Origin of the sequence: Bradyrhizobium sp. S3.3.6 (assembly GCF_040546905.1) — a bacterium.
GTDB classification, from domain to species: Bacteria; Pseudomonadota; Alphaproteobacteria; order Rhizobiales; family Xanthobacteraceae; genus Bradyrhizobium; species Bradyrhizobium cytisi.
Map to the genome: position 1 here is coordinate 171,522 of NZ_JBEPOT010000011.1, position 115,343 is coordinate 286,864.

Annotated in this window: 91 protein-coding genes, 5 pseudogenes and 1 other annotated feature (2 of these 97 cut by a window edge); of the genes and pseudogenes, 33 read left to right on the plus strand and 63 right to left on the minus strand. The window is 61.1% G+C overall.

What is annotated here, in order from left to right; genetic code table 11:
- A pseudogene (locus ABID59_RS27805) lies at positions 1 to 729 on the minus strand (acyltransferase family protein) (its annotated part extends 354 nt beyond the left edge of the window); the annotation flags it as partial.
- Positions 730 to 1,548: 819 nt separating this feature from the next.
- Between ABID59_RS27805 and ABID59_RS27810 the strand changes: the two are divergent.
- The 3 genes from ABID59_RS27810 to ABID59_RS27820 all read left to right on the plus strand — a co-directional run bounded on the left by ABID59_RS27810 (position 1,549) and on the right by ABID59_RS27820 (position 6,784).
- Positions 1,549 to 3,756: an Ig-like domain-containing protein gene (locus tag ABID59_RS27810; protein ID WP_354085510.1), complete on the plus strand. Its 2,208-nt coding sequence runs from the start codon at positions 1,549 to 1,551 to the stop codon at positions 3,754 to 3,756.
- 394 nt (positions 3,757 to 4,150) lie between these two features.
- Positions 4,151 to 5,227 (plus strand): glycosyltransferase family 2 protein, encoded by a 1,077-nt coding sequence (locus ABID59_RS27815; protein WP_354085511.1) that lies wholly within the window; start codon positions 4,151 to 4,153, stop codon positions 5,225 to 5,227.
- A 270-nt stretch (positions 5,228 to 5,497) separates the two neighbouring features.
- Complete coding sequence (locus ABID59_RS27820; protein ID WP_354085512.1) at positions 5,498 to 6,784, plus strand: lipopolysaccharide biosynthesis protein; 1,287 nt, start codon at positions 5,498 to 5,500, stop codon at positions 6,782 to 6,784.
- 46 nt (positions 6,785 to 6,830) lie between these two features.
- Here the strand turns inward: ABID59_RS27820 and ABID59_RS27825 are convergent, their stop codons facing one another.
- The 3 genes from ABID59_RS27825 to ABID59_RS27835 form a co-directional block, all read right to left on the minus strand.
- A complete protein-coding gene (locus tag ABID59_RS27825; RefSeq protein ID WP_354085513.1) occupies positions 6,831 to 7,556 on the minus strand; it encodes an FkbM family methyltransferase in 726 nt (241 codons plus the stop codon).
- A gap of 76 nt (positions 7,557 to 7,632) precedes the next feature.
- The gene (locus tag ABID59_RS27830; protein WP_354085514.1) at positions 7,633 to 8,553 is read right to left on the minus strand and encodes a glycosyltransferase family 2 protein; all 921 of its coding nucleotides are present in this window, start codon (positions 8,551 to 8,553) and stop codon (positions 7,633 to 7,635) included.
- A 75-nt stretch (positions 8,554 to 8,628) separates the two neighbouring features.
- Positions 8,629 to 10,176 carry a GumC domain-containing protein gene (locus ABID59_RS27835; RefSeq protein ID WP_354085515.1) on the minus strand — a complete coding sequence of 516 codons (1,548 nt, stop codon included), beginning with the start codon at positions 10,174 to 10,176 and terminating at the stop codon, positions 8,629 to 8,631.
- A gap of 203 nt (positions 10,177 to 10,379) precedes the next feature.
- Between ABID59_RS27835 and ABID59_RS27840 the strand changes: the two genes are divergently transcribed.
- From ABID59_RS27840 to ABID59_RS27860, 5 genes are all read left to right on the plus strand, one after another.
- A complete protein-coding gene (locus ABID59_RS27840) occupies positions 10,380 to 11,597 on the plus strand; it encodes an O-antigen ligase family protein (protein WP_354085516.1) in 1,218 nt (405 codons plus the stop codon).
- A gap of 37 nt (positions 11,598 to 11,634) precedes the next feature.
- Positions 11,635 to 12,660, plus strand: a complete 1,026-nt coding sequence (locus ABID59_RS27845; protein ID WP_354085517.1) for a hypothetical protein — start codon at positions 11,635 to 11,637, stop codon at positions 12,658 to 12,660.
- Positions 12,657 to 13,838, plus strand: coding sequence for an acyltransferase family protein (locus ABID59_RS27850; RefSeq protein ID WP_354085518.1), 1,182 nt, complete (start codon positions 12,657 to 12,659; stop codon positions 13,836 to 13,838). Before ABID59_RS27845 ends, ABID59_RS27850 begins: the two co-directional genes overlap by 4 nt.
- A gap of 406 nt (positions 13,839 to 14,244) precedes the next feature.
- Positions 14,245 to 15,030: a hypothetical protein gene (locus ABID59_RS27855; protein ID WP_354085519.1), complete on the plus strand. Its 786-nt coding sequence runs from the start codon at positions 14,245 to 14,247 to the stop codon at positions 15,028 to 15,030.
- Between the two features lie 159 nt (positions 15,031 to 15,189).
- Positions 15,190 to 16,629: an undecaprenyl-phosphate glucose phosphotransferase gene (locus ABID59_RS27860; protein ID WP_354085520.1), complete on the plus strand. Its 1,440-nt coding sequence runs from the start codon at positions 15,190 to 15,192 to the stop codon at positions 16,627 to 16,629.
- Between the two features lie 2,182 nt (positions 16,630 to 18,811).
- On the opposite strand, the pseudogene tnpC reads toward ABID59_RS27860, so the two are convergent.
- Together tnpC and tnpB are read right to left on the minus strand one after the other, a co-directional pair.
- Positions 18,812 to 20,469: pseudogene (tnpC, locus tag ABID59_RS27865) on the minus strand (IS66 family transposase).
- Between the two features lie 69 nt (positions 20,470 to 20,538).
- Positions 20,539 to 20,886: an IS66 family insertion sequence element accessory protein TnpB gene (tnpB, locus tag ABID59_RS27870; RefSeq protein ID WP_063676405.1), complete on the minus strand. Its 348-nt coding sequence runs from the start codon at positions 20,884 to 20,886 to the stop codon at positions 20,539 to 20,541.
- Here tnpB and ABID59_RS37470 point away from each other — a divergent pair.
- On the plus strand, positions 20,871 to 21,338 hold the full coding sequence (locus tag ABID59_RS37470) for a hypothetical protein (protein WP_502916833.1): 468 nt from the start codon (positions 20,871 to 20,873) through the stop codon (positions 21,336 to 21,338). The genes tnpB and ABID59_RS37470 overlap by 16 nt on opposite strands.
- A 779-nt stretch (positions 21,339 to 22,117) precedes the next feature.
- Here the strand turns inward: ABID59_RS37470 and ABID59_RS27880 are convergent.
- Positions 22,118 to 23,329, minus strand: a pseudogene (locus ABID59_RS27880) (IS3 family transposase).
- Positions 22,937 to 23,053: a sequence feature (AL1L pseudoknot), on the minus strand. It overlaps the preceding pseudogene by 117 nt.
- Positions 23,330 to 23,392: 63 nt before the next feature.
- Between ABID59_RS27880 and ABID59_RS27885 the strand changes: the two are divergent.
- Together ABID59_RS27885 and ABID59_RS27890 are read left to right on the plus strand one after the other, a co-directional pair.
- A complete protein-coding gene (locus ABID59_RS27885) occupies positions 23,393 to 23,683 on the plus strand; it encodes a hypothetical protein (RefSeq protein ID WP_354085521.1) in 291 nt (96 codons plus the stop codon).
- Between the two features lie 433 nt (positions 23,684 to 24,116).
- The gene (locus ABID59_RS27890) at positions 24,117 to 24,317 is read left to right on the plus strand and encodes a hypothetical protein (protein WP_354085522.1); all 201 of its coding nucleotides are present in this window, start codon (positions 24,117 to 24,119) and stop codon (positions 24,315 to 24,317) included.
- 290 nt (positions 24,318 to 24,607) lie between these two features.
- On the opposite strand, the gene ABID59_RS27895 is transcribed toward ABID59_RS27890, so the two are convergent.
- The 14 genes from ABID59_RS27895 to ABID59_RS27960 all read right to left on the minus strand — a co-directional run bounded on the left by ABID59_RS27895 (position 24,608) and on the right by ABID59_RS27960 (position 37,877).
- Positions 24,608 to 24,793 (minus strand): hypothetical protein, encoded by a 186-nt coding sequence (locus ABID59_RS27895; RefSeq protein WP_354085523.1) that lies wholly within the window; start codon positions 24,791 to 24,793, stop codon positions 24,608 to 24,610.
- A gap of 24 nt (positions 24,794 to 24,817) precedes the next feature.
- Positions 24,818 to 25,468, minus strand: a complete 651-nt coding sequence (locus ABID59_RS27900; protein ID WP_354085524.1) for a TetR/AcrR family transcriptional regulator — start codon at positions 25,466 to 25,468, stop codon at positions 24,818 to 24,820.
- Positions 25,469 to 25,604: 136 nt separating this feature from the next.
- Positions 25,605 to 27,287, minus strand: a complete 1,683-nt coding sequence (locus ABID59_RS27905) for an AMP-binding protein (protein WP_354085525.1) — start codon at positions 27,285 to 27,287, stop codon at positions 25,605 to 25,607.
- 54 nt (positions 27,288 to 27,341) lie between these two features.
- The gene (locus ABID59_RS27910; protein ID WP_148750839.1) at positions 27,342 to 28,127 is read right to left on the minus strand and encodes an enoyl-CoA hydratase/isomerase family protein; all 786 of its coding nucleotides are present in this window, start codon (positions 28,125 to 28,127) and stop codon (positions 27,342 to 27,344) included.
- Between the two features lie 28 nt (positions 28,128 to 28,155).
- Positions 28,156 to 29,901: a CocE/NonD family hydrolase gene (locus tag ABID59_RS27915; protein WP_354085526.1), complete on the minus strand. Its 1,746-nt coding sequence runs from the start codon at positions 29,899 to 29,901 to the stop codon at positions 28,156 to 28,158.
- A 194-nt stretch (positions 29,902 to 30,095) separates the two neighbouring features.
- Positions 30,096 to 30,512, minus strand: a complete 417-nt coding sequence (locus ABID59_RS27920; RefSeq protein ID WP_354085527.1) for a DoxX family protein — start codon at positions 30,510 to 30,512, stop codon at positions 30,096 to 30,098.
- Between the two features lie 27 nt (positions 30,513 to 30,539).
- Positions 30,540 to 31,241 (minus strand): pirin family protein, encoded by a 702-nt coding sequence (locus ABID59_RS27925; protein WP_354085528.1) that lies wholly within the window; start codon positions 31,239 to 31,241, stop codon positions 30,540 to 30,542.
- Between the two features lie 211 nt (positions 31,242 to 31,452).
- Positions 31,453 to 32,355 (minus strand): LysR family transcriptional regulator, encoded by a 903-nt coding sequence (locus tag ABID59_RS27930; protein WP_354085529.1) that lies wholly within the window; start codon positions 32,353 to 32,355, stop codon positions 31,453 to 31,455.
- A gap of 39 nt (positions 32,356 to 32,394) precedes the next feature.
- Positions 32,395 to 32,985, minus strand: a complete 591-nt coding sequence (locus ABID59_RS27935; RefSeq protein WP_354085530.1) for an enoyl-CoA hydratase/isomerase family protein — start codon at positions 32,983 to 32,985, stop codon at positions 32,395 to 32,397.
- 49 nt (positions 32,986 to 33,034) lie between these two features.
- A complete protein-coding gene (locus tag ABID59_RS27940) occupies positions 33,035 to 34,372 on the minus strand; it encodes an MFS transporter (RefSeq protein WP_354085531.1) in 1,338 nt (445 codons plus the stop codon).
- A gap of 35 nt (positions 34,373 to 34,407) precedes the next feature.
- A complete protein-coding gene (locus ABID59_RS27945; RefSeq protein WP_354085532.1) occupies positions 34,408 to 35,307 on the minus strand; it encodes an alpha/beta fold hydrolase in 900 nt (299 codons plus the stop codon).
- 3 nt (positions 35,308 to 35,310) lie between these two features.
- Positions 35,311 to 36,411: a flavin reductase gene (locus ABID59_RS27950; RefSeq protein WP_354085533.1), complete on the minus strand. Its 1,101-nt coding sequence runs from the start codon at positions 36,409 to 36,411 to the stop codon at positions 35,311 to 35,313.
- Between the two features lie 35 nt (positions 36,412 to 36,446).
- Positions 36,447 to 37,475 carry an LLM class flavin-dependent oxidoreductase gene (locus ABID59_RS27955; RefSeq protein ID WP_354085534.1) on the minus strand — a complete coding sequence of 343 codons (1,029 nt, stop codon included), beginning with the start codon at positions 37,473 to 37,475 and terminating at the stop codon, positions 36,447 to 36,449.
- A gap of 45 nt (positions 37,476 to 37,520) precedes the next feature.
- A complete protein-coding gene (locus ABID59_RS27960; RefSeq protein ID WP_148750830.1) occupies positions 37,521 to 37,877 on the minus strand; it encodes a VOC family protein in 357 nt (118 codons plus the stop codon).
- A 114-nt stretch (positions 37,878 to 37,991) separates the two neighbouring features.
- On the opposite strand from ABID59_RS27960, the gene ABID59_RS27965 reads away from it, so the two are divergent.
- Positions 37,992 to 38,774, plus strand: a complete 783-nt coding sequence (locus ABID59_RS27965) for an IclR family transcriptional regulator (protein WP_148750829.1) — start codon at positions 37,992 to 37,994, stop codon at positions 38,772 to 38,774.
- 21 nt (positions 38,775 to 38,795) lie between these two features.
- On the opposite strand, the gene ABID59_RS27970 is transcribed toward ABID59_RS27965, so the two are convergent.
- The 7 genes from ABID59_RS27970 to ABID59_RS28000 are packed head-to-tail and all read right to left on the minus strand — an operon-like array spanning position 38,796 to position 46,916.
- A complete protein-coding gene (locus tag ABID59_RS27970; RefSeq protein ID WP_148750828.1) occupies positions 38,796 to 40,340 on the minus strand; it encodes an acetolactate synthase large subunit in 1,545 nt (514 codons plus the stop codon).
- A gap of 58 nt (positions 40,341 to 40,398) precedes the next feature.
- Positions 40,399 to 41,616: an acyl-CoA dehydrogenase family protein gene (locus ABID59_RS27975; protein ID WP_354033154.1), complete on the minus strand. Its 1,218-nt coding sequence runs from the start codon at positions 41,614 to 41,616 to the stop codon at positions 40,399 to 40,401.
- A 30-nt stretch (positions 41,617 to 41,646) separates the two neighbouring features.
- Positions 41,647 to 42,075, minus strand: a complete 429-nt coding sequence (locus ABID59_RS27980; protein ID WP_354033155.1) for a phasin family protein — start codon at positions 42,073 to 42,075, stop codon at positions 41,647 to 41,649.
- A gap of 23 nt (positions 42,076 to 42,098) precedes the next feature.
- Entirely contained in the window at positions 42,099 to 43,049 is a 951-nt protein-coding gene (phaZ, locus tag ABID59_RS27985; protein WP_210250896.1) for a poly(3-hydroxyalkanoate) depolymerase, read from the minus strand.
- Complete coding sequence (locus tag ABID59_RS27990) at positions 43,042 to 44,745, minus strand: alpha/beta fold hydrolase (RefSeq protein ID WP_148750824.1); 1,704 nt, start codon at positions 44,743 to 44,745, stop codon at positions 43,042 to 43,044. Before ABID59_RS27990 ends, phaZ begins: the two co-directional genes overlap by 8 nt.
- Positions 44,742 to 45,221 (minus strand): MaoC family dehydratase, encoded by a 480-nt coding sequence (locus ABID59_RS27995; protein WP_148750823.1) that lies wholly within the window; start codon positions 45,219 to 45,221, stop codon positions 44,742 to 44,744. Before ABID59_RS27995 ends, ABID59_RS27990 begins: the two co-directional genes overlap by 4 nt.
- 42 nt (positions 45,222 to 45,263) lie before the next feature.
- Positions 45,264 to 46,916 carry a fatty acid--CoA ligase gene (locus ABID59_RS28000; protein ID WP_354033157.1) on the minus strand — a complete coding sequence of 551 codons (1,653 nt, stop codon included), beginning with the start codon at positions 46,914 to 46,916 and terminating at the stop codon, positions 45,264 to 45,266.
- 387 nt (positions 46,917 to 47,303) lie between these two features.
- Here ABID59_RS28000 and ABID59_RS28005 point away from each other — a divergent pair, with 387 nt between their 5' ends.
- A complete protein-coding gene (locus ABID59_RS28005; protein ID WP_354085535.1) occupies positions 47,304 to 48,389 on the plus strand; it encodes an AraC family transcriptional regulator in 1,086 nt (361 codons plus the stop codon).
- 22 nt (positions 48,390 to 48,411) lie between these two features.
- Here ABID59_RS28005 and ABID59_RS28010 read toward each other — a convergent pair whose 3' ends face one another.
- The 4 genes from ABID59_RS28010 to ABID59_RS28025 form a co-directional block, all read right to left on the minus strand.
- Positions 48,412 to 49,479: an adenylate/guanylate cyclase domain-containing protein gene (locus ABID59_RS28010; RefSeq protein WP_148750820.1), complete on the minus strand. Its 1,068-nt coding sequence runs from the start codon at positions 49,477 to 49,479 to the stop codon at positions 48,412 to 48,414.
- Positions 49,480 to 49,628: 149 nt separating this feature from the next.
- Positions 49,629 to 50,780 (minus strand): OpgC domain-containing protein, encoded by a 1,152-nt coding sequence (locus ABID59_RS28015; protein WP_148750819.1) that lies wholly within the window; start codon positions 50,778 to 50,780, stop codon positions 49,629 to 49,631.
- 887 nt (positions 50,781 to 51,667) lie between these two features.
- Positions 51,668 to 53,380, minus strand: coding sequence for a thiamine pyrophosphate-dependent enzyme (locus ABID59_RS28020; RefSeq protein WP_354033160.1), 1,713 nt, complete (start codon positions 53,378 to 53,380; stop codon positions 51,668 to 51,670).
- Positions 53,381 to 53,510: 130 nt separating this feature from the next.
- A complete protein-coding gene (locus tag ABID59_RS28025) occupies positions 53,511 to 56,378 on the minus strand; it encodes an ATP-binding protein (RefSeq protein ID WP_354085536.1) in 2,868 nt (955 codons plus the stop codon).
- A gap of 259 nt (positions 56,379 to 56,637) precedes the next feature.
- On the opposite strand from ABID59_RS28025, the gene ABID59_RS28030 reads away from it, so the two are divergent.
- Positions 56,638 to 59,385 carry a winged helix-turn-helix domain-containing protein gene (locus ABID59_RS28030; protein ID WP_354085537.1) on the plus strand — a complete coding sequence of 916 codons (2,748 nt, stop codon included), beginning with the start codon at positions 56,638 to 56,640 and terminating at the stop codon, positions 59,383 to 59,385.
- Between the two features lie 13 nt (positions 59,386 to 59,398).
- On the opposite strand, the gene ABID59_RS28035 is transcribed toward ABID59_RS28030, so the two are convergent.
- From ABID59_RS28035 to ABID59_RS28080, 10 genes are all read right to left on the minus strand, one after another.
- Positions 59,399 to 62,278, minus strand: coding sequence for an ATP-binding protein (locus ABID59_RS28035; protein ID WP_354033163.1), 2,880 nt, complete (start codon positions 62,276 to 62,278; stop codon positions 59,399 to 59,401).
- Positions 62,279 to 62,392: 114 nt separating this feature from the next.
- Complete coding sequence (locus ABID59_RS28040; RefSeq protein WP_354033164.1) at positions 62,393 to 65,245, minus strand: ATP-binding protein; 2,853 nt, start codon at positions 65,243 to 65,245, stop codon at positions 62,393 to 62,395.
- Positions 65,242 to 65,883: a helix-turn-helix domain-containing protein gene (locus tag ABID59_RS28045; protein WP_354033165.1), complete on the minus strand. Its 642-nt coding sequence runs from the start codon at positions 65,881 to 65,883 to the stop codon at positions 65,242 to 65,244. Before ABID59_RS28045 ends, ABID59_RS28040 begins: the two co-directional genes overlap by 4 nt.
- Before the next feature lie 115 nt (positions 65,884 to 65,998).
- Complete coding sequence (locus ABID59_RS28050) at positions 65,999 to 66,799, minus strand: acetoacetate decarboxylase family protein (protein WP_148750812.1); 801 nt, start codon at positions 66,797 to 66,799, stop codon at positions 65,999 to 66,001.
- Positions 66,800 to 66,929: 130 nt separating this feature from the next.
- Complete coding sequence (locus ABID59_RS28055) at positions 66,930 to 67,730, minus strand: acetoacetate decarboxylase family protein (protein ID WP_354033166.1); 801 nt, start codon at positions 67,728 to 67,730, stop codon at positions 66,930 to 66,932.
- Positions 67,731 to 68,477: 747 nt separating this feature from the next.
- A complete protein-coding gene (cyoD, locus tag ABID59_RS28060) occupies positions 68,478 to 68,873 on the minus strand; it encodes a cytochrome o ubiquinol oxidase subunit IV (protein ID WP_354033167.1) in 396 nt (131 codons plus the stop codon).
- A complete protein-coding gene (locus ABID59_RS28065; protein WP_148750810.1) occupies positions 68,870 to 69,502 on the minus strand; it encodes a cytochrome (ubi)quinol oxidase subunit III in 633 nt (210 codons plus the stop codon). Before ABID59_RS28065 ends, cyoD begins: the two co-directional genes overlap by 4 nt.
- The gene (cyoB, locus tag ABID59_RS28070) at positions 69,499 to 71,487 is read right to left on the minus strand and encodes a cytochrome o ubiquinol oxidase subunit I (protein ID WP_354033168.1); all 1,989 of its coding nucleotides are present in this window, start codon (positions 71,485 to 71,487) and stop codon (positions 69,499 to 69,501) included. Before cyoB ends, ABID59_RS28065 begins: the two co-directional genes overlap by 4 nt.
- On the minus strand, positions 71,484 to 72,359 hold the full coding sequence (gene cyoA, locus ABID59_RS28075) for a ubiquinol oxidase subunit II (protein WP_148754983.1): 876 nt from the start codon (positions 72,357 to 72,359) through the stop codon (positions 71,484 to 71,486). The genes cyoB and cyoA overlap by 4 nt, the downstream gene beginning before the upstream one ends.
- A gap of 1 nt (position 72,360) precedes the next feature.
- Positions 72,361 to 73,287, minus strand: coding sequence for a heme o synthase (locus tag ABID59_RS28080; protein WP_354085557.1), 927 nt, complete (start codon positions 73,285 to 73,287; stop codon positions 72,361 to 72,363).
- A 422-nt stretch (positions 73,288 to 73,709) separates the two neighbouring features.
- Between ABID59_RS28080 and ABID59_RS28085 the strand changes: the two genes are divergently transcribed.
- The 4 genes from ABID59_RS28085 (at position 73,710) to ABID59_RS28100 (ending at position 77,279) form a co-directional block, all read left to right on the plus strand.
- Positions 73,710 to 74,069 carry a hypothetical protein gene (locus tag ABID59_RS28085; protein ID WP_354033169.1) on the plus strand — a complete coding sequence of 120 codons (360 nt, stop codon included), beginning with the start codon at positions 73,710 to 73,712 and terminating at the stop codon, positions 74,067 to 74,069.
- Positions 74,036 to 75,340, plus strand: a complete 1,305-nt coding sequence (locus ABID59_RS28090; protein ID WP_354033170.1) for a threonine/serine exporter family protein — start codon at positions 74,036 to 74,038, stop codon at positions 75,338 to 75,340. The genes ABID59_RS28085 and ABID59_RS28090 overlap by 34 nt, the downstream gene beginning before the upstream one ends.
- 183 nt (positions 75,341 to 75,523) lie before the next feature.
- Entirely contained in the window at positions 75,524 to 76,777 is a 1,254-nt protein-coding gene (locus tag ABID59_RS28095; protein WP_354033171.1) for an NAD(P)/FAD-dependent oxidoreductase, read from the plus strand.
- A gap of 52 nt (positions 76,778 to 76,829) precedes the next feature.
- Positions 76,830 to 77,279, plus strand: coding sequence for a hypothetical protein (locus tag ABID59_RS28100; RefSeq protein WP_210250971.1), 450 nt, complete (start codon positions 76,830 to 76,832; stop codon positions 77,277 to 77,279).
- Between the two features lie 75 nt (positions 77,280 to 77,354).
- Here ABID59_RS28100 and ABID59_RS28105 read toward each other — a convergent pair whose 3' ends face one another.
- From ABID59_RS28105 to ABID59_RS28140, 8 genes are all read right to left on the minus strand, one after another.
- Complete coding sequence (locus ABID59_RS28105; RefSeq protein ID WP_354085558.1) at positions 77,355 to 77,891, minus strand: NADPH-dependent FMN reductase; 537 nt, start codon at positions 77,889 to 77,891, stop codon at positions 77,355 to 77,357.
- Between the two features lie 2 nt (positions 77,892 to 77,893).
- Complete coding sequence (locus tag ABID59_RS28110) at positions 77,894 to 78,253, minus strand: enoyl-CoA hydratase-related protein (protein WP_354085538.1); 360 nt, start codon at positions 78,251 to 78,253, stop codon at positions 77,894 to 77,896.
- Positions 78,192 to 78,680 (minus strand): enoyl-CoA hydratase-related protein, encoded by a 489-nt coding sequence (locus tag ABID59_RS28115; protein ID WP_354085539.1) that lies wholly within the window; start codon positions 78,678 to 78,680, stop codon positions 78,192 to 78,194. The genes ABID59_RS28110 and ABID59_RS28115 overlap by 62 nt, the downstream gene beginning before the upstream one ends.
- Positions 78,681 to 78,766: 86 nt before the next feature.
- The gene (locus tag ABID59_RS28120) at positions 78,767 to 79,993 is read right to left on the minus strand and encodes a CaiB/BaiF CoA transferase family protein (RefSeq protein WP_354033172.1); all 1,227 of its coding nucleotides are present in this window, start codon (positions 79,991 to 79,993) and stop codon (positions 78,767 to 78,769) included.
- Positions 79,994 to 80,033: 40 nt separating this feature from the next.
- Entirely contained in the window at positions 80,034 to 80,885 is an 852-nt protein-coding gene (locus ABID59_RS28125; protein ID WP_148754978.1) for an enoyl-CoA hydratase-related protein, read from the minus strand.
- 55 nt (positions 80,886 to 80,940) lie between these two features.
- Positions 80,941 to 82,161 (minus strand): acyl-CoA dehydrogenase family protein, encoded by a 1,221-nt coding sequence (locus ABID59_RS28130; protein ID WP_354085540.1) that lies wholly within the window; start codon positions 82,159 to 82,161, stop codon positions 80,941 to 80,943.
- Between the two features lie 89 nt (positions 82,162 to 82,250).
- Positions 82,251 to 83,201, minus strand: a complete 951-nt coding sequence (locus ABID59_RS28135; protein ID WP_354033174.1) for a 3-hydroxyacyl-CoA dehydrogenase NAD-binding domain-containing protein — start codon at positions 83,199 to 83,201, stop codon at positions 82,251 to 82,253.
- Between the two features lie 22 nt (positions 83,202 to 83,223).
- A complete protein-coding gene (locus tag ABID59_RS28140; protein WP_354033175.1) occupies positions 83,224 to 84,042 on the minus strand; it encodes a 3-hydroxyacyl-CoA dehydrogenase in 819 nt (272 codons plus the stop codon).
- Positions 84,043 to 84,448: 406 nt separating this feature from the next.
- Here ABID59_RS28140 and ABID59_RS28145 point away from each other — a divergent pair, with 406 nt between their 5' ends.
- Genes ABID59_RS28145 through ABID59_RS28155 form a run of 3 tightly spaced genes read left to right on the plus strand, consistent with a single transcriptional unit; the run spans position 84,449 to position 88,795 of the window.
- Entirely contained in the window at positions 84,449 to 85,510 is a 1,062-nt protein-coding gene (locus ABID59_RS28145; protein WP_354085541.1) for an HlyD family secretion protein, read from the plus strand.
- Positions 85,507 to 87,837, plus strand: coding sequence for an ABC transporter permease (locus tag ABID59_RS28150; protein WP_354085542.1), 2,331 nt, complete (start codon positions 85,507 to 85,509; stop codon positions 87,835 to 87,837). Before ABID59_RS28145 ends, ABID59_RS28150 begins: the two co-directional genes overlap by 4 nt.
- The gene (locus tag ABID59_RS28155) at positions 87,824 to 88,795 is read left to right on the plus strand and encodes an HlyD family secretion protein (RefSeq protein ID WP_354033178.1); all 972 of its coding nucleotides are present in this window, start codon (positions 87,824 to 87,826) and stop codon (positions 88,793 to 88,795) included. The genes ABID59_RS28150 and ABID59_RS28155 overlap by 14 nt, the downstream gene beginning before the upstream one ends.
- Before the next feature lie 429 nt (positions 88,796 to 89,224).
- Here the strand turns inward: ABID59_RS28155 and ABID59_RS28160 are convergent, their stop codons facing one another.
- From ABID59_RS28160 to ABID59_RS28180, 5 genes are all read right to left on the minus strand, one after another.
- Positions 89,225 to 90,472, minus strand: coding sequence for an ABC transporter substrate-binding protein (locus ABID59_RS28160; protein WP_354033179.1), 1,248 nt, complete (start codon positions 90,470 to 90,472; stop codon positions 89,225 to 89,227).
- 46 nt (positions 90,473 to 90,518) lie between these two features.
- Positions 90,519 to 91,394 (minus strand): VOC family protein, encoded by an 876-nt coding sequence (locus ABID59_RS28165; RefSeq protein WP_354033180.1) that lies wholly within the window; start codon positions 91,392 to 91,394, stop codon positions 90,519 to 90,521.
- The gene (locus ABID59_RS28170; protein ID WP_354033181.1) at positions 91,391 to 92,593 is read right to left on the minus strand and encodes an FAD-dependent monooxygenase; all 1,203 of its coding nucleotides are present in this window, start codon (positions 92,591 to 92,593) and stop codon (positions 91,391 to 91,393) included. The genes ABID59_RS28165 and ABID59_RS28170 overlap by 4 nt, the downstream gene beginning before the upstream one ends.
- Positions 92,590 to 94,212 (minus strand): FAD-dependent monooxygenase, encoded by a 1,623-nt coding sequence (locus tag ABID59_RS28175; protein WP_354085543.1) that lies wholly within the window; start codon positions 94,210 to 94,212, stop codon positions 92,590 to 92,592. The genes ABID59_RS28170 and ABID59_RS28175 overlap by 4 nt, the downstream gene beginning before the upstream one ends.
- Before the next feature lie 191 nt (positions 94,213 to 94,403).
- Entirely contained in the window at positions 94,404 to 95,279 is an 876-nt protein-coding gene (locus ABID59_RS28180) for a fumarylacetoacetate hydrolase family protein (RefSeq protein WP_354033183.1), read from the minus strand.
- Between the two features lie 131 nt (positions 95,280 to 95,410).
- Between ABID59_RS28180 and ABID59_RS28185 the strand changes: the two genes are divergently transcribed.
- The gene (locus tag ABID59_RS28185; RefSeq protein ID WP_354033184.1) at positions 95,411 to 96,172 is read left to right on the plus strand and encodes a GntR family transcriptional regulator; all 762 of its coding nucleotides are present in this window, start codon (positions 95,411 to 95,413) and stop codon (positions 96,170 to 96,172) included.
- 54 nt (positions 96,173 to 96,226) lie between these two features.
- Here the strand turns inward: ABID59_RS28185 and ABID59_RS28190 are convergent, their stop codons facing one another.
- From ABID59_RS28190 to ABID59_RS28215, 6 genes are all read right to left on the minus strand, one after another.
- Positions 96,227 to 97,228 (minus strand): NADP-dependent oxidoreductase, encoded by a 1,002-nt coding sequence (locus ABID59_RS28190; RefSeq protein ID WP_354085544.1) that lies wholly within the window; start codon positions 97,226 to 97,228, stop codon positions 96,227 to 96,229.
- Positions 97,229 to 97,866: 638 nt separating this feature from the next.
- Complete coding sequence (locus ABID59_RS28195; RefSeq protein WP_354033186.1) at positions 97,867 to 99,621, minus strand: adenylate/guanylate cyclase domain-containing protein; 1,755 nt, start codon at positions 99,619 to 99,621, stop codon at positions 97,867 to 97,869.
- Between the two features lie 61 nt (positions 99,622 to 99,682).
- Positions 99,683 to 100,192, minus strand: a complete 510-nt coding sequence (locus ABID59_RS28200) for a PaaI family thioesterase (RefSeq protein WP_354085545.1) — start codon at positions 100,190 to 100,192, stop codon at positions 99,683 to 99,685.
- A 133-nt stretch (positions 100,193 to 100,325) separates the two neighbouring features.
- Positions 100,326 to 100,679 carry a putative quinol monooxygenase gene (locus tag ABID59_RS28205; RefSeq protein ID WP_354033188.1) on the minus strand — a complete coding sequence of 118 codons (354 nt, stop codon included), beginning with the start codon at positions 100,677 to 100,679 and terminating at the stop codon, positions 100,326 to 100,328.
- A gap of 318 nt (positions 100,680 to 100,997) precedes the next feature.
- On the minus strand, positions 100,998 to 101,636 hold the full coding sequence (locus tag ABID59_RS28210; RefSeq protein ID WP_354033189.1) for a helix-turn-helix domain-containing protein: 639 nt from the start codon (positions 101,634 to 101,636) through the stop codon (positions 100,998 to 101,000).
- 299 nt (positions 101,637 to 101,935) lie between these two features.
- A complete protein-coding gene (locus ABID59_RS28215; protein ID WP_354033190.1) occupies positions 101,936 to 102,571 on the minus strand; it encodes a response regulator transcription factor in 636 nt (211 codons plus the stop codon).
- A 222-nt stretch (positions 102,572 to 102,793) separates the two neighbouring features.
- On the opposite strand from ABID59_RS28215, the gene ABID59_RS28220 reads away from it, so the two are divergent.
- A complete protein-coding gene (locus tag ABID59_RS28220) occupies positions 102,794 to 103,186 on the plus strand; it encodes a response regulator transcription factor (protein WP_354033191.1) in 393 nt (130 codons plus the stop codon).
- Here the strand turns inward: ABID59_RS28220 and ABID59_RS28225 are convergent.
- Positions 103,181 to 105,445, minus strand: a complete 2,265-nt coding sequence (locus tag ABID59_RS28225) for an MASE4 domain-containing protein (RefSeq protein WP_354085546.1) — start codon at positions 105,443 to 105,445, stop codon at positions 103,181 to 103,183. The genes ABID59_RS28220 and ABID59_RS28225 overlap by 6 nt on opposite strands.
- Before the next feature lie 604 nt (positions 105,446 to 106,049).
- On the opposite strand from ABID59_RS28225, the pseudogene ABID59_RS28230 reads away from it, so the two are divergent.
- From ABID59_RS28230 to ABID59_RS28265, 8 genes and pseudogenes are all read left to right on the plus strand, one after another.
- A pseudogene (locus ABID59_RS28230) lies at positions 106,050 to 106,133 on the plus strand (alpha/beta fold hydrolase); the annotation flags it as partial.
- A gap of 235 nt (positions 106,134 to 106,368) precedes the next feature.
- Entirely contained in the window at positions 106,369 to 107,022 is a 654-nt protein-coding gene (locus ABID59_RS28235) for a hydrolase (protein WP_354033193.1), read from the plus strand.
- A gap of 33 nt (positions 107,023 to 107,055) precedes the next feature.
- The gene (locus tag ABID59_RS28240) at positions 107,056 to 107,343 is read left to right on the plus strand and encodes a XapX domain-containing protein (RefSeq protein ID WP_354033194.1); all 288 of its coding nucleotides are present in this window, start codon (positions 107,056 to 107,058) and stop codon (positions 107,341 to 107,343) included.
- Positions 107,340 to 109,217, plus strand: coding sequence for an amidohydrolase (locus tag ABID59_RS28245; protein ID WP_354033195.1), 1,878 nt, complete (start codon positions 107,340 to 107,342; stop codon positions 109,215 to 109,217). Before ABID59_RS28240 ends, ABID59_RS28245 begins: the two co-directional genes overlap by 4 nt.
- Before the next feature lies 1 nt (position 109,218).
- Positions 109,219 to 109,644, plus strand: a complete 426-nt coding sequence (locus ABID59_RS28250; protein ID WP_354033196.1) for a DoxX family protein — start codon at positions 109,219 to 109,221, stop codon at positions 109,642 to 109,644.
- A gap of 50 nt (positions 109,645 to 109,694) precedes the next feature.
- Entirely contained in the window at positions 109,695 to 110,588 is an 894-nt protein-coding gene (locus tag ABID59_RS28255) for a glyoxalase (protein ID WP_354033218.1), read from the plus strand.
- A 162-nt stretch (positions 110,589 to 110,750) separates the two neighbouring features.
- Complete coding sequence (locus ABID59_RS28260) at positions 110,751 to 112,109, plus strand: alginate export family protein (RefSeq protein ID WP_354033197.1); 1,359 nt, start codon at positions 110,751 to 110,753, stop codon at positions 112,107 to 112,109.
- A gap of 26 nt (positions 112,110 to 112,135) precedes the next feature.
- Positions 112,136 to 112,816: a YoaK family protein gene (locus ABID59_RS28265; protein WP_354033198.1), complete on the plus strand. Its 681-nt coding sequence runs from the start codon at positions 112,136 to 112,138 to the stop codon at positions 112,814 to 112,816.
- Positions 112,817 to 112,876: 60 nt separating this feature from the next.
- Here the strand turns inward: ABID59_RS28265 and ABID59_RS28270 are convergent, their stop codons facing one another.
- Positions 112,877 to 113,842 (minus strand): helix-turn-helix domain-containing protein, encoded by a 966-nt coding sequence (locus ABID59_RS28270; protein ID WP_354033199.1) that lies wholly within the window; start codon positions 113,840 to 113,842, stop codon positions 112,877 to 112,879.
- A gap of 227 nt (positions 113,843 to 114,069) precedes the next feature.
- Between ABID59_RS28270 and ABID59_RS28275 the strand changes: the two are divergent.
- Positions 114,070 to 114,396, plus strand: a pseudogene (locus tag ABID59_RS28275) (LysR substrate-binding domain-containing protein); the annotation flags it as partial.
- A gap of 21 nt (positions 114,397 to 114,417) precedes the next feature.
- A protein-coding gene (locus tag ABID59_RS28280; RefSeq protein WP_354033200.1) for an MFS transporter crosses the window boundary here: on the plus strand, positions 114,418 to 115,343 show its 5' portion. 712 nt of this gene lie beyond the right edge of the window; the window shows 926 of its 1,638 coding nt (coding positions 1–926); its start codon is at positions 114,418 to 114,420; its stop codon lies beyond the right edge, outside the window.

Sequence of the window (115,343 nt, forward strand, 5' to 3'; positions counted from 1 at the left end):
CCAAATTGCAAAAAAGAACAACAACTTCAGTCCAGCATGCGTACCGCGGCTTTCGAAATGCTCCGCCATTACGAACAATGCGAGGACGGCGATAATGAGCAGAATGTAGGCCGGAATCTTGCGGGCTGAAATTATCGCAAAAAACAGTACATAATACCAAAATTCATTCGACAGGCTCCACAGGGCAGCATTTCCAGCGAATTCCGAGCACGCTATCGTCTGGAGAAACAGCCCGTTGCAGATTGCGGTCGCGGCGCCGATCGGCGCCTGGAAGATTGCCGCACTGTTGTAGACGTCCAGATGCGAGGAAACATAGGCCTGCCACGCCCCAGATTGCCGTGCTGAAACATAAGCGGAGAAGGAGACCGTCAGCGCAGGCAGAAGTACAACGTAGAGCCGCGACACACGCGCAGAGAAATAATCGACCGCATGCAGTCGTCCGCGCATATTTCTGACCAGCGCAGGCCCACCCACCAAGTAACCGCTCAAGACAAAGAACACGAGAACCGCAGCAGGGCCGTGAGCGCTCAAGGTCCAGAGGACAGAATAGACCAGTCTGATCGCCGGATCATAATTCTCGCCCGGCAGCTTCTCCATGAACATCAACTGGTAGGAATGGAATGCCAGAACCTCAACGGCAGCAAGCCCGCGCGCGAGATCGAGCCAATCCGACAAAGCAGGAGACACCCCGGTCTCTGCGCGAAAAACGATCACGTCATGCCTTCCCATCTCAAGCCCCCCCGTGAACCAGGGAAAAGATGCCAGCCTTCCGGGTTTTTAGCCGCGGTCTTCCTGGTCGAATTGACGCATCTCAATAATGCCTGGCTCAATTGGCGACAGGCGCAGGCCTTGACGTTCGGCACCGCGGAGCGCTGCCCGGGCTGCCGCATCGAAAAAAGCGCGACGCCCAACATCTGCGGCCTGAGAAACCGGGAGTGTCTCTCGGGGCCGACGCGAGACAATTCGACGCAAGACTGCCGTAGGCACGTTTGCCGCAAAAGCGAGCAACGGCAAAACGGCCTATAGTTTCCTTGCTATAGCGCAATCAGCTGCAGGCGCTGCTGCTGTTCAAGAAGGCAACAACCGTCATCGTGCCTGTTTGATCGGCGAATGCCGCACTATCACCCTATTCGGAAATAGCTCAATCACATTGACGACAAATTCTGTTGCGACGGTCGACTTGCAAGCGCAAGCAGAGTGCATTGAGTCAGGCGCCCAATCTGGCGTTCGCCACACACAATGCACGTAGTTCTGCGGGGACGGCAAATGAGTCCGCTACGACAAGTCAATTGAAATTTGCTGTGGCGTGGTTCATTTTTTAGGGAACAGTTCAATGTGATTCGGCGAAGTCCGATCTCAATGGCGCGTGAACGATCGGCCGTGTGGTGGGTGGCCCGTTCTTGTAACTTTCGCGTCCCAAACAGCGTTCAGTAGCGAAAGCGGCGTGAAGTCGGTCAGGCTTCAAGGCCGCAGGCAATGCTTTGCCCGGACCGCGCCGATTGCTGCTCGCGCGGGATCGGCGCATCCCCGAACAACCAGGAAAGTGAAATGGCAATTTCGTTATCCGCGCTGATCAAACAGAATACGCTCGGGCAGAGCGAAGCATTTCCTGCCGGCGTGCCGCACAGCTACAGCTGGTACAAAGGCTGGAATCCTGGTGGTCAGATGACACCGCCTCCAGGCTTCAGCGCCGTTGAAGGTTGGGGGCAAGTTTATACTGAGGAAGGAGCCCCCGCCTCCCCAAACGCAGATGTCGAGGTCTCCAATGCGAAGACCTACGTGCACATCAAGGAAACGGGCCAATGGGTGCTGGTTCAGGACCAGTCAAAGCTCGGTCTGGGAGGGGGGCATTTTGTCGCCGACTTCGCGGGAAATTCAGCCTATCCGATGCAGGTGACGCGCCTGCCAAGTGGGGCCGCGAGCTTTGATGCCCCCGTGGCCGGGTACAATGACCATTTCTGGTATGGAGCCCGAGGATCATACGCGGCTGGAACGGTCGACGGCGTCTACGTCCAAATGGATATGCGCACGACCGATGCGAACGCGAAACTCGTGGGCATGGTAGGCGTCGACTGGTGGCGTAACGCAACGGCGCCTTTTCTTGCCGACCACAGCAACAATCCAGGTGTTGGCGGCAGCAACTGGGTCGAGCTCTCGACCCAGTGGAAGACGGTTGGCTACTATTCCATGAGCACCGCGGCATTCCAGGCAAACCTGCCTCCGCCGCTGCTCGGATCTTCACAAACGCCTCCCGTCGTGCCGCCGGACACGCTCGCGCCGGCAGCGCCCAAGATCACCGCGTTCACGCCGGATACGGGCACCGTTGGAGACAAGAAAACCGACGCCAAGCAATTGACGTTGAGCGGTACCGCCGAAGCTGGCAGCACTGTGAAGGTACTTGAGGGAACGACCGTGGTTGGCACGGCGAAAGCCAATGCAAACGGCGGCTGGAGCCTGAGCACAGCCCAGTTGTTGGCGGGCACCCATACCTTCACCGCGAGCGCCACAGACGCTGCAGGCAACGTCAGTTCGAAATCCGCGGCCCTGAGTGTGATCGTGAATGCAACACCTCCCGCCACCTCGCCGCCGGCAACCGGCGCGAACCTGTTGGTCAACGGATCGTTCGAGGCAACTTCCTTGGCGGCCTATGCCGGCGGCCGCTGGGGCGCCTACCAGTCCGTTTCCGGCTGGACCGCGATCAGCGGCGGCATGATCGAACTCTGGAACAATCTTGGTGGAGTCAAAGCCACCGATGGTGGGAATTTCGGCGAACTCGACTATGCAGGCGCGCGAGACGGCTTCTACCAGGACGTCAAGACTGTTGCCGGCCAAGTCTACGACTTGTCCTTCGACGCACGCTCACGGCCCGGCTTTACCGGCTCGACCTGCTCGATCGAGGTATTGTGGAACGCCTCAGTCATCTCTACCGTCCCTCCCGGCACGGCATGGCAAACCTTCGACTTCACGGTGGTAGGGACCGGTGGCAAGGATCGCCTCACGTTCCGTGAGGTAGCCAGTCAAGGTGGCGATGGACTAGGCGCGCTTTACGACAACATCGAACTAACCGCCGCCTCATCTCCACCAGTCACATCACCGCCAGCGGCAGGCACCAATCTCCTGGTGAACGGATCCTTCGAGTCGTCGTCGCTGGCGCCCTTGCAGGACGGCCGGTGGGGGGCCTTCGACTCCATTCCGGGTTGGCACGCGATCAGTGGGGGCGCCATCGAGCTTTGGAATAATCTCAACGGCGTGAAGGCTACCGACGGAGTCAATTACGGCGAGTTGGACTACGCGGGAGCCCGCGATGGCTTCTACCAGGACGTGAAGACCGTTGTCGGGCAAGAGTACACACTCTCCCTCGACGCGCGCTCGCGACCTGGGTTCACAAGCTCGACCTGCTCGGTCGAGGTATTATGGAATGGTTCGGTCGTTGACGTGGTTCCCCCCGGCAGCAACTGGAAAAACTATGATTTCACGGTGGTCGGCACTGGCGGAAAGGATCGCCTGACGTTCCGCGAGGCGGCAGGCCAGTCTAGTGACGGGCTCGGCGCTCTCTATGACAACGTTTCGTTGGTCGCCAAGCCGACAAGCGCAGCTTCGGCGTCTCTACTGAGTGATGCAAATCATGCAGTGGCGCTGATGAACCAATATGCGGCGACCGACGTAGTTGGCACCGGCTCGGTGACCAGCACGATCTCGGCTGCTGACGCCAACGCCTCTCTCACACAAACGCTTTCTTTGCCGGCGCAGCACTAATTCGCTAGCGATTGGATGAGAGCAACCTCTGGGGTGTCGCGCAGCGGCACCCTTTTTTTCGGCATCGACCTGGTGGACCGGTGATTCCACGCGAGATAAGGATAAGAGTGAACCGTACAGAATGACCTCGCTCAAGGTAGACCACCACAGCTTGATAGCAACGATGGAAAATTGATAATCGTCAACTCGGGTTAGCCAAGTTCGCATTAGTTGATGCCGGGCGTGCTACGAAAAATGAAGCTCGCCACTCACACCCGCCTTGTGTGATCAATCGTGGAATGGAGACGTCGTGCACGCCAGCAGGTCCACTTCTGATCAGAAACCGACGGATATTCGGTCGAGTAGCTGGCACCCGCGAGGATTGCTTCCGCGCGACATTCAGCGATCCTGATCCATGACGCCTTCGGCGAACATCACGAAGAGCGCACCCTCGGACTACCCACAAACGGGCGCGAACCGCAACTCTGTGGCCGGGCCGGCCAATCCCTTCGTGACGATCGCCATTCCTACGTATAATCGTGCCGCGCTTTTGAGGGGCTGCATTGCCTCAGCTCTGTTGCAGACTTACCCTCATTTCGAGGTCCTGGTTTCGAACAACGCCTCTCCGGACGATACCAGCAGAGTCCTGGCCGGCTTTAGCGATCCAAGATTGCGGGTCATCAACCAGGAAACGAATATCGGCCTGCTCCCGAATTGGAATGCCTGTCTCGCCAATGCTCGCGGCGACTACGTCGTCTTCGTTTCCGACGATGACAGAATCATGCCGTGGCTGCTCGCGCGGTGCGCGGCCCTCGTCAGGCAGCAGCCGGAACTTTCGAGCGTGATTACGCTGAGTAACCTTCATGCGGCTTCGATCGGAAAAACAAGGCCTCCGCGCGTCAGCCGCCGCTGCGAGACGGGCATTCGGGACGGAACCATGATTCTGACGGACTTCCTGACCGACCAGATCACAGTAAATATGTGCGGCGTGATGATGCGGACCGAGCTCCTGCGCGAGCGCGGCGGCATTCCGCTTGACCTGCCGCACACCGCCGACGTCGCTGCGTGGGCGCCGCTTCTGCTGCTCGGCAAGGCCGGCCTGATCAACGAGCCCTGCGCAACCTACACCTATCACGACGGCTCCGAGACGGCTCGGTTGGGCGTCGAACAGCTTCTCCACGACGGACGCAAAGTGGCCGGTCTGATCGCAGAGACCGCAGAAGTTCATGTCCAAGACCCGCAGCTGCGTAAGACCATACAAGTTGAGGCCAAGCGCTGCTTCGCGCGCCGCGCACTGATCACGCTGTCTGATTATCGAAAGAGCGGCGCCAGTATCGCGGAGATGCTGAACGTCGCCTGGCAATTTCGTCACGACCTGTACGGTGTCAGCCTGAAGGCCGTTCTTCGCTTCGTTGCTGTCGCTTTTTGCCCAAAACAGCTCGCTGCTGGGCTGCGTCGACTGAGGCGGAGCACATCGGAACAGCTAGCCTGACGACCCCGCCCCCAAGTATCGCCCCACTCGTCAAGATGCGCCCTGCCCGACAATCACGTGGTCAGCAATGGCTTCCCACGATTATTGATAACGCTCAAATTCACTAGAATCCGCACATGCAAACGTCCTGGCAGAGGCGAGAGCATGATCACCAGTTCACATCACCAATCCGGCGCTCTACCGGCCAGACAGGCGCGATCCCGAGATAATCTGGCAGGGGTCGTTCAGGACGTGCTGGCGGTTCACCGTGCCTGATTCATCATATGTACCATGAGCACCCAGGCCATGCGCGCTCCACTCAACCGGTTCCTCGTTGATCTGATCGTCATGGCCATGCGTGCCAGCGTCATGGCCAGCAAATTTGCTCTCGCTCTGTTCATTGCCCGATATCTCGATCTATCATCACTTGGTCTGTACGGACTTGCTACTGCCGCCATGGGCACGATTCCGATCGTCGTCAATCTTGGAATGAACCACCTGCTGATGCGCGACGCAGTGACCGCCTCCACCGGTGATATGATTGACAGCATGCGCCACTATTGGTCTTTTGTGGTCTCAGCGTACCTGGCTCTCTTGACGATCGCTGCACTGGTGATTTTCGTCTTCGGCACTTCCGCTCTATGGGTCCTGATCATTGCCGTGATCATGTTCGAGCATATCGGTAACGATATCTTCTATCTTCTTTCGAGCCTGCAGCACCACTTCTCAGCGAATGCCATCAGCTTCATTCGCGGCGCAGCCTGGATTCTCGTTTATATTCCGCTCGCCATTTGGGATCCGAGCTTCAGTTCACTCTCGGATCTGTTCGGATTTTGGCTGATGGGAGGTGTGGTTTCTATAGGGCTGTTTGTTTTCCTGAGCTGGTCCTGGCCATGGCGAGCATCCTTTTCTCTTCCGTTACGACCCTCGGTGATTACGAACGCGATCCGGAAGTCGTTCCTCATGCTGCTAAGCGATCTCGGGTTTATTGCGAGCCAGTTCGTCGACCGCTACCTCATCACGTTGTTCCTGGGCTTGAAGGTCGCCGGCATCTACTTCCTCTTCTGGACGGTAGGAAGTTCTGCAACCACCTTCCTCGGATTCATTTTTCAGCAAAAACAACGCCCGCTCCTGATCAGCGCTTATCGGACTGGCGGCCCATCCGCGCACTGCCAGCTGGTCTGGCGTTTCACGCAGACGACCGCGTTTGCCACGGTCGCGCTCAGCATTGTGGTCGGATTTGCTTTCCAGATCCTCTTGCCGCAGCTCGGTCAGCCTGTGCTTGCTGCCCAATGGCCGGCGTTCTGGCTGATCGTTACCGGGCTAGCGGTCCGTTACCTGGCCGATTTCGGAGCCGTAGGTCTGTTTACTGCGCATCGCGATCGGATGACAACGATCACAAACGTCGCATTGGGATGCGTGTCGGTGATTGCGCAGTTGGTGTTACTGCCGATCGCCGGACTCTATGGCGCAGGCGGAGCAATCTTGTTCACGTCTCTCGTCATAGCGCTTTGGCGCTACTGGCTTCTGTTCGGTCCCTCGTTCGTGAACGCCGAGTCAGGTCGGGCAGGAGCCTAGCCCGACAAGGCAAGCCATTGAGCCGAAGGCCGTATGTCCCCGGAAGTCAATGGTATGTGCCACCGTCGACGTAATGGGCCCGCCTGAATATGCAATCCACTTCAAGCAAGGATGCTGGATCCTGAGAATAGTAAGTTATCGGCCGCATCTGACTTAGCGAGAAACCGGCCTCCCGCATGAAACGGAGGGCTTCGTCGAACTGCCAAGTCCCCTCGTAGAGGTGAACAAGAGGCAATTCCAACTGGACGCCCAGAACACGATGAAGCGAGTTCTTGCCACCTCCTAAAACGCTCTGCTCGAATCCTTGCGTATCCACCTTCAGGAACACCCGATCCTCGGAAACCTCCGAGAATATGGAATCAAGCGTCGTGATCTGCACTTTGTCGACCCGAACTACGTCGGTCTCATAGATGCTGTTGCGGCCGACCTCGGTTTGCCTGACAATAGAACTCATAGCCGTGTTCTTGCTTACATTGATTTCGATCGTGCCAATGGTCTCCCCAAGCGCCGTATTTCGGCAACTCCACTTCTCGTCGGCAGCACTGTTCTTCTCGAGCCGCTCGAACACTTCGGCGACAGGCTCAAAAGAGACAATCCTGCCAGAGTACCCTCGCGACCGCAGTTCTTGGGCAAACTGGCCCTCGTTGGCGCCGACGTCCAAAACAAGATTGACGGACCTCGAGTGGAGAAATTCCGTCAAATCCGGATGTTGACGACGAATCTCATAACCTACTGACCTAACGATCGACTTCAGCCGGTCCTTCACAATCATAACTATGCTCCCCTGAGTTCTCGCCCAGTCCGCCGACAACGCGTCGTCACTGAACCTGTTACGAAGATTGAGCCACTCATCGCCAACCTGGCTGGCTCCGACGCCACCTGAGGATTGGTGACAATATTGCCCGGCCAACGAGCGTCCGTCGTAGGCCAACCTTGACCAAATCCACGGTCGGCGATGGCAGTGGAGGCATCAGGTTGTCGCGTGTGACAAGACTTTCGTCTCCCTGGTCCACATCGCATTCAGCAGCCTTTCTCAGGCGATCGCGCCAGGAGGCAGTCTCATGCATTGGTGCCATACTGTCCGTCCAATCAGCCTGTGCGCCCTTCGCAAGCGTTCGATTGGCTTCGTGCTTGAATAGCGCCGGTTGCCTTTGCCGTATCTCCAGACGCTTCGATATCTGCGCTGGAGAACGGTACGGATAATGCTTCAGCCGCATCCGCAACGGGAACGTCCGGCCACGGTTATGCGGCCAGATCAGCCCGCCCCAGCGGAGATCGTTTCGGTGTCGAACGAAACGCGGTTCACTCCAGTTGTTCTGATAGAACCTGAGCCGGTCTTGCACCGGCTGATTGAGCCATTCCGAAGGACTTCGTTCGTATTCTTGAATATCCACGTCGGTGAAGTAGAAGTTAAACGTGGCGGACAGAACGAAGCCATAGCTGCTGGGAACGCGCGCGAGGAAACGGGCCGGATCATCAATGAAGAACTCGTCGGAGTCTAGTCTGCACCACCAATCTCCTGGCGATGCTATAGCCCGACGCTCCTCAAATATCTCTCCGCGAAGCTCGTCGGTGAAAACGCGGTCGTCATGGCCAACGATTTCGATCTTTGGGTTCCGGCTCGCGACGGCTTGCACCGTTTCCCACGTTCCATCGACACTGCCATTATCAAAGACGAATATCCTGTCGCTCCAGCGTAGCGCCGCCTCCAGCGTCTCGCCGACAATGTCGTTCTCGTCCCGAACGCAACAGATGCTGAATATCTTCATGCTGATGGTACACTCACTCGGCCGGCCAGACAGCGCCGGCGCAGCTCGCGGAATTGCAGAGGGGCGAACGCACATTCACCCCCTTGGCGACCGGGCGGGGGCGGCACTCGCTTCTTCCCTGAAATCGGGCCGTCCGGCAGGATGATGGTCCTTGGCTCCTTCCGCCTTTTGTCGGGCAACCAACAGCAGATTTCTCACCGGATCGTCGTCCCCAACGACGACATCCTGACTTGGTTGGGCATGCATCGTGCTCTTAGCGAGTTCTGGTCCGAAGATGCCTCCAAGGCCGAGCAGAACACCGCCGGCAAGCGCCAAGGCGACGAGATGCGAGATGTGAGGAAACACTGGCGCCGTTGGGGTTATCGCTTTCTGTACCACCCTGAGGCTGGACAGCTGGCTCTTTTTTGCGACTTCGGTGCTTATCTGCTCCTCAAGAATTCGGGCCGCATACTGCCCCGCGGCAGACGACGCGGTCGTGAGAACGCGCTTCAATCTTCCATACTCGGCCTCCTTCGCAGAGAGCGACGCCAGTTCCCTGTTCACCTTTTCCAGCTCGATGCCTAGTTGACTCATCAGCTCCGACTGCCCGTTGAGCTCGGCATTCAGCTTCATAAGAGTCGCCATGTTCTCCTGGTACACTTTGATCAGAAGCAAGGGAGGCTGGTCCTCGAACTGGTCCGGCGGCTTGGCGGAAGAGTCCAATGTCTTCCGAGTATCCCCTCCAAGCGTGGTCACCATTCGGCTGACAGTCTTACTCTGCGCGACCGGCCGCAGCACTGCCAATTGATCTGCGATCGCAAGCTTCTGCCCTTTCTTATCCTCAATTAGGACCCGCGTACTGGAGATCTGCCCGGCCAAATCACTGGCGCGCTTGAGCAGGAGTTGCCGCTGATCGTCGACGGCATAGATCGAGGCCTCCACTGAAAACTTTTTCAGATTGTCAGCCGCTATCTCGGCCTCTTCCTCGAGGCGTTTCGTTTGCTGCTGGAAAAACTCCTGCGCGCCCAGCATTTGAACATCCTGACTTTGCACCTCTACCAAAGCGTTCGCGAGCTCGTTCAGGTAATTCGCGGCGATCGACGGATCTTTGTGACGGAACGTTATTCTCAACAGGTCGGATCGGCCTTCCTGCTTGGCGTTGATGCGATCGCGCAAACTGAGAATTGCACCCTGGTTACGCTCTATGTCTTCCTCCGCCTCCGGCTTCGACTCCGGTTTCGGTTCTGTCGGCTCCCTGGCAAACACATCCCGAAGATCGATTTCCTTTCCCCATGCCATAAACCTGGCCAAGAGAGTCGGATTTGAATCCGACGATAGCCTGTCGTAGCCAACGTTCTTGGCGGCTTCCAAAATGACCAGATCGATCTTGGCGATGCGCGACAGCGACTCCATCCGGCTTTGAAGGTCAACGCCTTCGCCAAACGGCGAGGTCGCATTACTGGACCGCTCCTTGATACCCTGCCCGGCGCGCAACAGCACGTACGCCTCGTACCGATCACCAACGGTCGCGTAATAAAGAAAGGCTACGCCGGACGTCAGCACCAGGCACAGGTAAATAACCCACTGTCGCCGCCATAACAGGCCGAATACGCTGGCGAATATCGTAGTGCTCCCGTGTTTCACCGTCGACTCCACTTCTTCGGACCGCCACAGCGTCCACCGAAGTGCACTGATCGGTATTGACGGCCGTCAACTTGTATTCGGCGATCACCGACATGTTGCTACAGAGCCTCCGGCATTGCCAACGAGAGCGGTCTGAGCAGGTTCAGTCCGTTTGAAGGGGAACCACAGCAGCCATACGCCAATGGAAGTGGAGTAAGTTCGTTGTGAAGGATCTAGCTCTAGGAAGAGAGGAGACACCACATCTCGCTTCCACCGCGATGGCCGTCCAGAGCCGGTTCTTCGTGGTAACCTGCTTCGGCCTCGTGTTCCTGAATTGCCTTACGTTCGCTTACCACTTTACCGGGTCGACCATATTCAACGTCCTGAGTAACTCGACAAGCCTGCTGCTTATCTCCTGGTCTGCCTACCACGTGCTGACAGCGAAAGAGAGCAGTGGCTTCTACAAGGTCTTCCTGATGCTCGCCTGTATCTTCACGGGTGCGAGCTATCTGGTGAATTTTGGCTCTTTCGAGCTGTCGGACGGTTTGAAGCTCGTATCGATCTATTCGTTCTATGTGGCAGGCCGAAGCACGCCGGAGCAACTGCACCGCTTCGAGAAGCGGTGCATCTACGTACTCGCCGCTCTGCCACTGCTATTCAAGGTAGTTGGCCAGACGAAAGTCTACATAGGAATCGAATATCCTGACGTGTTCTCCTACTTCCCGAACACAAACACGGCAGCACTCTATTTCTCCGCCTTGTTCTTTGCCTTATCCCCCTGGCTCGGAAGCAAGGTACTAATCGCGCAATTTGTAAATGCTGCGATCATGAACCGAGTTGGTCCCGCACTGGCGACCATCGTCGCCGTTGGTCTTTGGTCTTTCTTCCCCCTGAGGCCGCAAGTGTTCGTTGCGCTCTTCTTGCTGGCAATAGCCAGCTTTGGCGCCTACGCGGTCGGCGCGCTTGATCGATTGATAACGGGTCTGAACGCAATAGCGCTGATCTGGAGCCTTGACCCAGGCACCGTCGCACGGATGTCAACCAAGCAATTGATTGATCTAACGGGCACGACGGACATGTCCGCGTTCTTCCGCATCACTCACTGGACAAACATATGGCAGATTTACTCGTCGCTGGGGATCGGAGGAATACTGTTTGGCTACGGTGCAAGCCAGACCGGGATACTGACGGTGTTGCCGCTGCCGCCACACAACGATTACCTTCGGGTGCTCGCAGAATATGGATTGCTAAATGCCATGGTCTTTATCGTCTTCGTGTTCGGTATCATGTTTTCGCTCAAAGAGCGGGCGGCAAAAACCATGTACACAGTTCTGCTCATCTATTTTTTGTCCGAGAACCTGATCGATAATTTCACGTCGATGACGCTGTTCTTCTCTTATGCCGGCCGGTTTACGTCACCGAAATGGTCTATGGCCCGGTGACACGCAGCTGGCCCACAGCATGAACAAGGAAAGGCCAATGGACTTCTCGATGTCCGACCTCATCAAGCAGAACACTCCGGGAAACAGCGAAGGCTTTCCCGCGGGCGTGCATCCGAGTTACAATTGGTATCAAGGCTGGAATGATGGCGGGCTGTGGTCGCCGCCCGCCGATTTCAGTGCGGTAGAGGGGTGGGGGCAGGTCTATCACAAGGTGGGAGAATCGCACTACGTAAGTCCCAATGCCGCGGTCGAGGTCGCCCACGCAAAGACTTATGTTCGCATCAAGCAATCGGGCGAATGGTCGCTGGTTCAGGACCAGTCGAGAGTCCAATTGACCGGAGGGCATTTCGTTCCTGACTTCGTCGGGAACGTGGCCATTCCCATGAAAGCGACCCCTTTGGCTGGTGCGACCATTTCATTTGATGCTCCTCCAGTCGGCTATAACAACCATTTCTGGTACCGGGGACGAGGAATTTATCCCGCCGGAACTGTGGATGCAGTCTACGTTCAGATGGAGATGCGGGTTACAGATCCGAACTTGCATCTCGTGGCCATGGTGGGCGCCGACTGGTGGCGACACGCTCGAGCCCCCTATCTTGACGATCACAGTAACAACCCGGGAGTCGGCGGTAGCAATTGGATTGAGCTCTCGACCCAATGGAAGACAATCGGCTTCTATTCAATGAGGACAGACGACTTTCGCGCGAGTCCCGCCCCGCCGCTTCGTGGCTCCGCGAGGGAAACGACGCCGCCTGCGGTGACGCCCCCGCCATCCCCGATGCCGACGCGGAGCGGCGAAAACAGCGGTTCGCTCGAGCCGACGTCCCGCTCGAACGACCCGAAGATTGCCAACAACGATGATGGATCGCATTCTGCAGGACAAATCCATCAACAGCATGTGAGCGCCGTCTTACACCCCGCCTCGCCCGGTTCGATCGCAACGGCTCAAGCCTTGTCGAACGACTGTCTCGTGATGCTCGCATTGACTTTGGGGGCAATGGTCAAGGTCTGCCGGAAACGCCCGCTGGGCTCGGCAGGCAGCCGCTGGAGCGATACGCCATGACCACAAAATCATGGAAAATACCGACGCTTCGCGTCGCATCCGCCGAGATGCTGCACTTGGATATGCTGAGATTCGTTGCTTCCGCCGGAATCGTCGTTCGCCACTCTTTCGAATTTTTTTTCCCAACGGCCGTTCGATCAACGCTGCCGAGCGGCCTTGCTTTGTTCGTTGATCTTTTCTTCGTGATCTCTGGATTTGTGATCGCGCATGTGTATCAGGGAAAGGTCGATACCCTGCCGGGCTATGGCTCATTTCTTCAGAGGCGCATAGGGCGGCTGATGCCGCTCCACTGGTTGACACTGCTGGTCTCGATCATCATCTGGTCTATGTTTGTTGCGGTCGGCAAGGCCGGGAATCACGAACCGTCCTACGAACCGCTATGCATCGCGGAGACTGCGTTTCTATTGAACGCCATGACAAACTGCGGCAATGGGATCTCATTCAGCAGCGTGTCATGGTCGATCGGCGCTGAAATGGTGATGTATCTAATATTCCCGCTTTTCGCCTGGGTGGCCCTGAGATCAAAGCTTGGATTACTTGTGGCTGCAGTCCCCACTCTCGTTGCGACGATTGGCGTCGATCTAACTCAGAACGCAGTCGATCGCTCGTGGGTAGACGTGTGGCCGCCCCTCAGGGCCCTCCCGTCCTTCATGATTGGAATCTCGCTGTTTTACTTTCGGGACAAGCTCAGCATGCTTCCAGCTCCCGGGCGACTGTTGTTGCTTTCCTCGATGCTATTGTTGGCCTCAATGGTCACCTATACGCACCACCTTATTGCACTCGGACTCGTCTATGTTGTCGCGATCACCGCCGTCGCAGCCGACACGCAGCGGACCGTGCCAGCCTTTGTGGCGTGCCTAGCGCCTCTTGGGCAGCTCACCTACTCAATCTACATGTGGCACCCTCTCATTATTTTGATCGTCATGAATGCTGTTGCCGACAAACTGGTCCACGCCTCCCCCGGCTTGATGTCGGTGTTCTGCACGATTTGCTATGCGATCATCTTTGTCGTCGCGTATGTTTCCTACTTTGTGATCGAAAATCCAGCACGGCGTTACATCGATGGCCTTGGTTCCAAACAGCGGCGTCGAGCTCCGCGGACGCTTTGGTATGCCGTCACAAGTCGCTCGAATGCTAGGCGAGCCGAGCCTGACAGCACGCTAAGAAACAATCGGTGAGGCTGGACAGCAGGAGCGGCCAACACTCCCGTGCGTGCAGACAGTCAGTCTACCGATGAGGCCTGCAACATATTGCGAACTAGCCAAGGAACCAGACCAAGCCGGCCTCGCGACTCCGATTGACCGCCGTGCCGGTTACCCACCTCAGTGCTAATCGTCTAGCATTTGATGGTCGTCAAGTCAGCTGCGCCCCCGCTGTCTACAATGCCGCCTAGAATTTTTAACCGATTATTGGGCGGTCCCCATGTCTGACGCTCGCCATTTTCCGGCTTTGTGCTCACCGCTTGCAACTCTTCGGAGCGCGGTCCACCTCCTGTTCCGGAAACCTCCGACCCGGCTCTTGCCCATCGGAATAATTGCGATCGTTGCCGTGACTCCAGGGAGCGCTGTCTCGGCGAACGGCCCGTTGAACGAAGTCACCCCGGCGGGGCTCTCGTTGAGCGCAATCGAGCAAAATACTCCCGGTTACAGCCAAGGCTTTCCGGCCGGCGCGCCCAAGACGTCATCCTGGTGCAACGGCGCCTCCAGGCCGGAAAGCGGCGCCCCTCCTTCGGACTTCACATCCGTTACCGGATTGGCTTCCGTCTTTCCAAAATTCGGCGCAGCTGCCCCAGCAACCTCGGACGGAAAGATACTCATAGCCAACGGAAAGACGTATGTACGTCTCCACGCCACCAAAGAGTGGGTCCTGGTGCAGGACCAGAACGAAAACGAAATCGTCGGAGCCCATTTCGACGCTATCGCTCCCAAAAATCTGGCCGTCCAGATGAAGATCGAAGTACAAGCCGATGGAAGCACTGTTGCCGATGGCCCTCCGCCTGGCCGTAACGACTTGATGTGGATGGTGAGACGGGGCGCTTTTGCCGCCGGAAGCGTGGACTCCGTGTACGTGCAGATGGACATGAAGACGACGGATCCGAACATAAAGGTCGTCGCAAATGTTGGCGCCGACTGGTGGCGCGCCCCCGACTCGCTGCACAACGGCTCCAACAATCGAGGTGCGGGTAACAGCAATTGGGTCGAACTTTCAGCGAACTGGTCCACCCTCTACTTCTTTTCCAGCAGCACTCCGCAATTCACTGCAGACCCGCCGCCGCCTTTGACCGAATTGCCGCTTCCGGCACAGGCGGCAAGCATGCCGCGCACCGCAAATGTACAATCGCCGTGCCTGCGTGTCCTGGCACCGCGATAGCATCTTGCGTCGCGCATTGCTTGTCGATGACCTATGACATTGAGCAATCGAGGCACCGGACACCTCGCGGTTCAGGGCATATTTCCGCCCTGACGTGGCGCCATTTTTCACTAGTCAAGCTGTTCTCAGGCCGAGAAATCTTTGCGAAAGAGACTTATCGTGACCTCAGCCATATTCGATTCCAAACACTTATCCTCAGAAGCAGCTAGTCGCGGCGCATCCTTGCAGACGCCGCTACAAATCGCCGTTATGACGGCCGACTTCTTGCTGGTTCTAATCAGCTATCTCTGCGCTGCTCTAGTTCATCGCAAACTCATCGGAGTTTCGTCCGATCAAGAGCTTTCAATGGGTCCGGGCTTGATTGTGGCCATGGTTTTTGTCACGATTGCCTTCTTTCAGGGCGGATACGATCGTCACCACCTTCTCGATGCGAGCTGGCAATTACGTAAGGTCCTTTTCGCCTGGCTCTTGTCACTGACAATTCTTACCTTCGCCGCCTTCCTGTTGAAATCGACGTCCGTCCTATCCCGTGCCACCATCATGCTGTTCGCGATGATCGGCCTCGTCAGTCTAGGCGCACACCGCGCGGTCTGGCGCCTCCTGCTGGCTTCGTCCCTTGCCAGCAGCCATTCCTTCAGGCGACGGGTTGTTTTGGTCAGCCCAAAACCGCTCGATTTCACCTCCAATCGCCTCAAGGATTTGCGCAGGAATGGCTTCGAAGTCGTGTGTCACGTGATACTGAACGTGACGTTGGAGGATGACGATGGAGCGTGGGACCGGGATGTTCTCAAGATCGTTCGAGAGTCTCGTGCGGCTGAGGCAGACGAGTTTCTGCTGGCCTTCGACTGGAACGAAGTTCTGGTTCTACAAAAGCTGAGCCAACGGCTCCGCCAGGTACCGAATGCGGTTCGCCTATTGGCCGATTTTGCGATCGCCGACCTCGTGTCACGGCCGTTCGTGCCGATGAGTGGAACGATGGCGATCGAGATCCAGCGGACACCTCTTTCAATCGGCGAGCGGGCCCTGAAACGCAGCCTCGATATCGCCTTGGCCTCTGTGGGGTTAGCGCTTCTGGTCCCTCTGCTCATCGTCCCAGCGATCTTGATCAAATTGGAATCGCCGGGCAGCGTCATCTTTCGACAGACACGCCGCGGATTCAACAGCCGGCCATTCGAGATCTGGAAATTTCGCAGTATGACGGTTTCGGAGAACGGCCCCGAGATTAGGCAGGCGAGCAAACAGGACGAGCGAGTTACCCAGATTGGGCGTCTCTTGCGCAGAACGAGCATCGATGAATTGCCGCAGCTTTGGAATGTTCTGCGCGGAGAAATGTCGCTAGTTGGCCCGCGCCCGCATGCGCTCGCACATGACAACTACTACAATCAGATGATCAGCAACTACGCTTATCGACATCATGTGAAGCCTGGCCTAACGGGTTGGGCCCAGGTCAACGGCTTCCGTGGCGAGACGCCAACTATCGATCTGATGCAGAAGCGTGTTGAATACGACGTCTGGTACGTGACCAATTGGAGCATCTGGCTGGACATTCGTATTCTAATACGAACCGTGATTGTGCTTTCAGGCCAGGAGGCTTATTGAGCCTTCCCGTGCAAGGCGCGGCGGGAGTTTGCCGGCTTTTGGCAACGGCGAGCGTTCGAGCCTAGGCCCAAGTCGGGCGAACGGGTTCAGCAAGGCAATATGCTGACAGCAATGCTGGTTAAGCCCCCTTCCAGATCCGGGTGCTGGAAGTTGGGCATCACGCGTACGCGGGAACATTGCCGCAGACACAGCTGACGCCGATAGCTCGCTCGCCTGCGCGCGCCAACGGAACGGATTTTCGAGCCGAAATACGACTGTAAGCAGGACGTCGCGTTAACTCGAATAAGCAATCCTGATTTTTTGCTTGCCGCCGCCCGTTTAGGAAAGCGATGGCTCTCGCAAATCAAATGACAGAGGCAAGTCATGGGAAAGGTGGCAAATAATGCGATACGGAAACTGCGGGTAAGATTTTTCAGCAACCTAAGCGCTGGAACCGCGCTAGTTGCGATAGCGATGATGTCGGCACCGTTCTTCTTTCAGTCCATGCGGGAGCTCCATTTGAGAGGAATAGTTTTGACGGCTTGCCCCGTTATCTTGCTTTTGATTCTGTCATGGATTTGGAATCTCAAAGCGATGGATATTGCTGCAGAACTCGAAGACTAGGCGTGGCGTTCCTAAATCAAGACAAAGGAAACGGGCCCCGCGCCGCGACGGGCGGCGGGCCTATGCTTGCCAACACGAAAGTTTCGCCAAGTCGGTTTCTCGAGCAGATTGCCTTTCCTATGAACGGTATGGAAAAACGGCGATCGGCACTTTGGATTGGGCGGCGCATGCTCACTATTGGACGCTTCTAACTGGCGCTTCGGTCTGGCTGACAACCAGCGCCGGGCAGCAGACCCTCCCGCCGGTCGGCACTCATCTGCCTATCCTTTTGGGGGACGCCGTGATTCTAAGCAGCACCGTGCTTTGCCTCATCACCCTGCGCGATCGTGTTAGAATTGGATAGCGGCCGTCTTCGCCGGCTCGTTCCGGCCACTTGCCCATCGCTTGCATTCCAGGGGTCGGAGTGGATTGTGCAGCGGCGCGTTTGACTAAATAGAAATCGCACATCCACCGTTGGCCTCTCGGTCAGCAAGCAGGGACTGCGCAAAATGGGCTGTTGAAGCGCCACGTGCAAGACAATCGTCCGAACACCCATTTGGTGACGAGCATCAGTGAGGACTTGATCCGCCCTTCCGTCCGTCTCGAGAATGAAGCGGATCTGCTGCATGGTCGATCCAGGTCGCCTGCTGGACTCAACCAGCCAGAACCGTTTATCGGACCGCATTGGCTTACGCTTCCGGCAGTCACGTCGGCTCCTGGTGCGCTCGGAGGGCCGCCCCTTTTGCCGCAATATCAATAATTTACGGAGATAGGCAAAGAGTTTGGGCGCATTTCCGTGCCAAGGATGCCTTTGGCCCCCGGCGCGCTCACCAAACAAATTCAATAGCTTACGGTAAATCGGCAAGAGGCTGAAAAAGCGCTGCGTGGGCACTATGTTGGCAAATCGGCTGCCGGCCTGAGCGGTTAGGAGTACCCGTCCGCTGAAGGCCGCCTTGCCGAGCAAAGCGCGGTACTGAGAACGCTCCTTCGAACGGAGAGCGCAGTGCAGATTAGTGACGAGATCCCACCAAGATCCCATCGAAGTCTGCCAAACGCGCGTCAGAGGGTGCGACAAAAGCTCTGGGATTAGTTACTTTCGGCGTGACGGATCACGGATGAAGCGAGGAGACCGCAAGGCTTATTAGCCGCCGCGGCGGCACATGGCTGCCCGACGGTTAGTGGTTGTCATGATAGTGCGATTGCGAAGAGTGTCTGATAAACTACCGGATATCGCGCCAAGGCTGGAATAGATTATGGACCTAGAAAAACTCGATTTCGAATGCTTACGAGAAGCGATGAGGGAAGGACATAGCGCGTGGCGCCCATGGAAAGGCGTCTATGGTCGCGCCAGACGTCTGTGTGAGTTAGGCTATCTCCACGAAGCCGGAATTTCGGCTATGCCTCCACATGTCGTCTATCTTATTTCTGATAAAGGGAAGACAGCTCTCAACATTAGAGAGGCATCACAACTCAGTCGTCCGCGCCAGAATACAGAGCGGATCGATAGCTGACAGACAACGTCTCGCAGCCAATCTTCGTCTTCGCCGCGGTTCCTCGCGACCTTGGTGGTGACGTGATGGACCTTGTTGACGTGGGGTGGTCATGCCGCTCGAGCGGAGATCGCTGATACCGGCGTCCAATTCCAAGGCAGAAGCTCGTCGAGTCGATGAGCTGGGTGGGCGGCTATACGGGCAAGGATATCCGTGAGCCAGGCCTGCGGATCAACTCGGATCAACGCCATTCATTTTGGCAGTGACGATCAAGCTATACATGGAAGCTGCGCGCCGTCCGCCGCGATCAGAGCCGCAGAACAACCAGGATTTTCGTCCGAGAGCTATACCTCTTAATCCTCGCTCTGCGGCATTGTTCGAGAGACAGACGCGGCCGTCCTCCAGGAAGAGCGTGAAGCTCGCCCAGCGCTTCAGGATGTAGTTGAACGCCTTGGCCAGATCGTGCCCACGAGACAGTTTGGCGAGCTGTTCGCGCATGTAGACCTGAAGGTCCTCGACAAGGCCGGCTCAGCGTCTGTCGTACCTGAAGACGCCCTTCGGGGCTCCTGCCTTTGATGGAGCGTTCGATCTCGAACAGCGCATCGATCCGCCGCACGACCTCGATCGCAATCGGAGAGAGCGGGATTTCCTTCTTTCCGGCACCCTTGCGCCGCGCATTCTCTTCGATGTCGGCCATGGCAAAGAATGGCCGCCTTCCATGCGACCAGCAGGCAGCCTCCCGGATCGGTCCGGGCTGGCGCCCGGCCAGATAGAGCTGGTTGTAACCGTCATAGGCGTCGGCCTGCAGGATGCCGGCATACCGGGCCAGATGCCCCTGCGGATGCTTGCCCTTGCGGTCGCGTGAGTAGTAAAACATCGCTGCCGGGGGACCCGCGCCCCCAAACGGCCGGTCGTCCCGAACGTAGATCCAGCACCGTCCCGTGTCGGTCTTGCCCTTGGCCAGGACCGGCACCGTCGTATCGTCAGCATGAAGGCGCTCGGCTGCCATGACATGGGCTTCCACCAGGCGCAGCAGGGAATCCAGCGACGCACAGACCGCCCCCACGGCATCGGCCATGGTCGACAGCGCGATCGGCACCCCTTCCAGGGCATAGCGCTCGGCCTGACGGTTCAAGGGCTGATGCTGGCCGAACTTCTCGAACATAATCATGGCCAGGAGGCTCGGACCGGCCCATCCTCGGGCGATGGCATGGAATGGCGCCGGCGGCTGGCTGATCTTCTCGCAATCGCGGCAGGAGAACTTCTCCCGGACCGTCTCGATCACCTTCCACTGGCGCGGCACTACTTCCAGCGTGCGCGTCACGTCCTCGCCGAGCTTACGAAGGCGATTGCTGCCGCAGCATTCACAAGCCGTAGGTCCTTCGATCACCACCCGCTCCCGGGGAAGGTGCTCAGGGAAGGTCTGGCGCTCAGCGCGCTTGCGCATAAATCCGCGCACCGTCGTCGTCTTCGCCACGGCTCGTTCCGCCGCAAGCTCGTCCTCGGTGGCGTCGGCTTCCAGCTCTTCGAACGTCAGCGCCAACTGCTCGATCAGCCGCGCCGAACGTTCCGACCGTTGCCCATAGATCTGATGCTTCAGCTTGGCGATCTGCAACTGCTGCTGGGCGATCAGCGCTTCGTCTTCCGACGCTTTCGCGCGGGCGACCGCGAGCTCGGCGGATATCTCCAAACCCTTCACGCGCTCCACCGCCAGCGCCTCCTTCAAGGCGGCAACGTCATCCGGAACAGCGTCGCGGTCGGCATCCATGCGACGCAGTGAATCACAGATTGGACGCGATGGGACTCCCCAAAATGGCAGCAACCGTAGTTTCTTCGCTCAGCCTGCGCTTTGCGGTCGCCAACTCAGTTGCGGATTCCGCCAGTCGATGCCCTCGAGCATATAGGCCATCTGCGCCGCTGAGATCGATACCGCGCCGGCTGACGCCGCGGGCCAGATGAACTTCCCACGGTCAAGGCGCTTGGCGTAGAGCGACATGCCCAGCCCATCGTGCCAGAGAATCTTGACGAGGTCACCGCGACGACCCCGGAAGATATAGAGATCGCCGGCATGAGGATCGCGCTTCAAGCTCTCCTGAACCGTCAGAGCCAGGCTTTGCATGCCGCGACGCATGTCGGTGTGGCCAGTGGCGATCCAAACCCTGACGCCGCTTGGAATCGGGATCATCGTCGTCGCAGCAGCTCAAGAATCCGCTGCAGCGCCTCAACGTCCACGTCACGGTCAACGCGAACGCGACAGCCGCCGCCAAGCTCGATCTCGATGATTCCAGCCCTTGCGCGCTGCGCAGGCAGGGAAGACGCCGGTTGTGGCGCGTCGCTCGAGATCGGAGCCGCCACCGGCGTGATCTCGACCGGAACGAGAGCTGGTACGGAATCTCCGCCCAGTCAGCCCTGGCGCGCCTGTCGACGCCAGGTGAACAGCAGGCTGTGAGCCACCCCGTGCCGGCGCGCGACGCCGCAGACCGTCTCGCCAGCCTGCAAGGTCTCTTCGACAAGGCGAACCTTCTCGTCGTAACTCCATCGCCGCCGACGCTCGGCGCCCAAGACATTGACCTGCATTCGCGACGTGACCTTAAAGCTAGATTTAAGGTCAAATCCTCGGCCCGCCTCTCAAACTAAACAAGGCGGCCGCCGCCGGAGGGATACGGTTAGGATCGCCGCGCGATAGTTGCTCGCGAGCTCGTCGAGATCGAGCTGATCTCGCGCCATGCGAAGGTGTAACAATTTGTCGCAGCCACGGGCGTCGCTTTGGCGGCGGCATGGCTTGGGGTATTGCCGGATGTCAAGTTTGGTCGGGGGAAGTCTGTATGCTGCCCACCTGTTCGGGGGGCGAACAGTTGGAATGGGCCGGCCATACGCGTTCATGGACGCTTGCGACTGGCGCTACAGTGTGGCTGAGGACCAATGCCATGCTTCGCACCTTTCCAGCGACAGGCATCGACTTACCGATCGTCTTGGGAGATGAAACGGTTATCAGCAGTACGGTCGTGAATTCCTCTCCTACTCAAATTGTCATTGAATTGGACAGCGGTCATCTCCGACGCATGACGCCCGGAAAGTCAGGCTTCTCACCTCGCGGATTCCCCGGCTCAGAGTGGATCGTGCAACGGCGCGTGTAAGCGATCAACGGATCGGTCAATGCATTCATTGATCGCGCGTAAGAGATTGGTATCGATCGATCTGATTGGCGATCCGGATCCAGCTTTCCGATAGCGATTTCAGGGATCTGGCTTCGCGCTCACCCCGCGCCAATTGCATTAGGCGGAGGCATTCAGCCGACTGGGTCCGGCAGTGCTTAGCAGTTTCCATGGATGCTGCCCTCTAACCGCTAAATTGACCCGGCCGGCTTTAACTTAATTTGAACCGCCCCGGGTTTGCCGGAGGCTGGTTGGTTTAAGTTACGCCGCCATGACCGGTTGTTCCAGCATGGCGTAGTAGCGTTGCTCGGCTTCGGCCGGCGTATGTTGCCGATAGGCTCCAGGAGCCGCCGGTTGTTGAACCAGTCCACGCATTCCAGGGTCGCGAACTCGACGGCCTCGAAGCTGCGCCATGGCCCGCGCGGATGGATCACCTCGGCCTTGTAGAGACCGTTGATGGTTTCGGCCAGAGCATTGTCATAGGAATCTCCGACGCTGCTGACAGAAGGCTCCACGCCTGCTTCAGCCAGGCGCGCTCGGTGTATTTGATGGAGACGCATTGGCTGCCCCTGTCGTTATGATGCACGAGGCCGCCGCGATGGACCGGCCCTCGATCATGCAGGGCCTGCTCCGGCGCATCGAGCACGAAGCCCGCATGCGCCGTGCGCGAGGCTCGCCAGCCCACGATCCTGCTGGCATAGGCGTCGATGACGAAGGCGACGTAGACGAAGCCGGTCCAGGTCGCGACATAGGTGAAGTCAGAGAGCCAAAGAGCATTCGGCCTTGGCGCCTTGAACTGGCGGTTGACGTGATCCAGCGGGCATGGCGCGGCCTTGGCGCCGATCGTGGTCTTGACCGGTTTGCCGCGGATAACCCCTTGCAAACCCATGTCCCGTATCAGTCGCGACACTGTGCAACGGGCACGCGCTTGAGCTGGCGCCAGACCTTGCGCACGCCGTAGACGGAGAAGTTTTGATCGAACACGCGGCGAACCTCGATCTTCTGCGCGGCATCCAGTCTGGCGCGCGCCGGCAGCTTGGCCGGATCGCGCCGCTTGGCCACATGGGCGTGGTAGGTCGAGGGGGCGATCGGCAAGACCTTACAGATCGGCCCGACCCCATGCGCCCCACGATGATCGTCGATGAAGGCGATCATGGCTTGAACCGGCGGTCGAGTCCCGCCATCGCAAAATAGGCGCTTGCCTTGCGCAGGATCTTGTTGGCCTGCCGAAGCTCGCGGTTCCCCCGTTCGAGCGCCTTCAGCTTCTCGGCCGTGTCGGTCGGAACGCTGCCCGCTATCGACCTCTGCCTTCTTGACCCAGTCATGCAGCGTCTGCGGCGTGCTGCCGATCTTGGTCGCGATCGACGTCACTGCCGCCCAGCGCGACGGGTACTCGCTGGCGTGATCCAGAACCATCCGAACCGCTCGGGTCCGGACCTCGGGTGAAAACTTGTTCGTCGTCTTGCTCGTCATGGCTCCATCCTCTCAGGAGTTGGAGCCTCCGGCAAACCCGGGGCGGTTCAAGCTGTCGAGGCCATGCTGAAAAGCCGGCAATCGGAAAATCGCCAATCTTATCTGGTCCGCGGCCGCCGCTATGAACAGCTGTCCGCGAATGACCTTCGCAATCGCTGGGCGGAACAGATGACCCGCTGGGCGGATGACTCGATCCTGTTTGATCAGAGGGCCCTTAACGATCTCGGAATTGAGATGGGGATACGGGAGCTCGTGCCGCCTCTCGAACAGATCGCTGAAGCAAGGCAGAAAATTCTCGCAAAATCGGAAAGGGCCTTAGCGATAATTTGCGCGGGCCAACAGCAGATCGATTAACGGCATGGCGTTCGCGCTGGCGGGGCCCAATTTTCTTTTTGCCGGTAGAGAAGAACTTGACGGATCGCAGGTTGCTGGTGGACGGCGCGGGTTAGCCTGGAGTTAGTCGTCCCGCCATGAGGGCCGGCGAGCCCCAACGTTGCTTGTTGCCAACCATTCTATTCATACGCAGCTTTGTCCAAACGTGAACACTTCGAAACTTCAGCTAGCCCCATCTGATTCATCTAGTCTCCGTTGTTGGGTCCCAACGGACCGCCGACCTACGCCGCCACCGGATAGCCGCCGGGCTGGCGGTCCGAGGGACCCCGATAACGATGATACTAAACCGCTAGAGCCCTTTCCGGACGGCTGGTGGGCCTCGCCTTAATTGCCCTGCGGCCGCATCGGCTGTGCGCGCGAACTCGGAGCTGCTGAATTCGGAGAACTTAAAGGGATGCGCAATATCTCGCTGCTCGCATGGACGCTCACCGCGTCCGCGGCCGCTAATGTCATCACCATGCTCGCCGTGCTCTACATCGCTTTTGGCACGCCCAATGTCCGGGTGCGGGACGGCTACGTCAAAGCCGGCGTCGACGGCCGAGTGGCGATCAAGGACACGCCAGCGCTGCGCGTCGAAGTCACGCGCATGCCATGAACAGGATCGGCCGCAATCTGTCAGCGGTCCGGGAAAACTGGAAATCCTCTCGCTGAAACCCTTGCGCTCGCCTTCCGGTTGCGGTCGCAACGGCAGCGCTCGTCGCATGGGAGTGGCTCCAGCGAGAAGAGCATGTGTTCGGTCGTTCGAGATTAAATACCCTGCTGGGCGAAACTGCTTATCCAAACCGCGTCAAAGGGATGTGGGGAAAGATGGTAGCGGGAGACCGCTACCGCCTTTCACCACACGACGCACATCTGCGATATTTCCTCCGATCGTCCGCCTAAAACTCAGAAGCTTGTCGAATTGCTCCAGATGTCCATGTTCAGGATGACCCTCGTTCGAAAAGCTTCAAGGACGCTTCCCGCTGGTTTGACCGCTGTGAAATCAGCGGAGCCGATCGAAAGAAGATCGATCGCGACAACGCGCGCCGACTGTTCGGTCTGCCCTAACGGACGGGGACAGGCGGCGATCACCGCCTGTCTCCTGCGTTCCTCCTTCTATTCGTCTCCGAAGATCGTTTCGTCCACGAGACGCCAATAGGCGGCGACGACCTTTGGATCCTCGGGTGACAGCCCGCTTGTGATCTGCATCTCGGGCCCGAACTCCGAGAGTGTCGCGCTCAGACTGACCATCATGTAGTGGAATAGGATGGGATCGACGGCGGGTAGAAGGCCCTGTTTCTGAGCCTCAACGATCTGGGGCAGCAGCCGGCCCAAAAGCGGGGCGAGGACCGTTTCAGCCACCCATTTCAGTCGGGGATTGCTCGTCAAGGTCTCCTGGCGCATGAAACGATGGAACTCCGGAAATGCGACAGTATACTGGAAAAGAGTCGCGTATTCCCGTCGCAGTCGCGCTAACGCTGACAACTCGGACCCTTCAGGAGCCAAAACTTCCCACCCGGACCGAATCTGCGCGAACGCATGCTCGGCTGCCGCCCGCCAGAGAATGTCCTTGCTGCGATAATGATAGGTGATCAGGGGATGTTGCAGACCCAATCGATCGGCGATGGTACGAATGCTTGCGCCTTCGAACCCGCGCTCGGCAAATTCCGCGATGGCAGCATTGAGGATCGCGGCTCGCGTCTCGATCGAACGCTGTTGTTCGGCTCTCTTGCGCGGTCGCGCTCGCCGGGCTGTCTGCTTCGCCATTCGATCTTCGATTAGCATGGCTTCCTATCGAACACCAAGCGACGGTTAACTGGCCCCACATGAGTCTGGCCGGCAGTCGCTCCGGACGTTGGCAGCGGAGTTCTACGAAGGCGCTTTTCCGCCGTCATCGCGCGCCTTATGCACCAGTTTTCCCAGCGCGGGCAAACTCCTCGATCATCACCTCTCGCATCGCGAATTTCTGGACCTTGCCGGTCACCGTCGAAGGGAAGCTCTCCACGAAGCGGACGTAGCGCGGAATCTTGTAGTGCGAGATTCGGTCCTGACAGAATTTCCGCACAATCTCCTCATCGAGTGCGGCGCCCGCCTTTTGGACGATCCAGGCGCAAAGCTCTTCGCCGTATTTGGCGTCCGGCACGCCGAAGACCTGGACATCCCTGATGTCGGGGTGCCGGTAGAGATACTCCTCGACCTCCCGGGGATAGATGTTCTCGCCGCCGCGGATGACCATGTCCTTGATCCTCCCGACGATACGGCAGTAGCCATCGTTGTCGACGGTCGCGAGGTCTCCGGTGTGCATCCAGCCGGCGCGGTCGATCGCCTCTTTCGTCCGGGCTTCGTCGTTCCAATAGCCGAGCATCACCGAATATCCCCTGGTGCAAAGCTCGCCTGCCTCGCCGCGCGGGACCGTCCGCCCCTGGCGATCGACGATCTTGACCTCGAGGTGCGGCTGGATCCTGCCGACCGTCGAGACGCGCAATTCGAGCGGATCGTCACGGCTGCTCTGGAAGCTGACGGGGCTCGTCTCGGTCATTCCATAGGCGATCGTGATCTCGCTCATGTGCATGGTCGAAGCCACCTCCTTCATGACCTCGATGGGACACGGAGCTCCTGCCATGATGCCGCGCCGCAGCGAGCTCAGGTCGAAGCGCCTGAACTCAGGGTGGTTCAATTGGGCGATGAACATCGTAGGGACCCCGTAGAGCACATCGCAGCGCTCCGCCGCGACGGTCTCCAGGGTCTTCAAGGGATCGAAGGACTCGGATGGATACACCATGGTGGCCGCATGGGTGACGCAACCGAGGTTACCCATCACCATGCCGAAGCAATGATAGAGCGGGACCGGGATGCACACCCGAGATCCAGGCTCGATTCCGGTCGCCTCTCCCACGAAAAAGGCATTGTTGATCAGATTGTGATGCGAGAGCGTCGCGCCCTTCGGCAAGCCGGTGGTGCCGCTGGTGAACTGGATGTTGACGGCATCGTCCATCTGCACCGCGGCCGCGACGGCATCAAGCCGCCGGTTGCCGATCTGCTCTCCCCGCTCCGATATCCAATCGAACGCAAGGCAGCCGTCGTGCTTGCCGGCGATCGAGATCACGTGGCGCAACTCGGGCAGACGCGCGCTCTTCAGCTCGCCGAGCTCGCCTCCCGGCTCCGGGACGATCTCGCGGATCATCGCGATGTAGTCGCTGGTCTTGAAGCGTGCCGCCGTGATCAGCGCCCGACATCCCACAGTCCACAGGACGTGCTCCAGTTCGCTCAGCCGATAGGCGGGATTGATGTTGACCAGGATCAGACCGGCCTTCGCAGTCGCAAACTGCGCGATCGTCCACTCCGCACAATTCGGAGCCCAAATGCCGACCCGGTCTCCCGGCTCGAGGCCAAGGGCGAGCAGGCCCGACGCGAACGCATCTGAGCGCGACTTGAGCTCCGAATAGGTCCAGCGAATCTTCTGGTGAGCGACAACCAGCGCTTCGCGGGAGTCATCGGTCGCGCTCACCTCATCCAGAAGCGCGCCAATGGTTTTCCCGATCAGGGGCGGACCGCTGTTACCATGCACATAGCTTTCGCGTGGCATGAATTCCTCCCGGTCATCTCTGAGCTATCGAACGTTCGCCGCGCCGCAGCCGGCTCACTTTCCTTCGAAGATAAGTGTCGGCGGCTCGATGTCCTTGTCGAAGGCCGCTGCCGTGTTGGCAAAGCCGCGCTGCGCATCGGCGCCTTCATAGAGCTCCATCGCAACATCGAGCATCACGAGGTCTGCCGCTGCCACGCCGCCGCTCGACCATGCCTTCAGAAGCGTCCGCGTCGCCGCATAGGATCGGGTCGGCCCGGTGGCGAGTTGCTTTGTCAGAGCGGCAGCGGTTGCTGCGAGCTCGTTCTCGGGCACCACATGAGTGGCGATTCCGAGTTGTCCCGCCTCCTGTCCGGACATCGGCTCGCCAAGCATGGCAAGCCGCGAGGCGCGCGCGCGGCCGGCGCGCTCCGCGATGCGCTGGAGGGCCCCTGCGATCGGCAGCATGGCCGTGGTGACCTCGACGCAGCGGAGCGTCGCACTCTCGGCCGCGACGAGGAAGTCGCAGGCCAGCGCCAGCTCAAAGCCGCCGCCGAACGCGACGCCCTGGACCACTGCGACCGTCGGGATCTTCAGCATTTCAATGGTGCGGTAGGAGACGTTGACCTCGGCCACGAACGTCCTGAACCAGTTGACGTCCTTTCCCGGCCACTCGCGCACCTCGCCGCCAAAGGAGAAATGCGGTCCCTCCGCACGGATGACGAGCACGCGGATGTCGCTGGTGCTGGCCTGGTGCACTGCGACCCGCAGGGCCTCGGTAAAACGCAGGTCGAGGCGGTTGAATGGCGGGTTGGCGAGCACGATGCTGCCGACGGCGCCGTCGCGTTCAAATCGGATCGACATGGCAATGCCTCCTGCTCTGAGCCGACGATCAGGTCGGACGTTGATTGTTTGTTTGGGGAATGATGGGCAGCAGCAGATGCGATGGCCGCTCTGCGTCCCGATAAATCCTGTGCGTCACGGTCTTGCTGCTGCACACGTGATAGGGAATGTACTCGACATTGGTCATCGCGCCGGTCCCGGTCGGAACATCCATGGACGTGATGTCGAGGCAGATGCGGTGTCCGGCCTTGAACTGGTTCGCTGTCGCCAGGATCTGGATCTGGTACTCGACCACCTCGCCCGGCGTCACCGGTGAGATCGCGTCGCGAGTGAGCTTGTGGAATGGCTCCCAGGGCTTTGAACGCTTCTCATCGAGCGCCCGGTGCGAAGCCTTCAGCCAGCCTCGCGTCAACTCCCGTTCGGGCAAGGTCGTTGGCATATCGCGCTCGCCCTCGCGCGCGGTACGGACCGAGACGTCGGGGCCGACGTCCTTGAGGACGACGATCCAGTTGGTGTCTTCCTGATCGATCGCTGCATACAACGTGAGCGTGATTGGGCCGGCGACGGTGACGTCATGCGGCAACGGATCCGTGATATAGCGCAGCCGCTCGACCTTCGTCGTCCGCGTGACGGGCATCTGGGTGAAGACGTCGGGCTCGCGCGCCGCGGCACCAACCTCCACAGCGGGCCGCGGCGGCTCTGCGGTCAGGCCGTCCCAATGTGAAAGATAGAATTTCGTCCACCGCGTTTCCGGCAGTGGCCAGTCCGCTCCGGTACGCCATTCGTTGGCGCCCATCAGCCAATAACGCACCGGCGGTTCGTCCATGATGCCGGTGTCCTGCCCTTTCAGCCAGTGGTCGTACCAGCGGATGATCTCGTCGTGGTATTGATGGAATGGCCGCTCCAGGTGAGCCGGGCCCGTGAACAGCAGCTTCTTCGGCGCGTCGACGTTCTGGAAGTAATGCTGCGCGCCCAGCCAGTGAAGCTTGTAGGTGTACGCGTAGGCTCCCGAGCCGGTGTAGAACGGTATCTTGATTTTCCTGAAGGTTTCTTCGGCGCGCTCGACGGTGCCGTCGAACTCCCAAGGGTGCGTCATCATGAGATACATGACGAACGTGCGCTGCCCCTTCTGGGTGAGAATGTTGTAGAGATTGATGTACTGCTTGTAGTCCGGGTTCTGCATGGCCTGCCGCCAGAGCGCTTCCTCTGCAGCAGGAAGCTCCGCGGGCCGGTCGCGTGACTCATGAACCGTGCTGAAGACGTCAAGCAAATAAGGAAATGTGTGCAGGACGCCGCCGGGATTGAAGTCGCGAAAGCCGAACATACCGCCATAGGCACTGCACGCATCGTAGGGAAAGATGGCCTTCAGGGCGGGATGCCCTTGCGCGGCCGCGCGCCACTGCTCGCCGGCATAGCCGGAGATGCCGACCATTCCGACCTTGCCGTTTGACCACGGCTGCTGCGTGATCCATTCGATCAGATCGTAATGGTCGGTATCCTCGTGGCCGTAATGGCCTTCCGACTTGGCCGATCCTCGCGGCTGCGCGATGACGTGGACATAGCCGTTGGCAATGAATCGTCTCGTATCGCCCGCCTCGATGGGCCCGAACCATAACGGGGCGTGCGCCGGTTGCGGCGGCAGGATGTCCGCGATGTCAGGCCCCTGAATGTCCTTGTTGTGCAACGCCGACGCATAGAGCACCGGGTATTTGCCCGCCGCATCCGGTCGGTAGACGTCGACGGCAAGTCGCGTGCCGTCGCGCATGGCAACACTGATGTCCCGTTCCTCGATCATCGTTTCACTCCGGCTGTTCGCGGCGCTTGCGGCCGACGTTCGGCGATCGTCGAGATGCCGCGAACCGGCCGCCAGCCCGACTGAACGAACCATGTCATTAAATTTTACGATCGTAAAGTATATTTTTGGCGAACTCGCGCCGGCCCGGCGACGGCACGTTCTGCCTGCGGAGCGGTCGGCGCGAGCTCATGAATTTAGTGGGCTGCGGCATTCGCGACAGCCACGCCGCCCTTGGACAGGCGGTTGTCGAGGCTGAGTGCGCCAGCGCCGAACGCCGCGATCTGAAGCAGGCCGCCCGCCATCATGACGTTCTTGAGGAAGTGGATCATTTGGTTCTGATCGGCGAAGTTGTTGTGGAACGCCACGCCAGCAGCGATACAGAACACTGCCTGTGCGAGCGCGACGACCCGCACCTGATAGCCTGCAATCAGCAGGAGCCCACCACCGAGCTCGAGCGCGACTGCAACGATGTAAGCAAGCGGCGGCACAGGCAGACCGGCGGCGGCGATCATCGCGGTCGTCGGACCGAAGGCGGCGAGCTTACCGAGGCCGCTCATCGCGAAGGGCAGGCCGATTAAGATGCGACCAATGAGGGGAAGATAGCGGTTCATGTGAGTGGCTCCTTTGTTGGTGTGAGGTCAGGCGACATCGACGAGGATGAACTCCGCATCCTCGATGGCCGTGATGGTGAGTTCGGGTTCGTCGATGGCGGCGAGACCGTCGCCGACCGCAACCCGTTGCCCGTTGACGAGAATCGCGCCCTGGGCAGGAGCGAGATAGGTGTGCCGCAAATGTGCCGACGGCGTATGGGTCAGGGTGGTCCGAGCAAGCAGCGTGGCACCGAGGACACTGGCGTCGGCACGGATCGTGAGCGCCTCGGCATTCTCGGGGTTCCCGCTCGCGAGCTCGATGAGGTGCCCGGCACGATCTGTCTTCGGGAATTTGCGGCTATCCCACCGGGGCGTCCCGCCGGGCTGACGCGGACGCAGCCAGATCTGGAAGAGCTTGAGCGGACCGTCGTCGCGGTTGTGCTCGGAATGACTGATGCCGGTCCCGGCGCTCATCACCTGAACATCACCGGCCACGGTGCGGCCGAGATTTCCGGCGCTGTCTTCGTGCGTGACGGCGCCCTGGCGGACATAGGTCACGATTTCCATGTCCGCGTGCGAGTGGCGTCCGAAGCCCATGCCGGGCGCAATCTCGTCGTCGTTCCAGACCACGAGCGCGCCAAGGGGGCCATTCGCGAGATTGCCCTCAGCCGACACGATGAAATGGTGGCGTGCTTTAAGCCAGCCGCGATCTCCGTGATCGAGTGTCTCTTTGGAACGAAGCTGTAACATGACCATTCCTTAGCGTCGGACCCCGTGTCCGTTTCGGGAATGGTTATGTGGCCAAACCGACTGGTTGATTAGTCAGCAGATTCCGGACGCCTCGTTCTACCTGGTGAACGATCGCCGGCGGATGGACGGGAAGCTGCGACTACGCCGAAGGCCGCGCCCGTCTCCGCTGAGACAAAAGCCACAGCAGCGCAAGCCGGCGGTTGAACACCGGCTATGACGCCGCTGACGATCTTAGGGCCGCAGCAGCGAAGTCGATCACCACCCGGACACCGGGCAGCATGCCGCGCCGCGAGGCGAAGACCAGATGCAGGATGCCCTCGGTGCCGCTCCATTCCGGCAACACCCGGACGAGCGCGCCGCTGGCGAGCGCGTCCTGGCAATATCTGGCCGGCAACAACGTAATTCCGGCGCCCTGGCACGCGGCCGCCATCAGGATATCGAAGCTGCCGCTCGCAAGACGCGGCTCGACCGGCACGTTTCTGGTCTCGCCATTGTCCGTGGTCAGAAGCCAGGTAGCGCTGCTCTGCTCGTCCTGGTGCAGAATCGGAAAGTTGCCGAGATCCGCCGGCGACGTCGGAACGCCCGCAATTGCCAGCAGGTTCGGGCTCGCGACAAGGATTCGCCGGCTGACACCGATGCGCTTCACTTGCAGGTCCGCATCGGTATCGAGGCGCTCGCGAACGCGGATCGCGACATCGACACCCTCGTGGATCAGGTCGACCCGGCGATTGGTCGCGATACATTGAACACGCAATTGAGGATGAGCCGCAAGGAAGCCCGGCAAGGGATCCGCAATCGCGCCCTGAAGTCCGAGTGGACAGCTTAGCCGAACGAGCCCGCGGGGCTCGACCTGCATGCGAAGCGCAACCTCCTCGACCGCGTCAGCCTCGATCAACGCGGCCTGCGCATGCTCGTAGACCTGCTGGCCGACCTGGGTGAGACCAAGTCCTCGCGTCGTCCGATCGAGCAGCCGCACGCCGAGCCGCTCTTCCAGCAGGGCGACGCGGCGACTGACGCGCGATTTGGGCACTCCAAGCACGCGAGAGGCCGCCGAGAATCCGCGATTGACGACAACGGCGACAAAGAACTGGAGATCGTTAAGATCGCGCACCATTTGCCGCCGTTTCTCTCTCGCGTTCTTCGAGACGTTCCATCATCGGCCGGTGAAGACGATCTTCGGCGGCTCGACCCCCTTCTTGATGGCCTCGGCCCGCGCCGTGCGGCCACGTCTCGCATCCTCGGCGGTGACACCCGACATCGGCTCGCAAAGCATGGCGTATCGGGCCGCGCGCGAACGGCCGATCCGCTCCGCCAGTCGTTGCACCGCGCCGGCAACGGGCGCAGATCCCACCGAAGCCTCGATACAGCGAAACACCGCGTCTTCGGCCGCAACGATGAAGTCGCAGGCGAGCGCGAGCTCGAAGGCACCGCCGAATGCGGATCCACGCACGGCCGCGACGGTCGGAATCGGCAAGGCTTCGATGGCGCGGAACGACTGATTGCATTCGGCAATGAAGGTCCGAAACTGGCTGGCGTTCTTCTCGAGGAAGTCGAGCACATCGCCGCCCTGGCTGAAATTGGGGCCTTCCGCCCTCACCAGCAATGCCCTGATGTCAGTCTCGCCGGCTTCGTGAACGGCCTGCTTGAGCGCATCCGAGAAGTCCGATGCAATGAGATTTTTCGGCGGATTGGCGAGTACGATATGACCAACCGAGTCTTTCTGTTCGAACCTGATCACTTGCATTTCCGACCTCCCTTCAACATGTTGATATTGTGATTCCAGAAACGGCCCCTCACCGCGCGCGCTGGGGAACAAGCGATGGCACGTCACGGCCGGGTCGCATTTGCCAATAGACGGCGAGAAGACACAGCGCGCCGGCGATCGCCAGCGCACCGCCGACAGTTGATAGCGCGGAACCGAGAGCGCCCTGCGTTCCCTCAAATAGTCGATCGGCGATCACCGCAACGAGCGTCGGTGCAACCGCCGTTCCGGTGATGCCGACCCACGCGAAATGAACGGCCGTTATTTTCCCGATCACCGAGCCTGGCGACAGATGCACGATCGTCGAGGTGCCGATGGTAAAAAGGCTTGCAGCCAGGAGATTGAAAGCAGCCAGCAGAAACCAGGTCGCCGAGATGGATCCGGCCGCAGGCGCCAGGACGGCCGGCAGGAAGATCAACGCGCAAATCGCAATTCCGAGCGCTGGGACACTCGATAGCCCGTACCGCCGGTAGACCAGGTCGACGAGAAAGCCCGCACTGAATTGGCTCGTGGTGCTGAGCAGCAGCACGATCAGACCATAAGTCAGCCCGATCTCGCCTGCCGGGATCTTCCACACCCGCCCGAGAAACGCGGGAATCCAGGACGAATAGGCCACCGACAGCATGATCGTCAAAGCATTGGCCAGAAAGAGCAGCGAAAAGACCAGCCATCGACCACGGATCGCCTCGAGAGCTTCCTTGAACGCGACAGATTTGCTTGAGCCGGCTGATCGTCTTGCCGGCTCCGGGAACGTGAAAACGAGCAGGGCAACGGGTAGCGCCATCACGCCACAGGCGATCATGACGAGCTGCCACGAGCGAATTGATATCCCGAGCACGGGCACGACATAGGCCCCGTTTTCGCCGACCAGGTGAAGAATGGCCCCTCCGGCAAGAAGTGCGATCCCGCCGCCGATGCTCGCACCCATCGCCCAGATTGCAACGGCACGCCCGCGGAAGCGCGTATCAAAGGCATCTTTCACGAGCGACATGCTCGCCGGCCCACATGTTGCCTCGCCCGCACCAACTCCGCAGCGGCCCAGGAAAAGGCCGGCATAGGTCGTGGCGGAGCCGCACAGGATCGTCGACACTCCCCAGGCTGCGATCCCGATGCCAAGAATGCGTCTGCGGGAGAATCGATCGACAAGCACGCCGACAAGCCAGCCTCCGATGGCGTAGGTGATGATAAAGGCAGCTCCAATCAGGAGGCTCATCATCGTGTCCGATATCCCGAGATCACGCTTGATGGGTTGAACCAGGAGCGGTAGCGCCGCACGATCGATGAATGCGACCGCATTCACCAGGCAAAGGACGCTGACCATCCACCAATGAGTTGAAGTGGGCCGCTCTGCTTCCTGTTCGGTCTTCATCCTTGGTTTCCTCGCGTGTCGGCTTTTTTTGTGTACTATTTCGCTATCGAAGCTTCGCTCCAGGTTTCGGCCGCCATTTGCCGGACGATGGCGTTGAATTTCGCGGGCGCCTCGAGCTTGAGCATGTGACCGCAAGCCTCGAATTGGTGCGACGTCGCGGAAGGTGCCGCGGCGAGCAGCCGCGCCGCGTGATCCCGATGTGGCGCGACCTGATCGAGCGTGCCGGAGAGGATGGCCATCGGACACCGCACTGCGGAGATGATGTCCGGCGTTGAGATGGTGAAAAGCGATCGTATCGCCTGTCGCCAGCCCTCGGTCGTCATGGCGTCGCGCAAACGCTCGACATGCTGCCTGACCAGCGGTGGCGCGTCTGGCGCCAGCAACTTGTCCGCGATGGCCGCGCGTGAAACCGGAATGTCGATATCCGCCGTGCCAAGCCAGGCGTTGAGCTCGGCGGCGCGGGCGTCGCCGACGAGATGACCTCGGGCGACGTTGGGGGCTGAAAGAACGAGGCTGTCGGCGAGCGCTGGATAGCGCCGTGCGAAGGCCAGCGCCACGACGCTCCCCCAGGAGCTGCCGACCAGGACGGCAAGCCGCCGCACCCGGAGCGCACACAGCAGCCCTTCCACGGCGTCCGCGTAGTCGTCGATGCCTGCGTCCTGCCCCGAGATGGGCGAACTGCCGCCGAAGCCCGGCGCATTCCAGGCGATCACATGAAAATCCCGCGACAGCCCGGCAAGCTGGGCGCGGTATCCGGCCGAGCTGGAGCCGAGCCCGTGAAGCATCAGCACTGCGGGATTGCGCGCGTCTCCGGCGACGCGATATTCGATCTGCCCCCGTTGTCCGGAATAGATCGGCGACGCAACGGCCACCCGCGCAAGCCCGGGCAAGTCCTGCGTAAGAAGTTCGGTGTCGAGAGCGGATAATGCTGCCATCGATCAAGCTCCAGCAACCAGCTCCAGCCGCTTGGCCGGTTCGAGCGCATTGTCGAAGCGGTAGCCGAGGCGGCGAGACAGATCTTCTGCGCTCTGCCGAAGGGCACGGGCGAAGATGCCGTCGAGATCCGCGGGAAACCGGCTCGCCTCGCCGACCGCGGTCAGAGCCAGCACCGCCTGGCCGCTTGCATCGCGCACCGGCGCGCTGAGGGCATTGATCAGCGTTTCGCTGCGGTGGAAGGTTTCGAGTCCCTGCCTTGCGAGTCCCAGTCGCCGGATGTCTTCGAGGCGCTCCTCCCAATCGCCTTCCTCGGCCGTCGCGGCCTCTCCTGGCCAGCCCGTCTGCGCGATGGCCTCGGGCGGAAGATGTGCGGCAAATGCCAGACCGGTTGCCGTCGAGGTCACGGGCAGTATCAGTCCGACGGGAAGCGCGTCGCTGACGGGAGCGGACGCCGGCTCCCAATGGGTGATGGTTGGACCGTGGGTACCCCAGACCGCGAGCGCCATCGTCTCGTCGAACTGGTTCGCGAGGCGCTCGATCGCGCGCGTGCCGAGCCGCATGGCGGCCAGTTGCGCCTGCTTGCGATCGGGCAACAATGCGCCATCAGCCATATCGTGGGGATCAGCCAGCAGATATTGACCGTTGCCGAAGACGAGCGGCTTGCGTTCGGCGCAATCGATCGCAAACACCTCGCCGACATAGATGGTGTGGTCGCCGCCCGGCACCCGCGACACGACCCGGCACTGGAGCCTGGCGCTGCAATCGCGGAGCAGCGGCACGGCGCCGGAGCCGATATCGACATCGATGCCGACGAACTTCTCATGCGATGACTTCGCAAAGCGCTTTGACAGCTCGATCTGGTCCTCGGCCAAGATGTTCACGGCAAAGCGTTCGGCCTTGAAGAAGGCCGGGTGGCTGTGACTTTTAACCGCCTGGCTCCAAAGCACCAGCGGCGGATCAAGCGATACCGAGCTGAAGGAGTTGGCGGTGACGCCATGGAATCTGCCTTCGTCATCGGTCGTGGTCACCACTGTCACGCCGGTGACAAAGGTTCCGAGCGCGCGCCGCAGGTCGCGGCTGTCGAACAGAGGAGCATCAGCCATCTTCCACCTCCTTAGCGTTCACCCGTTTTGGGCACTCATGCGGCGACTGCTTCGGCCGCCTTCACCGCGGGCATCACCTGTTCGGCGAAGCGGCGGATCGAGGCCGCCGCTTCCGCGTGCGGCATGGTTCCGAACATGAAGCTGCCGATCACGTAGTTCAGCCCGCCGAGCGCAACCTGGTCGGACAGGAGTTGCGCGACCGTCCGGGCAGAACCGGCGATCGCATGGCCGGATTCGACGAGCTGGTCGAACGAGGGTGGCAGCTTCGCGTTGACCGGCTGGGTCCCGTGCTTGCGCCAGAGCTTGATGAAATTTTCGTAGAACGCCGGCCAGGCCTTTCGGCCGAGCTCGTGGGCTTCGCGGTCGGTCTCGCCGACGATGATGTAGCGATTGACGCCGATGAGGGGAGAGGCTTTGCCCTCTAGACCGGCGGCAGCCATCTCCTCGCGATAGCGATCGGAAATGGCGCGCACGCGGGACACCTGTCCGCCGCAGACCACATTCATGCCGTTGCGCGCCGGCCAGACCACGGAGTCGGGCGAACCGACCGCGTACCACATCGGCGGATGCGGACGCTGGAGCGGCTTCATTTCCACCGCGTAGTCGTTCAAGTTCCAGAACTCGCCTGTCGTCGTGACCGCATCCTGCGCGAAGCAGCGCTGGATCGCTTCGAAGGCCTCCGCGTACATCTTCGCCGCCTTCGCGGAGTCGATCCCGAGTGCGTCGAGCTCGTGCGGCGAGGCGCCGCGACCTATCCCGAACTCAAACCGGCCGCCACTCAAATGATCGAGCATGCAGATCTCTTCATAGAGACGCGCGGGATTGTAGGTCGGCAATAGATAGACCAGCGGACATAGCCGCAATCTCTTGGTCCGCTGGGACAGAGCCGCCATCCACACGCTGGGCGACGGTGTGGTGCTCAGCGGCGTGCCGTGGTGCTCGCTCATGTGGAAGCAGTGGAAGCCGAGCCGGTCATAGAGCTCGGCGAGCGCAAGCCGGTTCTCGTACTGCTCTGTCAGCGGAACACCGGAGCGGTCGTTCTGATCGAAGACGCCGAACTTCATGATGAATATCCTTTCGCAGGTGGCACGGTTGTTTCGCGGCCGTAGCTAGGTGCTTTGCCGGACGTGGATCTGGAACAGATTGTTCTCGGGGTCGGCGAACGTCGCGACGCTGCCGTGCGAACCCATGTCGCGGCTCGACAGGTGCAACCCTCCGAGCCGCTCGATCCGCTGCGCCAACTGAGCGACGTCGGTCGCGCCGAACACGACCACACTTCCGCGCGCGCCCGTCGCCGCTTCGGCTGGTGAGCTCAGCGCGAACCCGAGCTGTCCGACCTTGAACTGGCACCAGTTGTCGCGATCCCGAAAAGCCAGCGGAAGCTCCAGCGCCTCTGCGTAGAAGGCCTGCATGAGATCCATGTCATTGGCGACCGTGTAGACGCTGCGGATGGCCCCAAGGGGCATTTTCGTGTCCTCCGTGCATATTCAATATAATTGAACATATGCTTTATTGTTGTATAGTGCTCGCAGCTTTCGTTTGTGTCAATCTCGATTCGCTGAACCGGTCGAAGGAAGCAGATGCAGGAGAAGAAGCCGCGCCGCGGCATTCAGTCGGTGGAAATTGCCTTTCGGATTCTGAGCGTTATGCAGACGAGCCAGCAGGCGATGGCTCTCAAGGACATCGCGCCGCTGGCGGGCCTGACGACGAGCGCCACGAATAACTATCTCGTGAGCCTCGTCAGGATCGGGCTCGCCGCTGCGGACGAGAAACCGGGCCACTATCGCCTCGGGCCTGCGGCGCTCTCGCTCGGCGTCAGCGCAATTCAGCAGATCGACGGCTTCGAGATCGTCCGCCGCGAGGTCACCAATCTGCGCGACATCACGAGCCGAAGCGCGGCCGTCACGACGTGGACCGACGACGGCCCGCTCAGCCTGTTCAAGCAGGACGGCGATCAGCGCGGCGCGTTCGAGTTTCGGACCGGACTGATCCCGATGCTGGGGTCTGCGGCAGGGAAGATCTATGCCGCCCGACTGGCACCAAACCTGACGGCGCATCTGATCGAGCAGGAGTGGGGCGCCGTCTTCGGCGACAGGCCCGACGCCGGCAAGTTCAGGGACGATGCGGCGCGCGAGCTCAAGCGAAAAGGCTACACGACGATCGTTCGATCCGACCTCACCGGCTATGTCTCCATTGCGGCGCCGATCGCGGACTGGAACGGCGATGTCCGCTTCACGCTCAGCCTCGCCGGCACCCGGGCCTCGATGAAGGTGGAGCCGTCAAGCGATCAGGTGAAAGCCCTGCTCGCCAGCGCCGCCAGCGCGACGCGGGCGCTCGGCGGCAAGATCGAAAGCCGCAATTAGGCGATTGCGCAGTCCGTACGGCTACAGGACGACCTCGATGACACGGGGACCGCGATTGTTCATGGCACCGCCGAACTGGCTCTCGAATTCCCCAACCGACGTCGCGCGGCTCGCCTCCACGCCCATGCCGGACGCGAGCTTGACCCAATCGAGCTCGGGATTGTGCAGATCCAGCATCGAAAAAGCCTTCGGCCCCGGATCTCCGGCGCCGACCCGCGCAAGCTCGATGTTGAGGATCGCGTAGGACCGGTTGGCAAAGATCACCGTGGTGACGTCGAGCGATTCCCGCGCTTGCGTCCACAGCGCCTGCAGCGTGTACATCGCCCCGCCGTCGCCATGAAGACAGACAATCTTCCGGTCCGGACAGGCCACCGCAGCGCCGGTGGCGACCGGAATGCCCTGCCCGATCGCGCCGCCGGTCAAGGCAAGATGATCGTGCGGCGCGATCGTTGCCGCAAATCGATGCACACCCCCGCCTGCCGTCGCCCCCTCGTCGGAGATGATGGCGCCGTCAGGCAGCAAATGGGCGATGACCTGTCCGGCCGTCTGCGGATTGAGCGGTCCGGCCGGAATGTCGGGCCGGCTCAGTGGACCGACATGCAGCGCCTGCCTGGTAGCCTTCACCGCATCGGCAAGAGCCTCTAGCGCTGCCGGACCATCCTCGTGAGCGTGCGCAAGATAGGTGATCTTGCAGTCTTCGGGCGTGCACCAGGACGGCTTGTTCGGATAGGCAAAGAAGCTCACCGGCGGGCTCGCGCCGACCAGGATCAGTTGCTCCGTTCCCTTCATGAACTCGACGATCTGCTCGGCGAAATACGGGATGCGCTCGACCGCCACGCGCCCGGCGCCGCGCTGGCAGCGTGGCGCGAAGGTGTCGCACACGATCCGCGCGCCGGTCGCCGCCGCGATGCGGCCTGCCGCGCTCAGTCCACGCTCCTTCAGCGCGGCCCCCCGGATCAGCAGCATGGTCTTGCGGCCCGATTTGAGCGCCGCAGCCGCCTGATCGATTGCCGTACTGGAAACCGCGGCCGGCATCGGTTTCGGGAGAGCGGGTGCCGGTCGATCGGCTTCTAGCCACGCCGTGTCAGCGGGCAGGATCAGCGTCGCAATCTGACCGGGCCATTGCAACGCAGCCTGCACAGCGCGCGCGCCGTCCGCAGCGACGGTCTTGGCACTCGCCGACGAATGCACCCAGGCAGAGACCGGTCGCGCGAAACCATGAACGTCGGATGCGAGCGGTGCGTCGTACTGCGCATGATAGGTGGCGTGGTCACCCACGACATTGACGATCGGCGTCGCTGCGCGACGCGCATTGTGCAGATTGGCAAGACCATTGGCGAGTCCCGGTCCGAGGTGGAGCAGGGTCGCGGCCGGCTTCTCCGCCATGCGACCATAGCCATCGGCCATGCCGGTCACCGCGCCTTCGAACAGGCCGAGCACGGCCCGCATGCCCTCGACCCTGTCGAGCGCAGCGACGAAGTGCATTTCCGAAGTGCCAGGATTGCCGAAACAGACCTCGACGCCCGATCCGACCAGCGTTCGCAAGAGACTTTCCGCGCCATTCATGCCGCTTCCCCGTCTTGTTGATCGCCCCTGCTATGATGCCCACTCGATGTCCGTCTGGTCAGACGAAGGCGCTCAGCCCGGTGATCGCCTTGCCGACGATCAGCGTGTTCATCTCCCTGGTGCCTTCATAGGAATAGATCGCCTCGGCATCGGCCACGAACCGCCCGATATGGTTCTCGAGCAGGATGCCGTTGCCGCCGAGCAGCTCGCGTGCATAGCCGACCGTCTCGCGGCACTTGACGGTGCAGAATGCCTTTGCCAGCGACGCATGCTCGTCGCGCATCACGCCTTCGTCCTGAAGCTGGGCGAGGCGCTGCATCATCGCCTGGGTCGATGTGACGTTGCCGAGCATGCGCACCAGGAGATCCTGCACGAGCTGGAAGCCGCCGATCGGCCGTCCGAACTGGATCCGCTCCGTCGCGTAGCGCAGCGCGTGCTCGTAGGCGCCCATCTGGCAGCCGACGGCGAACCATGCCACCCCGGTGCGGGTCATCCGCAGCACCTTGGCGGTGTCCTTGAAGGAGTTCGCATTCTGGAGACGGTCTGCCTCGGAAATGCGGCAGTCCTTCAGGGTGATCAGCCCGTTCTGCACGACGCGAAGCGCCATCTTCGTCCTGATCTTCTCGACCGAGAAGCCCGGATTGTCTTTGCCGACGACAAAGCCCTTGACCTGGTTCGTCCCCTCCTCGCGCGCCCAGATCACGTTGATGTCGGCGAAGGTGGCGTTGCCGATCCATTTCTTCTGGCCGTTGAGGATCCAGACGTCGCCGTCGCGTCGGCAGGTCGTCAACATGCCGCCCGATGTGGCGGAGCCTATCAAAGGTTCAGTCAGGCCGAACGAGCCGATCCTCTCGAAGCGCATCATCGACGGCAACCAGCGCTGCTTCTGCTCCTCGTCTCCGCACAGATAGATCGAGCCTGCCGACAGGCCGGTGTGTACGCCCCAGAACGTCGCGACTGAGGCATCGACCCGGGCCAGCTCCATCGCGACGAGGCCATTCAACAACCAGCTCCCGCCCACCGCGCCGTAGCCCTGATAGCCGACGCCGCCGATGCCGATCTCGGCCATCTTCGGAACGATCGCGAATGGGAATTCGTCCCGCCCCCAATACTCCTCGATCACGGGCGCAACGACGCCTTCCGTGAACGTGCGAACGCGCCCGAGCAACGCGCGCTCGCTTGCGCTCATCACGTTCGCAATCCCATAGAAGTCGCCGTCGATCGGCGGTGGCACATAGTCCGGCCGTCCCGTTCGTGTCACCTGCGGGTTCGCCATGGTCTCCTCCCTGGTACGCGGATGGTTGCGTCAGGCCGACTTGTTCGGGCGAACGCTGGCGCGGATCTCCTCCAGGCTCTCCTTGACGCGGTCCTGGATGATCTTCACCGCGTCCGTCGTCGATTGCCGCGCGGTCGATGCGCTCTCCCGCGCGCCCTCGACCGCGATCTCGAACACTTTTCGCGCGAATTCGGTCTGCAACGCGACGTTCTCGTGCATCTGGCCGAGCGGCTTGTATTGGCGCGCGAGCGTTTCGGCTTCTCTGAGGCCGGCCACTAGCACCTCGCGTTGCTTCTGCGCCACCGACTGCGCGCCCTGCGCGGCCACCTTCGCGCTTTCGCCGAGAGCGTCGATATTCTTCTTCTGTGCCTGGAGCAACTCGTCCACGTTCAGCTTCGGCAGGCCGAGATCGCTGCCGAACTTTCTCAGCATGTCGATGTATGAGGTCGCGTCCGTCATGATATCCTCCCTTGTGGTTATGCTCAGGACTGGCGGCGTCCGCCCTCGGGCGCCGGAACGAGATTCTTGACGTAACTGACCGTCCGCGACAGCAGGGATGACGGCCCGGCCTGCTTGCTCTCATCGGCCAGGAACGCCTCGATCAGAGCTGCGGTTTCCGCAGGCCGCGTCATCAGGAACAGGTGCCCATCATCGATCATGCGGAGCTCGGCGTTCGGGATCAGGCCTGCGAGGATGTGACCATTGATCGGAAGCACGAGAGGATCGTCGCTGCCCATCAGCACGAGCGTCGGCTGCGGCAGCGACCACAGCCAGGGCAGGCTGGTCCAGCCGGCCATGGCGAGGAGCTGATAGAGATAGCCCAGGCTTCGCGTACCGTGCATTGCGGTCGCATGCCGGCCGATCAATGACGGGTCGTCGCGAAACGCGCCGCCGTAGATGTCCGCCGCAATCCTGTTCATGTAGTCCTTGTCGGTGTAGCGGCGGGGCGTCGCCATCTTCCACAACACCGAGGGGCTTGCCGGCACCATGGTGAAACCGGGCGCCGTCGCGGCGAGCACCAGCCGCCGGCACAGTGTTGGGTATTGATGGGCAAATTGCTGCGCGATTCCCCCGCCCCACGACACGCCGGCGACGTCGACCTCCGCATAGCCCAGCTCCGCGACGAGCCCCGCCGCAAGGCGCGCCAGTGTCGATGGGCGATATGGCAACAGCGGCCTTGGCGAACCGCCGACGCCCGGCACGTCGAAGATGACAGTGGTCGTGCTCGTAAGCGCTTCGAGAAACGGCCTCGCCAACTCCCAGTTGGCGCCGATCCCGTTGAACAGCAGCAGCGGCGGTCCATGGCCGCTTCCGTGCCTGACCGCGACCTGAAGCAGTTGAGCGTCGATCGTAATCTGCCGGACCTCGATCGCCCCCGGCGTCGCGACGACAACCGAGTCGGCCTTTTTCCCGCTGGTGAGATTGTCATTCAAAGACGTAGGTCCCCGGGGCGACGCCAAGGGTTGGGTGACGCACACTGCCTGGCGAAGCAGGCGCCGCCACCTCCTCGCCCGAGCGGGCATGCAACCAATCGCGCCAGTCGAGCCACCAGCTTCCTTTCCGTTTCTCGGCCGAAGCCTGGAACGCCTCCGGGGCACCGGTGCCGACCGGCCCGATCATGAAGGACGCCTTTGGATTGGTGGGCGGATTGAGCAGGCTTTGCAAATGTCCGCTGCTCGAAAGCACGAAGGTGGTGCCCTCGCCCATGATCTGAGCGGTCTTGTATACACCCTTCCACGGCGTGATGTGGTCGGTGACGCCGGCGACGACATAGCTGTCCGCCTTCACCTTGCTCATATCCACGGTCTTGTCGTTGAGCGTGAGCTTGCCGGCATTCACGAACGGGTTGGTGAAATACAGGTCGAGATAGTCGCCATGCAGTGCCGCCGGCAGCCGCGTCGTATCGGCGTTCCAGTAGAGAATATCGAAGGCCGGCGGCTGGTTGCCGAGCAGATAATTATTCACCCAATAGTTCCAGATCAGATCGTTGGGCCGCATCCAGGCGAACATCCGCGCCAGGTCGTGACCATCGACGATGCCACGCAGCCGTGACATCTCCTTGGCTGCGCGCATGGTTTCCGGCGTCATCAAGCAGCCAAAGGCGCCCTCCTCGGCCGCGTTAGGGTCGAGCAGGCAAACCGCCAGCACCAGGTTCTTGATCTTCTTCTCGGCCGCGCTGCCGAGCGTCGCGAAATAGGCCGTCGACGTGATGCCGCCGGAGCAGGACCCCATCATGGTGATGTCCTCGCTGCCGGATATCTCGCGCGCCGCATCAACGGCCTCGTCGAGCGCTGCGACATAGGTATCCAGGCCCCAGTCGCGATGCGCCTCCGTCGGGTTGCGCCAACTGACAGCAAATGTCTGGATCCCGCTCTCGAGCAGGAAGCGGATCATGCTCTTGTCCGGAGAGAGATCGAGCGCGTAGTACTTGTTGATTTGCGGCGGCGTCACCAGCAACGGCCGCTTCCAGACGGTTGCCGTCATCGGCGTGTACTGGATCAGCTCGAGCAATTCGTTGCGCAGCACGACCGCACCCGGCGTGACCGCAAGATTCTCGCCGACCTTGAACGCGCTCGTGTCGACCATCGACGGCATGCCGCGGTTACGGGTCAGATCGTCGAAGTAATTCTTCAATCCACGCCACATGCTCTGTCCGCCGCTGTCGACGAACTTGCGGACCGCCGCGGGATTGGTGACCATCGCGTTGGTCGGCGCGACGGCATCGATCAGGATCTCGGTGACCAGGTGCGCGCGCGCCTTGTCGATATCGCTGAGGCTGGTCTTGTCGACAAGGCCATTGAAGGCCTCGCCCCACGCCAGATAGGCCTTGAGCAGGCCGCTGTGCAACGAGCTCTCCTTCCAAGTCGGGTCCGAGAACCGCTTGTCGCCGGCCTTCGGCGCGCGCTCGGACTTCCCGGCAACGATGGAGCCGAGCTCGCCGACGAAGGCGAGCCACTGTTCCGTTGCGACCTTCGGCTCGTTGATGACCGCCTTGAACAGGATGCCGGCGCTGTCGAGCAGATCCTGGCCCTGGATGGCCACGAGCGGATTGAGCGCCAGCGTATTCCTGGATGCTTCCTCGGATATTTCTACGCGCGACGATGTGGGGCCGGGGCTTACCGTGCTCATGACCGGCTCGCTTCCGTTGCGGGAATCAGCAGTGCCAACGTCTCGGCAATCAGCGCAGGCTTTTCCGTCCCCTCCACTTCCAACGTATTCCGGGTCTTCATGACCACCTGCCCACGTTCCTTCGGCTCGATGGCGGCAAGAACGACACGCAGCCTGACCCGCGCGCCCGCTGGCACCGGCGCGAGGAAGCGCACCTTGTCGATGCCGTAGTTCAGGCCGGCTGCCGCGTCGACGGGGATGACGCCGACCTGCATCGACAGCGGCGCCACCATCGCCAGCGCCAGATAGCCGTGTGCGACCGGACTGCGGAAGGGACTTTCACGGCACGCCCGTTCGACATCGACGTGAATCCACTGATGGTCGCCGGTGCAGGAGGCGAACGCGTCGATACGCGCCTGGTCGATCACGGCCCATTCCGACACGCCAAGCTCCTGTCCAATTCGTTCGCTCAGACCGGCAAGGGTGAGGTTGCTCACATTTTCCTCCTCTGATGCTTTTCGCCGACCGGGATCGAACGGCTACATGTCGCCGTAGCGCTTGCGCAGCTCCTTCTTGTTGATCTTGCCGACGCTGGTCTTGGGGATGCTGTCGATGAAGAGGATCTTCCCGGGGATTCCGTATCGTGAGATGACGCCCTTGTCGGCGAACGCCTTGAGATGATCTTTCACGATCGTATCGGTGACATCATTCGTCTCCGCCGGTTTCTTGACGACGAGGGCAAGCGGACGCTCGCCCCAGCGGTCGTCCTTGACGCCGATGACGGCCGCCTCTTCCACGCCCGGACATTGCGTGATCAGGTCTTCGATCTGCAACGAGGACACCCACTCGCCGCCGGTCTTGATGACGTCCTTGAGGCGATCGGTGATATGCACGTAGCCGCCCGGGCTCACCACCGCGATGTCGTTCGTGTGCAGATAGCCGCCGGCCCAGAGCTCCTCCGAGCCCTCGGGATTGTTGTAGTAGCCCTGCGTCAGCCAAGGTGAGCGCAGCACGATCTCTCCGGACGACTTGCCGTCATGGGGGACATCGTTCATGTCCTCGTCGACGATACGCAGGTCGACCAGCGGCGCCGCCATGCCCGCCTTGGTCCGGAACTCCACCTCCTGATCGTGATCGCCGCTCAGGTCGCGCGACATGACGTGCGCCACCGCGGCGATCGGGCCGGTTTCGGACATGCCGTAGCCGGCAAAGATGTCGATGCCTGCGGCAAGCGCCTGCTTCGCCAGCGCTTTCGGCAACGCCGAGCCGCCGATCACCATCTTCAGGCCCGTGAGGTCTGTCTTGGTGGCTGCCGCGGCGTTCAGCAGCATTTGCAGGATCGTCGGGACGCCGTGGGTGAACGTGACGCCCTCGCTCTTGATCAGCTTGACGAGCATCGCCGGGTCGTAGCGCCCGGGATAGACCTGCTTGACGCCGGCAAGTGTCGCAGCCCAGGGAAAGCCCCAGGCGTGCACATGGAACATGGGCGTGATCGGCATATAGACGTCGTCGCGCGAGAACCGGCCCTGTTGGCTCGCGATCCCGAAGAATGCCAGCTCGCCTAGCGAATGCAGCACCAGCTGCCGGTGACTGTAATAGACCCCCTTGGGCAGGCCAGTCGTTCCGGTGGTGTAGAAGGTCGTCGCCTGCGTATCTTCGTCGAAATCCGGAAAATCATAGGTGGGCGACGCATCGGCGAGCAGGCTCTCGTACTCGCCGGCAAACGGCTGGCTTCCAGTCTCGGGACGAGGACGATCCGACATCACGACAAGTGTCTTGACCTTCGTGAGCTGCGGCTTGATGCCTTCCAGCAAGCCGACGAACTCATCGTTGACGAGCAGTGTGGATGCGCCGGCGTGATCGATCGTATAGGCGACCTGATCGGGCGAGAGCCGCACGTTGACCGTTTGCAGCACCGCACCCATCATGGGGATCGCGAAGAAGGCCTCAAGAAACCTGTTACTGTCCCAGTCGAGGACGCCGACCGTGTCGCCGGGCTCGACACCGAGCCTCTTCAGCGCGGAAGCAAGGCGGGCGATGCGCTCTCCGAGCTGGCGATAGGTGAAACGCGTTCGATCGCGATAAACGATCTCCTGCTCAGGCGATTGCAGCAGCGGGGTATGCCACAACTGCTTGAGGATCAGGGGATATCGATAGGCGGATTTGGCGGTCTGGATCAGCCTTCCCACCATGGCGGCCTCCCTCGAAACGTTGTCTCTCCCCCGGCTCCTCGCGACGTCCGCAATTATGACCTGCGGATCGCCTCGGCCGGTCGTCTCTCACACGATGATTTCATCACCCGACGTGGACACCGACCGTCGCGTGACGCGTGGTGTTTGTGAAGGTCCGAAACGGACATCAACGGGGTCCAGAACGGACAGGTTACGACCACTCCGGCATTCGTTCTTGAATAAAGCTGCTCATTTCGCGATTTGCGGCGACGCGGCATCCGCCTGACGCATCGCAAATCCCGCTCTTGCTTCTGACGATCCAAAAAGCTGTTATCCTTGCGAGACCACGGCCGGATGGTGAGCGGGAGTGCGCTCATCTCGGATGCTCCGGCGCAAAGGCGGACCTGATTGCAAAAAGTTCGGCAGCATCATCCTTCCCCGTCCTCAGAACCGCCCCCGGAAGGCGCGCAGGGATCGCCGATCGTCGGCTTAAGCGAGCGCGTCTACGAAACGACCAAGCTTGCCGCACTGTTCGACATGCTGTCGAACCAGGGGCACCCGGCCAGCGAGATATTGAAGGATGTCAATCTGCCGGCGAAGGAGGTGTATTCCTCGAAGGCCCGGATCTCGCTCAAGCAATTGCTGACCGCCTACAAGAATGCCGTCCGGCTCTCGCAAGATCCTCATCTTGCCTATCGGATCGGAGCATCCATCCATATCTCCACCTACGGAATGTACGGCTTCGCCATCCTGTGCTGTCCCGACTTTCGCCGGACGATGCAGTTCGCGACGCGGTACCACATGCTCGCGGCCCCCTTGGCCGCAATCAGCTTCAGCGAGGAGAACGGATCCGCCATCTGGTCCATCGAACCCAATCTGCACGCCACGACTGATCTCGCGCTGTATCGCTTCATCACCGAGATGCAGATCGGAATACATATCTCTCTGATGCGCGACGTCATGGGTCCCGCGTTCGCTCCCGACGAGGTCTGCCTCGCCTACCCCGGCGCTGACGCCAGCTTTCCGAAAGACGAGTTACGGTGCAACGTGAGCTTCGCGAACCCCGCGAACAAGATCGTCTTCCGTTCCACCTGGCTGGAACAGCAGGCGCGCCTCGGCAACAAGACCACCTATCCAGCGATCGTCGCGCTTTGCGACGATCTGCTCGACGATTTGACGTTGCGAATCGGCATCGCCGGAAAGATTCGCGACCTTCTGCTGGCGGATATTACCAACCCACCAACCTCCTCGGCGGCGGCCAAACTTCTCGGCATGAACGACCGCTCCCTGCGCCGCAAACTGCGCCAGCAGGGTCTTTCCTATCGCGGTCTGCTGGACGAGCTACGCACCCAGATTGCGCTGAAGTATCTGCGCACGACCCGGCTCTCGAACGACGACATTGCCCTGGCGCTCGGATTCAGCGATGCCGCCAATTTCCGTCGCGCGTTCCATCGATGGACAAACAAGGCACCAAGCGACATCAGGGCAGAATAGGACGCGTGTTCGCCGGTTCATTTTATCCAACTTGATCCGCCGGCCGGCCGCAGACCAGCCGGTCGACCGGTTGCAGGGCAGGCCTTGGCTCTCTTCTCATGCTGAAGAGGCGGATCGGCTCCTTGCAGCCGCGCAAGACGTGGACACCTTCGTCGACAAAGGCTTTCGCAAGGTCCAGGCTCCCCTCCGCCCGCAGCGCCTCCACGAATTCGCCGGTCACCAGCACCGGGGCATCGAGAATTCGGCAATAGGTTTCAACGCGGCTCGCGATATTCACGGTGTCCCCCACCAAGGTCAGCTCGAGCCGTTTCTCGCTGCCGACATCTCCTTGCACGACCTCACCATAGTGAATTCCGACGGCGATGCGGACGGCACTCTCGTTGCAGTGGATGCGCTGCCGGTTCCGGCATTCGATCGCGTTGACGATTTCCACAGCGCACAGGGCCGCGTTCGTGGCATCTCGCCGGCTCATCAAGGGCGGGCCAAAAAATGCCATCAGTCCATCGCCCAGATATTTGTCGACCGATCCATGATTGGAGAAAACCGCCTCGCTCAGGAGGCGAAGCAGATCGCGCAGCATGCTGATGACAACATCTGGAGGCTTTCCGGACGAATACGCGGTAAAGCCTACCATATCGGCAAACATGACGGTGGCGGGTTGACGGCGTGCGAAGGAGAACGGCGTTTGAATGTCGACAAGCTGATCGACAATTTTCGGCGAGAAGAAGCGGGCGAGGTTTGCCCGCTCCCGCTCAACTGCCTTGACGCGCAGGTTTGCCGAAACGTTCCGGAGCACCAGGATGGTGGCAATCAGGATTGAAATCAGGCTCACCGCAAACCGCAACGGGGCGGCTCCGTCGGCCTCAAATCCGTGCATGAGCACATAGCTGAGAACTGTAAGAAGCCCACAGGTGACGCCCGTGATCACGATGCCGCGGCGACGAAGATCATAAGCGGCAATCAAGACAACGGTCACGTAGAGCGACGCCACTGCAAAGTGCAGGGACGTCAGCGTGTCAACCAGGAAAATGCCGATCGCGAGCGCGGCCGCTACGGGAAGGGAACGGAGCCCGATAAGATAGCGCAGCATCGAACCATCGCCATTCGTTCGTCGGATCTGCTGCCTATGCCGGGGCCAGAACCCGGCACTACAGCAAATCCGCGCGTCGCCGATCCGACGAACCCTGGAAAGGCCGCCGGCCGAACCTGGTATTTCCCAACGCTGCCCCTCGGCACTTCTCAACCTGCCATTGCGACGACCGGTTTGGCCTTCGGCGCTTTGTCAGCGTTCTTCGACCAGGACCGGTAGTACGCCAGCACGGTCATCATCAGGATGCCGACAATGCTGACCACGATCTGCATCCAGATCGCACCGGAAATCTCGACCAGCACGACGTGCGCAGCAAAGGACAGGAATATCCCGGAGCAAAAGACTTCGAGCGATTGCTGACCGCATTTGATTGCGGGCCGAAAGATCGCCCATTCGAGCCCCGGCCAATCGCGTGGCAGCAGACGAACGACGAAGAACGCGAACACAACGAAATGCAGCAAGCGATAAGGCGCGAGGTTGCTCTTGTCGTTTGGATTGAAGGCGCCGTAGACCTCCGGCGGAATCAATGACCGCAGTTCGTCAAATCGGGCCGCCATCGTCATCACCAGAGCGAACAGAAGATAGCCGATGCCGAGCACCAACGCGGTACGCGACCGGATGAACGGCATCGCCTGCGCCGCTCCGCCGAGCGCAAACCAGGCCCCGAACGTGAACAAAAATTGCCATGCGAATGGATTGAAGTACCAGAGGCCAGTTGGATAGGCCGAGAGGTTCCAACCGAAGTGCCTGGCCGCCAAATACAGCACCCCCGAAGCGGCCAGGGTCATGTTGGGCCTGCGTAGCATCAGCCAAAGTATCGGCGGGAAGACGCCCATCAGCACGATGTAAAGCGGCAGCACATCCATGTTCACCGGCTTGAAGCGCAGGATCAGCCCCTCGAACAGGAACTGCGCAGGATTGTCGAGGAAACCTCGTATGTTGAAGTCATCGGTGAAACCGGAGTTACCAGACCTCTGTGCGACATATCCGATTTCAGCGAGATAGAGCACGAAAAGGAAAACGTGGGCGACGTAGATCTGCCAGACCCGCTTCACAAGCCTGGTTGCGCCGATGATGAACCCGCGTTCGAGCATCATCCGCGCGAAGACGAAGGCGACAGTGTAGCCGGAAATGAAGATGAAGAGATCCGCAGCATCGCTGAAGCCGTAGTTTCGCGTTGTCACCCAGTTCACGATGTTGTTGGGGATATGGTCGAGGAAGATTCCCCAATTTGCCACACCTCGAAACAGGTCCAGCCGGAGATCTCGGCCTTTCGTCGGGAGCGTCGCAAGAATCTTCATCGTCAATGCACCGAAGCTCTAACACGCGGCATCTCTTCCGCCGACGCCCGGCCTGCGCAGCGCCTCCGTTTACGGAGTCCAGAGCCTGTCTCGGCATTTCGACGTGATCGCTCCGAGCATAACGGCCCATGACTTTTCGTATTGGACAATCGTGCGCATGCTGGATGTGAGTTCGGCAGAAAGAAGAGACGAGGCCGGCAGAGCGGCCCTGACTTTCAATTTGCCTCCAGAAAATGCCATCCTGTCCATGAGTCACGACCCGCGACGCGATTGCGCGAGGCAGGTCTCGATGGTGCCCGCCTGTCCATCGGCTCAAACCAGCAGCACTCCTCGGTCGGCCTCTGGAGCTCATTGGGACTACGGGCTCTTGCCACATGAGCCGATGGAGCCGTCCGAGCCCTCTTACGCTTGGCTCGCACGAACGGATGCTCGGCAACGATCGGTCGAACATCCGGTTTCGGCCTCGCCACCGCGTCGGCCTGAGAGTCGACGTCCGGTTGATCCGTCTCTTCATCGGGTAGACGCTCGACCAGGTCCCGGGCCGGCGCCACATCGACGGATGGGGGAAAGAATGTCGGCTGGCTGGTATCCAGGACAACCTTCTCCGGCCATTTGCGCGCGGACTCGATCCGGATCGTCGCCGCATCGATGCTGTCCGGCCGATCGGGAAATCTGTCCGGCAGCTCCGGCAAGGACCGGCCGGCTATCAGCAGAAGAACAGCGAGTGCGGCCCCGACAACAGCAAGATACCTTGCCATGGGCAAAGCCGATGGCTCCGCCGATTTCCGCAATCTCGATCGACCCATGACAGCAATGCTTGGCCACTCTCAGGCCGTGCGGCGAAGCGATCGGGATGCCACACTGCCGCTGAGGGAAGGCGACCTCGGCTAGAGGAAATTCTCCTTGACCATCTCCCAGACGTCTCCTCCACGGCCATGCAGGACGGCACGAGCGGAATACAGCGCCATCCCGATTGCAGGCTCGACCTGCATGAATGGCGGCATGACAAGCTGCATCGGGTTGACGTGCACGTGCAGAAGCGCGGGCCCCGGTTGGGCCAGCCAGTCCTTGACCGCAGTCTCCAATTCGTCCGCGTTCGAAACGGTCTGGCCCCAGAGACCCAGTGCGCGCGCGACGCCGGCGAAATTCGGATTCTTCAACTTCGTGAAGGTATCGAGCATGCCCTCCGCCTTTTGCTCGATCTCGACAAAGCCAAGCTTGCCGTTGTCATAGACGGCAATCTTGATGGGCAACTCCTGTTGGACGATCGTCATCAGGTCTCCGAACAGCATCGAGATCCCGCCGTCGCCTGCCATGCATACGACTTGCCGGCCGGGTTCTGCCTTCTGGAGCCCGACGGATGACGGCATGCCATTGGCCATCGTTCCATGAAGCAGACTCGCGAAAATGCGGCGCTGCCCATTCGCCTCGATATGGCGGTAGGCCCAGGCGGCCGGGGTGCCGTCGTCGGCCGTGAACAAGGCATCCTTTGCCGCATGGCGACTGATCACCTGCGTCAGATAGCTTCCGGGAATACTGCCATCGTGACCGGCAGCGACCTTGGCCCGCTCGGCCTCCCGATATTTCGCGTAGCGCTTCACATACGCGCTTCGGAACGCGGCGTCGGTGCGCTCGACCAGCTTCGGTAGCAAAGCCTCCAGCGTCGCCTTCACATCGCCGACGACGCCCTTCTTGATCGGATGACGTCGTCCCAGATGGGTCGGGTCGATATCGACCTGCACGATTTTTGCCTTGTCCGGGTAGAATTGCCGCCAGGCAAAGTCTGCGCCCAGCATCAGCAGCGCATCGCAGTCCAGCAAGGCGTGGTACCCGGCCTCGTTGCCGAGCATCCCGGTCATCCCAATATTGTAGGGATTGTCAAACTCGAGAAAATCCTTGGCCCGCGACGTATGCGCGATCGGCGCTTTCAGCCTGTTGGCGACCGCGAGAATCTCCTGATGTGCCCCCTGGCAGCCCGAACCACCGTACAGGACGACGTTTTCGCTAGTGTTGAGGATGTCTGCGATCTCATCGAGATCCGCATCGTTCGGTCGCGTGACAGGCTGGGCGACGTGCACCGCATAGGGGACGTTGTTATCCACGGCCGAGGCGGAGATATCGGCCGGCACGATCAGAACGGCAACACCACGTTTCGCCAGAGCCGTTTGGCAGGCGATCACCGTCTTCCGGCGCGCCTGTTCCGGCGTGTGGATCATGTCGCAGAAGACACTGCAGTCCCTGTAGACCTGCTTGAAATCGACCTCCTGGATGAAATCGAAGCCCAATTCGTCGCGAATGATCTGACTTGCGATCAGGATGACGGGCGCACGGTTGCGATTGGCCTCGAATATCCCGTTGATGAAGTGCAGGCTACCGGGGCCGCAGCTCCCCGCAACTGCCGTCAGGCGATCGGCGACCTGCGCCTCTGCCTGCGCGGCGAACGCCCCCGCCTCTTCGTGTCTCATCGATATCCACTGGATCTTGCTTTTTTCGAGCGAGCGCGCGATCAGATTGAGGGTATCGCCAACGACGCCATAGCAATGCTTGACGCCCGCACTTTGCAAGGTTTCAACAATGATATCCGCGACCAGCTTGCCCATGACATTCAACCCTGGCTGTGACCGTTCCTGCCACAACCTGCACCCAGCTGCACCGTGGGGGCTTGGATCGGAATGCGAGGACTTGAACCCGCCTGCGCTGACGGCGCACGGCCGGCGGATGGCGCGCCATTCAGCCGACGTCCTCGGTTCCGGATTGGAGTTGGCCGAGCATTTGCACCGCGCGATTGCGAGCAGGAAAGGAAATTCGGGCCGGCAATCGATCAAGACTCGTGCTGAGATATTGGTAAGCTTCCGGCAAGCGATCCTGTTTCAGCAACAGCGCGGCCAGTTCCGTCGCCGCCGTCAATTCGAACAGGGTGGCGGACTGGCGCTTGGCCCAGTCGATTGCCGACAGCAGGCTTTCTTCGGCGTCGAGATGATCCTCGGCAGATCGGGCCGCCAGGATGAGCCCTTTCATCCTGAACAGGGCGGGCATATGCAAGAATTTGCCGGCGCGCTGCTGTTGCTCGATTGCATTCACCGTGAGGGTCAGCGCCTGCTCGTGCTCACCTATGCCCACGAGGGCCAAGGCCAGATCGCAGGTAAAATCCATATTCAGCATCTCGTGACGCTGGACGTGAAGCTCTTCCAGGGCTCGCTTCAGCAATTGGATCGCTTCGATGCGATTGTCTTGAAGGAGCAACAACTGACCCTTCAGGCCTGTCGCTATGGCGCGATACGGCATCAGGGAATGCGCAGCGGAGAGCTCACTCAGTTCACCGATGTACTGCTCCGATTGCCTCAGGTCCGCCATAGTCAGAAACACAGGAAGGACCAAAGCCAGGGAACGGCAAAACGTGGCGGGGTTGCCTGACCTTTTGCCTTCCTCTCTGGCGCGCCTTGCATAGTCCAGCGATTGGTCGAGCAGGCCCCTGTACAGGAGACAACGTGCCATGCCGACGAGCAGGAAGCTCGTATAATGAAAAAGATACACTTCCGTTCGAGAGCGCGGTCCGGACGCCAGGTGTCGGAGGCCGGATTCGCAATACAGTTGCGCGGCGAGGTGATCGCCCGACAGATGTTCGGAGGCCGCCAACATGGCTTCGGCCAGTGCCAGGTCGTCGTGATCCCCCATCCTCAACGCCAGTTTCTTGCTCCGAACGGCGATGTCGGTCGCACCTCGAATGTCCATGATCCAGTGCGAATACGTGAAAAGTCCACTCAGAATTCTGAGCTCGTAGCGGAGATCTCCTTGCTCGATCGCAATCTCCAGCGCGTTCTCAAAGGCGATCCGGACGCGTTGGTCGTTACCCTCCGTATGCATCAAGGCCAGCGGTATCGATGCAGAGATTTCCATTGCGCGACGGGAGCCTCGATGCGGGTCTCCCAGGCTTGCCATCGCTCGCTCTGCCCATGCCTGGCATTCGAGCAACAGTGACAGCTCCAGAAACACCTGCGTGGAAGCGGCAGCCAGCCTCATTGCCGTCTCGGCATCGCCGTGCGGCCCAAAGCTCCATTCGAGCGCCGCACGGACGTTACTCAATTGGTCAGAATAGGCCGCAACTCTTTCAGCGCCTGGCAGGGTTGATAGATCCTCCCTCAGCGCTTCGAGGTGTCCGGCGAGGTATGCTGCATGCCGGCCGAAGACCATGTCGACTTCGGCATGCTCCTCCAGCTTTGCGAGCGCGTACGCCCGGGTCGTGTTCAGCAACCGATACTGTGCCTGCGCGGCATCGATCCGGGTTGCTATCAATGACTTCTCGACCAGGCCCGCGACCGCGTCGAAAATGTCTTCGGCGCCCACGCCGGGGTCACCCGTGACTGACCGCGCGCCATCCAGGGGGAAATGTCCGACGAAGGGAGCGATGCGTCGAAAGACGATCTTCTCTGCGTCGGACAAAAGATCGTAGCTCCAATCCAAGGTCGCCTTGAGCGTCCGATGTCTGGCAACAGCCGTCCGATGGCTCAGCTTCAGCAATTCCAGCCGGAACACCAGGAGGTCAGCCGTGTTCTTGAGGCCAAGGGCAGTCACCTGACCCGCGGCCAACTCGATCGCCAACGGGATTCCGTCGAGCTTTCGGCATATCTCCGCGACGAATGGCGCCTCCTTGTTGGTGAGAACGACGCTGCCTGCTCGCGTGGCCACACGCCGCACGAACAGCTGCACTGCCGGATATCGCAGCACGGCATTTGCCGTTTGCTCCGAGCCGTCCGGTGGAAAATCAAGCGGGAGAACCCGGCAGCAATGCTCACCCTCGACTTTCAACAATTCCCGGCTCGTGGTCAGGACATGGATCGCTTCGGTCTGCTGGTAGAGTTGTTCGGCGAGCGAGGCGACCGCCTCGATCACGTGCTCGCAGCTATCGAGTATGACGAGCAGCTTCCGTGACTGGATCAGGTCGAGCAGCTCCAGGCCGGGATCTTTCGATTTGAGTGCAAGCCCCAGGGAGGTCGCGACGGCCGCAGCGATATGGTTCGGATCGGTGAGGCTTTCCAGATCGACAAAATAAACCTCGCTGCCAAACGCCTCGGCGGCGGCCCGGCCGACGGCCAGAGCGATGGTGGTCTTGCCGATGCCGCCGGGGCCGAGCAGCGTCACGAACCGGTCATGTCGAAGCTTGTCGCTGACCTCCCTGACGAACGTCTCGCGCCCGATCATCGTGATCGGTCGCACCGGAAGCTTGCCCTGGTGCGGGGACCCGGCGTTCCTGCCTTCCGTGGCGCCTCCGAGGGGGACCATTGTGCCGACGAACGAGTAGCCCCGTCCCTTGATGTTTGCGATGTAGCGGTTTCCGAATTGGCCGTCACCAAGCGCCTTGCGGATCGCGGCCACGTGGACGCGGATGCTCCCCTCCTCGACCGTCACATCCGGCCAGACGTGATCGATCAACTCCTGCTTTGCGATCACCTCACCCGGACGCGCGGCAAGGTAGATCAGGATGTCGAGGGCCCTGCTGCCGAGCGGCAGCGCCACGCCGTCGCGCCGAAGCACCCGCTCCCTGCTCGAAAGCTCAAAGGGGCCAAACAGCAGATTTCCACGAAGCTCATCGTCAGCCATGGCTATTGGCACGGGCTTTGGGTGCTTTTCCTGGATATTCAACGATCCGCGAGAAGCCCAAGCGTGCGTTCTTGATAGACATCACCTTGCTTTCGGCTCCACGCGCGGACTTGAAGGGATCAGCACGCGGCGACCGGTATGCGGACTGCATACAACCGACCATGCCCGGCGCTTCCCTCTCGCTAACAGAGATCGTACACTTTCACCATTGTTTGCATCCCCCGAATGGGGGGAGGACCGACGTGGGTAGGGGGAGCCCTTGATCCAACCGCGCTCCAGCCATCCGACCCATGGAACGGGCACCTTGCCCGGCGGAGGACAGCTGCCGTTTCTCGCGACCAAGATCTTGCCGGCACGATTCGGCGGGCTGGTCACACGCCCCCGGCTCATCGCCATCTTGTCCGAGCTCCCGGCCAAGCGACTTGGAGTCATCAAGGCGCCGGCGGGCTTCGGCAAGAGCTCACTGGCAGCCACCTGGGCCGAGACGCTAGAGCAGGGCGGCAATGCCGTTGGGTGGCTGACCATCGATTCAGACGACGACGAGGCCACGCGGTTTCTGTTCTACGTGGCTCAGGCCCTGCACCAGGCCTGTCCGGACGTCGGCACCGGCGCGATTGGGCTGATCCTCGAGAACAACCTGATCGACCCGACAGCGATCCTGTCGAGCCTGATCAACGATCTGGCGGAGATCGAGGATGATGTTTACCTGTTTCTCGAGGACTATCACTGGGTCAGCGCTTCCCGCATCCATCAGACCGTCGCGTATTTTCTGAAGCACGCACCGTCCCACTGTCATGTGGTGCTGACGACGCGCACCGAACCTCCGCTGCCACTCGCGACCTTGCGCGCCCAGAACCAGCTGATGGAGATCGATGCCGAAGCGCTGCGGTTCGACATGCAGGAGACAAAGGCGTTTCTGGACAGCACCAAGCCCGGGGTTCTGGAAAACCCCGACGTCCAACTCCTGCAGCGCAAGACCGAAGGGTGGCCCGCCGCGCTTCGAATCATCTCATCCATGCCTTCGCAGTCCGGATCCGGTCTGAGGGAATATGTCCACAATCTCTCGGGCTCGCAGCGCCCGATTGCCGCCTACCTGACGGAGATGCTGGATGGGCTTCCGGTCGAACTGGTCGACTTCATGCTGCGCACGGCTGTTCTTGACCGGCTCTCCGGTCCTCTCTGCGAGGCCGTGACCGGCTTGAGCGCGAGCCGTGCAATCCTGGCATCGCTTGCCCAGCGCCAGATGCTGCTCACGCCGCTCGACAGCGATGGAGTCTGGTTTCGCTACCACACCCTGCTTGCCGAATATCTGCGACAGCGGCTGGAGGCGGACCGCGGCATTGAAGTTCCTCAACTGCACGGACGCGCGGCTCTTTGGTATGCCTCCCACGAATTGTGGACCGAGGCGGTCCAGCACGCGATTGCGGCCGGCGCTTCTGACCGTGCGATCGGCTGGATCAACAATTGCGCGATGGCTTTGATCAAGAGAGGCGATCTCTTCACCTTGCTGGAATGGCAGCGCCAGTTTCCCGACGAGCTCATGCGAGGCCAGTGCGAGGTCCGACTGGCGATCGCCTGGGGATTGGCGCTCGCGCTACGTTTTGACGAGGCCCTGAAGCTCGCAACCGACATCGAAGGCGATATCGCTGCAACGCCTCTGCCGGATGCCAACCTGCTGTGCGAATGCCAGGCGATCCGCTCGGTCGCCATCGCGCTGAAGGATGACAGCGAGAGCCCGCTGCCCCTGGCGCAGGATTGCGTGAACCGTTCATCCGATCCCTGGACCGCGAACGTCGCCTCGAACGTCGTTCGCTTCAGTCATATGAAGGCGGGCAACCTCAAGCAATTCCATGCGACGCCTTGGATTCCCTATTCAGTCGAGGAGGATCGCAGGAACGTATTTGCCTCGGTGTATAGACACTGCCTGAACGGGCTCGCAGAAGAGCGGCAGATACGTCTGGCGGCGGCAGGTGAGCACTACCGCGAGGGCTTCCGGATCGCCGAGCAGGATGTCGGGCCGAATTCAGTTGCGGCGGCCTTGCCTGCAAGCCTGATCGCGCGAATCAAATACGAGCAAGGCCTGCTCGATGAGGCGGAGGCCTGGGTGATCGATCGCATCCCGCTGATCAATTCGGGGACGATGCTCGACTGCGTGTGGAGCACTTACTTCGTGATCTCCCGGGTCGCCGCTGCGCGGATGAACTTCGAGCGGGCCCGCACCCTGTTGGAGCGCGCCGAAAATCTCGGCATCTCGCGGGATTGGGGAAGGCTCTCGGCCGGCGTGATCGCGGAGCAGGCGCGACTCTATTTGAACGATGGCCGGTTGGATGAAGGTGCCGCCTGCGTCGACCGCCTCGAACGCCTGGCACGGAAATACCCCGCACCGAGGCCTGGCGCCTGGTCGGAGATTGGATGGTACCACAGATTGACCCGCGCTCATTTGCTGGGCCAGCAAGCTCGCCCGGACGAGGCCATTTCAATCCTGCAACAATTGCAGCACGAAGCCGAAGCCATGGAACACCGTCAGTTCCTGATCTGCATTGCGATCCGCCAGTCGGCAGTTCAGCTCAGTGCGGGCAAGGCGGCGGAGGCGGTGAGCCGCTTTCGCCGTGTGCTCGCCGCGTGCGCGGCGGCCGGTCTTTATCAGACCGTTCTGGACGAAGGGCCAGTCATTTCCGAGCTTCTCCAGGCGACCCGGGAAGGAAACGTCAAGGCGGATCTGATCCCTTACGTCGATCGGCTCGCGGCGGGTCTACAGCGAGCACGACAGGATCGTTCAGCGCCGAGTTCAAGCGCGCGGATTCTCGGCGCATTGAGCCGCCGCGAGACTGACATTCTCACGCTGATCGCGGATGGATTGTCCAACAAGGAAATCGCCCGAAGCCTCGATATCGGTCCTGAGACCGTGAAGTCGCACCTCAAGAGCGTTTTCACCAAGCTCGGTGTGGAGAAGCGCGCACAGGCCGTATCACGCGCACAGACCCTGGGCATTGTCACCACGCAGTGAAGCTTCGCCCCATTCATCCGGCTTGCCGCGCACGAACACTGGTCTGCTCGAGGACTCGCCTCGCCAGCACGAGATCCGGCGTTTCGAAGCCCTCGGTAAACCGGCCGTAAACGGCTCCGATGAGCTCATGAGCTCTTCGGCCTTGCCCCCGATCGATCCAAAGCCGCGCAAGCTCCAATCCCGCCCGAAGTTCGAACGACAGCGCCGATTGTTGCGCAGCCAGGGTCATTGCCTCCCCGAAACACTCGGCAGCCAGATCGCGCTGCTGGGATTCCCCGCACACAAGGACCGAGCCTTTCGCCAGGAACAGCGCCGGAAGGTGAAGAGGCCTGTTCGATCCAAGCTGCGTGGCGATCGAACCATCAATGAGATTCAGCGCTTCCGCGCGCTGGTTTTGTTTGGCCAGACCGACGGCCAATTCGGAGACAAAATCCGTTACCAGCATTTCGTATCGCAGGACCCGCAGCTTCTCCAAGCTGTCCCGCAGATGACACATGCCATCCTCCGCCTGGCCGACGCGGACCAGATGGCGCCCCTTAAGTCCCACGGCGACGGCGCGAAATGGCTCCAATGAATATTTCTCGGCGGTGAGCTCGAGCGCAGAGAGATTCCGCTCGACCTGACCCAGCTCGTCGATCCAGAAATAGAGAGGCATCGTCAGAATCAGGGCTCGACACAGCGCGATCGGATGATCCGCTCTCTCTGCCTCCTCGATGGTTCTTTCAGCATAACCGGCGGCGCTGTCGAGATTGCCGGCGAACCAGTGCGATCGGGTCAGGTTGAACAGCGAGGTCGTGCGCAGATCAAACAGATATTGCGTTGCGTTGAACCGTCGGGAAGTCGGCGCCCCGCGCAAGGCCCGTTCGAGGTATTTCGGCGCGCGAACGTGGTCCGCAAGCATATAGTACGCTGCTCCCAGCATCGAATCCGCAAGCGCCGCATCCTCCGGATTTCCGGTCTTGTTCGCGACAGTCTCTGCGCGTCGCGCAACTTCAAGACTGCCCGCCGCGTCGATCGTACGATGAAGATACATCGACAGCCCGCTGAGAAGACGGAGTTGCTGGTAGGCATCCTCGCGCTGCTCCGCGAGCGTCAACGCAGTATTGAAGGCGTCGCGAACCCTTTCACTGTTGCCGGCGGTGAACATCAGCGACAGGGCGAGCGAAGCGTGGATTTCCATCTGGTCCCGCGGGTCGTCTTCCGCAGCAATCCGATCGAGCGCCTTCTCCATCCAATTCCGGCACTCCAGGAAAAGCGACTTGGCCAGAAGAAATTGCGAGGCGGCCGCCGCCATCCGTGTGGCCGCGCGATCGTTTCCATCGGGACCAAAGCTCCATTCGAGCGCGGCACGGACATCTCCAAGATTGTGCTGCGTCGAGTCTGTCAGAGATTGTCCGGGCTCCGGATCGAAGAGATTGCCGCGATTGTCCTGCAACGATCGGCTCAGATGGCTCGCGTGCCGCGCCGCCATGGAATGATGTTCACCGCTTTCGGCCAATTTCTCCCAGGCATAGGAGCGCGTGGTGTCAAGCAATCGGTAGAGCATCCGCCGGTAGCTGGGCCACGCCACGATCAGCGATTTGTTGACAAGGTTTTCGACGGCGCCCTCGATCTCGGACCGGTCAGTTCCGCCCTGCTCCGCAACCGCGCACGCCGCTTCCAACGAGAAGTGCCCGATGAAGATTGCGACACGTCGCAGCACGACGCGTTCGACCTCGGAGAGGTGATCGTGGCTCCAGTCCAGCGTTGCCTTGAGCGTCTGATGCCGCGGATTCGCTGTACGGCGACCGAACTTCAGAAGATCGAGGCGCGACCCCAACCTCGCCACGGTATTCCTGACACCGAACACAGCGGCTCGTCCGGCGGCGAGCTCGATGGCGAGCGCAATGCCGTCGAGCTTGCGGCAAATCTCGGCAACCAGGGGAGCTTCGTCGTCGCTGAGCGAAAAGCTGCCGCGGCGAGCACTGACGCGCTCGGCGAACAACCGTGCCGCCGGATAGGCAAGCACCTCTGACGCGGTCGGTCGCGGCTGCTCTGGCGGGCAGTCCAGTGGACAAAGACGCAATACGCGTTCGCCGGGAACGCGCAAGGTTTCCCTGCTGGTCGCGAGTATGTGGATCTCCGGGGCATTCCGGACGATATAGTCGGCGATGTCAGCGGTTCTCTCGATGACATGCTCGCAACTATCGAGAATGACAAGCGCCCTGCGCGCGCGCAGAAAATTGAGCAACGCCTCCCTTGGATCGACCAATTGCGGGGCGAGCCCGAGCGCGGACGCGACAGCGCCGATGACCTGCTCATTGTCGCCTGCCGTTGAAAGATCGACAAAGAAGACCGCCCCGGAGAAGTCGGCCAGCGCTCCGTGCCCGACTGACAGGGCAACCGTCGTCTTGCCAATGCCCCCGGCGCCCAAAATTGTAATCAGGCGCTGTTCCGTCCGGAGCCAGCGCTGGATCTCAAGGACCACGTTGTTGCGGCCAACCATGCGGCCCAGCGCGGGCGGCAGGTTGGACAATCCCGAAGATGCGTTACCCGTGTCGCGGCCTCCGGGAAGTCGCGCGACGGGCGCAATGAAGCTATAGCCGCGGCCCTGGATGTTCGCGATGTACTTGTTGCCGAACTGGCCGTCGCCCAGCGCCTTGCGCAGCGCTGACAGATGAACGCGAAGACTGCCTTCCTCGACCGTGACGTCAGGCCATGCCTTCGCGATCAGCTCAGACTTCGGGACGACCTCACCGGCGTTTTCGAGCAGAGCGATCAGGATGTCGTAGGCTCTGCCACCGAGTGGAACGATCTGGCTCGCCTTGCAGAGAGAGCGCTCGGCGACATTCAGCTCGAATGGGCCAAACCGAAGCCGGATTGCACTCGATGAGCCAACGTGTTGGACCGACATAAATCATTCCGCCAAGGCCGTCGACGATTTGGTTGTACCATTCGCCGTCAGCCTCGTGCAAACGCACCCCCAGCCATCAAGTGTTATCCGAAACCTCGTTTGGCAACAAGCCTGTCACTGCATCGAGTTGGCGGCGCCATCGTGCGAATGTGAAACGGCCAAAACCTGCCTGGCAAGCCGTAGATCGCGGCTCTCAAGATCGTCCCGAAACTTGGCGTGAGTGGCTTGCAAAGTGCGCCACGCAGCTTCCTGTCGTCCGGTTGACCGTTCGGCGACGGCGAGGCTGGTCGCGGCCCTGAGCGCCCACGACAGGCTTGCTTGCCTGTTTGCAAGCTCGAACGCGCGCTGAAAGTGTTGCCTGGCAACCGGCAATCCCTCGCCGCTGCTCAGGGCCAGTTCGCCCCTGATGCGATGCAGCTCCGGGCCATACCATCGGCTTTCGCCGAGATCGATCTTCGCGCGCTCGAAGATATCAAGCCCTTCCCTCGGCCGGCCCGCGAGAGCCATGCACATCGCAAACTCCGCCTGCAAGAACCAATCGAAAATTCCATAGCGGGCCGCGGACAGCTTCTCGAGACCCGCGTAGAGCATTGCGGAGGCCGCACTGATTTGCTCTCCTCGCCTGATTTCGTAGATGGCCTGCATGCCGAGACCAAGACCCTGGTAGTTGTGCAGAGCGAATTTCCCGGCATGGGTGACGAGCTCGTCCACGAGTGCTTCGGCTTCGCCGTCATCCGGATTTGTGAAATATGCGATGAGGCCCGCAAATGTCAGCGCCCCGCAAAGGTTCACGGTCCGGTTGGATTGGCGCGCCTCGGCGACAGCCATCTGATTGAACCTGCGGGCTTGATCCGGAGAGCCACGCAACCACGCCAGGGTCGCAAGACCGGCCAAATTGTCGACCTTGCGATCATAGCCAAACCGCTTGATCAGCAATTGGCGTGCGGCCTCGTCATCACGATGCAGCGACAATTCCAGCAGGCCTTGAGCTTCCGCAATGCGGCCGACGTGGTAGTAGGCGATGCCTCGCATATAATTGGCCGTTGCGATGGCGCCGATACGCCCCGTTCCTTCCGAAAAAGTGCCGCCGCGGTCCGCCAGCTCGATCGCTTGCGGATAGTTCGGAACGCGCAACTCGTGAGCCCATAGCACAAGCACGGCATCCATCTGATAGTCGATATCGTTGAGACCTTCGGCGAGAAGCAGCGCCTTGGCCCATGTCGCGTACGATTTTTCCGTCATGCCACCCGTGAACATCACGCAACTGGCGAGGGCCGACTGAAGGACCATCTCCTGCCGTGTGCCCGAATTCATCTCGTCGAGATGGCTTATGGCCTTTCTCATCCATTCCACGCATTCGGTAAGCAGCGCCATGCCCATCCAGGCGCTTGCCGATGCCGCAGCAAGTTCGACGCCGATTTTCGCATCGCCCGTGGCGGAAAACGCCCAATTCAGGGCGGCTCTGAGATTATCGACCTCGATCCCGAGCGCCCTGGACCAACCCGATATGTCCATCGCGGCGCCCTGCTTGAAAAGGTCGGTGAAATAGAGGGCGTGACGCCGGCGAAAAAGGTCCTGCTCGTCGCTCCTGGCCAGCCGCTGCAAGGCAAACGCGCGAGTGGGATCGAGCAAGCGCAGCGGCCCGTCTTGTCCCTGAGCCGCAATCATCGATTTCGAACGAAGCTCCCAGACGCAATCCGATACACTTGCTTCATCCACCGTCTCATCGGCTACAATTGCGACTGCCGCTTCGAACGTGAATCCGCCGGCAAATACGCTGAGCCGATTCAATATGCGCTTCTCTGCCGCGCCGAGCAGATCGTAGCTCCACTCCAACGTCGCGTTCAACGTCTGGTGCCTCGACGGCGCGGTCCTGCGCCCCACCCATGACAGGTTCAGCCGCTCGTCGAGCAGGCTTGCGGTCTTGCCAAGACCAAATATGTCGACCCTGCAGGCTGCGAGTTCGACGGCCAATGGAATACCATCGAGCCGACGGCAGATTCCCGCGGCAATCGGCGCATCCGCATCCGTCAGTTCGAAGTCACTTCGCACGGCCCGCACGCGGTCGACCAGCAATTGAACGGAGGGGTATTGCAGCGCGTCGCGCGCCGACAGGTTGCTGTCTTCCGGAGGGCATTCAAGCCCATCGAGTTCGTAGACATGCTCCCCCTCAACGCGCATGGCTTCCCGACTGGTCGCGAGCAAATGCAATGTCGGGACACGGCGAGTCAGTTCTTCGGCGACGGCCGAGGCTCCATGGATCAGATGCTCGCAACAGTCGAGAATGATGAGCGTTGGCCTTTCCTGCAAACGATCGATCAGGGCAGGCACGACGTTGGTTGTTTGCACCGACATGCCGAGTGACGTGGCAATGGCCGGCGCGACGAGTGACGCGTCGCCGAGCGCACTCAGGTCGATGAAAAGAACCTGGCCGTCGAAAGCTGCGCCCATTTCGTCGGCAACCGCGACCGCCACCGTGGTCTTGCCGACGCCGCCGGGCCCGATGATCGTGACAAACTTCTGTCCGGCCAGCTTCGCCTGAATCTCGGCCACGGCGCCTTCTCGTCCGAGCATCCGCATCAAGCGCGCAGGCACGCGGAGCCTCGGAGGCGGCCTGGGATTCTCCGACACGTCTGCGGCGCGTGAGGTGACTGGTACGACGAAGCTGTACCCCCGCCCGGGTATGTTCGCGATGTATCGCCTGCCAGGGTCGCTTCGATCGAGAGCCTTGCGCAGCGCTGAAATATGGACGCGCAGGCTGACTTGTTCCGCTCCTCTCTCCGGCCAAACGCGTTCGATCAGAGTTCTTCTGCCGACGACCTTGCCTGCCTGCTCCACCAGGACGATGAGGAGATCCATGGCACGCGCGCCGAGCGGCACGACTTTCGCGTCATTCGTCAGCAGTCGGTTTGCGATCGATAGTTCGAAGGGGCCGAAGCTGAGAACTGTCCCCTGCTGACCGCTCATGGGATAGTCTCGTCCATGTCGATTCTCGAGGTGATTACGCAGGGGATTCCGAGCTCGCGTCGCCAGTTGGCCGGGCTCTGGCCAAAGGCGTGTCTGAACAGCCTGCATAGATGGGCTTGATCGGAAAATCCTACGCTCAAGGCAATTTCGCTCAGTGGCGCCGCGCTGGTCATCATCAGGTGGCAGGCTCTCTCGAGGCGCCTTCTCACCACGTAGGCATGCGGCGACTCCCCAATGGCCAGCTTGAACTTCCGGGAGAAGTGCGCCGGGCTTCGACGTGCAACCGCGCTGAGATCCCGTATATGAATGGTCCGGTGTAGATTGCTATCGATGTACGCTCGCACGCGCAGGATCTGCCAGGCCGCCAGACCGCCCCTCGTGGAGCCGTTAGCGCCTGAACAGCGCTCGATCTCCGCCTGCAGGATGTGGGATGCCGTGGCCAGCGACACCCTGGCGGCATCGCGATCACGTTCCAGCTCCCGCCTTGCCGTTTCAAGCAGCCTGGCCAGGCTGCTCGCAACCAGGTTGAACTGTTGGTCGGATGCAAAGGAAGATCCTGGTGCAGTAGCCGGAAGTCCTGCCATAGTCATTCCCTCGACGATCACCCAACAGCCCGGATCGGCGAGAGAGTGCAGCAAGGCAAGCCTCTTGGCTTGTTAAGTAGTGTTCTGAACAGTTAAATACGAGCAAATGCTCCGTTTCTGGGCAAACGTTCGAAAATGAGAAAAACCATTTTATTTTCAATAAGATCGCTTACGCGCCGTGATTTTCGAGGACCTTCAGATCGCTGATCGAGTAGGACAGTGAGTAGCGGAATCCCGCCTCGATCCGCCTCGGCGCGAGCGCGTGGAGTTCTTCGCCATTCGTTTCCGGAAAATTGAGCTCTCCCGTCCCGATCCATGCGCCGGCCACGGTGAGATTGTCCGTGACCGACATCGCCAGCTCGTCGACCGCGGGCTCGTCCCGGTCTCCGGCCACCAGTCTCGGGAAATATCGCAGCAAGACCGTGGGGCGGGTGAACAGAGACAATCCGTCTTCGACCGGCTTGCGCAAGGTGACGCACGCTTCCGCAAGACGCTGGCCATGCGCCGAGAGGCTGGCGCCAAACCGGCTCCCGGGCGCGACCGGCGCCGCGGCGGGCCCTGAGGCCACAAAGGAGCGTGTCTGAAAGATGCTGCCCATCTTCTTCGGAAACCCCTGCGTCCAGCCGCGCGCCAGCGCAGCATCATTGTCGACATAGATGTAGGGACACCACATGACCGGCACGTCGCGATGCATGGCGTCGACCAGGACAAGCGCCTCACGATATTGATAACGGGCCGGCTCGAGATATTCGTCGTCCTGGGCGGTGAATTGCCAATCCAAAAACATCATGACGGCGTGACCGTTCGACGCCGGATCCGGCGACAGACCGCTCGGCAATGTGGCTGCTGCCGCGTCGGGATCGGTCCAGAACTCTATTCCGACGGCATCACCGGCATAGTGCCAGGGCGGCGGCGGAGTGAGAGCGGCCTGGCCGAATGGTGACTTCGGAACTGTAAAGCCTTTGAGCATGCCCGTGTCCTGGGTGCATCACTTTCGGCACAGAGGCTACCGGAACCAGCCGCGCTGGATTTGATTGAAATGCGTCGATTTGTTGATTCCTGCCGCAATCCAGAACACGCCGGGTTGCACCGACCTATTGCTAGGCGGTCAGGTCCGCCAGAACCTCGACATCGGTGACGGAATGGGAAAACGAGAACCGATATCCGCGCCCGACCTTGAGCGGCCCCAGCATGTCCAGCTCCTCGCCATAGGCTTCCGGAAACTCGAGCTCGGCCTCGCCGATCCAGACGTTTGTGATGAGGAGGTGATCCGAAATGCATCGAACGAGCTCATCCACCGCCGGCTTGTCGTGCATGCCAGCGCAGAGCCGCGGAAAATATCGCCGTCCCACAATCCGGCGATCGAGCAAGCCGATCAGACGCTCGGCTTTTTCGCGCAAGGTCACGCTGGCCTGCACCAGCAAACGGCCATGAGCGGACATGCAGGCCGAAAATCTGCCATCATGCACGAGCGGCGCCGAAGCCTGGCTCGCAGCGGCAAACGTCCGGGTCTGGTGCACAGTGCCGAACTTTCTCGGGTAGCCTTGAATCCAGCCTCTCATCAATGCGGCGTCGTTGTCCACATAGCAGTATGGGCACCACGCGATCCGTGTGCCGTTCCACATCGCGTCGAGGAGAACGCTGAATCCGCGACATTGATATCTTGCCGGATCCAGATGCTCATCGTTTTGCGCGGTGAACTGATAGTCCGTGAAGACCGCAACAGAATGGCCTCGACATTTCTCATCGAGCTCCACACCCGGCGGAAGGATCTGGACCGATACATCGGGATCATTCCAGAATTCCACCGCGAGCACGTCTCCCGCGAAGTGCCAGGGTGGCGACGGGACCAATGCGGCAATGCCAAGGGGAGACCGAGGCGCAGTAAATCCCTTGAGCATGTCTTCGCCCCGCCAGCAGTCGATGTCAGGCGCATCATTCCAAGATCGAACACTAGCGTCCGCATCAAACTCGACGCTTGGACGAACGTGTGATGACTTGGCCGTTCGTGCGCGCCCCCGTCGATACCCCACAAGGCCGTTCCAGGACGCGGTCGGCCGCGGCAGGGTCGAAAGCTACAAACGCTGACGTTTGCGACAAGCCCGCGCTCCGGCCAGAGCGTATCGATGTCTGCTTGACGAGATCGAGTATTGGCCTCGATTAATCAGCGCGAGACTCCTGATGAAAACGAAAAGCTCAAACAGACGGACGCAACGACGGTCGAGATCCCTGGCGCGGGGTATGTCCCTGTGCCTGCTGCTCGCCACCGCTTGGTCCGCGCCCTCGTTCTCGCAAGGGACACCGGAACAACGCGCGGCATGCACGCCCGACGCGTTCAGGCTTTGCAGTGCGTTCATCCCAAATGCGGACGACATAGCGATTTGTCTCAGAGAGCGGAGCTCCGAACTCAGCGATGCTTGCAGGCAGGTGATCCAGGTAGAAATCACCCAAACGCGCGGCGCCAGGGATGCCAAAAGCACGCGCAAACCCACCACAAGATAGTCAACTCGTAAGACGTCCATCCCTCAGCGCTGTTCGACAGCGCTTGGGGCGCAAATGCCTCTTGATCGACGAAGTCTCCAGAACCATCAAAATACACTGCGCGGGGACGGCATGATCGATCGACAGCGCCCGTCCCCGCGCCCTCATCAATGTTGCATCCTCATGCCCATCGGCGCGCCCGGCGGCATCATCATGCTCGCGTTCATGTCAGCTACAATCCACATTGTGCCGGCGATTACGACGAATGCGATGAGAGCGCCAAAGGCGAGCGCGAGCACGTTGTTGGTGCTTTCCGGCCCGCTGCTGATGTGCAGGAAAAATACCAGGTGAATGCCCATCTGCGCAATGGCGAGGACCGCGAGCCCGAGGACTACGCCGCCCGACCAGAGCAACGTCGTGTTCGCCGTCCAGAACGATGTGGCCGTGAGAAGAGCCGCCACAAACAGGCCGATCGAGTAGACGAGAAACTCCGATGGAGCCGATGCGTCGATCTCGCGGCTCGGCCTGTCTCCGGGCGCGCGTTCGTGTCGGGTCTCGGTCATGAACTCACTCCCATCAGATAAACCACCGTCAGCACCCCGACCCAAACGATATCGAGCGCGTGCCAAAACAACGAGAAACAGAGCAGGCGATGCTGCACCCTCGCAGCGAATCCAAATACCGCAACCTGCACCATCATCACGGTCAGCCAGATCAATCCGAGCGTAACGTGCAGCCCGTGGCATCCGACAAGCGTGAAGAATGCAGACAGAAACGCACTCCGCTGCGGCGCCGCACCGATGGCTATCATGCCCACGAATTCGCGGATCTCGAGACCAAGAAATATGGCTCCGAGGACGAAGGTGATCAGCGCTCCCAAATAGGTCCTGAAATAGCGGCGCGAATTGACCGCCAATGACATCAGCCCGCACGTGTAGCTCGAAAAGAGAAGGCAGGCCGTCTCGATCGCGACCGTCGCCTGATTGAACAGCTGGGCGCCGGTCGGGCCGCCCGCCGTTGAGCGCACGAGGACCGCGTAGCTTGCGAACAGCGCGGCGAACATGATGATGTCGCTCAGCAGGAAGATCCAGAAGCCATAGGCGACCACGATCCTCTTTGGAGCAGGTCCCGCTTCACTCGCACTTGGCAGTGGCTCTTGCGGAATCTGATCAATTGCGATGGCGATATTCATGCTGCAACTCCAGCCTGGTGGGCCCGTACGAACCGGGCGATCTCCTCGGCCGGCACCTCAATTTCGTTGTGTCGGCGGAATGAGAAGGCAACTAGCGTCACGAATGCGCCGAACATCCCGACGCCGGCCAGCCACCAGATGTGCCAGATCAGCGCAAAGCCGATGACGACGGCGAAGAACGCAGTAACAAAGCCCGTTGCGCTGTTCTTCGGCATTTCGACGGGCTCGTACGTGCGCCTCGGCGTTGGCTCCTCCTTCGTCGCCTGGGCGCGGCTCTTGCTGCTCCAGAACGCATCCAGTCCGGCGACCTTGGGTTGGAAAGCGAAATTCCATGCCGGTGGCGGCGACGCCGTCGCCCATTCGAGCGTGCGGCCGTTCCAGGGGTCACCGGTCGCGTCCCGCAATTCCTCACGATGACGGATCGACACCACGAGTTGCACGATCTGGCAGACGACACCGACCAGGATGATTGCAGTGCCGAATGCCGCCGCTATCAACCACGGTTGCCACGACAGATTGTCGTAGTGTTGCATGCGCCGGGTCATGCCCATCAGGCCCAGCACGTAGAGCGGCATGAAGGCAACATAGAAGCCGACGAACCAGCACCAGAACGACGCCTTGCCCCAGCGTTCGTCGAGCCTGAACCCGAACGCCTTGGGGAACCAGTAGTTATATCCCGCCATCACGCCGAACACGACGCCGCCGATCGCGACGTTGTGGAAGTGCGCGACCAAGAATACGCTGTTGTGCAGCTGGAAGTCTGCCGGAGGCACCGCCATGAGCACGCCTGTCATGCCGCCGATGACGAAAGTCACCATGAAGCCAATCGACCACAGCACCGGCACCGAGAACCGAACCCGACCGCCGTACATCGTGAATAGCCAGTTGAACACCTTCGCGCCCGTCGGTAGAGCAATGATCATGCTCATGACGCCGAAGAAACCGTTGACGTTTGCGCTGGCACCCATTGTGAAGAAGTGGTGCAGCCAGACCAGGAAGGAGAGGACACAGATGGTCATCGTCGCGGCGACCATCGAGCGATAGCCGAACAGCGGCTTGCCGGAGAAGGTCGCCATCACCTCCGAGAATACTCCGAACGCCGGCAGGATCAGGATGTAGACCTCGGGGTGCCCCCACACCCAGAACAGGTTGGAGTACAGCATCTGGTTGCCTTGGCCTTCGAGCGTGAAGAAGTGAAAGCCGAGGTAGCGATCGAGCGCCAGCATTGCGAGTGTCGCGGTCAGGACCGGAAAAGCCGCCACAATGAGCAGGTTGGCGGCAAGCGCGGTCCAGCAGAAGACGGGCATACGCATATAGCTCATCCCCGGTGCCCGCAGTTTGAGGATGGTCGTGACGAAATTTATTCCCGCCAGGAGAGTGCCGATACCGGAGATTTGCAGCGACCAGAGATAGTAGTCGACGCCGACGCCGGGCGAGTATTGCAATTCGCTCAGTGGCGGATACCCCCACCAGCCGGCCTTTGAGAACTCGCCGACCGCCAGCGAAACGTTGACCAACAACGCGCCCGAGGCGGTCAGCCAGAAGCTGACGGAATTGAGCGTGGGGAATGCGACGTCCCGAACACCGAGTTGCAGCGGCACTGCAAAGTTCATGAGCCCGACCACGAACGGCATTGCCATGAACAAGATCATGATCGTGCCGTGTGCCGAGAATATCTGATTGAAATGCTCGGGCGGCAGATAACCTTGGGCACCGCCGGCCGCGATCGCCTGCTGCGCACGGATCATAATCGCATCACTGAAGCCACGCAGCATCATGACGAGCGCCAGTATACAATACATGGCGCCTATCCGCTTGTGGTCGACCGAGGTGAGCCACTCACGCCATAGATAGGGCCAAGCTCCCTTCGCCGTGACGAATCCGAGAACAACCAGCACGATCAGGATCATGAATCCCGTTGCACCCATGATGATCGGCTCATGGAGGGGAATCGCACTCCAATCGAGCTTACCAAGGAGATTCATCGCTCTGCCCTCTGCGAGGTTGAACAAACTGTTAGAGAAGAGTCCTGAGTACCCATGCCGGCGTTTACGATGCTGCCGAACAGATCGGGGGCGACGCCACGATAGGTGAACGGCGCGACCGCTTTGCTCGGCTTGACCAGGTCGGCGTAAGCCTGCTTATCGAGCACCGAGCCTGTTTCGCGGACTTGGCGAACCCATTGCGCAAATCCGCCGTCTGTTACTGCATCGACCGTGAAGCGCATGTCGGGAAAGCCGTCGCCGCTGAACATGGCGGAGATCCCGGGATAGGTCCCGAGATGGTCCGCCTGCAGGTGAAGGCGGGTCGCCATTCCGGACATGGTGTAGATCTGGCTTCCGAGTTGAGGCACGAAGAAGCTGTTCATGACGCTCGATGAGGTCAATTCGAAGCTGACCGGCGTGCCAACCGGCACGACCAGCTTGTTGACGCTCGCGATCCCCTCGTCCGGATAGATGAAGAGCCATTTCCAGTCGAGCGAGACGACCTGGACGTTGACGGGCTTGACCGTCGAGCTAATCGGCTTGCCCGGATCGAGATCGTGTGCGCCGATCCATGCGACGCCGCCGACCAGGAGCACCGTCATTGCGGGGATGGACCAGACCAGCAACTCAAGACGTCCGGAATATGTGAAATCCGGCCGATAGCGCGCGCGCTCGTTCGATGCACGAAACCAGAAAGCGAAGCCAAGTGTGGCGAGGATCACCGGGATCACGATCGCCAGCATGATACCGAGGGCGTTGAACAGGATCTGCCGCTCCGCGAGCGCGACGGGCCCTTTCGGATCAAGCACGCCGTCGCAGCCGCCGAGGGTCGCGGCACCGATCAGGACGACAGCAAGTAAACCATAGCGCATGTCAGGCCTCGCTGAAGTTGACGATGCCATTCTGCGACCAGCGCATGAATGACGACGGTTCGGCTCGATGGTCGATCAGGAGAGCCGCGAACAGCACGAACAAATAGGCGATGGAGAACACAAACAGTCGTTGAGCGGCGCGGCGATCAGTCTCGACACTTCGGTTCAGCCGACCTGCGAGCAGAAGGAAAATCGCACCGCAGATCGCGGCGATCGCGCCATACACTGTGCCTGCAAATCCGATCGCCCAGGGCAGCTCCGAGGCGAGAGCCAGCAAGCCGCTGTAGATCAGGATCTGCCGCGTTGTCGCAGCGCGTCCCGCGACAACCGGCAGCATCGGCACGCCTGCACGCGCGTAGTCATCGGTGCGGTTGAGCGCCAGGGCCCAGAAATGCGGCGGCGTCCACAAGAAGATGATGAGGAAGAGCGCCAGCGGCTCCAACCCGATGTGTCCGGTTGCCGAGGCCCACCCGACCACCGGCGGAAGCGCACCTGCGACGCCGCCGATGACGATGTTCTGCGGCGTCGTCCGCTTCAGCCACGCCGTGTACACGACGACATAAAAGAGGATGGTGCCAGCCAGCAATGCGGCTGCCATAAGGTTCGTCGCCAGGGCGAGAACCATCACAGCAAGACCGCCAAGAACGAGTCCAAGGACAAGCGCCTCGAAGCGGGAGACCTTGCCGACGGGAATCGGCCGCGCGGCGGTGCGGCTCATGACCGCATCGATATCGGCGTCGTACCACATGTTGAGGACGCCGGCGGCTCCAGCCCCGGCGGCGATGGCGAGAACGGCGGCAAGCGTGGCCGGCAGATCAGGTCGAGCCGGGGCGATGCTCATTCCGACGAGCGCGGTGAAGACGGCAAGACTCATGACACGCGATTTTGTAAGTGCGACGAAATCAGACGCGCTCCATTGACCGGCCATCGAGCGGGCGGAATGAGATGTTGGCGCGAAGCGAGACCGCCTTTCCCAAAGCGAGCCGGCAATGGATTTGACGTTCATTTCGCTGCTCCGGATCAATCAGGATGGGCGCTGTCGTGTTCAGCTTGAACAGCGGTCATAGCGCCCCACCGAATATGCATCGTCACATTCGGCCGAGATTGAACGCGGCTGCTCGATTGGGGCCAATCATGCTCAAATTCGCCAGCCCGATCGGTTTGCACGCGACGAAGCTCGCGAGCGCAGATTCAGGATCATTCAAGCACATTTGAACAAGCGTTCCGCGCAAGGCATTCCTAGATCTGACTGTTGTTGGACCCCGCCATGGCGCGCCGCTTCCGATTTGAATGGTGACGAGGTCGGTTGCGGCGCTCCGAAATGCGGCTTTGCTGATGGAGGACTAATCAATGAAGATCTCTTGGCTCTGGGGGATTGCGGTCACCTGCACGATCGCATCAGTGTCGCTGGCACACGCGCATTCGGCTTATGATGGCTCCTGGGATCTCGTCTTCGTGACGCAAAGGGGTGCATGCGATCCCAGCTATAACTTCACCGTCAATATTGCCGACGGAGTCGTCACTCATCCCAATCTGGTGAAATTCCGGGGATACGTCGCGAGATCGGGCTCGGTTCGCGCCTCGGTAACGGTTCACGACAAGTTCGCGTCCGGTACGGGCAGAATCACTGGGGCCACCGGCCGCGGAAGATGGAGCGGCTATGCGGGAACCGAGAGATGCTCGGGCTACTGGACTGCGCAGCACAATTGACCGGCTTGAAAAGGGAAACACTGTGTCCTGACGCGCTATCGCGCGAAGCGGCATTGGAGGCGATCGCACTGGCAGCGACGCTCCTGTTTTCTCACGGGCAGACCACAGAGCGGACGGTGACCGCTGCCGGGCGCCTTGGGCACGCGCTCGGCGTGGCCGTGACTGTCCTGCCATATTGGGGAGAACTCATCGTCAAGGTCGATGACGCGCCCGTCTCGCAGATCGTCCCTGCCAAGCCGCTTGGCATCGACATGGGCAGGGTACTGGCCGTCATGACGGTGATCGATCAGATCTGCGACGGAACGTTGCCGACCGGGGCTGCTCAATCTGCACTTGGGTCGGCAGGCCGGCTGCCGCCGGCCTCCACGCCACGCTTTGCGTTGTTCGCAGCGATCGGCGCGGCTTCGCTTGGCGTCATTTTCGGTCTCCTCAATCCCACGAGCCTGGTGCTGATCGCGGCGAGCGCAGCCATCGGCGCTCTCGTCCGCCGCTGGCTGTCCGGATTCATCAGCAATCCACTGGTCGAACCGCTTTGCGCGGCGTTCATTGCGGGCACCACGGCCAGTGCCGCCGGCCATTTCCAGCCGTCGGATGCAGTCACGCTGATTGGTTTCTGTCCCTGCATGGTGCTGGTTCCTGGTCCGCATATCCTCAACGGAGCCATTGACCTCGCTCGCACCCGCGTCGCGCTCGGAATTGCACGCCTGACCTATGCCGGCCTCATTGTGCTCCTGATCTGCGCCGGTGGCCTGTTCGGATTCGCGGCGGGCGGCGCAAAGCTCGCGATGGCCGCATCACCTCCTCCCGTGCCATTCCTCATCGACGTGATCGCAGCAGGATGCGCCGTCGCCTCCTTCGGCACGTTCTTCTCAATGCCATGGCGCTTGCTGGCGTTCCCGATCGCGGTTGGTATGGTCGCACATGCTGCACGCTGGGCGCTGATCTCCAACGCGGGAGCCAGCGCTCCGACCGGCGCGTTGGTCGCCTGCATGCTCGTCGGCACCCTCACGACGCCGGCCGTCGATCGCCTGCATCTGCCTTTCGCAGCTGTCGCATTTTCCGCTGTTGTCTCGTTGATGCCGGGCTTCTTCCTGTTCAATACCGCGATCGGCCTCGTGGAATTGGTTTCGATCGGATCGAGCACGCCGCCAGCTTTGCTGACCGGTATCGCCACGAGCGGCGTCACGGCATTTCTGATCATCATGGCCATGGCCTTCGGACTGATCCTCCCGCGCATGCTGTTCGAGCGCGCACCACCCTCCCCTGCATGAGGAGGCACGGCCGTTCAATGCGCCGCAGCGCCGTCCAAGAACAGCAGGAAGACCCGCTGTATCGGTTCTCATACGCTGCTGGCCCTCGAGACCGTCGGTACATCCATGACTACAGTCCTGACCAAATCGTTCGCGCAAGAAAAGCCACCTGTTGCGAGAACCGTCGCGGGCAGAAAACGCGTCTTGATCGTCGGTGGTGGCTTTGCCGGCATCGCGGCGGCACGCGCACTGAAACGAAGCGATGTCGACATCACGCTTATCGACCGGCGCAATCACCATATCTTTCAGCCACTCCTGTATCAGGTCGCAACCGCTGTTTTGGCGCCATCCGAGATCGCGGCACCGATCCGGCAGCTCGAGGCAAACCAGAAAAACCTCAACGTCTTGCTGGCTGAGGTCAAGGGCATCAACCTGGGGGCTCGCACGATCGAGGCCATCTGCCCGAGGATCGGCAGTCGAAAGCTCTCGTACGATTTCCTGGTGATCGCAACCGGAATGCATCCGAGCTATTTTGGTCATGACGAGTTCGTCCAATTCGCACCGGGCCTCAAGAGCCTCAACGACGCAGAGACGATCCGGACCAAGCTCCTGAGCGCATTCGAACTGGCGGAATCGACCGATGACGAGCAGGAGCGCGCGCGCCAAATGACCTTCGTTTTGGTGGGCGCCGGCCCGACCGGCGTCGAGCTCGCCGCTTCGATCGCCCAACTGGTCTCGGTGACCCTGCGCAACAATTTCCGCAGGATCGATCCGGCCAAGAGCCGCATCGTTCTGCTCGACGGCGGCACGCGTATTCTGCCGACCTTTGCGGAATCGCTGGCGCGAAAGGCGGCCAAACGACTGACGAAACTCGGCGTCGAGGTGTCGACGGGCGTGAAAGTCGAAAAGGTCGACGATCAGGGCGTGATCGCGGCCGGCGTACGCATTCCCAGCGCCACCGTGCTTTGGACGGCCGGGGTCAGCGCCTCGCCGGTCGTGAAAATGCTGGGAACGCAAACGGACCGCGCCGGACGCGCTTGCGTTGGCGCCTTCATGGACATTCCCGAGGCGCCCAACGTGTTTGTGGCAGGCGACGCGGCCGCGATGACCCAGGATGGTCGCCCCGTCCCAGGCGTGGCCCAGGCAGCCATTCAACAGGGACGATTTGTCGGGCAGGTCATCGCCAACCGTGTCAGGGGACGCAAGGATGGCCGACAGTTCCGATACCGCAACAAGGGCAATATGGCGGTGGTCGGCAAGAATTTCGCGATCCTCGAGGCTGGTCATTTGCACAGCAGTGGCTTTTTGACCTGGCTGGTGTGGGCCGCGCTGCATGTGCTCGCGCTGCCGCAGCTCCAGAACCGGTTCCGTGTTCAGACCCAATGGCTCTGGTCGTATCTGTCGGGGCAGCGCAGCTCACGGTTGATTTCCGAAGGGCCACGGTCCTCGTCCGAGTAGTGATCAGACCCGGTAATCACTGTTTTCCGGCAATTGGCTGAGGACTGCACCTGTGGACGCCTCCATCATCTCCGCGCTCGCCGCCCTCACCGGGGCGGCCGTCGGCGGCTTGACGAGCGGAATTGCAAATTGGCGGAGCCAACGAAGCCAGGTCCGCGCCCAGTGGATTCTCCACGAGGAGACCCGCCGGCAGACGCTTTACAGGGAATTCATCGAGGATGCCGCCAAGTGCTACATCGATGCGCTTCAGCATGACAAGGCGGACATTCCAAACCTGGTCAGTCTTTATGCCAAGTTGAGCGCGATGCGGGCGGTGTCGTCAAAGCAGGTGGTTCATCAAGCCGAAGACGTCGCCCGAAAGATCCTCGATACCTATCTGGAGCCGGACAAGAGCTTCGTCGAACTACGCGAAATGGCTATTGATGGCACGATCGATCTATTGCTTGGCTTCAGTCATGCGTGCCGCGGCGAATTCGAAGGGATGCGGCCAATACATTTCTGACCGCCCCCCTACGATTTCAGCTCGCCCTTGCCGCAAGTCCCGGATGCGCTAATCCCGCGATCGGACCGCCTCGATTCAATTAGCGAACGCCTGCATGAACCCCTGGAGGAATTTGCCGGTGCCCTCGCTGGCGATGTTGCGCTGCTCATCGAAGAGCTTGTCGATACGGCCGACATAGGCCTCGGGCTGCTGCATGGTCGGCACGTTCAAGAACACCAGCGATTGCCTGAGATGATGATTGGCGCCGAAGCCTCCGATCGCACTCGGCGAGCCGCTGACGATCGCGCCCGGCTTGCGGTCCCAGCCGCTGCTTCCATACGGCCTGGAGCCGACATCCAACGCATTCTTGAGAGCGGCCGGCACCGAGCGGTTATATTCGGGCGTGACGAACAGCACAGCGTCGGTGCCCTTCACGCGCTGCCGGAATGCGGTCCATGACGCCGGCGGATCGATGTCGACATCCTCGTTGTAGAGAGGCAGTTGCCCGATCTCGATGATCTCAAGCTTGAGCGACGATGGCGCGAGCGAGATCAACGCATTCGCCAGCGTCGGGTTAAACGACGCCTTGCGCAGGCTTCCAACCAGCACACACACGTTCATCGGCTTGTCCATGGTCATGCGCTCGCCTGAGATTTGACAGTCCTGGCGAAGTCAGGCTTGCGCTTCTCCATGAAAGCCGTGAACGCCTCTTTTGCATCTTCGGAACGGACTTGCGCGCTGAACTCTTCGTTCTCGGCCTTCATTGCGGCCTTCAGCTGTTCGCGAAATGGCGCCTTCATGAGCCTCTTGCTGGCTTGCAGCGCTGCGGCCGGCTTCGCAGCCAATTTCCGAGCCGTCTCTGTCGCCCTCGCCCGGAGATCCGTATCGGATACGACTTCGGTCACCAGACCCAATTCCGCGGCGCGCCTGGCATCAAAGGGAGTTCCCAACATGATCAGCTCCGCCGCACGGAGATGGCCGATCCGCGCCGGCACGGAGCAGCTCGATCCGAATTTCCGGCACGACGGCAAGATTGATGAAGGGCATCTGGAATTTCGCGCTCTCGCCCGCGTAGATGAAATCGCAGTGCGTCAGCATGGTGGTGCCGCCACCGATCGCCGCGCCATGGACGGCCGCGACCAGCGGTTTGTCGAAGTTGACCAACGCGTTCATCAGACGCGCCTGGGGCGATTCGCCTGGCCCCGGCGGATTCTTGAGAAAGTCCTCGATATCGTTGCCCGCGCAGAACGAATCGCCCGCGCCATGCCAGAGGACGACTCGCGTGTTGTCGTCATTCGCCGCCTCGTTGAAGAGACCCGCGAGTGCCACGTACATGGTCGACGTCATGGCGTTCCGCTTGGTTGGGCGATTCAGTTGGATACGCAGGACGCTTCCAGCGTGCTCAGTAACAATCTCATCCATTCGTCCGCATCCTAGTTCCGTTGGCGAATTTCGCTGCAAATCCAGCTTCGGGAGCGGCTCCCGCCACTCCCGACAGTGTCATCGCGCTAAGCAGCGTGCTCCTTTGCCTTCGGAACGGCACCGCTCGCATGCAGACCATCGATTTCGGCCGCGCTGAATCCCAGCTGCCGAAGAACCTCGTCGTTGTGCTCTCCGATCTTCGGGGCGCGCTTCGCGGACACCTTGGCGACACCATGCACCTGAAGCGGGCTCGAGATCGTGGACGTCAGCTTGCCGCCGGCATCTTCGAGCGGAACGATGATGTCGTTTGCCCGGAGCTGGGGGTCGTTGATCACCTCCTGCGGCCCGCGTACCGCTCCGAACGTGACGTGAACGCCGTTGAACACCTCGTACCAATGTGACATCGGCTCGGAACAGAAGGTCTGGTCGAGAATCGCCGTGAGCTCCGCCATGTTCGCCATCAGCTTGGCCGGGTCGGAGAACCGCGGATCAGTCAGGAGATCGGGCCGGCCGATCGCCTTCGCCACGGCCTCCATCTTGTCGGGTGTGATGATGAGAACGAACCAGGTATCGTCCTTGGCGCGATACACGTTCATGGCCGCATTTGCGGGGTGCATACGATCATGCAGCCCGAAGAATTTCGCATCGCACAGCGCCGCCTGGATCGAGACGCTGGCGGACCACACACCCTCGGCGAGCAGCGAGGTCGTAACATGCGCCCCCTCGCCCGTGCGCTCGCGACGATACAGCGCCGTGACGATCGCAGAATAGAGCCCGACGGCGGTCGCATTGTCGCCGCTGCCGGCCACGGGCCAAGTCGGCGGTGCACCGGCATCGCGGGTCATCGACAGCAGCCCACTACGTGCCCAGTATGACGTAATGTCAAAACCGGGAAGATTCGCATCCGGTCCCTTGTCGCCGAAGCCCGAGATGTCGGCGTAGATCAGCCGCGGATTCCACGCTGCCACATCTTCATATTCGAGCTTCAGTTTCTTGCGCGCCGGATGCGGCGTGTTGACGATGAGGACGTCAGCCCATTTGACGAGTTTCTCGAGAACCTGATGGGCGCTCGGGGATTTCAGATCGAGCGCCATGCCGCGCTTGTTGCGATTGGCCAGATGCCAGGGATAGGCATCGTCAGCGACCGGCTGCGGCGGGAGATGGTTTGCATGCCGCCACAGCTCGCCGCTCGGCGGCTCGACCTTGATCACGTCGGCGCCGAAATCGGACAAGATCACGGCCGCGCTGGGGCCCGCGATGAAGCTCGCGAGATCCACCACCTTCAGTCCGGAGAAAATGCTGTCGTTTGCCATGGGTGTCCTTTCCAGATCCTCGTAGGAGGGCTGCCTTGTTTCAACGCCCGCGAAACTGCGGCGCACGTTTCTCGAGGAAGGCGGCGGTGCCTTCCTTCTTGTCTTCGGTGGCGGCGCAAATGCCGAAGAAGGAAGCCTCCAGCACGAGGCCTTCGCTTTGGCTGGTCTCCATCCCCTTGTTGGCGGCATCGAGCGAGAATTTCACGGCGATCGGCGCGTTGGCCATGATCTGCTTCAGGACCGTCTCGGCGCGATCTATCAGGCCGGCCGCAGGAACGACTTCGTTGACGAGGCCGATGCGATAGGCTTCCTGCGCGGAAATCGTCTCGCCCGTGAGGATCAGCTGCAACGCACGCCCCTTTCCCACCAGGCGCGGCAGGCGTTGCGTGCCGCCCCCGCCGGGCAAAAGGCCCAGCTTGACCTCCGGCTGACCGAATTTGGCGTGCTCCGCCGCGATCCTGATGGTGCAGGCCATCGCGGTCTCGCAACCGCCGCCGAGCGCAAAGCCGTTGATCGCCGCGATCACCGGCTTGCCGAGATTTTCGATGAGGTCAAGCACACTCTGCCCGAACCGGCTGGACTCCTCGGCGTCGTACGCGTCGACATGTGCGAGTTCACTGATATCGGCGCCGGCGATGAACGCTTTGTCGCCCGCCCCGGTGAGGATGACGCCGCGCACGGACGCGTCCGCTTTTGCGTCCTCGAATGCGGCGTGCAGATCAGTCCAGGTCGGCGTATTGAGCGCGTTGAGCACCTTCGGCCGATTGACCGTGACGTAGGCGACCGGGCCCTTTTTCTCGTACTGGACGTTCGCAAGCGCCAGCGCCGCTCTGGGTGCGGAGCCTGGTGCTGTCGCAGGTGAAGGAGTGAACGGTGCAGTTCCCGAAACCATGATGATGTCTCCTGGGTAGGGCGGCCGGCGCTGGTGCGCCGGCGTCGCTGAGAGGTCAGAGGAAGGCGCCGTGACCAGTGATGGCCTTGCCGACGATCAGATTCTGCATCTGATACGTGCCCTCGTAGGAGTAGAGCGCCTCGGCATCGGCGAAGAAGCGCGCGACGTTGTAGTCGGCGACGATGCCGTTGCCGCCCAGCACCTCGCGGCCCCATGAGACTGTCTCGCGCGATTTCGATGTGCAGAACGCCTTTGCCAATGCCGCGTGATGGTCGCCGAGCTTGCCTTCGTCGTCGAGCTGCGCCAGGCGGAGCATCAGGCACTGGCACGCGGTCAGATTGCCCAGCATCTTGGCGAGCAGATCCTGGATCAGCTGGAACGAAGCGATCGGCTTGCCGAATTGCAGGCGCTCCTGGGCGTATTTGAGGGTGGCTTCGTATGCACCCATCTGGATGCCGGTCGACGCCCAGCCCACCATGTACCGCGTCATCCGCAGCACGCGTGCGGTATCGCGGAACGAATTGCCGCCCTGGAGACGATTCGCTTCAGGGATCCGCACGTCCTTCAGCGTGATCTGGCCGTTCTGGACCACCTTGAGCGCGATCTTGTGCTCGATCTTCTCGACGCTGAAGCCGGGCGTCGACTTGTTCTCGACGATGAAGCCTTTGACCTGATTGTCGGCAAGATCGCGCGCCCAGATGATGGAAATGTCGCACCACGACGCGTTGCCGATCCACCGCTTCTGCCCGTTGAGAATCCAGGTATCGCCCTCCCGCTTGGCCGTCGTGGTCAGACCGCCACTCGTTCCGGAGCCGACCAGCGGCTCGGTGAGGCCGAAGCAGCCGATCTTTTCCCAGCGCGCCATCGCCGGCAGCCATTTCTGCTTCTGCTCCTCAGAGCCGTCGAGATAGATCGAGCCCATCGCCAAGCCGCTATGCACGCCAAAGAACGTGCAGAATGATGCGTCGGTGCGCGCCAGCTCCATCGCGACGAAGCCGAACAGCTTCTGGCTGCCGCCCGCGCAACCATAGCCCTCGAAGCCGAGCCCGCCGAGGCCGAGCTCCTTGAACGACGGCAGCAGCTCGAACGGAAACGCATCATCGGACCAATATTTGTTGATGACCGGCTGGACCTTGGTCTCCATGTAGGTCCGCACCTTCTTGACGAGCGCTCTCTCGTCGGCGGTGAGAAGGTCGACCAGCTGATAGAAGTCGCCATTGGGTGCAGGCGCCGGCTTCGGCGCTGCGGTCTTGCTTGCCGGGGTTGCGGTTGGCATCTGGAATCTCTCCTTGCTGCGGCTCGGAAGCCTGAAAAGTGAAGGACGGGTTTGACGTGTGAATGGTCTCGTCGGCGCCGCCGATTTCGTCAGCTCGGCTTGGCTGCTTTCTTGCGCAGCTCGATCAGGCCGAGCAGAACTTCGTCGCGCTCCGCCTCCAATTGCTCGATGGTGCGCGATCCGGCCTCGGCATGGACGCTGTCGATGAGCTTCTTTTGCACCTCCGGCGTCAGCACCGGCGAGCCGAGCGTCTTCCACCAGGCCGTCATCGGGCCGGTGAACTGCTGGAAGAAGTGCTCGATGCCGCCCGGACCGCCGCCGAGGTGGTTCAGCATCAGGCTGCCCATGACGCCCCAGCGCAGGCCCGGGCCCCAGCTCAGGGCGGTGTCGACGTCGGCGGCGCTCACCACACCTTCGGCGACGAGGTAATAGACCTCGCGGCTCAGCGCGGCCTGGAGACGGTTGGCGACATGCCCCGGCATTTCCTTGTTGAGGCGCACTGTCCGTTGTCCGATCGACGTGTAGAATTCCGCCGCGCGCCGGATCGTGGCTTCCGAGGTCTTTGCCCCGCCGACGATCTCCGTCAGCGGAATCAAGTGAGGCGGATTGAACGGATGGGCGATGACGCAGCGCTCGGGATGGGACGCAGCCCCCTTCTGGATTTCACTCATGGTGAGTCCCGACGAGCTCGATGCGATGATCACGTCGGGCGGCAACAGCTCGTCGAGCTGGCCATAGAGCTTCTGCTTGAACTCGATCCGCTCGGGCCCGTTCTCCTGGACGAGGTCGGCGCCGGCGAGAGCCTGTGCGATGTCGGGCGTGAATTTGAGGTTCGACTGCGACGCTCCGGGCGACAGGCCCAGTCGCTCGAGTGCCGGCCAGGCCGTCTCGACGAACTTCCTCAGCGCGGCTTCCGCGTTCGGCGCGATATCGGTCGCGACGACCTGAAGTCCCTTGGCGAGAAACAGCGAGCTCCAGCTCGCACCGATCACGCCGGTGCCGATGATGGCGATGCGGCGAATGGGCTTGGTGTCGGTCATGTCATTCTCTCCAATGCGTTCGTCAGACTTCGGCATAGGCAATGCCGGTGAGATTGCCCTGGGCGAAGAGGAAGTTGCGCTCGCCGGATCCATCGAGCCGCGCGGAGTAGATCGAGCCGGCGAAGTCGGTCACGAACATGCGATCGTTCGGGACGTCGAGCGCGATGCCGATCCCCTCCATGAGATGCGTCACCACGATCTCGGACTCGGCAGGCTTGCTGTCGATCGAAGCCCGGTTCACCGTGTTGCCGCGCGGAGGATCGCCGCGGTCGGTCCAGTAGAGGATCCGGTTCTTGTGATCGATTTCCAGATCGATCGGCTCCGGCAGGCCGTCGTAAAAGATCTCGATGTCGGATCTTGTCGGTGCGGTCTGGCCGGCGGGTATTTCGACATTGGCGCGGAAGATGCGGCCGAGCCCGGCGTTATCGGGGCCCTTTTGCGTCCAGTAGATGCGTCCGAATTTCGGATCGATCGCCAGTCCGACGCACCATCGGGTCTGGTCCTTGCGATCGGCTTCGCTGTGCCCCGCCTCGATCAGCGTCTCCAGCCGCGAGCCGTCGAGGTTGCAGCGCATGAGGCGCATGCCCTCGCGATCGCACCAGTACAGCTTGCCGCCTTTCTTATCGAGGATGATCTGCTTCGGCGTATGGGTGTGTCCCTGCGGGACGATTGTCTTGCGGTTCTTGCCGTCGATGTCGGCGCGCTCGATGGACCCGTCATCCAGGCTCGGGATGCCCATGTTGGTCCAGTAGATATGGCCGGCCTCGACATCCACGACGATACCGTCCGGAAGGTGGCAGCCGGTCACGATGGTTGTGCGTTCGGAGCCATCCGTATTCATGGCGTGAATGCAGCCTGCATTCAGTTCGAGGACGAACAGACGAGGGATTGTGGGGTTTGATTTCGTGACGGCGTTTGGCATGTCGCACCTGCATCCTGGCCCGACCACGGACCGGGTCAGGTGACGCGACTATGACGCGATCACCGTCATTGATCTTGGACAGGAATGTCACCGCTGGAATGGGTCTGCTGCTTGATCGGTTGCGGCCCCTCGCGCGGCATCGCGACGACCATCGATGCGAGCGCAGCAGCTTTCAACAAGTGAGGCATCAAACGTCCAAGCGTGGGCAACGGGCAGGTTACATGGTCGGCTCTGACTTAAAAAAATTCATCGCCTCGCGATTGCGGCTGGGCCCTGCAACCGAATAAAGTAAATGGCCATCCGGCCATCAGAAAGGGAGTCAGGCATGGACGTGCCGAGCTCTGACAAGGACATTCAAGGCACGCCCGACGCGCCGGATGACGGACGGGCGAAAACCGCGCGCAACCCGACGCGCACGCCCTCCATCATCGTCGGTGTCGTTGCGGTTGCCGTCGTGGGGCTTTCCGTCTTCTATCTGTTGCGGCCGGAGCCCTTGCTAGTCCAGGGCGAGGTCGATGCAACGCGGCTCGATATCGCGGCGCGCGTGGACGGACGGGTCGGCAAGATTCCCGTCGAGCGCGGCCAGAACGTTGCTGCGGGCGCGGTGCTCGTCCAGATCGACAATCCAGAGACCATGGCCAAGCACGAGCAGATGAAGGCGGCCAAGGCTGTTGCGGACGCGCAGCTTGCCAACGTTATGGTGGGAACGCGGGTGGAGGTGATCGCGGCACGGAAGGCGGAAATGGAGCGGGCGCAGGCAGCGCTGGTGTTGGCGCAGAAGACGTACGACCGCACGCACATTTTGACCGATCAGGGCAACGCGCCGCAGGCCCGCCTCGACCAGGCGACCGACGCGCTGCATGAAAGCGAGCGCGCGGTTGACCAGGCCAAATCGGCCTATGAGCAGGCGGTCAACGGCTACACCAAGGAGGAGCGGGCCATCGCCGGCAGCAATGTCGAAAAGGCCAGCGCCGATATCCAGAGCGTCCAGTCGATCATCGATCAGCTCGTGGTCTACGCGCCCATCGCCTCCCAGGTCTACCAGCGCAACGTCGAACCCGGCGAATACGTGTCGCCGGGCGTCCCGCTCGTCACCTTGATCAATCTGGCCGACCTCTGGGTCCATTTCGATCTGCGCGAGGATCTCGTCAAAGGCCTGAAGGTCGGCGATCGCTTCGACGTGCGCATTCCGGCGCTGGGCGACCGCTCCGTCTCGGTCGAGGTCAAGCTGATCGCCACCAAGGGCGAATATGCGAGCTGGCGGGCCACGCGTGCGACCGGCGATTTCGACCTGCGGACGTTTTCGATCCGCGCCTATCCGGTGCAGCCGGTGCCCGAGTTGCGACCGGGAATGAGCGCCTATCTCGACTGGCGGTCGCGGCCATGAGGCCGGCGCCAAAACCCGGATTTCTGCTGGTCGCACGGCGCGAGTGCCGCTGGCTGTTTCACGATCGCGTGGCGCTGCTCCTGATCTTCGGCGTACCGCTGTTTGCGTTCGTGGTGCTGACCACGGTCTTTAGCCATCCGGTCATTCGCGGGCTCGGCGTGACCATCGTCGACGAGGACAAGTCGGGCACATCGCGTGCGCTGGTGGAGTATGTGGCGGCGTCGCCGAGCCTGAACATCGTCGACCGCTCCGGGACATTGTCCATGGCGGTGCAGGACATACGCTCGGGCAAGGCGATCTCGGCGATCCATATCCCGCCGGATTTCGAGCGCGACCTGGAGGCGCAGCGCCGCCCGCAGGTCGTCGGCTTCTATAATCAGCAGTTCCTGACGGCGGCGGGCATCGCCTCGTCGGGTCTGAGCGATGCGCTGTCCGCCGCGGCGGCCGTGGCCGCTCCCGCCAGGCGCGCCGCGCCCGCGGCGGCTTCGATCGGGACGCTCTCGACCGAAACCGTCGCGCTGGTCAATCCGCAGAAGAACTATGCGCAGTTCCTGCTGCGCGCGCTGCTGCCGACGATCATCCATGTGGTGATCACGCTGGCCGCAGGCTATTCGGTCGGTTCCGAATTCCGCCGCCGCGATGCACGGGACTGGCTCGCAAGCGCCGGAGGCGATCCTGTCACAGCGCTGGCCGGCAAGCTCGCGCCGCTGTTTTGCATCTTTGTCGTGATCATGCTGGCCGAGCCGCTGGTGCTCGAGGGCGTGCTCGAAGTGCCCTTCAAGGGCGACCTGCTGCTGATGATCGCGGCCGGCTCGCTGCTGATCATTGCCTATCTGTCGCTGGGCGCCCTGCTCCAGCTGCTGGTCCGCGACCTCGCGACCGGGCTCGGACTTGCGGGCCTGTTTGCCTCGCCCGCGTTCGGCTATGCCGGCGTCGGCTTTCCCACCGTCGGCATGAACGCCTTTGCGCATATGTGGAGCGCGATCCTGCCGCTGCGCTGGTATATGGCCGTTTTGCTGGGACAGGCGGCGCGCGGATTGCCGGTGACGGAATCCGCCGTCCCCTTCGCAGCGCTCGCGGGCCTCGCGCTGCTGTTTGCCGGCCTGGCCTGGCTGCGCATGGCGAGCTTGACGCGCAGCGGCTGGTTCGAGACGGCGCGCCCCGAAGAGGCCCCCGCAATCGAGCCCGCGCCGCGCGGCATCGGCGGTGCCTTCACGGTGGAGTGGCGACGCGTGCTGGGAACGCGGAGCGCCTTCAGTGTGCTGTTCCTCGCGCCACTGGTTTACGGTGTCTATTACCCGCAGCCCTATCTGAACCAGATCCTGCGCAAGCTCCCCATCGCGGTCGTCGACAATGATCTCAGCGATCTCAGCCGCCGGATGGTCGAGACGCTGGATGCCAGCGGCGCGTTGAGCGTCGTGGTTCGCGCCCGCACGCTTGCCGAGGCACACACCGCAATCAATCGCGGAGAGGCCTTTGCCGCCGTCGACATTCCGGCGGGCACCGAGCGCGACGTGCTCAAGGGGATCACCGCGCACATCCCGGTCTATGCGGACGCTACCTACCTCTTCATCTTCAGGTCGACCGCAAGCGGCGTGGCCACCGCCCTCGGCGCCCTGACGTCCGAGCTCGTGTCGCGCGGCGGACGCTCGGACGGCAGCCTGGTCAAGGCAAAGCTGGCAAGCTCGAGCCCGGCCGACGTTCTGCTGCAACCGATCTTCAACCCGGTCGGCGGCTATGCGAGCTATGTCGTTCCGGCCGCGTTCGTGCTGATCCTCCAGCAGACCCTGCTGATCGGCGCGGCGATGCTGACCGGCTCGGCGCTGGCGGGCCGCGGCGGCGCGTTCACCGGCGTGCTTGGCCGCGGCGTCGCGCATCTGACCATCTACCTGCCGGCGGTCGCGCTCTATCTCATCGTGCTGCCGCGGATCTACGGTTTCTCGACACTCGGCCATCTGCCGCAGATCTTCGCGCTCGCGACCATATTCCTGCTGGCGACGAGTTTTATGGGCCAGGCGGTCGGAGCCTGGTTCACGCGGCCCGAGAACGCGACCATCCTGCTGCTGGCGACCAGCCTGCCGCAGTTCTTCATGGCCGGCTTTGCATGGCCGCGCGAGGCGATTCCCGATGTGGCCCTCGCCTTCGGCCGGATTTTCCCCGCCGATTCCGCGATCGACGGTCTCGTGCGCATCAATCAGCTCGGCGCTGGTATCTGGGAGGTCACCCATGACTGGCTCGGGCTCTGGTTGCTGGCGCTGGTCTATTTCGTGCTTGCGGTGATCTCGGCATTCGTCGTCAAGAGAGGACAGCGACATGCACAAGGCTAGGCTTGCGGCCATCATTGCGCTCGCGCTGGTCGCGGGCATCCTGATCGTGTCCGCAAATCGTTCCGGATCACCGCCTGCACTCGTCGGTGTCGTGCGCACGACCGAAGTGAGAGTGGAGCCGGAGGTGACCGGACAGCTCCAGTCGATCGCGGTCGAGAAGGGCGCCACCGTGCGCGCGGGCGATATTCTGGCACGGCTCTCCGCAGTGGAGTTGACGGCACAGGCGGATCAGGCGCGCGCTGCACTGGCATCAGTAACTGCCAACCGCAACAACGTCTATGCCGGCGTCCGCCGTGAGCAAGTCGACTCGCTGAAAGCTGCCATCGCCAAGGCCAGCGCCCGCCTCGACTATGTGCGGGCCCAGCTCTCCAGGACCAGCACGCTGGCGCGCCAGAGCTTCGAATCCCAGCAGTCGCTCGACCAGGCCGAGAACGACGTTGCGAGCGCGCGCGCCGACGTGGCCGAGGCCCAGGCCAATTACGATGCGGCCGTGGCGGGACCGACCCGGGAAGAGCGCGCGATCGCCGACGCGCAGGTGCAGGCCGCGGCCGCCGCGGTCACCGTGCTCGAGCGCCGCCTCGACAAGATGGTGTTGCGCGCGCCGGCCGACGGCGTAGTCAGCGTCATCGCCGCCGAGATCGGCGAGAACGTTCGCGCGGGCCAGCCGATCCTGGTGGTCGAAGCGGCGGGCAAGCAATGGCTCTCATTCAACGTGCGCGAGGATCATCTCGATCGTCTCGCGATGGGAGAAACGGCGAACGTGATGCGGCGCGGCGCCGATGGCGCGACAAAGGCGGTCGTCACCGAGCTGCGGCCACTCGGCGTGTTCGCCACCTGGCAAGCCGAGCGGGTGATTGGCGATCATGACCGCAACACGCTGCGCCTGCGCCTTGACCTTGACCCGAAGGGAGAGTTGTCGGGCCTCGAGCCGGGCACGACCGTCTGGATCGACCACTAGCGAGAGCTCTGAAGTGTTTTGGCTTGACGGAGGCTGCAGAACTCTCATACCTGTTTTGCAGTGCCTCTTTCCCCGATCGGAAAATATGCCGCAACCGGCGAAGGAACCGAAAAGCTAACTCCGCCGCAGGTTTGCAGCCAGATGATTACGGGTTGCCGGGTTGCAAGGATTCAATTATCCGGAACTGCTCCCGGTTTGCGCCAGGAAAGTGTATTACGAAAGAAAGGCCGGCTGGCGGAAGCGCCTGTTTTCCTTCGTCGCAGGAATCGACGCCCCGCGCAATCTTTGTCGGGACCAGAGACAGAGTTCTGACCGCGATTACACGATCCGGCCTACCCTGCTCTTGCTGCACACGACATTTCGAACTGGTCCAAAAACTTTAACTCTCGGTCCCATCCATCCTAGGCTAGTTTGAGCCAACTAGAGCCATCATTTCTCGCTCGGCGTCCCTTCAATGGCAGAGCCAAACCTCACCCAGTTCCGGCCATCGAACTTCTGCAATTGCATCTGCTCGATTGGGTAGTGATCGGTTGGCGATGTGTCCAACGTAACGTCCGGAAGCAGCATGTCGAGATGAACCCGGTTCAACGCCTCGGCCTGCCTCATGATGTTGGCGCGCGTAAGGTCATCCTTGCACCGCCCGAGCACTTCGACCAGCGCCTGGGCGGCGTTATATCCATAGACTACATAGAAATTGTTTTGGTCTTCTCCCGGAATGTATTTGGACATGAAATCGGAGAATCTCGTCAAACCGGGGTCATCTTTCCAGGCCGCATCGGCAGGATCCTTGCTGTAACTCGCTGTGATGATGTCCCTTGCGTTTTCGAGGCCGGCGGGCTTCAGGACGGCGCTGATCGATTGCGAGTTTCCATGCAGGATATGCACTGGCTTCCAGCCGATCTCTGCTGCCTTCTTAATGGCCTGCGCCGCAAATTTCGCCGAGGCGAAATTGACGAAGATGCTTGCGCCCGAGAATTTCAGCTTCACAAGTTCGGAATCAATCGTCGGCGCGCTCGTCTCATACGTGACTTCGGCGACAATGTTGCCGACCGCATCGCCGAGCCCGTCCTTCAAGCCCTTGATATTGTCCCGTCCGAAGTCGTCATTGGACGAGAGAACCGCAATCTTCCCACCATGATAGTTTTCACGCAGGTACCTGCCGTAGATGCTTGTTTCGCTCTGGTAGCTTGGCTGGAAGCCCATCGACCAGGGATATGCCTTGTGATCACCGAAGATGGTCCCTCCGGCTGCTATGAACAGCTGCGGCACCTTTTTGGCGTTGACATATTTGATAACCGACATGACGGTCGGCGTCCCCAGTTGATTGAAGAGAAGAAGAACCTCGTCGCTTTCGATCAGCTTGCGGGTCTGCTCCACGGTCTTCGGAGGGCTATAGGCGTCGTCGTAGGAGATGAACTCGAGCTTGCGGCCGTTAACCCCGCCTTGATCGTTGATCATCTTGAAATAGGCGCCTTCCGTTCGGGCAATGATGCCATTCGATGACAGCGGTCCACTGTACGGAGCGGTATTGCCAATCTTGATGACAGTATCGCTTGCGCCGGCATCGTACCGCTTCTGCCCTTGCGCGCTGCTTGGCCCTGCAACGGCCGATCCGATCAAGATCGTCAGCGCGATAACCCAATAAACCAATCGCGGCGCGCGCGCGTGCTGTGACATGCCTCTCTCCTCGGATTCGATATTGGATCGACGATCGCTCGGATCGTCAGGCCGTCTTCAGGTCGAAGTCGAACCGGGTTCCCCATGTCGTCAGCTGCTCAATCGTCCACACCCGAGGACGTTGGGGGTACGCCTCGTGCCAGGGCCGCGGCTCGAAAATATTGAGCTCCGGAACCAGCACGTCCATGTCGGAATAGAGCTCGATCAGAAAACGGCTCGGGTCGTAGTGATAGGACGCGAGGTTGTGGCCCGCGGTATGCCGCGTCGGACCCCAGAGGATCGGATGGCCTTTCGTCGCGAGAAAATCGGCCACATCGTGATGCGCGGCGCGGCTGCGCAGCTCAAACGCAAGGTGATGAAGCCGGGTTTCCGGCGCACCGATGACGTTGAGGACGTGGTGATCGTGATTGCAGGTCAGAAACGTCGCAATTCCCTCAAACCAATCGGTCGTGCGGAAGCCGATGGCCGAACAGAATTCAACGAACTTGTCGGCCTCCGGCGTGATCAGCGCAACGTGCCCAAGACGCGTTGGAACGACGCCCGAGGTGCGGAAGCCGGGGCCAGGCATCGCCATCTCCGGCAACAGATGGAGCGTGTGCCCCACAACGACGACCTCCACCAGGACGGGAACGCCCGGCCGCGCGTCGCTTTTCTTTTCGGCAGAGAGGCCGAGACCGCGGAGCGACTTCACCGTCTCGTCAGCCGTTTCCTGTTCGATCCTCAGGCCGAGCGCCGTGAGACGCTTCTCGGGCGCCGGCTTGATGGTGATGTTGTGGTGATCGAGGCCGAGGCTGAAATAGGCGCGGCCATCGGATCCTCGCTCGGCCGGCGTTGCGCCGAGCACGCGGTCGTAGTAGGCGATCTCCTGTTCCGCGGCAGGCGTATCGAGATCGACATAGGCGATTTGGAAAGCGCGGGTCATCGTTTTTCCTCCAGCGTCGCCGCGACGGCTTCTGCGTCGTAGCCATAAAGTCGGTTCATAGCCTCAGAACTGCCGCGCACACCTCGCGTGGCGAAGAGGTGGTCCCGTTCGAGCTGTTGTGGTCCGTCCTGCAGGTGGAAGCTCGTAGAATTGGCGCGAGACCTTTCCTGCACCTCGGTCGCGCGCGGCTTGCGCAATGTGACGTAACCCCGAAACGCCGACGGAATGTCGAAGGCTGCGTGCTTCAGGCATGCCGCCAGCGCGGCACCGTCCTCGATGGCCTGCGCGGCCCCCTGCGCCATGTACGGCAGCATGGGATGGCACGCGTCCCCCAGCAGCGCGACACGCCCCCGCGTCCATTCCGGAAGTGGATCGCGATCGAACAACGCCCATTTGAACGTCTCGTCGACGGCGTTGAGGATCGTCGAGATCTGCGGATGCCACCCCTCGTACTTCCTTGCGGCATCGGAGATCGAACCGCGGTCGGACCATTGCTCCCGGGTCCAGGTCGCCTCTTCGCTGACAGCCACGAAGTTCAGGAATCGACCCGAGGAAACGAAGTAATGGACGAAGTGTCCGCCAGGCCCCACCCAGTTCGTGACATCGAGCGGAAGGCCGAGATGCGCGATCCGTTCGACAGGTGCGAGCCCCCGATACGCGATCTGCCCCGAGAACCGCGGCTTTTCGACGCCGAACAGGCGCTCGCGAACCTGGGAGTGGATTCCGTCGGCGCCGATGAGGAGATCGCCGCGCTCGGACGTTCCGTCCTCGAAGCGGGCGGTCACGCCCGTTTCGTCTTGCTCGACATCGACCAGACGTCGTCCAAGCTTGATCTCCTTGCGACCAAAGGCGTCAGCAAGAAGGGCGATGAGGTCAGCCCGGTGGAAATGGTAGTAGGGCGCCCCATAACGGTTCTCGAGGGCATCGCCCAGTTCCTCGCGCCCCAGGACTCGGCCGTCCTGCCAGCGGCGAAAGACGACCGAAGAGGGGCGAACGGCGGCCCGCGCCATGGCGTCCCCGAGCCCATAACGGCTCAGCAGCCGGGAGACATTAGGGCTGATCTGAATGCCCGCGCCGACCTCGCGTTGCGCCAGCGTTTGCTCGAACAGCGAGACGTCGAGACCGGCCCGGCGCAGTGCGATGGCAGCCGCCGTGCCGCCGATACCTGCGCCGATCACTAGGGCATGAAGCGGCTTCACCGTTCCGCCCCCCAGCCGAGAGCCGTCGCGAGGATCACGTCGGCGTTTGGCGGCGTGCTACCCGTTCCGCGCCACGCAATGTGGTGGTCAGGCCGAACGAGCAGCAAGTCCTGTCCGTAAACACCCTTCAGATCGGGTTCGTCGAGTTGCAAGACCGACAGCGGTATCCGTCGTCGCGCCGCAGCGTCGACAAAGGACGACAGATCGCGCCTTCGGAAATCGATCAGCGTGAAATGCGGGCCCAGCCGATCGTAGAGCGCCGTCCCGTCTTTCAGATATGTGCTGGGCAAGCGGGCGCCGGGCGTGGTCGTCGGCTTGTAGACAACGGAATCGAATGGAAAGGGAGTGGCCGAGCCATCTGCGACGATCGGCGATCCCTCATAGATAAAGCCGTGCTCGATCCCGAAGCATTCGTTCTCGACGTTGCCGAGCTTGGCGATCGCTGCACCGACTTCGGCCCGGCGCACGGGATTGTCGCTGTTGTCGCCTTCCAACAGGCTTCCATAGGCCTCGGCAATGTGCATTCGCACCTGCATGTGGCGGCCGGAGGCGTCGCGATTTCGTGCCGCCACGGGACGCCGCTCGATTTCATACGACGCGAGGAGACCGGGCCCACCAAAACCCTGCAGCGTCGCCGCCAGCTTCCAGCCGAGGTCGACCGCATCGCCGACCCCTGAATTCATCCCGTAGCCGCCTGTCGGGATGAACTGATGCGCGGAATCACCTGCGAGCAAGACGCGTCCCGTGCCATAGCTTTCGGCGACCAGCAGGTGCGGCGTCCACACATTCGCGACCAGGATATCGAAGGAGAATGGCCGGCCGGCATAGGCCTCGACGAGCGCGCGCGGATCGAGCTTGGTCGCGTCCTGGCCGGGAAGCACAGGCACGTGAACGGTCCAGATATCATCGTCGTTCTGGGCGATCATCGTTCCAAGCGGCGACTGGTAGTGCCAGGCGACGCCCCAGCGCTGCAGCAGATCTCGCTCGGTCGATCGAAAGTGGATCATGTAGAGTTCGCCGACGCGCGACTGCCCCTCGAGCTGGATGCCCAGCCCTGCGCGAACGCGGCTGGAGCCGCCGTCACAACCGATGAGATATTGGCAGCTGACCTGCTCCTGGGTGCCACTCCCCTGCTCCCGCAGCACCGCGACGACACGATCGTCCTTCTCTTCAAACCCTTCGAAGGCGACGCCGAACCGCACGTCGACCTCCGGACGCGCGTCGATGGCTTTCTTCAGAACCGGCTCAATCTCGACCTGCGAGACCCGCATCGGGGGTTCGAGCGGTTGGGTGCCGTCGTTCTTGATACGGATCTGCCTTCGAAACTCGCTCGGGGTCATGTATCGAAAGCGATGCAGCTCATATCCGGCAAGACTTGTGATCCAGGAGACATCGAAGGGATGATCTTCCGGCACCGCGACATGTCGCAACGCGTCCGCGAGGCCGAACTTCCGAAAAAGCTCCATGCTGCGGCTGTTGGTGATGTCCATCTTCGGATGGCGGGTCGTCGTCGCATTCTTCTCGACCAGCATCGAGCGGATGCCGAAATGGGCCAGGACGTTCGCAAGCGTCATCCCGACGGGACCGCCCCCTGCAATCAGAACCGGAACCGATTTCATTGTTTCCTCCCAATATAAGCGGCGCACGATCTACGTCGTGCTGCCGCCACCGAATGACGCCCGATCAGGACCCGGCCTGATCAACTCCGTTGAGCCAGGGCAGTGCGCTAATCTAGTCTGGTCAAGACCTCGCTCCACGACAACCGATATGATGTCCGCTCGAATCCGCGGGTGACAGGATCACCGCAGGATCAGGCCGCCGCACGCACCGCGTCTTCGGCTTCAAGCACGATCGGATTGCGCAGAACACCCAATCCCTCGATCTCGATCTCGCAGACGTCGCCGGGCTTCATATAGAGAGGCGGCTTGCGTGCCGCGCCGACGCCGGACGGCGTACCGGTCACGATGATGTCTCCCGGAAACAGCGTGATGCCCACGCTGATCAACGCGACCAGGGTTGCGACATCGAAGATCAGATCGGAGGTCGACGCCTTTTGCATCACCGTCCCGTTCAATCTCGTCTCGAGTTTCAGGCCGCTGGCACCTGACGGAAGTTCGTCGGCCGTTACAAATGCCGGCCCGAACGCTCCCGTGCCGTCGAAATTTTTGCCGATGGTCCATTGCGGCGTGCGGAACTGATAGTCGCGGATTGTACCATCGTTGAAGATCGAATATCCGGCGACATGGTCGAGGGCTGCGGACTGCGGGATATGGCGGCCGCCGCGCCCGATGATAGCGACAAGCTCTCCCTCAAAGTCGAGCGCTTCCGAGACGTTCGGACGTACGATCGGCACACCGTGCCCGATGAGGCTCGAGGCGAACCGGCCAAACAGCGTCGGATAGTCCGGTTGCTTGATGCTGCTTTCGGCCGTGTGGTCCGCGTAGTTCAGGCCCACACAGATGATCTTGCCGGGTGCGGACAACGGCGGCAGGAAGCTCACCGCTTCCGGATCGATCGGATCGCCCTTGAGAAGCGCCGAGGCGAGATCCTTCAGTGCGTCCGCTCCACCGGCAATGGCGCGCTCGAGCCGGCCCTCTCCGCCGTCATCGAGCCCCCAGTGCCGGCCGGCTTGATCGGCAACAGCGAGGCCGCGCGTTCCGTTTCTTTCATAAGCGATGAAGCGCATGGGGCATTTTCCTCCGTGTGCGATCTCCTATATCACACAAAATGCATATTACAAAATAAAATGCATAATTTCGAAAGTATGCATATTTGCAAGTGACTCCAGACATTTCGTCCGCTATGGCTATTAGCACCATGGAATCACCGACGAGCCTCACCCACGGAGCCTATGCGGAGCTTCGCTCCGAACTGCTCGCATGCAACTTCGCGCCCGGAGAGAAGCTGAAGATCGAGGATCTCTGCCGTCGCTTTGCAGTTGGCTCGAGCGCCGTGCGTGAGGCGCTGTCGCGCCTCGCATCGGAGGGGTTTGTCGTCAGCGAACCGCAGCGGGGCTTCCGCGTCGCCCCATTGTCGGTTGATGCCCTTCGCGATCTCACCGACGTTCGATGCAGCATTGAGGCGCTGTGCCTTCGAGGCGCCATCGAGAACGGTGGACTCGAGTGGCAGTCGCAGGTCGTCGCCGCCCTGCACCGTCTGACGCATACGCCGGTATGGGCAGACAAGGCCGCGCGTCGCTACAGCAACGAATATGCGAGGGCTCACGAGACCTTTCACGAAGTCCTCGCAGCGGGATGCGGCAGCCCCTGGCTTCTTCATCTGCGCGCGGTGCTTTTCAATCACTCTGCACGTTACCGGTGGTTTACCGGTCCCCTGTCCAAGGTGGACCGCGACCTCGACAAGGAACATCGCGAGATTGCGGAGGCCACTTTGGCGCGGGACTGCGAACGCGCCGTCGCACTGATGAACGCGCACCTGCAACTGACCGCAAAAATCGTCCTCGACGCTGTATCGTCCGAGCGCGAGCCGGCTGCGAGAACATCAAAGGCAAAGCCGGGCAAGACTCACGCGCCGGATGGCCCAGGTCTCAAACGCAAGCGAAGCACGGCATCTGCCTGACGACCTGCCCGCTCCCGCCCGGCACGAGCAAACCGGGCGCGGAGCCGGGTGCCGCTACAATTTGATGACCAGCTTCCCGCGATTCTCCCCGGCGTAGAGCATCGCAATCGATGCCGGCGCGGCCTCGATGCCGTCCTGCACGTCCTCGCGATACCGCAACTTGCCGGAGCGAATCCAGCCAGCCAGCGCCACGATCGCTTCTTCATACCGTGGAGCAAAATCGGTGGTGAGGAAGCCCTGCATGATTGCGCGCTTGACGAGCAGATGCCGCTCCGGCCGCGGTCCCTCGTTCCAGGGATCCCAGCTCGCATAAGAGGCAGTACCGCAAATCGCGATGCGTGCTCCGACATTGATCTGCCGGACAACGGCATCGTGAATTGCACCTGACGTATTGTCGAAGAAAGCGTCGACGCCATTGGGGCAAAGCCGGGCAAGCGCTTCATCGAGATCCGCAGTCGACTTGTAGTCGACGGCCGAATCGTAGCCGAACTCCTCGATGCACTGCCGGACTTTCTCCGCACCACCGGCGAACCCGATCGTGCGACATCCCTTGATCTTCGCGATCTGGCCCACAGCCGAGCCAACCCCACCGGCGGCCGTCGAGACCACGACGGTTTCCCCTGCCTTCGGCCGGCAGACGTCCAGCAAGCCGAAATAGGCCGTCAGGCCGTTCAGTCCGAGCACACCGAGCGAGAGCGACAGCGGAAGGTCTTCCTCGAGGACCTTCCGCATGACCTGCTGCGGTTTGGCTGCGGCATAGTCCTGCCAGCCGAATATGCCCATGACCTTGTCGCCGGCTGCATAGCCATGGCTTCGCGTTTCAATCACCTCTCCGACCGCGAATGCGCGCATGGTGTCGCCGACTTCGATCCTCGGCCAATAGGTGCTCTTGTCGGCAATCCATCCGCGCATGGCCGGATCTGCCGACAGGAAGATGTTGCGAACGAGGAACTCGCCGTCCGAAATCCTCGGCACTTCCGCTTCGCGCAGCGCGAAGTCCGTCGGCTGCGGAATTCCGTTGGGGCGTGAACTTAGCCATACCTGTCGGTTTTTCATTTGCTGCCGCCTTTCCTATCTCGCCACGCTAGGGAGCCGAACTGCGTGTTTCGGTCCAGTTATGCGGTCTCCTGAGCCCCACGGAGGCGAAGCGCGCGCCACCGGTAGACCGGGACGGTGAGTGAGTTATGACGAAAGTGGTTGCGGGGGAAGCGCAACCACCGATACCGACATTCGAAGTTCAAGTTGCGATCTGATCGAGCCCGCCTCCTGCGTCCCGAACGCAGTGAACATCTTCTAAGGTGTTGATTTTTCTTACTTCGACAGGCGTTTCAGTCTCGTTTTGTTCACGGTCGTTTCACCCAATTCGTTGCGATATCGTTGCGGCGTTCTCGGGTAGAACGGTGAGCAGCGGCCTTGCTCCAAGGGATCCTCCAACGGCTCCAACTCGCATCGATTTAGCGGCTTTTCCCGACTGGCCGCTTCGCGCCAACAGCCGTCATTCAGCGAAGGTCGCTTGTGGTCATTTTGAGACACGTCGACCGGTTGAGCCGGCAGGAAAGACCGGAAGCGTCGCTTACTTGCGCCGCCGTCAAAACTGACATTCACGATCCTCGAACCTGGGTGGAGGCTGTGGGCTATCTTCAGCGCCTAGCGCAGTGATACTTCCGCGCCTCGGAACAACTCAAGTTCACGGCTTATCGCTCTCCGGTTGCGAGGTGGACACCTTCGGCCCGTAGCGCATAATCCTCGGGCCGCATCCAGGGCGGCCTTTGCTGCCAACGCTGACGCTGTTCCGCCGATTGCGGGGGAACACGTTCCAGTGCTTCGCGCGCCTCACCCAATTGCCCGAGATGAGCGAGCGACGCAGCGACGTATTCGTAAGGGGGAGCATAGCTCGGACGCAGGCGGACAACTTGGCGCAATGTCTGCAGCGCAGCGACGAAATCGCGTGAAAAAAACTGCAAGAGGGCGCGCCAGATCGACCAAAGCCAAATCAGGGGATCGTGTGGGCTGGCACGCATTGCCTGCTGCAACCTCTCGAGTGCTTCCTCTCGATAGCCGCCGAACCCGAGTACACAACCAAGCATGCTGATGACAAAGGCACTGTTTGGATTGAGGGCAACCGCGGTGCGCGCTTCGGCGATCGCCGCCTCCCATTCGCCGCCCCACATCATCATGTGTGCCAGCACGGCATGCGCCATCGCATCCCTTTCGTCGAGCGATACCGCGATTTGCGCTTCTTTACGCGCGGTTCCTTGAACCTCCAAGAAGGGGCGACTCGAGAAGTGCCAGATATCCCACTGGAGAGCCAGCGCGTATCCGTAATGGCCGGGAGCGAAATTTGGATCGAGCGCGATAGCTTGGCGAAAAAAGGTCTGTGCGGTCCGGTTTTCCTCCGGTCCGTATTTGTTGAAGTGCCAAAGTCCTCGTTGGTAGGCTTCCCAAGCATCGAGCCGCTCCGGCGGCTTGCGTAATACTCGCTGCTGCTCGGCCTCGGCCAGCGCCGGCTCGATAACTCCCGCAACACTCGCCGTGATCTCGTCCTGCACGGCAAAGATATCGCTCAGGTCGCGGTCGTATCGCTCGGCCCAAATATGGGCGCCGGAGGTCGCATCGATCATTTGCGCGGTGACGCGCACCCGACTGCCGCCCTTGCGCACCGATCCTTCGAGCACATAGCGCACACCCAGTTCGCGCGCCACCTGCTTCACAGCAACTGCGTGGCCCTTGTAGGTGAAGGTCGAGTTGCGGGCGATCACAAACAGCCAGCGAATGCGGCTCAATTCGGTGATAATATCCTCAACCATGCCGTCGGCGAAATATTCCTGCTCGGGATCACCACTCATATTCTGAAATGGCAGTACCGCGATCGAAGGCTTGTCCGGCAGGGCGAGCGCCGGCCTTTCCCTTCGCGCGCTCCGGCCAATCGGTACGCGATAGACGCGCACCGGACGCGCGATGTTCTTGAGCTGCTGCACGCCCATATCCTCGAAGTGGATGGTGAACTTGTCGCGCACTTGCTGATAGGACGAGTCCGAGATGCAGATGCCGCCGGGCTCCGCTATACTTTCTAACCGCGCCGCGATATTCACTCCGTCGCCATGAATGTCCTCGGCGTCGATCATAATATCGCCAAGGTTGATCCCGACGCGAAACTCGATCCGTTGCTCATCTGTAACATCCGCGTTGCGCTCGGCCATGCCGCGCTGAACGTCCATCGCGCAGCGCACGGCGTCCACCACGCTCGGAAACTCGATGAGGATGCCGTCTCCGGTGGTCTTGACGACGCGCCCACGGTGCTCCGCAATCTCCGGGTCCATCAACTCGCGACGGCAGGCCTTCAGGCGTGCGAGAGTGCCTTCCTCGTCAGCTCCCATGAGTCGGCTATAGCCTGCCACATCGGCGGCCAGGATGGCGGCGAGCTTGCGTTCGATCCGCTCGGGAGGCACAGGGGAGCCCTCTCTTGACCTGCAGCGAAAGCCTAGCCCAAAGGTATCCACCAATTCAACGTCAGCCTTTCGCGTTCCCCTTCGGAAATTCGAGCACAAGGCACGTCGTCGTCGCATGCGCAAGCAGCCGACGCCTCGCATCGGTGATGCGCGCCTCGGCGGTAGCGACGCGACGGCCGGCGTTGAGCACGCGACCCTCGGTGCGGATCACGCCGCTCGTCTCGCTCATACCGCGCACGAATGAGATTTTGAATTCCAGCGTGGTGTAGCCGGTGCCTGCGGGGAGCGTGCTCTGCACCGCGAGCCCCATCGCAGAATCCAAGAGGATCGCGGTATAGCCGCCGTGCACCGAGCCGATTGGGTTGTAATGGCGCAGGCCCGGCACGCTGTGAATCACGACGGCGCCGGGTTCGACCGTGCAGTCGAACGGTTCGACCGTCTGCATGATCGGCGGCTCCGGCAATCGTCTCGCGAAGATCGCGCGGACAAAATCGAGCCCCGACATCGACGCCATCACGTCGATTGGTACGATGCCGTATTCGATAGCCTGCTTGCCGGATTTATCGCCCATGATCCCTCAGCACACCGCGATTCGGGCATTTACGATTGTTCAGAGAGCATTGCCGCGTCGAGCGCGGCATCTGGCAGCTGTTCAACAATGTCCGCTGCCAGGCTCGCGACCTTAAGTCCGGAACCAAATCCCGTCACCTGACAAAGCCATCGAATGCTGTCATATAAATCGGGTGGGAGTCCTCGTTTGCCTTCTTGAACTCGTCCGAGGGCGTGCCATAGATCACCCAGCGAGTGAGCTTGGCCACAGCGAAGAACTCCTTCGAGAATGGCCCGAAGCTTTCCGTTTGGTGGAATAGAGCCGCCTTCGAATCCGTGTAGCGTTCAAAGATGTCAACCGTCTTCTGGTCGTGCCCGATGTTGAACTCAAACTGCAGCGCGCCCGGCTCCTTCTCTGTCGCGGCCACAAGCTTTGGTATCAGCGGCGTGAACTTGTCCATCTGATCGACGGTAACGGTGAACACCCAGTACACCTGTTCGCTCCGCATCCCTGCCTCCATGGTACGCCGCCTCAAGGCTCACACGACGACGACAATCAGCGCAACTGCCAACCACCAGAACTGCGCGCAATCAATTTTCGCATGGGCCAATGTCACATTCAAACTGGCTATCGTCTTGAAGGCTTTTGTCGCGTCGGGAAATTTCTTGCCGTCTTGTTTCGAGAACGCGCCCTTGTGCCTTAAGCAAATGCCTCCAAGCCCCCGGGACCCTCGAAGACTTCGGTCTGAGACGGTTCGCGGAATGATCCAGGTGACCCGCTCGGTGGCTCCCATCGCCGCCGAGACACGAGGCTTGTCGGTTCCGCTCTACCCCAACAAACAGGCCGCTGATTGCTCCATCTGGACAGGGATTCCGCGTTCGCGTCGCCAGCGGGCTGGACTTAGACCAAAAGCCCTTCTGAAGAGCCTGCATAGATGTGCTTGATCCGAAAGACCTACGCTCAAGGCTATTTCACTCAGTGATGCCGCACTGGTCAGCATCAGGTGGCAGGCTCTCTCCAGACGCTTTCTCACCACGTAGGCATGTGGCGACTCGCCGAACGCTAATTTGAATTTTCGACAGAAGTGCGCTGGGCTCCGACACGCGACCGCACTGAGATTCCGAATGTGAAGGGTACGACCTAAATTGCTGTCAATGTAAGTTTGCACGCGAGCGATCTGCCATGCCACTAGACCACCTCTTGGGCAGCCGTTAGCGACAGAACAACGCTCGATCTCCATGTGCAGGATGCGCGATGCCGTAATCAGTGACGCCTTGGCGAGCTCTCGGTCACGCTCTAGCTCTCGCCTTGCAGTTTCAAGCAGCTCGATCAGGCTGTTTCCCACCAAGCGGAACTGCTGATCAGCGGCAAAGGAAAATTCTGGTGCTGGAGTTTGAAGTCCCCGCTCGAAACGACGAATTTGTGTCATGCGTTCGGAGGGTGCACTGGATCCTAATACGAGCATTATAACCTCCCGTGCATGGGGGAATTCCCCGGCAAAACCGGTACGACGCGTTTTGACGGTTTGGCACGGCGTGGTCGATTGCGCGGTGGTAGTGTGAGGTTCGCTTATAGTTGCCTTTTCTAAGCCATCGCTTAGGGACGACGCGGGCGCGAGATCTCTAACCACGCTTCTGCATACGTTAGCCGAAGAGCACGTAATGCCCGACGAGCAGCGTTGTAGCAAATGCAGCAGATGGTAATTTGCTGGCAGGGACAGCGCACTCGCGTGAAAGCGCTTGAGGCGATATCCCTTAGGCTGACTCAGGAGCTCTGCGGCTGCTGTAGCCTCACGTTGAGAGTGTCCGCCATCCGGCTGAGCTCGGGAAGCGAGCGGACCTTCATTTTCCGCATCAGGTGGGTGCGATGCACCTTCACCGTAGACTCGGCGATGCCGATATCGTTGGCAATCTGTTTGTTGAGGCGACCCGCCACGACATGGAGCATGATCTCACGCTCGCGTGAGCTGAGCGTGTCGAAGCGCTCCCTGAGCGCAGTCAATGCCCTGTCACTCTCCAGCCGGGCACGATCGCGAGCGAGGCCGGCCTCGACAGCGTCAAGAAGATCCTGATCACGGAATGGCTTCGTGAGGAACTCCATGGCGCCGCCCTTCATCGCTTGCACGGTCATCGCCACGTCGGCATGCGCTGTGATGAAGATGATCGGCACTTGCCTGTTCGCAGCGGCGAGGTCGCGCTGAAGCTCTAGACCGCTTCGCCCCGGCATTCTCACGTCGAGTACCAGGCAGGTGGGGCCTTCCGGCGGATCAACTTTGAGAAAATCGTGAACAGACGAAAATTGACAGGTATGTAGGCCGACCGTCCGCAACAGCCGCACGACCGAGTCGCGAAACTCGGGATCGTCATCGATGACCAAGACACTGGGATTTGCCTCACCCATCGCCGGTATCCCAAAAGGGAGCGCGTTACTCCTGCCATACTACATACAAGCGGTCGATTTGAACAGCATCTGCCCCCCAAGCGGATAGCCCAAGGCCTAAGCCATCGCTTAGGGGCGACGGCATTGCATTATTGGGGAATGTCCCTGACATTACGAAGTTGCATGCTGGTGCGAGGTATTGCGCCGCGGGTGGCGGAGCCACTAAGTTTCCCGGAAGCCGCAATGTTGAAGCATACGCTCGTATCTATCGTCGACGATAATCAGCCCTTTCGAGAATCTCTGCGAAAGCTCGTAATGTTGTTCGGCTACACTGTCGAATCTTTTCCATCAGCAGCCGATTTCCTGGCATCACGTCTCGTACCTGAAACCGACTGCCTGGTCACCGACGTTCAGATGCCTGGGATGACCGGAGTCGAGCTCCACAGGCGTTTGGTCGACACAGGGCACGCGATTCCGACGATCCTCGTGACTGCATACCCTGATGAAATGGTCAGGGATCAGGCCCTAAGGGATGGAGTCGTTTGCTACCTCAGCAAGCCAGTGGACGACGACGATCTCGAACGGTGCTTGCGATCAGCTCTGCAGGCCGGCACGCCGATTGAAGACAATTCATGAGTTCTCCTGGACCACAGGCAGAGTGAATTGAAATACCGCCCCCCGAGGCTCATTGGCACTCATCCACAACCGGCCTCCATGACCGTTGATGATGGTCTGGCAAATCGACAGCCCCATGCCGACTCCGCTGGTCTTAGTGGTGTAAAAGGGTTCGAAAACTCGATCGAAGTTTACCGGATCAATGCCGGGCCCTGAATCGTGCACTGCGACGAGGATGCCGCCGGGCTGGTTTTGCTCGGTTCTGATCGTCAACGCTCGCGTGCCCTCCTCAACTGAGCTCATCGCTTCGACCGCGTTCAGGATCAGATTCACGAGCACTTGCTGCAGTTGAACCCGATCACCCTGAACAGGAACCAGACCATCCATCAGGCGAGTGCTGACCGAGATGGCATCCTTGGCGATTGCGCTTCGCACCATCACAATCACCTCGTTGATGGCTTCATTGAGGTCAAAACGCTCTTTTCGCGGCGGAGCTCTCTTAATCTGACTGCGAATCCGTCCGACGATGTCCTTGGCTCGGTCCGCATCCCTGACAACACAACCAAGCGCTTCCCTGACCTCAGTCAGATTCGGCGGACTCATTTCCAAGAACCGCATCCCCGCACGGGCGTTGTTGCGCGCAGTCGCGATCGGATGCAGAATTTCGTGTGACAGCGAGGCGGCCAATTCTCCCATCATGCTCAAACGATTTATATGGGCGAGGTCTGCCTCAAGCTGACCTAGCCGCTCAAGCTCGTCTTGTGCGCGCTTCCGTTCCGTCACGTCGACGTTTGTGCAAACGACCTCAAGTAGCACGCCGGGTGGAGAAAATTCATGGTGGGTGTTTGCTTCCAGGTATTTGACCGTTCCATCAGGCAGCAAGATTCTGAATTCCTCAACGAAGTCTCTTTGCTCGCGCAATGCCTCCTGGACTTCTTTCCACAGCCTCTCGCGATCGTCTGGGTGAATGCGTCCCCACATATCGTCTCGGCTTGGAAGGCCCTGCAGCGGATCAAACCCCCAGATGCGGTAACTCTCATCCGACCAATACAGAAAACGCTTGGTTGTCCCGTCCAGAACCCAAGTACCGGTGTGGCTTAGCCTCTGTGCTTGTGCAAGCCAGGCTTCGTCGCGGCGCAATGCTTCCTCGGCCCGCTTGAGCTCGGTCAAATCGAGCGCGAAAATAACGCCCTCGTTGCCGCTTTTTTCGAACAGCGCTCCGCCGACTAACACGGGCACGCGGCTCCCATCTTTGCGGAAGTACTCCTTCTCGACCGGATGAAAAGCCCCGGTCGAGTGCAGTTCCGCCACTGAGCGTTCATTTTGCTCACGCCATTCGGCTGGCGTCAGATCGGTCAAGTGCAAGCGCCTCAAAACAACATCTTCGCGACTGTACTGTAGCATGCGCAGAAACGCTTCGTTAGCTTCGATAATTGCGCCTTCCAGATTCGAAATGCAGATCCCCAGAATATTGGCATCGACTAGGCGGCGGATCTTCCTTTCCTTGGAGCGGGCGACGTTGGCGTGAAACCGCATCGTCTCCACCAGCAGAACGACCAGGACGATCGTCGAGGTGAGCAGCGAAAACAGGCGGCCTGCATAAAAGCCGAGACTGAAGCGCCCGCTGACAAATATGGAGCCGAGTGCCATTTCCAGTAGTACCGCCAGAGCGACGATTATCAGCCATTGATCAAGTAGCGCGCGCCGGCGAAGCCACAGGACCGCGACCGCGCTAACGGACAACAGCATCGTGGTCGCGGCCGCCAGGCGAGCCTCCGGCGTAAAGCCAACCCTGTCCGCGAACAACACCGGCAGGTAGTTGTTGCCGGCGGTGGCGAGCAGGGTCAGTCCGCAGGCGAGCGTAAGAACGAGCGCGACGCTTCCGACGACCAAGGCGAGCAACGACGGTTCAGCCGGGCCCGGATCGGATTTTTCGTCCCTCAGCAATCCGTAGCCCAGAAGCGCCATGGGGAAAAGCAAGTGCCAGAACCAGTAGAGCGACGCTGTGGTCTGAAGGCCGGCGCCAAGCAGACCGGTCGGAGAAAATGCACCCGGAAACGTGAGCGCGTGCGGAATGATCATCAGGGCCGAGAAGAGGTAGCCGCAGGCGAGGACGAGGAGAGCGCGCAGGCGATAGATCGCGAATTGCGAGAACAGCAGCACCGAAGTGACCAGGTCGGTCACGAATATGACCCCCTCGAACGCGGGAATGAATGCGTTTATCTCCGCAAGCTGAGTTCTTGCGAACGGGGAACAAGCGCGAACGCCGCGACCTGACATACGGCGACGGCAACCGCCCACCGCGTCTGCCGATGTGTCGGCGGCAGGCTCAACAGTGACGTCTCGGCGCCTGTGGGGACACGCTCGTTCATTGGCGTCATCTCAGTGCTGAGAGCCAACGTCTGCGTACACGCCGTTTCCCGAAGCCGCCATTCAAAATGGGATTTCGGCCTGTCCGCTCGGCTATCTCCTTGGTGAGGCTACCTCAGTCGGTTGTGGAGCGGAAGGCGATTACCGCTATTAGAAAGGGAGACCTGATGTCGCTGATGGCAGATTCTGTTGCAAAAGTCAGTTGAGACAGGCCGCGAACCGTGATTCCGTTGTGTTGACGTGAATCTCGGCGAGGTCGATCCATGATGGGCCGTCCGACGAGTGACTAAGGTCAGCTGTTTTACGAGTTTTGTCTTAGCGACGCGGTTCCGCGTCATAGATAGGAGGCGGCATTCCACTCGTGATGCTGTGGTCGGATGAGCAGTGGCTCGTCCGCAATCGTCCTTTGTGCGCTTCGATAATCGACATGCCAGCCCCAAACCGCCCGGTTTCGTGGTGTGATGCGCTCTTCAATTCGTCCGAAGCCGTGATCCACAATTAGCGGTGCCGACGCATAATGGGCGGCGCGAAAGTGCATTACGACGGCATCGTTGCTATCTCGCAGACCGACTCCACCGCAGACCTGAAGGAGATTTCGGGCCAGTTACGAAGCATCGCAAACGGTCGCCTAGCCAAGGCAACCAAGGTGACGCTTCGTAGTGAGGTCCTGCGAATTGGACGCAATCGTCATTTTGTCCAAACTGCGAGAATTATTGCAAAGACCGGATCTCACGGTCGGGCGTACAGACGCTCACCACAGACCGCGCTCGCATCAGCACAAGGATGAGACGCACTGGGGCTCGAAATAGCGCCATCCGGCCAGGAGATCACAGATGTCCAAACTCGAAATGCTGACCCCGCAAAATAGCGCCATCGCCCTGATCGACTATCAGCCTGCCATGTATCAGGGCGTGCAGTCGCACGACCGGATTGTCGTCTTCAACAACATCCAGATCCTCGCAAAGGCGGCGAAGCTCTTCAAGATACCGACGGTGCTGAGCACCGTTGCAAAGGATTCCTTTTCCGGGCCCTTCATGCCCGAGGTGACGGATCTGTTCCCGAACCACGACATCATCGACCGCACCTCCATGAATTCCTGGCTTGATGCCGGTTTCCGCAAGGCGGTCGCAGCGACGGGACGCAAGAAGTTCGTCATCGCCGGGCTTTGGACCGAAGCCTGCGTGATGTTTCCAACGATCGACATGCTAAGGGAAGGCTACGAAATTTATATCGCTGCCGACGCCTGCGGCGATCTTTCGCTCGAAGCGCACAACCGTTCGATGGAACGTGCGGTGCAGGCCGGTGCGACCCCGATCACGTCTTGCCAATACGTGTTCGAGCTACAGCAGGATTGGGCGCGCTCGGAAACCTACGAAGGCGTCATGGACATCCTGCGCGGGCATTCGCCCTACGGCATCCAGGTCCGCTTCTCGAAGTGGGCGCTGGGCGAACACGCCTCGGAAGGTGGAGCGAAAGCTGCCGAATAACGATCGTTGTCTTCGCAACGGGGAAGATCGGCGATGAAAATCTATCTGCTATCAGCCGGCGCCGGCATTCTGGTCGGCGTCATCTACAGTCTCCTGAACGTTCGCTCGCCGGCGCCGCCGCTTGTGGCCCTGGTTGGCCTGCTCGGCATCCTGATCGGCGAGCAGGTTATCCCGGTCGGCAAGCAACTTCTTTCCGGTAACGGCCTCACCGCCGCGTGGCGGCAGGCACAGTGCGCCCCGCATATCTTTGGCCTTTTGCCTGGCCGCCAGGCGGACACCGCCGCGATGGCGCCCAGTGCCATCGAGGAGAACCGTTCATGAGCACGCCCGATCTCATTCTGCACCATGGCCTGTTCACGACGCTCGACCGCGGCAATCCAGCCGCGAGCGCGGTCGCAATCAAGGATGGCGTGTTCATCGCCGTCGGCCACGACAGCGAGGTGATGAAGCTCGCCGGGCCCTCGACCAGGGTGATCGACCTCAAGGGCAAGCGCGTGCTTCCGGGGTTGATCGACAACCATCTCCACATCATCCGCGGCGGGCTCAACTTCAATCTCGAACTGCGCTGGGACGGTGTCAGGTCTCTTGCCGATGCCATGAGCATGCTGAGGCGGCAGGTCGAGATCACGCCGGCGCCACAATGGGTCCGCGTGGTCGGCGGCTTTACCGAACATCAGTTCGTCGAGAAGCGGCTGCCGACGATCGACGAGCTCAACGCCGTCGCGCCGGACACCCCGGTCTTCCTGCTCCACCTCTATGACCGCGCTATCCTCAATGGCGCAGCGTTGCGTGCGGTCGGCTACACCAAAACCACGCCGGAGCCCCCGGGCGGTGAGATCACCCGTGACGCCAACGGCAACCCAACCGGACTCCTGCTGGCCAAACCGAACGCGAATATCCTCTACGCGACGCTCGCCAAGGGCCCCAAGCTGCCGTTCGAGTACCAGGTCAACTCGACGCGGCACTTCATGCGCGAGTTGAACCGTCTTGGCGTCACCGGCGCGATCGACGCTGGCGGCGGCTTCCAGAATTATCCGGACGACTATGCGGTCATCCAGAAGCTCAGCGACGAGGGCCAACTCACGATCCGTCTCGCCTACAACCTCTTCACCCAGAAGCCCAAGGGTGAAAAGGACGACTTCCTAAACTGGACCAGGACATCGAAGTACAAGCAGGGCACCGACTATTTCCGCCATAATGGCGCGGGCGAGATGTTGGTGTTCTCGGCAGCCGATTTCGAGGATTTCCGGGTGCCGCGTCCGGATATGCCTCACGAGATGGAGGGCGAATTGGAAGAGGTCGTCCGGATCCTGGTCCAGAACAAATGGCCGTGGCGTCTCCACGCGACCTATGACGAAACCATTTCACGGGCGCTCGATGTGTTCGAGAAAGTCAACCAGGACATGCCCCTCGAAGGCCTGCACTGGTTCTTCGATCACGCCGAAACGATTTCCGACCAGTCGATCGATCGCATCGCGGCGCTCGGCGGCGGCATCGCCGTGCAGCACCGCATGGCCTATCAGGGCGAATATTTCGTCGAACGCTACGGGTTTGGAGCTGCGGAAGCGACGCCGCCGGTCGCCAAGATGCTGGCCAAGGGCGTGAAAACTTCGGCCGGGACCGACGCGACGCGCGTTGCTTCGTATAATCCCTGGGTGTCGCTTTCCTGGTTGGTCACGGGGCGGACCGTCGGGGGATTACGCATCACCCCGCAACGCAACTGCCTCGACCGAGAGACAGCGCTCCGGATGTGGACGGAGAACGTCACTTGGTTCTCCAACGAAGAAGGCAAGAAGGGCCGCATCGCAGTAGGACAGTTCGCCGATCTCGTCGTTCCGGATCATGATTTCTTTTCCTGCGCGGACGTGGACATCGCGGACACGACGTCTGATCTGACGGTGGTCGGCGGCAAGATCGTCTACGCCAAGGGTGAATTCAAATCCCTTGACGCCCCGCCCCCGCCCCCTGCTATGCCCGACTGGTCGCCCGTCCGCAGCTACGGCGGGTACGCCGCATGGGGCGCCAAGGCCGAACCGGTTGCCGCGATGCGCATGCAGGCCGCGGCACACTGCAGTTGCACCAACAGCTGCGGTGTCCACGGCCACGACCACGCCAGCGCCTGGTCGGCGAAACTTCCTATTTCGGACCTGAAAAGCTTCTGGGGCGCCCTTGGTTGCGCCTGCTGGGCCGTATGAGATGGGCCGTGTCGGGGACACCCCGGGTTGGGTACGCACCATCCTGGGCTCGCCCTGGATGTGGCCTGCTGCTCGGGCGGCACTGGTTTCGGCTTTCTTGATCGGGGGCCTGACGAAGCTCTCCGACTTCAGCGCGGCCATCGCCGAACAGGAGCATTTCGGACTGCACCCAGGCTGGGCCTGGGCGGCGCTCGCGATCATTGTTGAACTGGGCGGTTCGGCCCTCGTGATGCTTGGGCGACTGGTCTGGCTGGGCGCCGGAGGCCTCGGCGTCCTAACCGCTGTCGCCATGCTGACCGCAAATGACTTCTGGCACCTGACCGGGAACGATCGTTTCATGGCGTTGAACGCGTTCTTCGAACACCTCGGGCTCATAGCCGGCCTCGTCGTCGTCTCGATCCACGCGGCGGGAGGCGAACGCACATGATCGAGCCCGCCGCTCACCGCTTCTTGTCGCCACCGTTAAGGAATCCGCAAATGGTCCGCCTTCGCTCACTCATCGCTGCCGTTGCCATCGCCACCCTGGCCGCCAATTCCGTCGCCGGCGCGCGCGAGGCCGCGCCCCTGGTCGGAGTCGGGCCGCAATACGACACGACGCACGTCTACGTCGCGCCAGACGATGTCGATAAATTCATTGCGAGTTTCAGCGCAACGTTCGGTGGTCAAAGCACCAAACAGGTGGTCGTTACGGTCACTCCGACACCGAGCAGCACGACGTCGCAACTGATCCAGACGCCGGTCGGCACCGTCTCGCTGTTCGGCTTCAAAACCCCGATCCCTTATCCGTTCGGCGCGGAACGGACGGGATACCTCGTCGCCGACATGGACGCCGCCATCAAAGCTGCGCGCGCTGCGGGCGCCGACATCATCGTCGCACCATTCCCCGATCCGATCGGTCGCGATGCCGTGATCCAGTGGCCGGGCGGCGTCAACATGCAGATTTACTGGCATACGACCAAACCCAACTACGCGGCGTTCCAGACCGTGCCGGAAAACCGCGTCTATGTCTCGCCCGACAGGGCGGACGCCTTCGTCAGGAGCTTTGTGCGCTTTTCCCGAGGAAAGATCGTATCTGATAACGGGCGCGCCCCCGGCGTGGAGATCGGCCGCGCCGACGGCACCTATCGTCGCATAAGGATTGAATCCGTGTTCGGTAAGATGACCGTGCTGGTGACCGACGGGCATCTCCCCTACCCCTATGGGCACGAAATGACGGGGTATGAGGTGCCCAACCTCGCCGAAACGCTCGGCAAGGCAAAGGCCGTGGGTGTCACCGTCCTGGTCGACGCCTTCAATTCGGACCACCGTGATATCGCACTGGTGCAGTTTCCGGGCGGCTATGTCGCCGAACTGCATGCAGCGTCGAAATGAGCCGAGTGCTGTGGCTTCCCGGCTCTCGCAGAGCGTCCTAATTTGGCGTTAGGCTCGACAGGCTTCTGTTCCCGGCATCCGATGACCCGTGTTGAGCCGCAATCGAAACCTCCGACCTACCGTCCCCGAACCGTTTTCCGGACGGTGCTGACGATTGGTTGCATGGTGTCGATGTCGGCGGTAGCCCGGGCCGACGATGCCGCGCCGCAGCGGCCCGCCATCAAGACCAATCGCTGGCAGGAGGATTGGTCGGTGCTGGCAAATCCGGCACTTCGGACCGAGCCCTACGATGCCATCAAGTACATTCCCATCATGCCTTGGGATCCGAAGAGCTACATGTCGTTCGGCGCGACGCTGCGGGAGCGGTTCGAAAGCGTCAACGCCGCCGGCTTCGGCGTAGGTGGCACGAAGAGCGACAACTACGTCATCCAGCGTCTTCAGTTTCACGCCGATGTCCATTTCGACGAGCACTGGCAACTGTTCCTGCAGTTCGAGGACGATCGCGCCTTCGGCAAGAACGTCACCACGCCCGTCGACCAGGACCCCCTCGACCTGCGGCTCGGATTTCTCGCCTACGTCAACGCGACCGAGGCTGGGACCTTCAAGACGCGGGTTGGACGGCAGGACTTCGACTTCGACCTGCAGCGTTTCGTCTCGTCCCGCGACGGTCCCAACGTGCGGCAGTCGTTCGATGCCGTGTGGGGCGACTGGGAGAGCGGCCCCTGGCGCTTCATTGGGTTCCTGAGCCAGCCGGTGCAGTACGATCTCCAACATCCGTTCGACGACACCTCGAACAGCCACTTCCGGTTTCACACGCTACGCGTCGAGCGTCAGGTGCTCGGGACGAACGAACTATCCGCCTACTACTCCTTCTATCAGAAGGACAACGCAAAATACCTCGACGCCAGCGGCGACGAAAAGCGCAACGTGTTTGATGTTCGGTTCGCGGGGAATCTCAACCATGTCGATTGGGATCTCGAGGCGATGGGCCAGACAGGCGTAATCGGCGGCAAAGATATCCGCGCCTGGGCGGTCGGAGCGCGCACGGGCTACACGTTCGCTCAATTCGTGTGGCAGCCGCGGCTTGGACTGCAAATAGATGCCGCCTCGGGAGACCATCATCCCGCCGACAACGTTCTGGGGACCTTCAATCCACTGTTTCCGAATGGTTACTACTTCACGCTGGCTGGGTTCACAGGCTACGTCAATCTCTTCCACGTCAAGCCATCCTTGACTGTAAAGCCCGCGACCAACCTGTCGGTCATGGGCGCGCTAGGCTTCCAGTGGCGCGAGACCACGGCGGATGCGATCTACGTGCAGCCCAACATCCCGGTCGCCGGTACGGCCGGCAAGGGCAGTGCCTGGTCGGGCGCCTACGGGCAGTTGCGCGTGGACTATCGCTTCAATGCCAATCTGACCGGCGCTCTGGAAGCGGTGCACTACAAGATCGGAAACACGATCCGCGAGGCGGGAGGTCACGACAGCGACTACGTCGGGGTCGAACTGAAGTATGCCCTGTAACTGACGTTCCGCGAGAAGGTTCGATCATGCCTGCCGCAAACTCAAGGCCGACGCTCCCGCTGCTGCTGAGCCTCAACGCCGGCTTCGTCGACACCGCCGGTTTCCTTGCTCTGCAAGGATTGTTCACAGCCCACGTCACCGGAAACTTCGTCACCCTCGGCGCCTCGCTGGTGTTTGGGACGTCGGGCGCGGTGGCGAAACTCCTGGCGCTTCCGGTGTTCTGCTTGGTCGTGATCCTGACGCGCCTCTTAAGTTCGGCGCTCTTGCGGTTGAACCGCCCTGCGCTGACGATCATTCTCGGCCTGAAGGTCGTCTTCCTCGTTGCCGGCGCGGTACTGGCGATCCGCCTCGGACCGTTCGTCGACGGCGACGCCTGGAAGGCGGTCGTCACCGGCATGGTCCTGGTGGCTGCCATGGCGATCCAGAACGCCGCCCACCGAATTCATCTCGGGACAGTGCCGCCCTCGACATTGATGACGGGAACGACGACGCAGATCATGATCGATCTCGCTGATATGGTGCACGCACCAACAGCGGAAAATGTGTCCGCTCCCAGCCCGCGCCTGCTGGCTATGTCGACCAACATAGCCGTCTTCGCGGCGGGCTGCGCCACCGCCGCCCTGCTGTATGCGCATGTCGGCGTCTGGTGCTTTGTTGTGCCGCCGGTTCTCGGAATGGTCACTCCATTTCTTCGTGCGCCAGGCTGAAAGGGTCCGTGACGATGCCTGAGCGCCATCGCACCCAGCGCGGCGAGAGGTCCGGTGCTGCTATTGCGGTCCGTCAGGCCAACCTTGTTTGCCGCTCGACGTCACGCATCCGATCGTTGTTCGGCCCTTGTGTTCCCTGCGCCAGGCCGACGGTGGCATGCCCACCAACCGGGTGAACACCCGCGTCAGATGGCTCTGATCGGCAAATCCGCAATCGACGGCGATCTCGGCGGTCGCCATCGAAGATCCGAGCAACAGCGTCTTCGCCTGTTCGATCCTGCGCAGCTGCAACCACTTGTGTGGCGTCATGCCGGTGGTCATACGAAACGACCGGATGAAGTGATTGCGTGAGAGTCCGCACGCCTTGGCGACGTCAGCCACCAGGATGTCGCCGCTGAGGTTGCTCGCCAGATACTCCTTGGCGCGCTGATTTTGAATCAGGGAGAGTCCTCGAGGCCGGGCGGTTTCGCGTTGGACGACCCCTCCGTAACGCTTACTGAGATGGGCAACGAGCGCCAGTGTAACATGATCGACGAACAGAGAAGACGCTTCCGCTGGGCGCTCCAGGGCCGGCAGCAGGACGGCTCCGAGATGGGCGACGACAGGATCGACCAAGCCGGGCTTGCAGTGCAGGTCGACGACCGGTGGATTGCCAGCTTCGTCGGTGAAATCGTTGAGGACGCTTCTAGGAATGTAGAACGATAGCGCCTCGTGCGGGCTCCCGACGTACGACGCGAATTCGGCGCCAAGGTTCACGATCCTGAGCGAATTGGCGGCGTAACCCTGCGAGATTACGGGGCGTCCGCTGCTCCACAATTCGTGGTAAGCGACTTCGGTCAGGTGAAGCGCGGCAATGAACGTGTCCTCGGCCGGAATTGTCGCTTTCATGCCGATATGCTCCGGACCACAGATGATCCTGGTGATTCCGATCTGAGCCTTGGGCAACGAACGTGTAATCAGCGCCGGCGAGCCGTCCAAGCCGTGGCTGTGAGCCACAGCGTCTCCGTAAGTCCGGTGTTCGTCCATCGAATGAGATCCTGTCCGGTCGAGAAGTTCGAAGAAATCATCGGGTTGGGCTCTATGACCTCCAATATCGCGACGCTATGATTTGAGAACAATACGTGATTTTATAACCATCATGTCCACGATTTGGAGACAATGAAGCGCAAATGGACAAGGTTGCCAGCCTCCGGGCGTTCGTGAAGGTCATTGAGACAGGCAGCCTCGCCCGAAGCTGGCCGTCAGCTCCGCCTCTCCCGTACGGCTTCCTGCTGACCGGCAATCAATGGAAGCTGACGGGTGCCGACGGCGATCACTAGATCCAGCCGACTTGGTCGCTGTGCGTAAACAATGCCGAGGTGCTGCGCGACGCCGCAATCCGCGGGTGCGGCGTCGCGCTGATTCCGACCTTTATCGCAGGCGAAGCCCTCGATAAGGGGGCGCTGCGGGCGGTGCTCCAGGACTATCGCACTCCTCCGTTGGCGCTATATGCGATCTATCCGCCCACGAGACATCTGTCGGTCAGGGTGCGACTGTTCATCGATTTTCTGGTCGAGCACTTCGGCCTGGACGCAACTTAGCAAGCCGGCAAAGTAGGACGCATGACCAATCCTGACGAGAGACCCAGTGCATCGCACGTCGAGGGGCGCGCCTCTCCCTGGGTCGCGTTTCGTCATCGGGCGTTCACGGTGGTCTGGATCGCGACCGTCGTCGCCAATGTCGGCACTTGGATGTACAACGCCGCGTCCGGATGGCTAATGACGAGCCTCAATCCCGATCCGCTGACGGTCTCTTTGGTTCAGGTTGCGGGCAGCCTTCCAATGTTCCTATTCGCGCTCCCCGCCGGGGCCCTGGCGGATACCGTCGACAAGCGCCGCTTCCTGATCGGTGCGGAGATTGTCCTCACCGTCGTCGCGGCAGCGAGCGCGGTGCTGGTCTGGCTCAACCTCGTCACCCCGTCCATCCTGTTGCTGTTCACGTTCCTGCTGGGCGCCGGCGCGGCATTCACAGCACCGGCATGGCAGTCCGTCGTGCCTCAGCTTGTCCCGAAGCACGACTTGGCCGCGGCGGTGGCGAGCAACGGCGTCGGCGTCAACATCAGCAGGGCGATCGGACCTGCGCTGGGTGGCGTGATCATCGGCGGTTGGGGCATCGCGGCACCGTTCTGGATCAACGCCTTGAGCAACTTCGCCGTGATCGGGGCCCTGCTCTGGTGGCGGCCGCCGGCATCGCCAGGGAGCGGGCTTCCGCCGGAGCGCCTGACCGGTGCCCTGGTGATCGGCTTCCGGCATGCGCGATACAATGCGAATTTGCGCGCAACGCTCATAAGAGCGGTAGCGTTCTTCTTCTTCGCAAGTGCTTACTGGGCGCTGCTCCCGCTGGTCGCACGCAATCAGATCGCGGGTGGCCCAGAGCTCTACGGCATTTTGCTGGGAGCGATCGGCATCGGCGCCGTCCTCGGCGCTTTCACGCTGCCCTCCATGAAGGTGGCTCTCGGATCCGACAAGCTTGTTGCGGCCGGCACGCT

Excerpts from the sequence above, each read along its gene's own strand:
- ABID59_RS27820 (WP_354085512.1), top strand. The coding sequence starts at position 5,498 with ATGAGCACCCAGGCCATGCGCGCTCCACTCAACCGGTTCCTCGTTGAT.
- ABID59_RS27815 (WP_354085511.1), top strand. The coding sequence starts at position 4,151 with ATGACGCCTTCGGCGAACATCACGAAGAGCGCACCCTCGGACTACCCA.
- ABID59_RS27915 (WP_354085526.1), bottom strand. The coding sequence starts at position 29,901 with ATGATCGAGGAACGGGACATCAGTGTTGCCATGCGCGACGGCACGCGA.
- ABID59_RS28050 (WP_148750812.1), bottom strand. The coding sequence starts at position 66,799 with ATGCTCAAAGGCTTTACAGTTCCGAAGTCACCATTCGGCCAGGCCGCT.
- ABID59_RS27900 (WP_354085524.1), bottom strand. The coding sequence starts at position 25,468 with ATGGCGAAGCAGACAGCCCGGCGAGCGCGACCGCGCAAGAGAGCCGAA.
- ABID59_RS28080 (WP_354085557.1), bottom strand. The coding sequence starts at position 73,287 with ATGGCCGGTCAATGGAGCGCGTCTGATTTCGTCGCACTTACAAAATCG.
- ABID59_RS28120 (WP_354033172.1), bottom strand. The coding sequence starts at position 79,993 with ATGGCAAACGACAGCATTTTCTCCGGACTGAAGGTGGTGGATCTCGCG.
- ABID59_RS28140 (WP_354033175.1), bottom strand. The coding sequence starts at position 84,042 with ATGAATACGGATGGCTCCGAACGCACAACCATCGTGACCGGCTGCCAC.
- ABID59_RS27935 (WP_354085530.1), bottom strand. The coding sequence starts at position 32,985 with ATGCAAGTGATCAGGTTCGAACAGAAAGACTCGGTTGGTCATATCGTA.
- ABID59_RS28245 (WP_354033195.1), top strand. The coding sequence starts at position 107,340 with ATGAGCACGCCCGATCTCATTCTGCACCATGGCCTGTTCACGACGCTC.
- ABID59_RS28010 (WP_148750820.1), bottom strand. The coding sequence starts at position 49,479 with ATGCTGCGCTATCTTATCGGGCTCCGTTCCCTTCCCGTAGCGGCCGCG.
- ABID59_RS28130 (WP_354085540.1), bottom strand. The coding sequence starts at position 82,161 with ATGCCAACCGCAACCCCGGCAAGCAAGACCGCAGCGCCGAAGCCGGCG.
- ABID59_RS27905 (WP_354085525.1), bottom strand. The coding sequence starts at position 27,287 with ATGCCACGCGAAAGCTATGTGCATGGTAACAGCGGTCCGCCCCTGATC.
- ABID59_RS28165 (WP_354033180.1), bottom strand. The coding sequence starts at position 91,394 with ATGACCCGCGCTTTCCAAATCGCCTATGTCGATCTCGATACGCCTGCC.
- ABID59_RS27885 (WP_354085521.1), top strand. The coding sequence starts at position 23,393 with ATGCTGAAAAGCCGGCAATCGGAAAATCGCCAATCTTATCTGGTCCGC.
- ABID59_RS27990 (WP_148750824.1), bottom strand. The coding sequence starts at position 44,745 with ATGAGCACGGTAAGCCCCGGCCCCACATCGTCGCGCGTAGAAATATCC.
- ABID59_RS27930 (WP_354085529.1), bottom strand. The coding sequence starts at position 32,355 with ATGGTGCGCGATCTTAACGATCTCCAGTTCTTTGTCGCCGTTGTCGTC.
- ABID59_RS28185 (WP_354033184.1), top strand. The coding sequence starts at position 95,411 with ATGGAATCACCGACGAGCCTCACCCACGGAGCCTATGCGGAGCTTCGC.
- ABID59_RS28090 (WP_354033170.1), top strand. The coding sequence starts at position 74,036 with ATGCTCGGGCTACTGGACTGCGCAGCACAATTGACCGGCTTGAAAAGG.
- ABID59_RS28220 (WP_354033191.1), top strand. The coding sequence starts at position 102,794 with ATGTTGAAGCATACGCTCGTATCTATCGTCGACGATAATCAGCCCTTT.
- ABID59_RS28105 (WP_354085558.1), bottom strand. The coding sequence starts at position 77,891 with ATGGACAAGCCGATGAACGTGTGTGTGCTGGTTGGAAGCCTGCGCAAG.
- ABID59_RS28205 (WP_354033188.1), bottom strand. The coding sequence starts at position 100,679 with ATGCGGAGCGAACAGGTGTACTGGGTGTTCACCGTTACCGTCGATCAG.
- ABID59_RS28210 (WP_354033189.1), bottom strand. The coding sequence starts at position 101,636 with ATGCTCGTATTAGGATCCAGTGCACCCTCCGAACGCATGACACAAATT.
- ABID59_RS27850 (WP_354085518.1), top strand. The coding sequence starts at position 12,657 with ATGACCACAAAATCATGGAAAATACCGACGCTTCGCGTCGCATCCGCC.
- ABID59_RS28000 (WP_354033157.1), bottom strand. The coding sequence starts at position 46,916 with ATGGTGGGAAGGCTGATCCAGACCGCCAAATCCGCCTATCGATATCCC.
- ABID59_RS28035 (WP_354033163.1), bottom strand. The coding sequence starts at position 62,278 with ATGTCGGTCCAACACGTTGGCTCATCGAGTGCAATCCGGCTTCGGTTT.
- ABID59_RS27830 (WP_354085514.1), bottom strand. The coding sequence starts at position 8,553 with ATGAAGATATTCAGCATCTGTTGCGTTCGGGACGAGAACGACATTGTC.
- ABID59_RS27810 (WP_354085510.1), top strand. The coding sequence starts at position 1,549 with ATGGCAATTTCGTTATCCGCGCTGATCAAACAGAATACGCTCGGGCAG.
- ABID59_RS28040 (WP_354033164.1), bottom strand. The coding sequence starts at position 65,245 with ATGAGCGGTCAGCAGGGGACAGTTCTCAGCTTCGGCCCCTTCGAACTA.
- ABID59_RS28085 (WP_354033169.1), top strand. The coding sequence starts at position 73,710 with ATGAAGATCTCTTGGCTCTGGGGGATTGCGGTCACCTGCACGATCGCA.
- ABID59_RS28180 (WP_354033183.1), bottom strand. The coding sequence starts at position 95,279 with ATGCGCTTCATCGCTTATGAAAGAAACGGAACGCGCGGCCTCGCTGTT.
- ABID59_RS28225 (WP_354085546.1), bottom strand. The coding sequence starts at position 105,445 with ATGTCAGGTCGCGGCGTTCGCGCTTGTTCCCCGTTCGCAAGAACTCAG.
- ABID59_RS27940 (WP_354085531.1), bottom strand. The coding sequence starts at position 34,372 with ATGAAGACCGAACAGGAAGCAGAGCGGCCCACTTCAACTCATTGGTGG.
- ABID59_RS28270 (WP_354033199.1), bottom strand. The coding sequence starts at position 113,842 with ATGGACGAACACCGGACTTACGGAGACGCTGTGGCTCACAGCCACGGC.
- ABID59_RS28260 (WP_354033197.1), top strand. The coding sequence starts at position 110,751 with ATGGTGTCGATGTCGGCGGTAGCCCGGGCCGACGATGCCGCGCCGCAG.
- tnpB (WP_063676405.1), bottom strand. The coding sequence starts at position 20,886 with ATGATCCCGATTCCAAGCGGCGTCAGGGTTTGGATCGCCACTGGCCAC.
- ABID59_RS27965 (WP_148750829.1), top strand. The coding sequence starts at position 37,992 with ATGCAGGAGAAGAAGCCGCGCCGCGGCATTCAGTCGGTGGAAATTGCC.
- ABID59_RS28255 (WP_354033218.1), top strand. The coding sequence starts at position 109,695 with ATGGTCCGCCTTCGCTCACTCATCGCTGCCGTTGCCATCGCCACCCTG.
- ABID59_RS28145 (WP_354085541.1), top strand. The coding sequence starts at position 84,449 with ATGGACGTGCCGAGCTCTGACAAGGACATTCAAGGCACGCCCGACGCG.
- ABID59_RS27975 (WP_354033154.1), bottom strand. The coding sequence starts at position 41,616 with ATGGCGAACCCGCAGGTGACACGAACGGGACGGCCGGACTATGTGCCA.
- ABID59_RS28025 (WP_354085536.1), bottom strand. The coding sequence starts at position 56,378 with ATGGCTGACGATGAGCTTCGTGGAAATCTGCTGTTTGGCCCCTTTGAG.
- ABID59_RS27920 (WP_354085527.1), bottom strand. The coding sequence starts at position 30,512 with ATGAACCGCTATCTTCCCCTCATTGGTCGCATCTTAATCGGCCTGCCC.
- ABID59_RS27980 (WP_354033155.1), bottom strand. The coding sequence starts at position 42,075 with ATGACGGACGCGACCTCATACATCGACATGCTGAGAAAGTTCGGCAGC.
- ABID59_RS28190 (WP_354085544.1), bottom strand. The coding sequence starts at position 97,228 with ATGAAAAACCGACAGGTATGGCTAAGTTCACGCCCCAACGGAATTCCG.
- ABID59_RS28020 (WP_354033160.1), bottom strand. The coding sequence starts at position 53,380 with ATGGGCAAGCTGGTCGCGGATATCATTGTTGAAACCTTGCAAAGTGCG.
- ABID59_RS27890 (WP_354085522.1), top strand. The coding sequence starts at position 24,117 with ATGCGCAATATCTCGCTGCTCGCATGGACGCTCACCGCGTCCGCGGCC.
- ABID59_RS28115 (WP_354085539.1), bottom strand. The coding sequence starts at position 78,680 with ATGGATGAGATTGTTACTGAGCACGCTGGAAGCGTCCTGCGTATCCAA.
- ABID59_RS27960 (WP_148750830.1), bottom strand. The coding sequence starts at position 37,877 with ATGCCCCTTGGGGCCATCCGCAGCGTCTACACGGTCGCCAATGACATG.
- ABID59_RS28055 (WP_354033166.1), bottom strand. The coding sequence starts at position 67,730 with ATGCTCAAGGGATTTACTGCGCCTCGGTCTCCCCTTGGCATTGCCGCA.
- ABID59_RS28065 (WP_148750810.1), bottom strand. The coding sequence starts at position 69,502 with ATGAATATCGCCATCGCAATTGATCAGATTCCGCAAGAGCCACTGCCA.
- ABID59_RS27925 (WP_354085528.1), bottom strand. The coding sequence starts at position 31,241 with ATGTTACAGCTTCGTTCCAAAGAGACACTCGATCACGGAGATCGCGGC.
- ABID59_RS28240 (WP_354033194.1), top strand. The coding sequence starts at position 107,056 with ATGAAAATCTATCTGCTATCAGCCGGCGCCGGCATTCTGGTCGGCGTC.
- ABID59_RS28150 (WP_354085542.1), top strand. The coding sequence starts at position 85,507 with ATGAGGCCGGCGCCAAAACCCGGATTTCTGCTGGTCGCACGGCGCGAG.
- ABID59_RS28235 (WP_354033193.1), top strand. The coding sequence starts at position 106,369 with ATGTCCAAACTCGAAATGCTGACCCCGCAAAATAGCGCCATCGCCCTG.
- ABID59_RS28125 (WP_148754978.1), bottom strand. The coding sequence starts at position 80,885 with ATGGTTTCGGGAACTGCACCGTTCACTCCTTCACCTGCGACAGCACCA.
- cyoA (WP_148754983.1), bottom strand. The coding sequence starts at position 72,359 with ATGCGCTATGGTTTACTTGCTGTCGTCCTGATCGGTGCCGCGACCCTC.
- ABID59_RS27910 (WP_148750839.1), bottom strand. The coding sequence starts at position 28,127 with ATGTCGATCCGATTTGAACGCGACGGCGCCGTCGGCAGCATCGTGCTC.
- ABID59_RS27825 (WP_354085513.1), bottom strand. The coding sequence starts at position 7,556 with ATGATTGTGAAGGACCGGCTGAAGTCGATCGTTAGGTCAGTAGGTTAT.
- ABID59_RS28135 (WP_354033174.1), bottom strand. The coding sequence starts at position 83,201 with ATGACCGACACCAAGCCCATTCGCCGCATCGCCATCATCGGCACCGGC.
- ABID59_RS28175 (WP_354085543.1), bottom strand. The coding sequence starts at position 94,212 with ATGAAATCGGTTCCGGTTCTGATTGCAGGGGGCGGTCCCGTCGGGATG.
- ABID59_RS27845 (WP_354085517.1), top strand. The coding sequence starts at position 11,635 with ATGGACTTCTCGATGTCCGACCTCATCAAGCAGAACACTCCGGGAAAC.
- ABID59_RS28215 (WP_354033190.1), bottom strand. The coding sequence starts at position 102,571 with ATGGGTGAGGCAAATCCCAGTGTCTTGGTCATCGATGACGATCCCGAG.
- ABID59_RS28250 (WP_354033196.1), top strand. The coding sequence starts at position 109,219 with ATGGGCCGTGTCGGGGACACCCCGGGTTGGGTACGCACCATCCTGGGC.
- cyoB (WP_354033168.1), bottom strand. The coding sequence starts at position 71,487 with ATGAATCTCCTTGGTAAGCTCGATTGGAGTGCGATTCCCCTCCATGAG.
- ABID59_RS28015 (WP_148750819.1), bottom strand. The coding sequence starts at position 50,780 with ATGAAGATTCTTGCGACGCTCCCGACGAAAGGCCGAGATCTCCGGCTG.
- ABID59_RS28155 (WP_354033178.1), top strand. The coding sequence starts at position 87,824 with ATGCACAAGGCTAGGCTTGCGGCCATCATTGCGCTCGCGCTGGTCGCG.
- ABID59_RS28200 (WP_354085545.1), bottom strand. The coding sequence starts at position 100,192 with ATGGGCGATAAATCCGGCAAGCAGGCTATCGAATACGGCATCGTACCA.
- cyoD (WP_354033167.1), bottom strand. The coding sequence starts at position 68,873 with ATGACCGAGACCCGACACGAACGCGCGCCCGGAGACAGGCCGAGCCGC.
- ABID59_RS28160 (WP_354033179.1), bottom strand. The coding sequence starts at position 90,472 with ATGTCACAGCACGCGCGCGCGCCGCGATTGGTTTATTGGGTTATCGCG.
- ABID59_RS27955 (WP_354085534.1), bottom strand. The coding sequence starts at position 37,475 with ATGAAGTTCGGCGTCTTCGATCAGAACGACCGCTCCGGTGTTCCGCTG.
- ABID59_RS27950 (WP_354085533.1), bottom strand. The coding sequence starts at position 36,411 with ATGGCTGATGCTCCTCTGTTCGACAGCCGCGACCTGCGGCGCGCGCTC.
- ABID59_RS27945 (WP_354085532.1), bottom strand. The coding sequence starts at position 35,307 with ATGGCAGCATTATCCGCTCTCGACACCGAACTTCTTACGCAGGACTTG.
- ABID59_RS28265 (WP_354033198.1), top strand. The coding sequence starts at position 112,136 with ATGCCTGCCGCAAACTCAAGGCCGACGCTCCCGCTGCTGCTGAGCCTC.
- ABID59_RS27970 (WP_148750828.1), bottom strand. The coding sequence starts at position 40,340 with ATGAATGGCGCGGAAAGTCTCTTGCGAACGCTGGTCGGATCGGGCGTC.